Annotated in this window: 91 protein-coding genes, 1 tRNA gene and 1 pseudogene (2 of these 93 only partly in view); 50 read left to right on the forward strand and 43 right to left on the reverse strand. The window is 59.6% G+C overall.

All coding sequences use genetic code 11. The features are described 5' to 3' along the window. From INHI_RS0117415 to INHI_RS0117425, 3 genes are all read left to right on the forward strand, one after another. Nucleotides 1–229, forward strand: partial view of a response regulator transcription factor gene (locus INHI_RS0117415; RefSeq protein ID WP_014876226.1) — the 3' portion only. Its footprint begins 458 nt before the window's first position; only the last 229 of its 687 coding nucleotides appear in the window; its start codon lies beyond the left edge, outside the window; it ends in the stop codon at nt 227–229. Between the two features lie 279 nt (nt 230–508). Further along, nucleotides 509–1,297, forward strand: coding sequence for an exodeoxyribonuclease III (xth, locus tag INHI_RS0117420; RefSeq protein ID WP_027248436.1), 789 nt, complete (start codon nt 509–511; stop codon nt 1,295–1,297). A gap of 125 nt (nt 1,298–1,422) precedes the next feature. Continuing rightward, on the forward strand, nt 1,423–2,010 hold the full coding sequence (locus INHI_RS0117425; protein ID WP_014881399.1) for a transglycosylase SLT domain-containing protein: 588 nt from the start codon (nt 1,423–1,425) through the stop codon (nt 2,008–2,010). Nucleotides 2,011–2,077: 67 nt separating this feature from the next. Here INHI_RS0117425 and INHI_RS0117430 read toward each other — a convergent pair whose 3' ends face one another. The 4 genes from INHI_RS0117430 to INHI_RS0117445 all read right to left on the reverse strand — a co-directional run bounded on the left by INHI_RS0117430 (nt 2,078) and on the right by INHI_RS0117445 (nt 8,619). Then, the gene (locus tag INHI_RS0117430) at nt 2,078–2,665 is read right to left on the reverse strand and encodes a LolA family protein (protein ID WP_027248437.1); all 588 of its coding nucleotides are present in this window, start codon (nt 2,663–2,665) and stop codon (nt 2,078–2,080) included. Nucleotides 2,666–2,729: 64 nt separating this feature from the next. After that, nucleotides 2,730–5,891, reverse strand: a complete 3,162-nt coding sequence (locus tag INHI_RS0117435; RefSeq protein WP_027248438.1) for a DNA translocase FtsK 4TM domain-containing protein — start codon at nt 5,889–5,891, stop codon at nt 2,730–2,732. A 112-nt stretch (nt 5,892–6,003) separates the two neighbouring features. Beyond that, nucleotides 6,004–7,182: an aminotransferase class I/II-fold pyridoxal phosphate-dependent enzyme gene (locus tag INHI_RS0117440; RefSeq protein WP_027248439.1), complete on the reverse strand. Its 1,179-nt coding sequence runs from the start codon at nt 7,180–7,182 to the stop codon at nt 6,004–6,006. A gap of 108 nt (nt 7,183–7,290) precedes the next feature. Further along, entirely contained in the window at nt 7,291–8,619 is a 1,329-nt protein-coding gene (locus INHI_RS0117445) for an amidase (RefSeq protein WP_027248440.1), read from the reverse strand. Between the two features lie 89 nt (nt 8,620–8,708). Here INHI_RS0117445 and INHI_RS0117450 point away from each other — a divergent pair, with 89 nt between their 5' ends. After that, nucleotides 8,709–9,935, forward strand: a complete 1,227-nt coding sequence (locus INHI_RS0117450; protein WP_027248441.1) for an FAD-dependent monooxygenase — start codon at nt 8,709–8,711, stop codon at nt 9,933–9,935. A 95-nt stretch (nt 9,936–10,030) separates the two neighbouring features. Here INHI_RS0117450 and INHI_RS20600 read toward each other — a convergent pair whose 3' ends face one another. The 3 genes from INHI_RS20600 to INHI_RS0117465 are packed head-to-tail and all read right to left on the reverse strand — an operon-like array spanning nt 10,031 to nt 11,838. Continuing rightward, nucleotides 10,031–10,237, reverse strand: a complete 207-nt coding sequence (locus INHI_RS20600; protein WP_036767151.1) for a Trm112 family protein — start codon at nt 10,235–10,237, stop codon at nt 10,031–10,033. Continuing rightward, entirely contained in the window at nt 10,234–10,875 is a 642-nt protein-coding gene (locus INHI_RS0117460) for an LON peptidase substrate-binding domain-containing protein (protein WP_014876217.1), read from the reverse strand. The genes INHI_RS20600 and INHI_RS0117460 overlap by 4 nt, the downstream gene beginning before the upstream one ends. A 27-nt stretch (nt 10,876–10,902) precedes the next feature. After that, entirely contained in the window at nt 10,903–11,838 is a 936-nt protein-coding gene (locus tag INHI_RS0117465; RefSeq protein ID WP_027248442.1) for a tetratricopeptide repeat protein, read from the reverse strand. Nucleotides 11,839–12,083: 245 nt separating this feature from the next. Between INHI_RS0117465 and hspQ the strand changes: the two genes are divergently transcribed. Then, on the forward strand, nt 12,084–12,410 hold the full coding sequence (hspQ, locus tag INHI_RS0117470) for a heat shock protein HspQ (RefSeq protein WP_014876215.1): 327 nt from the start codon (nt 12,084–12,086) through the stop codon (nt 12,408–12,410). A gap of 93 nt (nt 12,411–12,503) precedes the next feature. On the opposite strand, the gene INHI_RS0117475 is transcribed toward hspQ, so the two are convergent. From INHI_RS0117475 to INHI_RS0117485, 3 genes are all read right to left on the reverse strand, one after another. After that, nucleotides 12,504–14,078: a gamma-glutamyltransferase family protein gene (locus tag INHI_RS0117475; protein ID WP_027248443.1), complete on the reverse strand. Its 1,575-nt coding sequence runs from the start codon at nt 14,076–14,078 to the stop codon at nt 12,504–12,506. Nucleotides 14,079–14,302: 224 nt separating this feature from the next. Next, nucleotides 14,303–14,749: an ATP-binding protein gene (locus INHI_RS0117480; RefSeq protein WP_014876213.1), complete on the reverse strand. Its 447-nt coding sequence runs from the start codon at nt 14,747–14,749 to the stop codon at nt 14,303–14,305. A 35-nt stretch (nt 14,750–14,784) separates the two neighbouring features. Further along, nucleotides 14,785–15,129, reverse strand: coding sequence for an STAS domain-containing protein (locus INHI_RS0117485; RefSeq protein WP_014876212.1), 345 nt, complete (start codon nt 15,127–15,129; stop codon nt 14,785–14,787). A 93-nt stretch (nt 15,130–15,222) separates the two neighbouring features. Between INHI_RS0117485 and INHI_RS0117490 the strand changes: the two genes are divergently transcribed. From INHI_RS0117490 to rarD, 9 genes are all read left to right on the forward strand, one after another. Next, nucleotides 15,223–16,395 carry a thiolase family protein gene (locus INHI_RS0117490; RefSeq protein ID WP_027248444.1) on the forward strand — a complete coding sequence of 391 codons (1,173 nt, stop codon included), beginning with the start codon at nt 15,223–15,225 and terminating at the stop codon, nt 16,393–16,395. Between the two features lie 95 nt (nt 16,396–16,490). After that, entirely contained in the window at nt 16,491–16,946 is a 456-nt protein-coding gene (locus INHI_RS0117495; RefSeq protein WP_027248445.1) for a GAF domain-containing protein, read from the forward strand. Between the two features lie 199 nt (nt 16,947–17,145). Continuing rightward, a complete protein-coding gene (locus tag INHI_RS0117500) occupies nt 17,146–17,715 on the forward strand; it encodes a helix-turn-helix domain-containing protein (protein WP_027248446.1) in 570 nt (189 codons plus the stop codon). Further along, nucleotides 17,715–18,344 carry a LysE family translocator gene (locus INHI_RS0117505; protein ID WP_027248447.1) on the forward strand — a complete coding sequence of 210 codons (630 nt, stop codon included), beginning with the start codon at nt 17,715–17,717 and terminating at the stop codon, nt 18,342–18,344. The genes INHI_RS0117500 and INHI_RS0117505 overlap by 1 nt, the downstream gene beginning before the upstream one ends. Continuing rightward, complete coding sequence (locus tag INHI_RS0117510; protein ID WP_027248448.1) at nt 18,341–18,712, forward strand: GFA family protein; 372 nt, start codon at nt 18,341–18,343, stop codon at nt 18,710–18,712. Before INHI_RS0117505 ends, INHI_RS0117510 begins: the two co-directional genes overlap by 4 nt. Before the next feature lie 16 nt (nt 18,713–18,728). Beyond that, on the forward strand, nt 18,729–21,176 hold the full coding sequence (locus tag INHI_RS0117515) for a GcvT family protein (RefSeq protein ID WP_027248449.1): 2,448 nt from the start codon (nt 18,729–18,731) through the stop codon (nt 21,174–21,176). After that, nucleotides 21,157–22,185 (forward strand): GlxA family transcriptional regulator, encoded by a 1,029-nt coding sequence (locus INHI_RS0117520; RefSeq protein WP_027248450.1) that lies wholly within the window; start codon nt 21,157–21,159, stop codon nt 22,183–22,185. Before INHI_RS0117515 ends, INHI_RS0117520 begins: the two co-directional genes overlap by 20 nt. Nucleotides 22,186–22,293: 108 nt before the next feature. After that, on the forward strand, nt 22,294–24,744 hold the full coding sequence (locus tag INHI_RS0117525) for a GcvT family protein (protein ID WP_027248451.1): 2,451 nt from the start codon (nt 22,294–22,296) through the stop codon (nt 24,742–24,744). Nucleotides 24,745–24,929: 185 nt separating this feature from the next. Next, entirely contained in the window at nt 24,930–25,820 is an 891-nt protein-coding gene (gene rarD, locus INHI_RS0117530; protein ID WP_027248452.1) for an EamA family transporter RarD, read from the forward strand. Nucleotides 25,821–25,880: 60 nt separating this feature from the next. Here rarD and INHI_RS20970 read toward each other — a convergent pair. Together INHI_RS20970 and INHI_RS0117535 are read right to left on the reverse strand one after the other, a co-directional pair. Then, nucleotides 25,881–26,492, reverse strand: a pseudogene (locus tag INHI_RS20970) (SGNH/GDSL hydrolase family protein); the annotation flags it as partial. A 47-nt stretch (nt 26,493–26,539) separates the two neighbouring features. Beyond that, a complete protein-coding gene (locus INHI_RS0117535) occupies nt 26,540–26,953 on the reverse strand; it encodes a nuclear transport factor 2 family protein (protein WP_014876201.1) in 414 nt (137 codons plus the stop codon). 138 nt (nt 26,954–27,091) lie between these two features. Here INHI_RS0117535 and INHI_RS0117540 point away from each other — a divergent pair, with 138 nt between their 5' ends. Further along, entirely contained in the window at nt 27,092–27,745 is a 654-nt protein-coding gene (locus INHI_RS0117540) for an RluA family pseudouridine synthase (RefSeq protein ID WP_014876200.1), read from the forward strand. Between the two features lie 12 nt (nt 27,746–27,757). Here INHI_RS0117540 and INHI_RS0117545 read toward each other — a convergent pair whose 3' ends face one another. Beyond that, nucleotides 27,758–28,615: an alpha-1,2-fucosyltransferase gene (locus INHI_RS0117545; protein ID WP_027248453.1), complete on the reverse strand. Its 858-nt coding sequence runs from the start codon at nt 28,613–28,615 to the stop codon at nt 27,758–27,760. Between the two features lie 70 nt (nt 28,616–28,685). Then, nucleotides 28,686–29,189 (reverse strand): VOC family protein, encoded by a 504-nt coding sequence (locus INHI_RS0117550; protein ID WP_051338975.1) that lies wholly within the window; start codon nt 29,187–29,189, stop codon nt 28,686–28,688. Nucleotides 29,190–29,548: 359 nt separating this feature from the next. Here INHI_RS0117550 and INHI_RS0117555 point away from each other — a divergent pair, with 359 nt between their 5' ends. Further along, on the forward strand, nt 29,549–30,022 hold the full coding sequence (locus INHI_RS0117555; RefSeq protein WP_027248455.1) for a glyoxalase superfamily protein: 474 nt from the start codon (nt 29,549–29,551) through the stop codon (nt 30,020–30,022). A 76-nt stretch (nt 30,023–30,098) separates the two neighbouring features. Here INHI_RS0117555 and INHI_RS0117560 read toward each other — a convergent pair whose 3' ends face one another. Beyond that, nucleotides 30,099–31,538, reverse strand: coding sequence for an aldehyde dehydrogenase family protein (locus INHI_RS0117560; protein WP_027248456.1), 1,440 nt, complete (start codon nt 31,536–31,538; stop codon nt 30,099–30,101). 321 nt (nt 31,539–31,859) lie between these two features. Here INHI_RS0117560 and INHI_RS0117565 point away from each other — a divergent pair, with 321 nt between their 5' ends. Continuing rightward, the gene (locus tag INHI_RS0117565; protein ID WP_014876193.1) at nt 31,860–32,510 is read left to right on the forward strand and encodes a peroxiredoxin; all 651 of its coding nucleotides are present in this window, start codon (nt 31,860–31,862) and stop codon (nt 32,508–32,510) included. An 88-nt stretch (nt 32,511–32,598) separates the two neighbouring features. Here the strand turns inward: INHI_RS0117565 and INHI_RS0117570 are convergent, their stop codons facing one another. Both INHI_RS0117570 and pnp read right to left on the reverse strand, forming a co-directional pair. After that, nucleotides 32,599–33,312: a glycosyltransferase family 25 protein gene (locus INHI_RS0117570; protein WP_027248457.1), complete on the reverse strand. Its 714-nt coding sequence runs from the start codon at nt 33,310–33,312 to the stop codon at nt 32,599–32,601. A gap of 121 nt (nt 33,313–33,433) precedes the next feature. Continuing rightward, a complete protein-coding gene (gene pnp / locus INHI_RS0117575; protein ID WP_014876191.1) occupies nt 33,434–35,572 on the reverse strand; it encodes a polyribonucleotide nucleotidyltransferase in 2,139 nt (712 codons plus the stop codon). A 352-nt stretch (nt 35,573–35,924) separates the two neighbouring features. Between pnp and INHI_RS0117580 the strand changes: the two genes are divergently transcribed. Next, entirely contained in the window at nt 35,925–37,544 is a 1,620-nt protein-coding gene (locus INHI_RS0117580) for a class I SAM-dependent methyltransferase (RefSeq protein ID WP_027248458.1), read from the forward strand. A gap of 84 nt (nt 37,545–37,628) precedes the next feature. Here the strand turns inward: INHI_RS0117580 and rpsO are convergent, their stop codons facing one another. The 6 genes from rpsO to rbfA form a co-directional block, all read right to left on the reverse strand. Next, entirely contained in the window at nt 37,629–37,898 is a 270-nt protein-coding gene (rpsO, locus tag INHI_RS0117585; protein WP_014876189.1) for a 30S ribosomal protein S15, read from the reverse strand. Nucleotides 37,899–38,111: 213 nt separating this feature from the next. After that, a complete protein-coding gene (locus INHI_RS0117590) occupies nt 38,112–39,158 on the reverse strand; it encodes a calcium-binding protein (protein WP_027248459.1) in 1,047 nt (348 codons plus the stop codon). 102 nt (nt 39,159–39,260) lie between these two features. Continuing rightward, complete coding sequence (locus INHI_RS0117595; protein WP_027248460.1) at nt 39,261–39,779, reverse strand: DUF1643 domain-containing protein; 519 nt, start codon at nt 39,777–39,779, stop codon at nt 39,261–39,263. 43 nt (nt 39,780–39,822) lie between these two features. Beyond that, nucleotides 39,823–40,728 (reverse strand): tRNA pseudouridine(55) synthase TruB, encoded by a 906-nt coding sequence (gene truB / locus INHI_RS0117600; RefSeq protein WP_027248461.1) that lies wholly within the window; start codon nt 40,726–40,728, stop codon nt 39,823–39,825. A gap of 131 nt (nt 40,729–40,859) precedes the next feature. Next, nucleotides 40,860–41,597, reverse strand: a complete 738-nt coding sequence (locus INHI_RS0117605; RefSeq protein WP_027248462.1) for a phosphodiester glycosidase family protein — start codon at nt 41,595–41,597, stop codon at nt 40,860–40,862. Between the two features lie 17 nt (nt 41,598–41,614). After that, nucleotides 41,615–42,010, reverse strand: coding sequence for a 30S ribosome-binding factor RbfA (gene rbfA / locus INHI_RS0117610; protein ID WP_014876184.1), 396 nt, complete (start codon nt 42,008–42,010; stop codon nt 41,615–41,617). Between the two features lie 114 nt (nt 42,011–42,124). Here rbfA and dapB point away from each other — a divergent pair, with 114 nt between their 5' ends. Continuing rightward, nucleotides 42,125–42,946, forward strand: coding sequence for a 4-hydroxy-tetrahydrodipicolinate reductase (dapB, locus tag INHI_RS0117615; protein WP_027248463.1), 822 nt, complete (start codon nt 42,125–42,127; stop codon nt 42,944–42,946). 3 nt (nt 42,947–42,949) lie between these two features. Here the strand turns inward: dapB and INHI_RS0117620 are convergent, their stop codons facing one another. Both INHI_RS0117620 and INHI_RS0117625 read right to left on the reverse strand, forming a co-directional pair. Continuing rightward, a complete protein-coding gene (locus tag INHI_RS0117620; protein ID WP_027248464.1) occupies nt 42,950–43,285 on the reverse strand; it encodes a putative quinol monooxygenase in 336 nt (111 codons plus the stop codon). 22 nt (nt 43,286–43,307) lie between these two features. Beyond that, nucleotides 43,308–43,502, reverse strand: coding sequence for a DUF1674 domain-containing protein (locus INHI_RS0117625; protein ID WP_014881362.1), 195 nt, complete (start codon nt 43,500–43,502; stop codon nt 43,308–43,310). Nucleotides 43,503–43,592: 90 nt separating this feature from the next. Here INHI_RS0117625 and INHI_RS0117630 point away from each other — a divergent pair, with 90 nt between their 5' ends. The 7 genes from INHI_RS0117630 (at nt 43,593) to INHI_RS0117665 (ending at nt 52,512) form a co-directional block, all read left to right on the forward strand. Then, on the forward strand, nt 43,593–44,858 hold the full coding sequence (locus tag INHI_RS0117630) for an RsmB/NOP family class I SAM-dependent RNA methyltransferase (RefSeq protein WP_027248465.1): 1,266 nt from the start codon (nt 43,593–43,595) through the stop codon (nt 44,856–44,858). Between the two features lie 133 nt (nt 44,859–44,991). Beyond that, nucleotides 44,992–46,734 (forward strand): heparinase II/III family protein, encoded by a 1,743-nt coding sequence (locus tag INHI_RS0117635; RefSeq protein WP_027248466.1) that lies wholly within the window; start codon nt 44,992–44,994, stop codon nt 46,732–46,734. Nucleotides 46,735–46,757: 23 nt separating this feature from the next. Beyond that, nucleotides 46,758–48,347, forward strand: a complete 1,590-nt coding sequence (gene purH / locus INHI_RS0117640) for a bifunctional phosphoribosylaminoimidazolecarboxamide formyltransferase/IMP cyclohydrolase (protein ID WP_027248467.1) — start codon at nt 46,758–46,760, stop codon at nt 48,345–48,347. Nucleotides 48,348–48,418: 71 nt separating this feature from the next. Further along, nucleotides 48,419–48,901, forward strand: a complete 483-nt coding sequence (lspA, locus tag INHI_RS0117645; protein WP_027248468.1) for a signal peptidase II — start codon at nt 48,419–48,421, stop codon at nt 48,899–48,901. A gap of 53 nt (nt 48,902–48,954) precedes the next feature. Further along, nucleotides 48,955–49,470 carry a DUF3035 domain-containing protein gene (locus tag INHI_RS0117650; protein ID WP_014876176.1) on the forward strand — a complete coding sequence of 172 codons (516 nt, stop codon included), beginning with the start codon at nt 48,955–48,957 and terminating at the stop codon, nt 49,468–49,470. Between the two features lie 295 nt (nt 49,471–49,765). Continuing rightward, nucleotides 49,766–51,196: a M16 family metallopeptidase gene (locus INHI_RS0117660; protein WP_027248470.1), complete on the forward strand. Its 1,431-nt coding sequence runs from the start codon at nt 49,766–49,768 to the stop codon at nt 51,194–51,196. Next, nucleotides 51,193–52,512 carry a M16 family metallopeptidase gene (locus INHI_RS0117665; RefSeq protein WP_027248471.1) on the forward strand — a complete coding sequence of 440 codons (1,320 nt, stop codon included), beginning with the start codon at nt 51,193–51,195 and terminating at the stop codon, nt 52,510–52,512. Before INHI_RS0117660 ends, INHI_RS0117665 begins: the two co-directional genes overlap by 4 nt. A 102-nt stretch (nt 52,513–52,614) precedes the next feature. On the opposite strand, the gene INHI_RS0117670 is transcribed toward INHI_RS0117665, so the two are convergent. Next, nucleotides 52,615–54,957 carry an aldehyde dehydrogenase family protein gene (locus INHI_RS0117670; protein ID WP_027248472.1) on the reverse strand — a complete coding sequence of 781 codons (2,343 nt, stop codon included), beginning with the start codon at nt 54,955–54,957 and terminating at the stop codon, nt 52,615–52,617. 93 nt (nt 54,958–55,050) lie between these two features. Further along, complete coding sequence (deoC, locus tag INHI_RS0117675) at nt 55,051–56,040, reverse strand: deoxyribose-phosphate aldolase (RefSeq protein WP_027248473.1); 990 nt, start codon at nt 56,038–56,040, stop codon at nt 55,051–55,053. A gap of 220 nt (nt 56,041–56,260) precedes the next feature. Between deoC and INHI_RS0117680 the strand changes: the two genes are divergently transcribed. The 8 genes from INHI_RS0117680 (at nt 56,261) to INHI_RS0117715 (ending at nt 65,249) form a co-directional block, all read left to right on the forward strand. Further along, on the forward strand, nt 56,261–57,271 hold the full coding sequence (locus tag INHI_RS0117680; RefSeq protein WP_081698711.1) for a metal ABC transporter solute-binding protein, Zn/Mn family: 1,011 nt from the start codon (nt 56,261–56,263) through the stop codon (nt 57,269–57,271). Nucleotides 57,272–57,285: 14 nt separating this feature from the next. Beyond that, a complete protein-coding gene (locus tag INHI_RS0117685; RefSeq protein ID WP_027248475.1) occupies nt 57,286–58,134 on the forward strand; it encodes a metal ABC transporter ATP-binding protein in 849 nt (282 codons plus the stop codon). Continuing rightward, nucleotides 58,134–59,339, forward strand: a complete 1,206-nt coding sequence (locus tag INHI_RS0117690; protein WP_014881349.1) for a metal ABC transporter permease — start codon at nt 58,134–58,136, stop codon at nt 59,337–59,339. Before INHI_RS0117685 ends, INHI_RS0117690 begins: the two co-directional genes overlap by 1 nt. Next, on the forward strand, nt 59,336–60,265 hold the full coding sequence (locus tag INHI_RS0117695) for a metal ABC transporter permease (RefSeq protein WP_027248476.1): 930 nt from the start codon (nt 59,336–59,338) through the stop codon (nt 60,263–60,265). Before INHI_RS0117690 ends, INHI_RS0117695 begins: the two co-directional genes overlap by 4 nt. 78 nt (nt 60,266–60,343) lie before the next feature. Beyond that, entirely contained in the window at nt 60,344–62,296 is a 1,953-nt protein-coding gene (mutL, locus tag INHI_RS0117700; RefSeq protein WP_027248477.1) for a DNA mismatch repair endonuclease MutL, read from the forward strand. After that, nucleotides 62,296–63,525: a DNA recombination protein RmuC gene (locus INHI_RS0117705; protein ID WP_014881346.1), complete on the forward strand. Its 1,230-nt coding sequence runs from the start codon at nt 62,296–62,298 to the stop codon at nt 63,523–63,525. Before mutL ends, INHI_RS0117705 begins: the two co-directional genes overlap by 1 nt. Next, on the forward strand, nt 63,525–64,826 hold the full coding sequence (locus tag INHI_RS0117710) for an adenylate/guanylate cyclase domain-containing protein (protein ID WP_014881345.1): 1,302 nt from the start codon (nt 63,525–63,527) through the stop codon (nt 64,824–64,826). Before INHI_RS0117705 ends, INHI_RS0117710 begins: the two co-directional genes overlap by 1 nt. 99 nt (nt 64,827–64,925) lie before the next feature. Next, nucleotides 64,926–65,249 carry a DUF3775 domain-containing protein gene (locus INHI_RS0117715; RefSeq protein WP_014876164.1) on the forward strand — a complete coding sequence of 108 codons (324 nt, stop codon included), beginning with the start codon at nt 64,926–64,928 and terminating at the stop codon, nt 65,247–65,249. A 118-nt stretch (nt 65,250–65,367) separates the two neighbouring features. On the opposite strand, the gene INHI_RS0117720 is transcribed toward INHI_RS0117715, so the two are convergent. From INHI_RS0117720 to INHI_RS0117750, 7 genes are all read right to left on the reverse strand, one after another. Further along, nucleotides 65,368–66,510 (reverse strand): saccharopine dehydrogenase family protein, encoded by a 1,143-nt coding sequence (locus tag INHI_RS0117720; RefSeq protein WP_014881344.1) that lies wholly within the window; start codon nt 66,508–66,510, stop codon nt 65,368–65,370. A gap of 31 nt (nt 66,511–66,541) precedes the next feature. Then, nucleotides 66,542–67,594, reverse strand: coding sequence for a saccharopine dehydrogenase (locus INHI_RS0117725; RefSeq protein ID WP_027248478.1), 1,053 nt, complete (start codon nt 67,592–67,594; stop codon nt 66,542–66,544). 10 nt (nt 67,595–67,604) lie between these two features. After that, nucleotides 67,605–68,219, reverse strand: a complete 615-nt coding sequence (locus tag INHI_RS0117730; protein ID WP_027248479.1) for a glutathione S-transferase family protein — start codon at nt 68,217–68,219, stop codon at nt 67,605–67,607. Nucleotides 68,220–68,267: 48 nt separating this feature from the next. Continuing rightward, complete coding sequence (locus INHI_RS0117735; RefSeq protein WP_027248480.1) at nt 68,268–68,918, reverse strand: histidine phosphatase family protein; 651 nt, start codon at nt 68,916–68,918, stop codon at nt 68,268–68,270. A 300-nt stretch (nt 68,919–69,218) separates the two neighbouring features. Further along, nucleotides 69,219–69,446: a WGR domain-containing protein gene (locus tag INHI_RS0117740; RefSeq protein ID WP_027248481.1), complete on the reverse strand. Its 228-nt coding sequence runs from the start codon at nt 69,444–69,446 to the stop codon at nt 69,219–69,221. An 80-nt stretch (nt 69,447–69,526) separates the two neighbouring features. Then, nucleotides 69,527–70,231 carry a response regulator transcription factor gene (locus INHI_RS0117745; RefSeq protein ID WP_014876158.1) on the reverse strand — a complete coding sequence of 235 codons (705 nt, stop codon included), beginning with the start codon at nt 70,229–70,231 and terminating at the stop codon, nt 69,527–69,529. Continuing rightward, nucleotides 70,228–72,129 carry a hybrid sensor histidine kinase/response regulator gene (locus INHI_RS0117750; protein WP_027248482.1) on the reverse strand — a complete coding sequence of 634 codons (1,902 nt, stop codon included), beginning with the start codon at nt 72,127–72,129 and terminating at the stop codon, nt 70,228–70,230. Before INHI_RS0117750 ends, INHI_RS0117745 begins: the two co-directional genes overlap by 4 nt. A gap of 270 nt (nt 72,130–72,399) precedes the next feature. On the opposite strand from INHI_RS0117750, the gene INHI_RS0117755 reads away from it, so the two are divergent. From INHI_RS0117755 to INHI_RS0117765, 3 genes are all read left to right on the forward strand, one after another. Next, nucleotides 72,400–74,343, forward strand: a complete 1,944-nt coding sequence (locus INHI_RS0117755; RefSeq protein ID WP_036767369.1) for an AMP-binding protein — start codon at nt 72,400–72,402, stop codon at nt 74,341–74,343. A 97-nt stretch (nt 74,344–74,440) separates the two neighbouring features. Beyond that, nucleotides 74,441–75,250, forward strand: coding sequence for an ABC transporter ATP-binding protein (locus INHI_RS0117760; RefSeq protein ID WP_014881338.1), 810 nt, complete (start codon nt 74,441–74,443; stop codon nt 75,248–75,250). A gap of 74 nt (nt 75,251–75,324) precedes the next feature. Beyond that, the gene (locus INHI_RS0117765; RefSeq protein WP_014881337.1) at nt 75,325–76,311 is read left to right on the forward strand and encodes a branched-chain amino acid ABC transporter permease; all 987 of its coding nucleotides are present in this window, start codon (nt 75,325–75,327) and stop codon (nt 76,309–76,311) included. Between the two features lie 57 nt (nt 76,312–76,368). Here INHI_RS0117765 and INHI_RS20605 read toward each other — a convergent pair whose 3' ends face one another. After that, nucleotides 76,369–76,713, reverse strand: a complete 345-nt coding sequence (locus INHI_RS20605) for an SHOCT domain-containing protein (protein ID WP_014881336.1) — start codon at nt 76,711–76,713, stop codon at nt 76,369–76,371. A gap of 102 nt (nt 76,714–76,815) precedes the next feature. Between INHI_RS20605 and INHI_RS0117775 the strand changes: the two genes are divergently transcribed. The 6 genes from INHI_RS0117775 (at nt 76,816) to INHI_RS0117800 (ending at nt 83,714) form a co-directional block, all read left to right on the forward strand. Beyond that, nucleotides 76,816–77,073 carry a hypothetical protein gene (locus INHI_RS0117775; protein ID WP_014876152.1) on the forward strand — a complete coding sequence of 86 codons (258 nt, stop codon included), beginning with the start codon at nt 76,816–76,818 and terminating at the stop codon, nt 77,071–77,073. Nucleotides 77,074–77,076: 3 nt separating this feature from the next. After that, nucleotides 77,077–78,153 (forward strand): branched-chain amino acid ABC transporter permease, encoded by a 1,077-nt coding sequence (locus INHI_RS0117780; protein WP_014876151.1) that lies wholly within the window; start codon nt 77,077–77,079, stop codon nt 78,151–78,153. Nucleotides 78,154–78,243: 90 nt separating this feature from the next. Then, nucleotides 78,244–79,527 carry an ABC transporter substrate-binding protein gene (locus tag INHI_RS0117785; protein ID WP_014876150.1) on the forward strand — a complete coding sequence of 428 codons (1,284 nt, stop codon included), beginning with the start codon at nt 78,244–78,246 and terminating at the stop codon, nt 79,525–79,527. Nucleotides 79,528–79,684: 157 nt separating this feature from the next. Further along, the gene (locus INHI_RS0117790; protein WP_014876149.1) at nt 79,685–80,521 is read left to right on the forward strand and encodes an ABC transporter ATP-binding protein; all 837 of its coding nucleotides are present in this window, start codon (nt 79,685–79,687) and stop codon (nt 80,519–80,521) included. Nucleotides 80,522–80,535: 14 nt separating this feature from the next. Then, on the forward strand, nt 80,536–81,753 hold the full coding sequence (locus INHI_RS0117795) for a phenylacetate--CoA ligase family protein (protein ID WP_027248485.1): 1,218 nt from the start codon (nt 80,536–80,538) through the stop codon (nt 81,751–81,753). Between the two features lie 200 nt (nt 81,754–81,953). Further along, nucleotides 81,954–83,714, forward strand: a complete 1,761-nt coding sequence (locus tag INHI_RS0117800; protein ID WP_036767153.1) for an ABC transporter permease — start codon at nt 81,954–81,956, stop codon at nt 83,712–83,714. 19 nt (nt 83,715–83,733) lie between these two features. Here INHI_RS0117800 and INHI_RS0117805 read toward each other — a convergent pair whose 3' ends face one another. Then, on the reverse strand, nt 83,734–84,600 hold the full coding sequence (locus tag INHI_RS0117805) for a CobW family GTP-binding protein (protein WP_027248487.1): 867 nt from the start codon (nt 84,598–84,600) through the stop codon (nt 83,734–83,736). A gap of 292 nt (nt 84,601–84,892) precedes the next feature. On the opposite strand from INHI_RS0117805, the gene INHI_RS0117810 reads away from it, so the two are divergent. Then, nucleotides 84,893–85,435, forward strand: a complete 543-nt coding sequence (locus INHI_RS0117810; protein ID WP_014881332.1) for a DUF2938 domain-containing protein — start codon at nt 84,893–84,895, stop codon at nt 85,433–85,435. A 105-nt stretch (nt 85,436–85,540) separates the two neighbouring features. Here the strand turns inward: INHI_RS0117810 and INHI_RS0117815 are convergent, their stop codons facing one another. The 3 genes from INHI_RS0117815 to INHI_RS0117830 all read right to left on the reverse strand — a co-directional run bounded on the left by INHI_RS0117815 (nt 85,541) and on the right by INHI_RS0117830 (nt 87,068). Continuing rightward, complete coding sequence (locus tag INHI_RS0117815) at nt 85,541–86,557, reverse strand: Fe(3+) ABC transporter substrate-binding protein (RefSeq protein ID WP_014876144.1); 1,017 nt, start codon at nt 86,555–86,557, stop codon at nt 85,541–85,543. Between the two features lie 232 nt (nt 86,558–86,789). Then, nucleotides 86,790–86,915 carry a type B 50S ribosomal protein L36 gene (gene ykgO, locus INHI_RS0117825; protein WP_008562923.1) on the reverse strand — a complete coding sequence of 42 codons (126 nt, stop codon included), beginning with the start codon at nt 86,913–86,915 and terminating at the stop codon, nt 86,790–86,792. Nucleotides 86,916–86,993: 78 nt separating this feature from the next. Further along, nucleotides 86,994–87,068: transfer RNA gene (locus INHI_RS0117830), tRNA-Val, on the reverse strand. A 160-nt stretch (nt 87,069–87,228) separates the two neighbouring features. Here INHI_RS0117830 and INHI_RS0117835 point away from each other — a divergent pair. Then, nucleotides 87,229–88,089 (forward strand): N-formylglutamate amidohydrolase, encoded by an 861-nt coding sequence (locus INHI_RS0117835; RefSeq protein ID WP_014881331.1) that lies wholly within the window; start codon nt 87,229–87,231, stop codon nt 88,087–88,089. 12 nt (nt 88,090–88,101) lie between these two features. Here the strand turns inward: INHI_RS0117835 and INHI_RS0117840 are convergent, their stop codons facing one another. Then, complete coding sequence (locus tag INHI_RS0117840) at nt 88,102–89,382, reverse strand: DNA polymerase IV (RefSeq protein ID WP_081497227.1); 1,281 nt, start codon at nt 89,380–89,382, stop codon at nt 88,102–88,104. A gap of 184 nt (nt 89,383–89,566) precedes the next feature. Between INHI_RS0117840 and INHI_RS0117845 the strand changes: the two genes are divergently transcribed. Then, the gene (locus INHI_RS0117845) at nt 89,567–89,983 is read left to right on the forward strand and encodes an NUDIX hydrolase (RefSeq protein WP_014881329.1); all 417 of its coding nucleotides are present in this window, start codon (nt 89,567–89,569) and stop codon (nt 89,981–89,983) included. A gap of 495 nt (nt 89,984–90,478) precedes the next feature. On the opposite strand, the gene pyrF is transcribed toward INHI_RS0117845, so the two are convergent. Then, nucleotides 90,479–91,210 carry an orotidine-5'-phosphate decarboxylase gene (pyrF, locus tag INHI_RS0117855; protein WP_036767154.1) on the reverse strand — a complete coding sequence of 244 codons (732 nt, stop codon included), beginning with the start codon at nt 91,208–91,210 and terminating at the stop codon, nt 90,479–90,481. A gap of 325 nt (nt 91,211–91,535) precedes the next feature. On the opposite strand from pyrF, the gene clpB reads away from it, so the two are divergent. Beyond that, a complete protein-coding gene (clpB, locus tag INHI_RS0117860; protein ID WP_027248489.1) occupies nt 91,536–94,154 on the forward strand; it encodes an ATP-dependent chaperone ClpB in 2,619 nt (872 codons plus the stop codon). 82 nt (nt 94,155–94,236) lie between these two features. Here the strand turns inward: clpB and INHI_RS0117865 are convergent, their stop codons facing one another. Together INHI_RS0117865 and INHI_RS0117870 are read right to left on the reverse strand one after the other, a co-directional pair. Continuing rightward, a complete protein-coding gene (locus INHI_RS0117865) occupies nt 94,237–94,794 on the reverse strand; it encodes a hypothetical protein (RefSeq protein WP_027248490.1) in 558 nt (185 codons plus the stop codon). Between the two features lie 87 nt (nt 94,795–94,881). Then, a complete protein-coding gene (locus tag INHI_RS0117870; RefSeq protein WP_014881325.1) occupies nt 94,882–95,388 on the reverse strand; it encodes a DUF302 domain-containing protein in 507 nt (168 codons plus the stop codon). 111 nt (nt 95,389–95,499) lie between these two features. Here INHI_RS0117870 and INHI_RS0117875 point away from each other — a divergent pair, with 111 nt between their 5' ends. From INHI_RS0117875 to msrQ, 3 genes are all read left to right on the forward strand, one after another. After that, the gene (locus INHI_RS0117875; RefSeq protein WP_027248491.1) at nt 95,500–96,993 is read left to right on the forward strand and encodes an FMN-binding glutamate synthase family protein; all 1,494 of its coding nucleotides are present in this window, start codon (nt 95,500–95,502) and stop codon (nt 96,991–96,993) included. Nucleotides 96,994–97,062: 69 nt separating this feature from the next. Beyond that, the gene (gene msrP, locus INHI_RS0117880) at nt 97,063–97,983 is read left to right on the forward strand and encodes a protein-methionine-sulfoxide reductase catalytic subunit MsrP (protein WP_027248492.1); all 921 of its coding nucleotides are present in this window, start codon (nt 97,063–97,065) and stop codon (nt 97,981–97,983) included. Then, a protein-coding gene (msrQ, locus tag INHI_RS0117885) for a protein-methionine-sulfoxide reductase heme-binding subunit MsrQ (protein WP_014876134.1) crosses the window boundary here: on the forward strand, nt 97,984–98,444 show its 5' portion. It continues 136 nt past the right edge of the window; the window shows 461 of its 597 coding nt (coding positions 1–461); its start codon is at nt 97,984–97,986; the stop codon falls past the right edge of the window. It abuts the gene before it with no gap.

Genomic DNA, 98,444 nt, shown 5'->3' on the forward strand with positions numbered 1-98,444 from the left:
GATCCGTTTGACGGAAAAGGAAACCAATATCCTCAAATTCCTCTACCGCTCGAACGAGGGAGTGGTACAGCGCGATGTGCTGTTGCACGAGGTCTGGGGCTACAATGCCGGGGTGACGACCCACACGCTTGAGACCCATATTTATCGTCTTCGCCAAAAAATTGAACCAGATCCGTCAAATGCACGTATACTGGTCACAGAGTCTGGCGGCTACAAACTGGCAATCTGACACCCTTGCGCCATAGAATCGCCCTGTCTCAGCGATATGAACAGTGTTGAGACAGGCCTCTTAGGCCCTAATGAAAGTTCCCGTGCATGTCCGGGTAATGACATGTTCCTCCCTGTTGGACTGCCGGGCCTCTGTGCCCGGCCTTTTTTTATCCGTTTGGCACTGGCAGGGCGTGTGCGCAGTTTGGGCGGCCTCCTACAGTCATTTGGCCACTGGTATCAGTGCGTCAGAGCGGGCAGTATCCCGCCACAGCACAGACCTGACAGAAAGAGGCGCGCAATGTCGTTCACCCTAGCCACTTGGAACATCAATTCGGTCCGCCTGCGGGAACCGATCGTATGCAAACTTCTGGCAGAGGAAGGACCGGATGTGCTGTGCTTGCAGGAATGCAAAAGCCCGGTGGACAAGATCCCGATGGAGCAGTTCGCCGAGCTTGGCTACGGCCACATGGTTGCGCGTGGGCAAAAGGGGTACAACGGCGTGGCAATCCTGTCCCGGCTGCCGATCGAAGATGTCGGCGATAAGGATTTTGCGGGCCTTGGCCATGCGCGCCACATCGCGGGGCGGTTGGAAAACGGGGTCACGATCCATAATTTCTATGTGCCTGCTGGCGGCGATGTACCGGATCGCGCGGTGAATGAGAAATTCGGTCAGAAGCTCGATTACCTCACGGATATGCGCGATTGGTTCAACGCCGAACGGCCCGAGAAATCCATTCTGGTTGGTGACCTCAATATTGCGCCGCGTGAGGATGATGTCTGGGACCACAAGAAGCTACTTAAGGTGGTGAGCCACACCCCGATTGAGGTCGAACATTTCGCCGATGTCATGGACGCAGGTAGCTGGTCGGATGTCACGCGCAACGATATTCCTGACGGACAGCTCTACAGCTGGTGGAGCTACCGCGCCAAGGACTGGGATGCTGCAGACAAGGGACGCCGACTGGATCACATCTGGGCGACGCCGGATATCAAGAACGCAGCCCATTCCAGCCGGGTGATGCGTGATGCGCGTGGTTGGGAGAAACCCAGCGATCATGCGCCCGTTTTTGCAACATTTGATCTCTGACACGTTTCTGACGGTGCCGCTGACCGCCTTCACCGGCGGCACCACGGAATAGTGATTTTCACGCCGCGCCTGATTGGCTACACTCCCGCCAAAATACGCCCAGTGATTTACAAGAGGCAGAGGCAATGAGCAGAATCATAGGCGCCATGATCCTATTGTTGATCGTGGCATCCTGCGGCGGTGGCAGTGGATCTCCGCCCCGCAATCTCGATAATGCGTGTAGCATTATCAAGCAACGGCCTGAGTATCTGAAGGCGTTCCGTGCCACAGAGAAACGTTGGGGCGTGCCGATGCATGTGCAGATGGCTGTTATCCACCAGGAGAGCCGATTCCGTTCCGATGCGCGCACACCGCATCGGTTTGCGCTGGGGGTGATCCCGATGGGGCGGCAATCCAGCGCATACGGCTACAGCCAGGCGTTGGATGGCACTTGGGATGACTACCGCAGATCGGCTGGACGGCGCGGTGCGAAACGCAACCGCATCAAGGACGCCACCGATTTCATGGGCTGGTACATGAACCAGACGCGGGAGCGCAACGGCGTGTCTCTCTATGATGCGCGCAACCAGTATCTCGCCTACCACGATGGCCACACTGGCTATGCGCGGGGCACCTACCGGTCCAAACCCTGGCTGTTGCGCGTCGCGGGCAAGGTCCAGGCGCGGGCTGAGATGTATCAGACGCAGCTCGCCACTTGCCGCCGCGCACGCTGATCGGCGCATCTCTGAAAGGAAAGCCCCCGCTCAGATTATTGGGCAGGGGCTTTTTGTCTGTGGCTTGTCAGCGTGAGGGAGCCGAGCTGGTGTTGAAGAGTTTCGATGGCAGCTTCACGCCGGTCTTCAACCCGCCCAGGATCACCGTGGTCCGACCACCCGAACCATCGTGGATCACCCATTTACGCAGTTCGACCGGGTCGCCGGTGAACATCATTTCGATGCTGCCATACTCTGGGTTCTTGGGGTCCTGCGCCCGGATGATGGTCGAGGTGCCGTCAAAACTGTGACCAACGACCATATTGGCACGCCCAAGATCGACGTTCCGGGCAAGGATCAGCGAGAGCGGGGTGCGCTTCAGCGGATAGGTTTCCGGTGGCTGATTGGATTTCGGGTCCTGAATCAGCACAGCGCCCGCACCTGCAACAACAACGCCCTTGTTCGGGGGGGCATATTCGAACCGCATCCGGCCGGGCCGGTGCATATACAGCTTCCCGGTCGATAGGCTGCCGTCATCGTTGATCTGACTGAACGGGGCCGTGGCGGTGGAAATCCCGTTCAGGTATTGCGAAACTTCATTCAGGCTCAGCTTCTCGGCTGCCCATGCAGCCGGGGAACAGAGCGTCAGCGCTATGGCGTAGGCGATTTGTTTCATGGCTTCTAAATAAGGACGCTGCGACAAATGTGAAGAGGCGGGACCAATTGGCCCCGCCCCGGATTTATTGCTCAGGCACCAGAATTTCCCTTTTGCCGACGTGGTTTGCGGGGGAAACGAGGCCCTCTTCCTCCATCTGTTCAACAAGACGTGCGGCCTTGTTGTAGCCAATGGCAAGTTTACGCTGGATGTAGGAGGTCGAGCATTTGCGATCCTTGATCACAATCTGCACAGCGGTGTCATAGAGGGCATCCTCGGTATCGGTGTTCCCTCCGGTTGAGAGGCCCAGAACCGCGTCGATGTTGTCCGCCTTTTCGTCGTCCGGACCGTCCAGTACATTGCCGATGTATTCAGGCGGGCCGAATTGCTTGAGGTGATTGACGACCTCCTCCACCTCTTCATCTGACACAAAGGGGCCATGACAGCGGGTGATCTTCGCGCCGCCGGCCATATAGAGCATGTCGCCCATCCCGAGAAGCTGTTCGGCGCCCATCTCACCAAGGATGGTCCGGCTGTCCACTTTTGAGGTCACCTGGAAGGAAATCCGGGTCGGGAAGTTGGCTTTGATCGTGCCGGTGATCACATCGACCGACGGTCGCTGCGTGGCCATGATCAGGTGAATACCCGAGGCCCGCGCCATCTGCGCCAGGCGCTGGATACAGGCTTCGATTTCCTTACCAGCGACCATCATCAGGTCGGCCATCTCGTCCACGATAACGACAATATAGGGCAATGCTTCGGGGGCGAATTCTTCGGTCTCGAAAACGGGTTCGCCGGTATCGTCGTCAAATCCAGTCTGTACGGTTCGACTGAACATTTCGCCCTTGGAGAGCGCTTCTTTCACACGCCCGTTAAAGCCCGCAATATTTCTCACGCCCATTTTGGACATCTTGCGATAGCGGTCTTCCATTTCGCCAACGACCCATTTGAGGGCAACGACGGCCTTCTTCGGATCGGTCACCACCGGTGACAGCAGATGCGGGATTCCATCATATACGGAAAGTTCCAGCATCTTGGGGTCGATCATGATCAGGCGGCACTCATCCGGTGTCAGCTTGTAAAGCAGAGACAGGATCATGGTGTTGATCGCCACGGATTTGCCCGAACCGGTGGTTCCTGCGATCAGCAGATGGGGCATTTTGGCGAGGTTGGCGACCATGCTGTCGCCGCCAATATCCTTGCCAAGCGCCAGCGGCAGCGCATGCGTGCCGTCGCCAAAATCGCGCGAGGCGAGAATTTCACGCAGGACAACTTTTTCGCGTTTGTCGTTTGGCAGCTCGATGCCGATCACTGTGCGGCCGGGCACGGTAGAAACCCGCGCAGAGAGCGCCGACATCGACCGGGCGATATCATCGGCCAGACCGATAACCCGGCTTGCCTTCAGGCCGGGTGCCGGTTCCAGTTCATACATGGTGACAACGGGACCGGGGCGCACTGAAACGATGTCTCCTTTGACGCCGTAGTCATCCAGCACCGATTCCAGCATCCGGGCGTTTTCCTCAAGCGCCTCATCGCTCAGATGATGACGTTCGATTTGTGCGGGACTGGTCAGCAGAGAGAGGGGCGGCAGTTCAAAGTCACTGCTGGTATCCTCAAACGCCAGCGGAGGTTGCGCTTCCGCCTTGGCTCGGGTCGATGGTTGCGGCTGTTTGCGCACCGGTTGCTCCACAACGGCCCGACGGGGTTCCGCCACGGGGAGCGTTACAGGCGGCGTCACAGGTGCAGCAGTCGCCGGAGTGTCCGCGACCGCTTGCTCTGACTGCGGCGCACGGCGCAGCATCTGCGCAGCACCTGAGGTGACGGCGTGCGCATTGGGCAGACCTTCCGATGCCACATGATCAACGAACTCCGGAGAGGCATCATGCTGTAACTCAGATGATGCGACAGCAGGATGATCATAGGCTGCGTCATCGTAGCCCCGATGAGGATCAATCTCGGCAGAGAAGCCCGTTTCGGGGGCGGGGGGTAAAGACGGGGTTGCCCCCAGTGCCGCGCCCATGGCGTCCAATGACGCGCCGGTCAACGGTGGCTCTGGCGGCAGGCCGTCAGTCGCTTGATTGGGGTTGAAAATCAGCGGTTCTGGTCGGCGTCCGCGGCCCTTGGTCAGCGGGAAATCCACTTCGGGGGCGACATCAGCTGCTCGGCGTACACGCACCGCGCTGGCGATTTTCTCCGCGATCCGTTCATCGCCAGGCAAATCGTCCAGATCTGCGGCGGCACTCATATCGTTTAGCGCGGGTTCAACCAGCTCCGGTTCTGGCATGACCGGATCGGCGCGGCGAATAAGGCTCGGCACCCGGGCAAACAACCCGGTCTTTTCCTTAACCGGCTCCGGGATTTCTTCCTGCGACGCCTCGAAGGCAGGCTCTACCCGAGCATGGGGAGCGGCAGCTGGCCCAAGTGACGGGGCGCCCAGAGGTGGCGCGGCCATGGGGGAATCGTCGAAGTCCATCGGTTCAAACATCTGCGGATCGGTTTCCGCACTGTCGACAACATCAGCCATAGCCACGGCGGCTGCGGTACGTTCGGCGCGACGACTGCGATAGCTGAGTGCCGCCTGCATGCCACTGGCGGCACCTCGGCCAAGCAGACCTGCAATCGCACCATAGATCAGGATGAGGCCAACCAGGATAAACCGCAGGCCGCGCGTCACCTCGGGTCGGGTGAAACCAAGTACAGTTGCGCCGAGGCTGACCATACCAAGCGCAGTCAGCAGTGACAGGAATTTGACCAGAAAGATCAGCCCGACCGGCAGTAGGGCCAGGAGCATGCCAAGGAAGGTGTATCCGATCATACCACCAAGGCCAAAGGTATGGGCCGATTTCCACGCTTCTGATGGAACCAGTGTTTCAAGGTGCAGTGAGACCAGCAGGAGCCAGGGCAGCGACAGCAGCAGTGGCCAGAGAAAACGATCCTCCCCCCGGTGCAGCACGCAGCGTCCGCCCCAAACAGTCAGAAACAGCGCAATTGCCCAACTGGCCTTGCCAAAGAGGGTGATCAGAATGAAAGCCACAGAGGCGCCAGTGCGGCCCAGAAAATTCTGGACCGGTGCATCAGTTGACACCATCCAGTTGGGATCATCTGCGGAATAGCTGCCGATCATCAGGGCAACCATCAGGCCCAACCCGATCAGCAACACGCCGATCAGCTCCTTGCCGCGTTTCTCAATGGCCGCTTGCATCGTGCTGTCCAGCAATGGATCACGGCTGCGCGTCTGAAATGCCATGCCTACCTCGTTTCATCTTGTCCGTCGGGGTGCCCCGCTTTTGGCGCGGGTTTGGTCCCCATGACTTTTCTTATCTTGGCGTCCCCCTGAACGGGGCGCATGCGATGGGTCGTCAGTACAGGCAGCTGCGCAGCGTGCGCAGGGCGACCTCTGTCTGTTCTGCGGGCGCAACCAGCGCCACACGAATATAGCCTTTGCCGGGGTTTGCGGTGCCGTCACCTTGGGCCAGATAGGCACCGGGTAGGACCCGCACACCGGTGTCCTGCCACAGTTTCAGTGCCGCGGCCTCGCCGTCCTCGACCGGCAGCCAGAGGAAAAACCCCGCCTCGGGCGCCATATAGCCGTCCAGCCCGTCAAAGACCTGATCCGCAATCCGGTATTTTTCCTGATAAAGCGCGCGGTTCTCCGTGACATGCGCTTCATCAGCCCAGACCCTGGCTGCGGCCGCCTGTAACGGTGCGGGCAAGGGGGCGCCGGAATAGGCACGCAGCTGATGCACGCGCTTCATGGTATCCGGGCCACCTGCAATCAGACCTGAACGCAGACCTGCAAGATTGGAGCGTTTCGAGAGCGAGTTGAACAGAACAACGCGTTCGGGATCTGCACCCAGCTCCTGGGCTACGCTCAACGCGCCGACAGGTGCGGAAGCGCGGTAGATCTCAGAATAGCATTCGTCAGCAAAGATGCGGAAATCATACTGTTCTGCCAGCTGGATCAGCTGGGTCCAATATGCCCGACTCGCAACAGCGCCCTGTGGGTTCGCGGGAGAGCAGATGTAGGCTACGGCGGTGCGGTTCAACACTTCCGGTGGCAGGCCGGCATAGTCCGGCAGGTGGGCCGTATCTGCAGTGGCAGGCACAAAGACAGGCTCAGCCGCGACGGAGATCGACGCCACCATATAGACTTGATAAAATGGGTTAGGGATCAGAACCACGGGTTTTGCACCGTTTTTCTGCTCCGGGCACAATGCCATTGCGGCATTGTAAAGACCCTCACGGGTGCCGTTCAGCGCCATCACTTGTGTCATCGGGTCAACGCTCACGTCATAGCGGCGCTTGATCCAGTCGCTGATGGCGCCGCGCAACTCTGCGCTGCCCTCATTCGGGGGGTAGCTTTGAAAGCCCGCGGCATTTTCGACGATGACATCGGTAACCCAGGCGGGGAAATCATGTTTGGGTTCACCAATGGTCATATGCACCACGTCGCCGCCCGGCGTGTGATGGTCAAGCAACGCCCGCAGGCGCGGAAACGCATATGGCGGCAGGTTTGAAAACCGCTCCGGAAAATTCATATATCTGGCCTCAGGTCCGGGATCGTTAGTGCCCCGTTTGCGAACAAACTACAGAGCCGATCCCGCTGCGTCCAGCCGCGCAAAACCGGGCTTGGCGAAATGTGGCTTTCACGCCAACGCTCGCTCCACCGCAACACCAATCCGCAAAAGCGCCTCTTCGCATTCAGGCTGGCCGAGGATCTGCAACCCACAGGATGGTACCCCTGTTGGCAGCGTCAGGGCGCAGAGGCCCATCAGGTTCCCAATCCGGGTATTTCGCAACGCCATAAGGTTCGAATGGATGTAGTAGTCGTGATCGCTTTGGAGCCGTGCGACATTCGGCGGCAGAATGGGGGAGGTCGGGCAGAGGATCCCGTCAAAGCCTGCGGTGGCCAGATCCCAGTCCATTCTAAACTGTTCCAGCTTGGCCCAAGCTGCGACATAGTCCGGGCCGCTGAATCCCGCGCCGGAGCGGAAGCGTTCGAGGATCTCTGGGAACATCAGATCCGGGGCCGCCTCGATCACATCCTTCCACAGACCGTAAGCCTCAGATGTGAACAGGACCGCGCTCAGGGCCATGGCTTCTTCCAGAACGGGCACCTCAAGCGGGATGACCTCCGCCCCGGCTGCGCGCAATCGATCGAGGGCCTTGCTGTGGGCACTTACAACCTCAGGCGCGAGGTCCTGCTGGGCGACAGTCCACAGATCGGCAAATCGCTTCCCTGCCAGAGATGCCCCCCTCAGGTCGGGGCCATGGTTGCCTTCCAACACGCCGAGATAGAGCGCGGCATCCTCAACCGAGCGGGCCAGCGGGCCGACCGTATCAAATCTGAGGCAGAGCGGCACGACCCCTTCCAGACTGATCCGGCCGGAGGTGGTCTTTAGCCCCACAAGACCGTTCCATGCCGCCGGAATACGCACTGACCCCCCTGTATCAGAGCCGATTCCACAGGCCGCAAGCCCAAAGGCGACAGAGGTTGCCGCACCGGAAGATGACCCGCCAGGAGCGGCCGCGTCGTCGTGAATGCAGGGCGGTGTCGCCTTCACAGGGTTGAGGCCAAGCCCGGAGAACGCTAGCTCGCTCATATGCGTTTTGCCAAGGCAGACAGCGCCCATAGCGGTTGCCGACCGCAGCACCAGCGCATCGCGATCAGGTATGCGATTGGCCAGCAGATCAGACCCGGATTCGGTGGCTATGGTGGCGCTGTCGAACAGGTCTTTCCAGCTGATGGGAACACCGTCCAACAGCGACAATCGCTGCCCATCTGCCGCGCGCTGTCTGGCGGCTTCAGCTTCGGCGAGGGCGCGATCATGTGTTACAACGGTGTAGATCCGATCACGATGCGGATGGGCGTCAATCGCGTTGAGATAGGTTTTGGTCAGGGCAACCGGGCAGATATCGCCCGCGTCAATGCCACGGCCCAAATTCGCCGCGGTCTGTGTCAGCCACTCTTGCATATGCGCCTCTCCAAATTGCACGGGATGGGGCGACGGTAGCGGCACCGCGCCCCATGGACAATCCCAATCGCAGGCGCATATTGCGGGGCATGAAAAACACATCTGACATCCTGATTGTGGGCGGTGGCCTGAATGGTCCGGCTCTTGCGTTGGCGCTGGCACAGACTGGGCATAGCGTGACCCTGATCGATGCGCTTCCCCGAGATCTGCGCGACGATGACGCCTTTGATGGGCGTAGCTATGCGCTGGCGCTGGCCTCGCAGCGGCTGGTGGATCAGATCGGCGTCTGGTCGCAGGTCGCTGACAAAGCGCAGCCGATGCTGGATATCAAAGTCACCGATGGCAGGGTTGGGCAGGGGCCGTCGCCATTCTTCATGCATTTCGACCACGCTGAGATCGAAGATGGACCGATGGGCTACATGATAGAAGATCGCTATCTACGCCGTGCCTTGCGCAGCGCCATGGAAGACAACGCCGCGATCACATTGGTGGATGAGCAGACGGTGGTCGCACAGCAGGTCGACACCAGCGGCGTGACCGTGACGCTCGCGTCTGGCGACACATTGCGTGCTGGCATGATTGTTGGCGCGGATGGTCGGCGTAGCGGGACCGCCGCACGGGCGGGTATCAAACGGACAGGATGGGACTACGGGCAGACCGCCCTGGTCTGTGCGATTCAACATGAAAAGCCTCACCACGGGATCGCACATCAATTCTTCATGCCACCTGGCCCTCTGGCCATCCTGCCGCTACCGGGTAACCGGTCTTCAATCGTCTGGAGCGAACGCAGCAGCACGGCCCAGTCCATTCAGGCGCTTGGGGAGGCGGATTACCTGACCGCCCTGCGTCCGCGGTTTGGTGATTTTCTGGGCGAGATCAGCCTGGCGGGGGATCGGTTTACCTATCCGCTGAACCTGACACTGGCGAATGCATTTGTGTCGGACCGTTTGGCGCTGGTTGGCGACGCGGCACATGGGGTTCATCCGATTGCAGGGCAGGGGCTCAATGCGGGTCTTCGCGATGTTGGCGCTCTGGCGGAGGTATTGACTGAGGCCAAACGCCGTGGTGAGGATATCGCCTCACCCTTGGTGCTGGCGCGGTACCAGCAGTGGCGTCGTTTTGATACCGCCAGCCTCGCAGCAGCCACTGATATGTTCAACAGGCTGTTTTCCAGCGATAATCCGCTGCTTCGTCTTGGGCGAGACATCGGTATGGGCGTGGTTGGCGCGATCCCAGGTCTGCGGCAGAACTTCATCCGAGAGGCCGCGGGGCTGACCGGGGATTTGCCGCGTCTGCTGCAGGGGCGGGCGATCTAACCCCCAGCATATCATACGATCCTGCGGACGGAGGCCGGGCAAACCATGCCCGGCCTCCGTCACATTGCGTGATTTTTCAATAAGGAGCGCTGGCGTTAGTCCAGTACGCGGGCTTCATCCTCCAGCATCACCGGGATGCCGTTGCGGATTGGGAAGGCCAGATTGGCTGCGCGCGAAATCAGTTCCTGTGCAGATGCGTCATACTCAAGAACCGTCTGGGTGCGGGGGCAGACCAATGCCTCCAGCATCCGGCGATCAAAGGAGACCGCCACGCCATCGGTGGAAGACGGTTCAGTGCTCATTGCAGAATCTCCTCATGCGAGCCGCCGCGCAGGGCAAACTCGATCAATGTGACCAGGGTTTCGCGCCTTGTGGCAAGGCAGGGCGCTTCGAGCAAGGCCTGTTTGTCCTCGGGATCGAAGTCGAGCATCATGGACAGGGAGTTGATCAACAGCTCGTCCTCAGCGTCCTTCAGTGCTTCCCAATCTGTCGATAGGCTGCGCGATTCAAAAAAGCGCTCGAGCAAGTCCAAAAATCCTGGCCGGTTGAAGCTTTTGTCGGCCTCCACCTTACCCAAATCGCGGGTGAAATCGCCCCAGTCGACTTCACACCGGCGATAAGGGGTGAACCCGTTGACCTCGGTCTTGATCCGGAAGCGCGATACCCCGGACAATGTGATCAGGTAACGCCCATCCTCGGTCTCTGAAAACTGGGTCACGCGCCCCGCACAGCCTATGCTGTGAAGGGTGCTGTCTTCCGTTTTCGAGGGGAACGGCTGTACCATCCCGATCAACCGGTGCGATGTCTTGAACGTGTCTTCCAGCATTTGCAGGTAGCGCGGCTCAAATATGTGCAACGGCAAACGGGCACGGGGCAGCAACAGCGCCCCGGGCAGAGGAAACACCGGTAGGGTATCGGGCAGATCAACGGCCTGTATCATGCTAGGGACTGTAGCGCTGACATCGGCCTAGGCAAATATGATTGAGCTGAGTTTGCGTCGACCATTCAGAACAATTGGATCATTTGGCTTCAGCGCATCAAAGATCGTGAACAACTGGGCCTTCGCGGCGCCGTCATTCCATTCCTGATCCTTGCGGAACAGCGTCAGAAGCTCATCCACAGCGGCCTCAGCCTCGCCCGCGGCATGCAAGGCCTGCGCCAGATCAAACCGCGCCTGATGGTCTTCGGGATAGGCCTCCACGGTTGCGCGCAGTTCGGCTACCGGACCGGCATTCTCGGCCTGCCGTGCCAAGGCGATTTGCGCATGTGCTGCCTCTATCTCTGCAGCGTCGGAAATCTCGGCCGGGGCGCCATTCAGCACGGCCTCTGCCTGATCCAAGTCGCCCTTGGCAACATGGGCACGGGCCAGACCGCCATAGGCAGCTGCGTTTTTGTCGTCTTCGCCGAGAACAGCGGCGAAGGTCTGTGCGGCATCTGCCACATCGCCGTCGGTCAGCATCTGCTCTGCGGCTTCGATTGCATCGCCCAGACCGCCATCTGCACTGCCGCCGCCTGTTTCGATGGCACGCTTGATGAATGAATCGATTTCGGATGGGGCCACAGCGCCCTGGAACATATCAATTGGACGGCCCTGAACGAAGGCGACAACCGTGGGGATGGATTGCAGCGGCAGACCCTGCTGCGACAGCGCCTGCACCAGACGCTGGTTCTGATCCACGTCGATTTTTGCCATTGTGACGGCGCCTTTGGCCTTGGTCACCGCAGCTTCCAATGCGGGGCCAAGGGTCTTGCACGGCCCGCACCAGGGCGCCCAGAAATCCACGATCACCGGCGCCTGCATCGACGCATCGACGACGTCCTGCATGAATGTCGCCTCGGTCACGTCTTTGACCAGATCACCTGCGGGGGCCATATCTCCCGCGCCGCCAAGAATATCGATCATGCGCTTGCTCTCCATTTCGAACTTGCCCCCTATATGAAAGCTGGCCGCCCAGAAACCAAGGGTCGATCTGTGCAAAGCTTGTCGCCTTTTCGCAATCATGGCCGTTTCACGGGGGCTGAAAGCCGAGCAATGAGGACGGCGGTATTATCCTATCGTGAAGGACAGTGTGTTTCTGCCGAAACCCTGTCGCGGATTCGACATTTTCCCTTGTGGCAGAGTATCATGAAGCGATAGGAACAGCATTCATGCTTAGAACGCGCGCGAAATATAATCTGGGGCAGGTCGTCCGTCATCGCAAACACCCTTTTCGCGGTGTCGTGTTCGATGTCGATCCTGAGTTTGCCAATACCGAAGAATGGTATGAGGCGATCCCCGAGGACAGCCGTCCGGTGAAGGATCAGCCTTATTACCATCTGCTGGCAGAGAACGATCAGACATATTACGTGGCTTATGTGTCTGAACAGAACCTGATTGCGGATTATTCCGGCGAGCCGGTGGGCCACCCTGATATCCCCGAGATGTTCGGCAGTTTTGACGACGGCAGCTACGCGTTGCACTATCAGCTGAACTAGGGTCGGCAGCCGTTGGCTGATTGGATCTCCGCAACAGCACGTGCATGCTGCGAAGACCACTACCATTTCTGATGATCGACTGCCGAGGGCGGGTCAATACCCTAGGGCGCAACCATCCTTGCGTGCATCACTGGCGCCTTCCAGAATACCCGAACTGTGGATCTGGACCGCCTGAGCGCCGCCAATGGCAGTCTCCGGGATCGTGACGTTATGGCCCATATCGGCGAGCTCTTGACGCACCGCATCGCTATAGCCTCGCTCGACTTTCAGCTGGCCACCATCAGCAAAGGCACGGGGCATATCGATTGCCGCTTGTGGATCCATCCGGAAATCCGTCAGGTTAGAAACAAAGCGCGCGTGCCCATTGGGCTGATACGCCCCGCCCATCACGCCGAAGGGCATGGTAACGTCGCCCTCTTTGCGCAGCATTCCGGGAATAATGGTGTGCATCGGGCGTTTGCCTCCCGCCAACATGTTGGGATGGCCCTGCTCCAAGGTGAAACCGGCGCCCCGGTTCTGTAGAAGGATGCCGAATTTATCAGAGGCAATTCCCGACCCGAAGCCGTGGAAGATCGAATAGATCAGTGAGACGGCCATGCGATCCTTGTCGACCACGGTGATATAGATCGTGTCCTTGTGCACCGCCTCGCTCACTGGCGCGGCGGCCGCCATTGCCCGTTTCGGATTGATCAATTCTGCTAGCCGGGCTGCCGTATCCGGGGCCAGCATATGATCCAACCGGTTGGTATGATCGGCATCGGCGATAAACCGGTTGCGGGCATCATAGGCCAGCTTCGCGGCTTCCGCCTCGATGTGAATCCGCTCAGCACCAACAGGATTCATCCCCGCCATGTCAAAATGTTTGAGAATATTCAGCATCAAAATGGCAGTGGCGCCCTGGCCGTTTGGCGGATGTTCGACCAGATCGATATCTTGGTAACTTCCGGAAACGGGAAGGGTGAGGTCGGCTTGAGTCTTGGCAAAGTCCTCCGCGCTGTGAACGCCGCCGAGCGTCTGTAATGTGGTTATCAGGTCTTCAGCAATTTCGCCGGTGTAGAAGGCATCGCGGCCGTCCTTGGCGATCCGACGCAGCACTTCGGCTTGCCCTGGTGCGCGAAACATCTGGCCGATTTTCGGTGGCGTACCATTAAAGAGGTAGTGATCACGCGCACGGCCTTGCAGGGTCTCGGCATCGCTCTGCCAGTCAAAGGCGACACGTGGGGCAACCGGAACACCGGCCTCGGCATAGTGGATGGCGGGTGCGAGGAGCGTATCCAGCCCTAGCCGCCCTTCCGTATCGGAGAGCTTGCAGAAGGCATCAACTGCACCGGGGATGGTAACCGCATGTGCGCTGGTCAGGGGGACCGTCGCCAGCCCGTTTGCCCGAAGCCCTGCCGCATCTGCGGCTGCCGCCGCGCGCCCAGAACCGTTCATCGCCTGAACCGCTGCACCGGGGCGTGAGTAGAGGACAAAGCAATCGCCGCCGATTCCGGTCATCTGTGGTTCGCATATCCCAAGCAAGACGGCGCCCGCAATTGCGGCATCCATGGCGTTGCCGCCCCGCTTCAGGATGTCAATCGCCACGCCCGCTGCCAGCGGATGAGATGTGGCGCAGAGACCATTTTCAGCGAATACGGCTGATCGCCCCGGGAAATGAAAATCGCGCATGGTGCCTCCTGTTATTGTAAGGCAGATTAGATCGCGCGGAGGCAAAGGCAACGACAAAGCGTCTGCCAAAGTCGGTGGGACGGTCGGGACATCACGAGGGCGTCTCGCAAGCTAGCAGTCTTCGCAAAATCCTGTATCTGTGAGCCGCGAGTATTTAATCACGCGAATGTCCAGTCGCTTGTCGTCTGCCCGTTTGGCCGACACGTTTTGTCCGCATGGGCTGCTCAGGCGCTGTTGGCGTTGCGCATCTGGATTTCGAAGCAGAGCGAGAGATTGTTGCCAGTGTCGTCGCGCTTGTATTGCACGTCGGAGGTAAGCTCCCGGATGAGCAACCAGCCGAAGCCCCCCTCGGGCAATTGATCTGCATCAACTGTCAGATCATGTGGTGTGCCCATAGGCAGTTCGCCATTCTCAAACGGGGCACCACCGTCGCCAATGGAAATCCACAGTTGGTCAGGGTGCAAGTTGCAGCGAATACGCACGTCACCGATATCCATACCGGCGTAGGCATGTTCGACGACATTGTTCACCGCCTCGGTGAGAGCGATCTGAACCTCGTCCACGCGGGGATCCGGAATCCCCATGGTGCGCAGCCGCGCGACGACGTCCTGTACGCCAGATCTGGCATCCAGTTCCGTAGCCGTGAAAGTGCAGGAAAAGGTTTCTACCATGGTCTTTTCGCTCCGCGTTACAAACACGCGTGGGGTCAAGAATCGATACGGGTTGCAGTCGTTGCATCGCCCAGCGACGCATATAAATCAAAAACAGTATCCATTCGCGTCAGTCGAAACACTTTGTCGACCATCGGCGTCAACCCGGCGAGGTCCAGTTTTCGTCCTTGGCCGAGTTGCTTCATGGCAGCTACAATAGCGCCAAGACCGCTGGAATCGATGAATTTCACCTCTGACAGGTCAAGAATGACACGATCAGGGCCATTTTCGGTGGTCGCGCGCATATCTTCTTTGAATTGGATAGCCATGGCTGCATCAATGCGCTCGGCATTGACGGTCACGATCTGGGTGCCATCGGCTGTTGTGCTGGTCAGGCTCATGAGTGTCCCCGCGTCAATATGTGTTGACGATCAGCCTAGACGCCAATCCTTACGATTTTGTATGCACTATTTCGACATTAGGAGGAATATTAGATGAAAACTGTTGTGATCGCAGGCGCGGCCCGCACCCCGATGGGCGGATTTCAGGGCATGTACGACGGCGTCGCAGCCGCCGAGCTGGGCGGCTCTGCAATTCGCGCGGCGCTTGTGGGGGCAGGGGCCACCACTGTCGATGAAGTTCTGATGGGCTGTGTGCTGCCCGCGGGTCAGGGGCAGGCGCCAGCGCGGCAGGCAGGGTTCGCAGCTGGCCTGGGCGAAGAGGTGCCGGCAACCACGCTGAACAAGATGTGCGGCTCGGGCATGAAGGCGGCGATGATGGCCTATGATCAGATCGCGTTGGGTCAGGCGGAGACTATGATTGCGGGTGGGATGGAGAGCATGACAGATGCACCATATCTGCTGCCAAAGATGCGCAATGGGGCACGGCTCGGTCACGGGCAGGTGGTCGATCATATGTTTTTGGACGGGCTTGAGGATGCTTATGACAAAGGTCGCCTGATGGGCACCTTTGCCGAGGACTGTGCGGAGACCTATCAGTTCACGCGGGAAGCACAGGATGAATACGCGCTGACATCGCTGTCAAATGCGCTGGCAGCGCAGGAAAGCGGTGCCTTTGATGCCGAGATCGCGCCCGTCACCGTCAAAACCCGTAAGGGCGAGACAGTCACTAACGCGGATGAGCAGCCCAAATCAGCACGCCCTGACAAGATTCCGACACTGAAACCGGCCTTCCGTAAGGATGGTACCGTCACCGCAGCCAATGCCTCGTCGATCTCGGATGGCGCCGCCGCATTGGTGCTGGCCTCTGAAGATGCCGCAGAAGCCCAGGGTCTGACTGTACGCGCCCGCATCATGGGTCATGCCAGTCACGCCCAGGCGCCGGGGTTATTCACAACGGCTCCGGTTCCGGCAGCCAAAAAGCTGATGGCGCAGCTCGGCTGGACGGTCAGCGATGTGGACCTTTGGGAGGTGAACGAAGCCTTTGCCGTCGTGCCAATGGCCTTCATGCATGAAATGGGGTTGCCGCGTGACAAAGTGAACGTCAACGGCGGCGCCTGTGCTTTGGGTCATCCGATCGGAGCCTCCGGCGCGCGTATCATCGTGACATTGCTGAACGCATTGGAAAAACGCGGCCTGAAGCGCGGCATCGCAGCCATTTGCATTGGTGGCGGTGAGGGCACGGCCATCGCGATTGAGCGCATGTGATTGTCACCTTTCAAAAAATACTCTCGGGGGTGAATTGACCGACAGGTCAAGAGGGGGCAGACAGCCCCCTCAACGACGTTGAAGGAGGGCTGCCCATGCAGGTCGATTACGAAACACTTGCCAAGACCATCGCCGCTTTGACAGAGGGGGAGACCGACGAGGTTGCACTGATGGCCACGATGGCCTGCGAAGTGCACCACAGTGATGAGCGTTTTGACTGGACCGGGTTCTATCGGGTCGTCGCGCCGGAATTGCTTAAAATCGGCCCGTATCAGGGCGGTCATGGATGCCTGCAGATCGCGTTCTCCCGCGGGGTCTGCGGCGCAGCGGCCCGTACCGGCGAAGTACAGCTGGTTGCTGATGTGGAGGCGTTCCCCGGCCACATTGCTTGCGCCTCCTCGACGCGATCTGAGCTGGTGTTGCCAGTCTGGAACGGTGATGGGGCATTGATCGGGGTTTTTGACATCGACAGCGACCAGCCCGAGGCATTTACTGGCGATGATGCAGAACAGATCACTGCGATCCTGAAGCGGGTCTTCGCTCCAAGCTGATTCGCAGGGGCAGGGGCAGGGGCGTTGCCCCTCGGCCCTCAGGGCCTCACCCCAGAGTATTTACGGAAAGATGACAGAGCCCGGCGCCCATAGTGTGCTGGGCTTTTTGTATGCAGATTGATGATCGTGAAAAAATCCTTGGAAATTTCATGAATACAATGCATCGTGAAAAAAGAGCAGCAATTTTCACAGGTGCTATGTGACGGATCAATCTCCACAACCGGCAAGCCTAGGTGCCGATTTGCGCGCCTTGCGCAAGGCGCGAGGGGCAACGCTCGTGGATCTTGCAGTGCGTCTAGGTCGCTCGGTCGGGTGGCTGAGCCAGGTCGAGCGGGATATGTCGGAACCGTCGATTTCGGACCTCCGCGAGATTGCAAAGGCTTTGAATGTCCCAATGTCGATGCTGTTTGCTCATTCGGCGGCGCCGGCCGCAGAGCAGGGGTATATCGTCCGTGCGGGTGCGCGTCGTCCGATGGGGTCTGGGGAGGAAGGCCTGATCGAGGAATTGCTGTCACCGGATCTGACCGATGATTTCGAGATGGTACATTCGACTTTTCGCCCCCATTCCCGAATGCAGGTCCCGGCTGACCGTCCCACCCAAGAGGTCGGCTATATGATTGCCGGGCAGTTGGATCTGGTGATCGGGGGGCGCAGTTTCACCGTTGGGCCGGGTGACAGCTTCCGGATCAAGGAAGAAGCCTACCAATGGGCCAATCCCTATGACGTGCCAGCGGTGGCCGTCTGGGTCATCGCGCCGCCGGTGTATTGATGAGCTTTGAGGCCTGGACCCTCTTTGCTTTGTTTTGGGTGGTCTTCGTGACCACACCCGGACCAAATGCAGTGAATTGTATTTCCAATGGAATGAGCTTGGGGTTCTGGCGGGCGATAGTCGGCGTCCTGGCCATTCTGACACAGGCGACCTTGTTTCTGTTGCTGTCGGCCATCGGCGTAACGGCCCTGATTGCAGCATCGCCGAGTGTGTTTCTGGTGGTAAAGCTGATCGGGGCCGCATTCCTGATCTATCTGGGCCTGCGCGGATGGCACAATGCGACACGACCAGCTCCGGCAGTTGAGCGACCTGCCCGCCATGTCTATCTGCATGCTCTGGCTGTGGCGGTGATCAACCCCAAGAGCGTCGCCGGATATCTCGCAGCGTTTTCGCAATTTGTTGAGCCGAATGTGCCCATCTGGGATCAGATGCTGGTGATCATGCCCACTGCGCTGATCCTAACAACACTGAGCTATACCGGGTTCACGCTCCTTGGTTTTGCGATGGGGCAGGCGGCGATGAAGGCGGTCTTCAACCTGTGGATCCGGCGCCTTCTGGCCGTTTGTTTCATTGTTTATGGGGTGCTCCTTGGGTCGACCAGCGTTCCCGATCTGGAGGGTATGCGATGATCAAGGGGTCTTGCCTCTGCGGTGACGTTTGTTTTGAAACCGTCGCAGAACCGAGCGGCGCGTCGATGTGTCATTGCTCCCAATGTCGCAAGCAATCGGGTGGCATCTGGGCCTCTGCACAGGTGCGTGACGTCGACCTTGTTATCACCGGTTCGGTCCGCTGGTTTGAAGCGACATCGCTGGCCAAACGCGGCGTCTGCCCACGATGCGGCTCTTTCCTGTTTTGGAAAGGCACGGCCGAAGACACCATCAGCTTTGCACTCGGCGCTGTCGACGGGAACACCGGTCTCAGCGTCGAAAAGCACATCTTCACCGCCTCCAAGGGCGACTACTACGAAATTGCGGACAATGTGCCGCAAGAGGACTGACGACGAGGGAGGCATCATGTCTGATTTTCCAACAAAGGCCCGTGTGGTCATCATCGGCGGCGGTGTCGTCGGCTGTTCAGCGCTCTATCACCTGGCCAAGAAAGGCTGGTCTGATTGCGTACTGCTTGAGAAGAATGAGCTGACTGCAGGCTCCACATGGCACGCGGCGGGCAACGTCCCGACCTTTTCGACGTCCTGGGCGATCATGAACATGCAGCGCTACTCGACCGAGCTATATGCGCGGCTCGGTGAAGAAGTCGATTATCCGATGAACTATCACCAGTCCGGCTCAATCCGTCTGGCCCACACCAAGGAGCGGATGCAGGAGTTCGAACGTGCCTGTTCCATGGGCCGTTATCAGGGCATCGAGATGGAGATGTGGACACCTGACCAAGCCAAGGAACATTACCCGTTTCTGGAAACGCACGATCTGGAAGGTGTGCTTTACGATCCCACGGATGGAGACATCGACCCGGCACAGGTGACGCAGGCGCTGGCTAAAGGTGCGCGCGACATGGGAGCCAAGATCATCCGCTTCTGCCCGGCAACGGGTGTAATGCAGAAGGAAGATAAGACCTGGATCGTGCAGACCGAGAAGGGCGATATCGAATGTGACTATGTGGTGAACGCCGCAGGTTATTATGCCCAGCGTGTCGGCGAATGGTTCAAGGATTATGGCGGCCGTACTGTGCCGATGATGGTAATGAGCCACCAGTACCTGCTAACCGAACAGATCCCGGAGGTGGAAGCCTGGACCAAGGCGCATGGAAAGAAATTGCCGCTGATCCGCGACGTGGATGTTTCTTATTACCTGCGGCAGGAGAAGAACGGCTATAATCTTGGCCCCTATGAGCCGAACTGCAGAGGTCACTGGATGACCGAAGACGACCAGATGCCGGACGACTTCTCGTTCCAGCTGTGGTCGGACGATCTGGACCGGATCGAGGATATCGTGACCGACGCCATGGAACGTGTGCCGCTGATGGCCACCTCCGGTGTGTCCAGCGTGATCAACGGTCCGATCCCCTACGCGCCCGATGGCCTGCCTCTGATCGGCCCGATGCCGGGGGTGGACAACGCGTTTGAGGCCTGCGTCTTTACTTTCGGCATCGCCCAGGGCGGTGGTGCTGGCAAGGTGCTGGCGGAATGGATCGTTGATGGTCAAACCGAGTGGGACATGTGGGCGGTCGATCCGCGCCGCTACACCGACTATACCGATCAGGATTACTGCGACCAGAAAGGTATGGAAGTCTACGGCAACGAATATGCTATGCATTTCCCGCACCACGAATGGCCCGCTGCACGTGATAAGAAGATGAGCCAGGTTCACACCGCGATCAAGGCGTTAGGCGGTGTGATGGGCGCCTATAACGGTTGGGAACGCGCCAATTGGTTCGCCAAGCCCGGAGACGATACGTCCGAGGAAGCCACCCATACCTGGGGCCGCTCCGGCCCGTGGCAGCAGCGTATCAAGGAAGAATGCGAAGCGGTCCGCGATGGTGTTGGCGTGCTGGATCTGCCGGGCTTCTCTCGCTTCAACCTGAGCGGCGAAGGTGCCGCCGAATTCCTGCGCGGACTGGTCACCGGCGGCCTGCCGAAAGTGGGTCGGATGAACTTGGTCTATGTCTCGGACGACCGCGGCCGGATCCTGACAGAGATGTCCTGTATACGTCACGGTGAGGATCACTTCACTATGATCACCGCAGGCTCGGCCCAGTGGCATGATTTTGAGATCTTGAAGAAGGCCCTGCCTGCAGGCCTGCGCTTGACGGATCATACCACGGAATTTGCGACCATGATCGTGACGGGTCCGCAATCGCGGGATCTGTTTGCAGGCATCTCTGACGCTGATCTGTCCCTAGGCTGGCTCACCCATCAGGAAGCCACCGTCGCAGGCAAACCTGCCTTCCTGGCGCGGGTGTCCTATGCGGGTGAGCTGGGCTGGGAAGTCCACTGCGCCAACGAGCATCAGCCGGCAATTTATGATGCCCTGCTGGCAGGCGGCGCCAAGCCGTTCGGCATGTATGCGCTGAACTCCTTGCGCATCGAAAAAGGCTACCGCACCTGGAAGGGTGACCTCAGCACCGACTACTCGCTGCTGGAAGGCGGGCTGGAGCGGTTCGTCAAGCTGGACAAGCCACAGGACTTCCCGGGCAAGGCTGCGATCCAGAGCGAAAAGCAGCAGGGGGCAAAGAAGTCCTTTGTCACTCTGATTGTTGAGGCCGGCGATGCAGATGCGCCTTATATGTCCTGCATCTGGAAGGATGGCGAGATCGTCGGAGAGACCACTTCCGGCGATTGGGGGTATCGCGTGAACGCCTCAATCGCGCTGGGCATGGTTCGCAGTGATGCAGCGGTGCCGGGCACCGAGCTGGAGGTTGAGATCTATGGCGAGAAATGTCGCGCCGTAGTTCAGGAAGACAAACCGCTGTGGGATCCAGGCAATGACCGGCTCCGCGCCTGAGACAGCTATGACCTCCGGGGGGACACCCCCGGGGGGACATCAGTGGCAGGTTGATATCATCCTGACGGAAGGCTTCGTGCTCACTGAATTCTCCGCCGTGGTGGAGCCTTTGCGACTGGCCAACCGGGTGCTGGCACAACCACCATTTTCCTGGACAATGCGCTCTGCTGGGGGCGGACGGGTCGGATCCCGTGCCGACGCCTTCGTCGAGACGGAGCCTTTCGCGGCGAAAGCAGATGCCGATTGCGTGTTTGTTTTGGGCAATACGGACCCGGACTGCCCGGCGCTGTCGATGGGATCGCTGATCAGCACCTACCGCACGCGCGGGGCGAAGGTCTATCTGCTGGCAGAGGCCGCCAGCCGGTACATCCGTGACAGTGGCAAGGAAGGGTCCCAGCACACGACGCATTGGGAAAACGCCAACTTGATGCGTGAACGCATCGGGTTGTTCGACACCAATTTCGCGCTGGCGAGTGAAGATGGGCAGGTTGTGACCTGTGCCGGAATGGGGGCGACGGTGGATATCGTTCTGGCCCTGATCGGACAGCTGACCACGGCGGCGGCGCAGGTGACGGTTGCGAATATCCTCTTGCACGACAAGGTGCGGGACTTTGCGTCGTTGCAGCCGTTTTCGGGTGTGAAGCCAACGATCACCGGCGATGCGGACCTTGATCAGGCCATTCACGTTATGCAGGAGCACATAGAGGATCCGCTGCCGATCAATGAGATTGTTGACCATCTCGGGATTTCTACCCGGTCGCTAGAACGCAAGTTCAAGACCTTTCTCGGCACGACACCCAATGGTTTCTATCGGGAGATGCGTTTGAACAAAGCCAATAACCTCTTGCTGAACACCACGATGAGCGTGCGCGAGATCGGTTTGGCTTGCGGGTTCTCCAATGGGTTTTCGACCCTGTATAAGGCATTTTTTGGCATTACGCCCTTCGCTCTGCGCAAATCACGGCGCGTATCCCAGTCACAGCAGCAGCGTGGGAAATCTGTACGATAGCGGTGGAGAATAGAGCGTGCAGGCTGGCGTTTTTGATGCATTTGTTGTCGCCTTGATGTGGCAGCATTCGGCCATGCAGTTCGTCCAGTCAAGCTCAGGAGGCACATGATGAGCGATTTACCCAACAAGGCCCGCGTGGTCATTATCGGCGGCGGCGTGATTGGCTGTTCGGTCGCCTATCACCTGACCAAGCTGGGTTGGACGGATGTGGTGCTGCTGGAGCGCAAGCAGCTGACCTCCGGCACCACATGGCACGCGGCCGGTCTGATTGCGCAGCTGCGGGCCACTGCCAACATGACCAAGCTCGCCAAATACAGTCAGGAGCTTTATGGCGCTTTGGAAGACGAAACCGGTGTCGCGACCGGATTTAAGCGCTGCGGCTCAATCACGGTTGCGCTGACCGAAGAACGCAAGGAAGAGATCTTCCGCCAGGCCGCCATGGCGCGGGCATTCGGCGTTGAGGTCGAAGAAATCTCGCCTGAGGAAGTTAAAACCCGCTATGAGCACCTGAACGTCGGCGACGTGACTGCCGGCGTGTGGCTGCCCAAGGACGGGCAAGGCGATCCGGCTAATATTGCACTAGCCTTGGCCAAAGGCGCCCGCCAGCGCGGCGCGCTGGTCAAGGAACGGATCAAGGTTACTGGCATCTCCAAGGACGGCCGCCGAGTCACCGGCGTCGATTGGGCCAGCGATGATGGCCAGTCCCAGGGCCACATCGAGGCGGACATGGTGGTGAACTGCGCCGGCATGTGGGGCCACGAGGTCGGCCGCATGGCGGGCGTCAACGTGCCGCTGCATGCCTGTGAACACTTCTATATCGTGACCGAAGCCATTACCGGCCTGACCCAGATGCCGGTGCTGCGCGTTCCGGACGAATGCGCCTACTACAAAGAAGATGCGGGAAAAATCCTGCTTGGCGCGTTTGAGCCGAACGCCAAACCCTGGGCGATGAACGGCATCCCCGACACGTTCGAATTCGACCAGCTGCCTGAGGACTTCGATCACTTCGAGCCGATCCTGGAAGCCGCCTGCAATCGGATGCCGATGCTGGCTGAGGCAGGCATCCATACCTTCTTCAACGGTCCCGAGAGCTTCACTCCGGATGACGCCTACCACCTTGGCTTGGCGCCGGAGATGGACAATTTCTGGGTCGCTGCAGGTTTCAACTCAATCGGTATTCAGTCGGCGGGCGGCGCTGGCATGGCGCTGGCGCAGTGGATGGAAGACGGTCAGAAACCGTTCGACCTTGGCGACGTGGACATCTCCCGCATGCAGCCGTTCCAGGGTAACAAGCACTACCTGTTCGAGCGCTCCAAGGAGACGCTGGGCCTCTTGTATGCTGATCACTTCCCCTACCGTCAAAAGGCCACCGCTCGCGGCGTGCGCCGCACCCCGTTCCACCACCACCTGCTGGAGCAGGGCGCGGTGATGGGTGAAATCGGCGGCTGGGAACGCGCCAACTGGTTTGCCAATGAGGGCCAGGAACGCGAATACCAGTACAGCTGGAAACGCCAGAACTGGTTTGAGAATTTGGCAGCTGAACACAAGGCAGTCCGCGAAAATGTCGGCATGTACGACATGTCCTCCTTTGGCAAGATCCGCGTCGAAGGCCCGGATGCCGAAACCTTCCTGAACTACATCTGCGGCGCCAACTTGTCGGTTCCCGCGGGCAAGATCGTCTACACCCAGTTCCTGAACACCCGCGGCGGCATTGAGGCCGATGTGACCGTCACCCGCCTGTCGGAAACCGCCTATCTGGTGGTGACCCCGGCAGTGACCCGTCTGGCCGACCAGACCTGGATGATGCGCCACGTGGGCGACCACCGGGTGGTGATCACTGATGTGACCGCAGGCGAGGGCGTGCTGGCAGTGATGGGCCCGAACGCCCGCAAGCTGCTGCAGAAAGTCTCGCCCAATGATTTCTCCAACGAGGTGAACCCCTTTGGCACCGCGCAGGAGATCGAACTGGGCATGGGCCTCGCCCGTGTCCACCGCGTGACCTATGTGGGTGAACTCGGCTGGGAGATCTATGTCGGCGCCGACATGGCGGGCCACGCGTTCGAAACGCTGCACGAGGCGGGTCAGGACATGGGGCTCAAGCTCTGCGGTATGCACATGATGGACAGCTGCCGGATCGAGAAGGGCTTCCGCCACTTCGGCCATGACATCACTTGCGAGGACAATGTGATCGACGCAGGCCTCGGCTTTGCGGTGAAGACCAACAAGGACGACTTCATCGGCAAGGCAGCAGTGCTGGAACGCAAGGAAACCGGCCCCAGGAACCGCATGGTACAGTTCAAACTGACCGATGCTGAGCCGCTGTTATTCCACAACGAGCCGATCATTCGAAACGGTGAGTATGTGGGCTACCTTAGCTCCGGCAATTATGGCCACACCCTGGGTGCTGCCATCGGCATGGGTTACGTGCCCTGCGACGGTGAAAGTGCAGCAGATGTTCTGGGCTCCAGCTATGAAATTGACGTTTGCGGCGTGAAGGTGAAGGCCGAGGCCTCCCTTAAGCCCATGTATGACCCGAAATCAGAACGGGTTAAGCAATAGAAACGCCCGAGTTTTTGACCGATATGATGTGTTACTAGGGGAGGGTGCGTGCCATATTCGCGCACCCTCCCAACAGCCCGAAGTAAAGCTGGCGGACAAAGACGACATCAACACCTTTGGCAGTATCACCCCTATTCATTGCCGACCGACCTGTCATAAACGCGGCTCAGGGAGATTTTACGAAGATGCCGCAGCCTGAGAACAAAGACACGCCACAGGGCCTCGCCTTTGCCGTTTCCGCCTATCTGATGTGGGGCTTTCTGCCACTCTATATGAAGGCGCTGGCACATATGCCCGCAGCAGAAGTGGTCGCCCATCGGGTGATCTGGTCGGTGCCCGTTGCGGGTGCTCTGCTCATTATCCTGCGCCGGACCCGCGACCTACGCGCGGCACTTACCTCCCCGAGAGTGTTGATGATGGGCGCGGTAACAGCAGCACTGATTTCCGTGAATTGGGGCATCTATGTCTGGTCCATCGCGACCGGCCATGCGTTGGATGCGGCTCTTGGTTATTATATCAATCCGCTGTTCAGCGTCATGCTTGGTGCTGTGCTGCTGGGCGAGCGCCTGTCGCCTGCCCAATTGGTTGCGATCGGTTTGGCAGCACTGGCGGTATTGGTGCTCGCGCTAGATGCGGGTCGGCTGCCCTGGGCGGCAATCGGGCTGACGCTCAGCTGGGGCTTTTACGCGTTTTTCAAGAAATCTCTACCGGTTGGTCCCAACCAGGGATTCATGCTGGAGGTGCTGATCCTAACACCCCCGGCACTGGCGTATTTGGCATATCTGACGGTCACTGGCGGTGCCCATTTTGGCGGCGACTTCAGTGACACGGCGTTGTTGTTGGGGTGTGGTGTGGTGACGGCGGTGCCGCTGATTACCTATGCCAATGGCGCCAAGCTGCTGCGCCTATCTACGATCGGCATTCTGCAATATATCGCGCCCACCATGATCTTTCTGGCGGCGGTCGTTGTCTTTGGCGAGGAGTTCGGTCGCGCGCGGATGATCGCTTTCCCGATGATCTGGCTCGCGCTGGTGATCTATTCCGTTTCGCTGCTGCGCCAGATGCGTCGCGCCTGACGGATTGCAAGGCGCCGAGAGTTCGGCGTTGATTGTCTGTGCCAGAGTGTCAGCCCAAAGCGTATAAGCCATGGCTGAAGGGTGATACCCGTCTTGTGCGGCCAGCGTTGGATCGGGCGGTATTGTGAAGGGCAGGTGTACGACATTTGGATCCTGTGCGGCCAGTTTGGCCAGCACCCGGTCCAGCCGCGTCGAATGCCGTCCTAGAACCCAGGCCAGCGGGTTGGGAAGGGCGGGAAAATCCGCCATGGGCGGCACACCGGACAGGATCACCAGTGTTACCCCAAATCGGTCACGCAGAAGTCTGATCAGGGCTGACTGTTCCATGTGAAACCGTCGCCGTCGTGCAAGTCGCGTCACATCGTTCACGCCAAGTGCCAAGACCGCGACGTCGAATGTCTGTGGTGGAAGCGCGCGCACCCGGGCCAGTGCATCGGCGCTGCGATGTCCGGTTGTCGCCTCCAGTCGCCAGGTCAGATGCCGCCCAGTCGTCAGTTTCTTGGTCAATTGGCCGCAGAGCGCGTCATCCTGTCGGCCGACACCAACCCCTGCGGCAGAGCTATCGCCGACAATCAGCAGACGCAGAGGTGTGCCACGGCCCAACTGCCCAAACCGTGGCCCCCAGGGTTCAGGCAGGCGTAGCGCCCTGCGCCGCACGTTGATTGCCTGCACGACCAGCAATGGCAGCAGTACGATCCGAGCGATATGGTCCAGGCCGATCAGCTGAGCGCCGATTGATAGTGCAGAAACCGAGGATCCGAGGTGACCCGCGCCATGATTGCTTCCCGCAAGACCCCAATGCTTTTGTAAGGGCGCATCACCACTTCGAACTGGGCAATCAGCCCGTCTGAATTCAGGGTGATCAGATCAACGCCGACCGCATCGAACTCTCCGATCTTGCACTGGAATTCCAAGGCCCAGTCATCGCCACTTCCCATGATGCGGCGGTAACGAAAATCGCCGAAAATTTGACCGACGTGCCCCAGAATGGCTGCGACCGGAGCGCGACCGGTCCAGATTTTCCAATAGGTCGGTGGCAGAAACTGCACATCTTCGGCCAGCAGGCTAGCAATCTGACTGTCATCACCTTTGGCAACGACTTCATGCAGCCTGCTGATGGTTGGATGAGTCATGCGTCACCTTTCAGACCAGGGAACCCGCGAAGAATGCGAATGTGAAGATGTCACCACCCTGCCGATCCACCCAAGCACCGGCAAGCGCGACGTTGCGATACCTTGCCCTGCGGGCAACGGGCCGCTAGGGACGCGGGCATGACAGTTTCTAGCGATTATACTCCGCCGACAGATCCCCTGGACATCCTGCATCATGACGCCCAGCTTCTGGTGGTGAACAAGCCCCATGGTCTGCTCAGCGTGCCGGGTCGGGGGGAGCATCTTGCGGATTGTCTTCTGAGTAGGCTGCAGGCTGTCTTTCCGGAGGCGCTTCTGGTGCATCGGCTGGATCGTGATACCTCCGGTGTGATGGTGTTCGGCGTCACTCCACATGCCCAGCGGCATCTGTCCATGCAGTTCGAAAAGCGCAGTGCGAAGAAAGCCTATGTGGCGCGGGTTGACGGTCGGCTTGAACCGCGCAGCGGAACCGTAGATCTGCCGCTCATCGTGGACTGGCCCAATCGCCCGCGCCAGATGGTCTGCCACGACACCGGCAAGGAGGCCGTGACTGACTGGCGGGTGATGAAATACGAAGACACGGCAACACGTGTGCGTCTGACGCCCAAGACCGGACGGTCGCATCAGCTGCGGGTGCATATGCTGTCTCTGGGTCACGCCATTTTGGGCGATCCGCTTTATGCAGAGGGGCACGCATTGGATCACCCGCGTATGATGCTGCATGCGGAGGAGCTGCGGATCAAACATCCTGACAGTGGCGAATCGATGAAGTTTCGCGTCAAGGCCCCGTTCTGAGGCCAACTGTACCTAGACGCTGATACGCAGCCAGCCCGGCGGCAGGATATCGGGATTGTTCAGTTTCGGATCGCCAAACCATTTTGCCGGACCGGCGACGCGGCGGTCCGGTGTCTGGTTCAACCAGGCTGCCCACCAGGAAAACGAGCTGTTGCCGATGATGTTGTGTTTGCACAGGCTCATCAGGCGCATGTCCTCATAGTCGGTATCAGCGCCGTTGAAATCCACCACAACCTTGTCACAGGGCAAGGGCAGGTTTTCCTTTGCCCACTGTGGATCATCCGAGAAGACATAAACCGTTGGCTGTCCCTTCAGCCCGTCCAGAACCTGCGCCAATGCGGCCTCGTAATAGGCTTGATCGCATAGCACATGCGCCGCAAGGGTCAGATAATCGCCCCGGCGCACGTGCAGTGAAATCGCGTTGGTCTCGCCGATCCGTGCCGCCATCTCCGCGTTTTGCTGATTTGAATATTCAGGGAAGGTGAAGTCCCGCCGGATGCGCTCGGCACTTTGTGCGAAATAGCGCTCGCTCTGCCAGTAACCATGCAGGTAGCTGTTGTCGCTCCAGTCTACGAAATCCGGATTGTAGCCCAGGCCAACCTCCCGGCGTAACTTCGGTCCGGTGCCTAGATGCTGGCCCAAACCGCGCCATAGCGCGTAACCCAGCGGAGCGCGTTGGCGCAACGGTGGCCAGATGTCCGGTGTGGCCAGGTCAAGATCGAAGAGGCGCGTCAGCACACCCTCACCGCGCAGCTCGGCGCCGCGACTGTCAAGCGCAAGTGACACGCCAAGCCGATCTGCCAGCGCACGCCCGGCAGCGTATTGGAACATCTGATTGCCCAGTCGGCCATGCAGGCGGGTGATGATCATGGTTGGTCCCTCGGAGCGATATGCAGCGTTGATAGGCGCCATGGGCTGTCATGACCAGACCCGGTCGGTCTCATCCGCCGGATCGCGCCTGCCAGTCGCTGTAGGCTGCAACGCCAAAATCCATATCCGGGTCGTCAGTCATCGGCGCCAGAAACTCGATCGAGTGCCCGTCCGGATCCTTGAAGTAGATCGACAGCGCAGGCATCCAGCCCAGCACCACCGGTTCCTCCGTCGGGGCTCCGTGAAAATCAAGCGGTGTGATCCCGGCATCAGACAGCCGGTCGCAAATGCCATCAAGTGCCGGTATCGTGGTTCGAAACGCCATGTGCAGTCTCATACCCATCGGGGCCGAGCCACCCGACCACAGCCCCAGCATCCCCTGTGACTGCCCGCCGACCCAGTAAAATGCGACCTGCCGTTCGGGCAGGCAACGCGCAAGCTCCAACCCGATAGTTTCACCATAAAACGCCATGGCAACGTCTAGGTTTTTCACGGGCAGGTGGGTTTCGTAAATACCGGTCAAGGTGGTGCTGATACCGGTTTTGACGACGGGGGCAGGCTTCTCATGGATCATTCGGCGTCTCCTGTGAATGGTCATTTTCCCTACCCTGCAAGCTCAAGTCAGGTTTAGATCAAGAGGTATGTGATCTCTGTCTTTATTTCTTTTGATGCGGCTTGGACGTGGCCTCTCTCTACTCAGCGGGGCTGATAGACAGCCATTCAATCGTAGTCGCGGGTTGCTAGGGTCTTGACTACGACGGGTGGAACCGCCTAAGGCTGAAACAGGGTCGGAGCCCTGCCGCTCGCGGTTGACAAGACCATGGTGAACCTCCGTCTGTAGATTTCCTGTCTTTCGCCCATCGATATGATGCGCCAATGGCAATGCGGGCTCCATATTTTCGGCGCATCTTGTTGATTGGACAAGAGGCAAGAATGACGACCAACCCAGAAGATCTCCCCACCGTCGGGAGCCTGAAGCAACAGGCCCGCAATCTGCGACAGCAGTTGCAGGCCCGCAATCTCACCCTGTCACATAGCGCTGCGCTTGAGATGGTGGCCCGGCAATATGGCTACAAAGACTGGAATACGATCAGCGCCAAGGCGGACAGACCGCGCCCCAATATCCCGCAACAGACACTACGTGTCGGGCAGACCCTGCGGGGCAGTTATCTTGGTCAGGCCTTCACTGCTGAGCTGCGCGGGCTGCAGGTTTTTGGTGAAGGAGCACGCCGACGTGTGACCCTGCATCTGGAAGAACCGGTGGATGTGGTGAAATTCGACAGTTTCTCCGCATTGCGACAACGGATCAGCGGCACCATCGGATGGGACGGTCGCTCGGCTGAGCGGACCTCAGATGGTGTGCCTCAGCTGGTGCTGGAATTGCCTGACTGGAGCCGTTTCACCTGAAACCAGCGCGAGAATACCAAAGAGCCGCCCTCGTAGGCGGCTCTTATCGTTAAGGTGTGTGGTTTGGTATGGGGCGTTATTCGTCGGCCCAGCCACCGACGGCTTTCACCTCCAGGAAATCCTCAATCCCCCAGCTGCCGCCCTCGCGGCCATTGCCGGATTGTTTCATCCCACCAAACGGCGACCCGGCGGAACGCGACTTGCCGTTCATCTCGATCATGCCAGCACGCAGCTTGCGGGCCATACGGTTGGCACGAGCGAGATCTTGTGTCTGCACATAGTTGGTCAGACCATAGGGCGTGTCATTGGCAATCTCGATGGCGTCCTCTTCGCTCTCAAAGGGGATGATTGACAGCACCGGGCCAAAAATCTCTTCACGAGCGATGGTCATCTGGTTGTTCACATCGGCAAAGACGGTTGGTTTGACATAGAAACCTTGGTTTAGCCCATCCGGACGACCAGTGCCGCCAGCAACCAGTCGGGCGCCTTCGTCGATGCCCTTCTGGATCAGGTCCTGGATCTTGCCCCACTGCAGTTCGTTGACCACGGGACCGATGTGGCGACCTTCGCTGGAGGCGGGGCCAACCTCGACCTTATTGGCAACTGCGGCAGCTTCTTCGACGGCTTTGTCGTAGATGCCTTTCTGTACCAGCATGCGACTTGGCGCGTTGCAGCTTTGACCGGTGTTGTTCATCATATGCAGCACGCCGCGCTTGACCGCTTTCTCATCGGCATCGTCAAAGATCACGTTGGCACCCTTGCCACCGAGTTCCAGATGAACCTTCTTCAGCGTATCCGCCGCAGCCTTGGAAATCGCAGTGCCTGCGCGGGTCGAGCCAGTGAAGGACACCATGTCCACATCGGGATGGCTGGACAGCTGGGTCCCCACGCCGGTGCCGTCACCGTTCACCAGATTGAAGACACCGGCAGGGAAACCGGCCTCGTCCATCATCTCGGCAAAGATCATCGCGTTGAGCGGGCTTTGCTCGGACGGTTTCAGAACCATGGTGCAGCCTGCAATGGCTGCGGCGCCTACCTTCAGGGTGACCTGATTCATCGGCCAGTTCCATGGTGTGATCAGCGCCGCCACGCCTACAGCCTCATGGATGATGCGATCATTGGGGGCATGGTCGCCCAGAGGGGCGTCGAAGGAAAACGCCCTCGCCGCCTTGATAAAGTTGCGCAGGTGCCAACTGCCTGCGCCTGCCTGCTGGGTGCGGGCCATGTCGATTGGCGCACCCATCTCGACGCTCATTGCCTGCGCCAGATCTTCGGTGCGGCTCTCGTATACTTCGATCAGTTTTTCGACCAGCGCGATACGCTCTTCAACCGGCGTAGCCATCCAACCCGGCAGGGCGGTCTTGGCTGCGGCGACAGCGGCATTTGTATCCGCTGCATCGCCGAGGGAAATGACGGCACAGGGCGCCTCAGTCGAGGGGTCGATCACTTCAAAATCGTTAGGTGCAGCAGGGGCGACCCATTGGCCGTTGATGTAAAAATCACGTTTCTCGATCATCTGTCGATCTCCCGGATATCAGGGTGTGACGGGGCAAAACCCCGCAATTAGCCGCCACTCTGTCACTGGTGTTTCGGATGGGCAAGGGGGGAATGAATAATTTGATCAAATTGCTGAGGTGGACGAAAATCCACTATTTTGCGCTGTTCTGGGACAGCTGCGCGATATCATCGATTGCCGCACACGCACGTCCCGAACGGGTCAGATTGACGCGTGAGTTGATCTTTTCGACTGCTTGCCGCCTAACAAGGGTTTAACCTGCGCGTCGAGTGGTTAGGTTATCGACCAGTGAGTAGTCATTTGACAGCAGAGGAGAGACCCATGGGTTTGCGTATCAATGATGTGGTTCCGAATTTCACCGCAGAAACCGATCAGGGCACCATTTCGTTTCACGATTGGATTGGTGACAGCTGGGCGATTCTGTTCTCCCACCCCAAGGATTTCACTCCGGTCTGCACCACGGAATTTTCGGCCGTGGCGCAGTTGTCCGATGAATGGGCTGCCCGCAACACCAAAGTAATCGGCGTGTCGGTTGATGGTGTCGAAGACCACAAAAAATGGAAAACGGACATCGAAAGCTACGGCAAAGCTGCGGCAGGTTTCCCGATCATCGCCGACGAAGGTCTCGCGGTATCCAAGGCTTTCGACATGTTGCCCGCCGAGGCCTATCTGCCCGATGGCCGGACGCCCGCAGACAGCGCCACTGTGCGCTCGGTCTTTATCATTGGTCCGGACAAGCAACTGAAACTGTCGATGACCTACCCAATGACTGTGGGCCGCAATTTTGCCGAGATCCTGCGCGCATTGGACGGTCTGCAGATGTCTGGCAAAGGTGTTGCGACGCCCGCAAATTGGGTGCCGGGTGAGGATGTAATCATTCCACCGAGCGTATCGAATGAGGATGCGAAGGCCAAATTTGGTGAGTTTGAAACCATCTTTCCCTATCTGCGTAAGACCAAAGCGCCGGACTGAATCTGCGGCTGCACAGGCAGCCCAGGAATTGAACCAAAATGAAGGAAGGGGCCAGGCGGCCCCTTTTTTCGTGGGCTGGACTGATGGTTCAACTGCGTTGCGGGCGCAAGGCGACCTGGGCGCGATAAAGCATACGTTTCAGCTCACGCGCAAGCTTGCCCCCGACAGGGCGGGATTGGATGGTTGACCCCCCCAAAGCGGCTGTTTCCTCCGACACGCCGTTTGGTAATACTGTGTGGATTGTTTGCTCGTGAACCCAGTGCATTTGCAGGAAGGTATCAACTGGCCTGTCCAGAACCTTAGTTGCGGCTAGCAGCCGGGCGGCAGCGGTCTTGCCAACCACCTGCGCGACGGTCTGCAGACCTATGCGCCGAGGCAGGAACAACTGCGCCGCTCCATGCGCGGCAATCACCGTGCTGGCTGTTTCGCGCTGTTTGGCGGGCAGGCGGATCATGCTGTCCGGGCCTGCATGGCTGTCAATCAAGGCAAGTACATCCCGCCAGATCCCGGGATCAGTTGCCATGTCATCCTCAACGATCAAGCCGTAGTCGTCGATGCCATTGGCGATCAGCTGCCAACACTTGCGATGCGACAGAAAACAGCCGACCTCCCCGCCGCTCAGCGGGAACGGGTAATGCGGCGCATGAAGATCACCGGTACGTATTGCAACATCGCTTGCGGCCATCACGGCGCGGCCGTCTACCGCCTCAACCACCTGAGCATGTGGCAAATCAGCCAATAGACGCGCCACGTTGGGGGCGCGTTTCTGATCGCCTGCCATATGAATGATATAGGATCGCATGCGTCCAGAGGTAGCGATCTTGGCGAAGGGTGAAAAGGGGCGCGTGCAACCTCCAGCTGATGAAACAGAAAAACCCCGCCATTTCTGGCGGGGTTTCTATGCTCAAAGAGAGAAGAACAGATTATTCTGCGTCTTCTTTCTTCTCGGCTTTGATTTCTTCACCGGTTTCCTGATCCACGATTTTCATGGACAGGCGGACCTTGCCGCGATCATCAAAGCCCAGCAGCTTCACTTTCACTTCCTGGCCTTCCTTCAGAACGTCCGAAGGGTGGTTCAGGCGGCGGTTTTCGATCTGGGACACATGCACCAGACCATCGCGCTTGCCGAAGAAGTTTACGAAGGCGCCGAAGTCGACGATCTTAACGACCTTACCAGTGTAAACGGCGCCTTCTTCCGGCTCTGCCACGATCGAGTGGATCATGTCATAGGCCTTCTGGATCGCGGTGCCGTCGGCCGATGCAATCTTGATCACGCCGTCGTCGTTGATGTCGACTTTCGCGCCGGAGGTTTCCACGATCTCGCGGATGACCTTACCGCCGGAGCCGATCACTTCACGGATCTTGTCGGTCGGGATCTGCATGGTCTCAATGCGGGGCGCATGGACGGAGAACGCATTGGTTTCCGACAGAGCCTTTGCCATTTCGCCGAGGATGTGCAGACGCCCGTCTTTGGCCTGATCCAGTGCTTTTTCCATGATCTCAGGCGTGATGCCTGCAACCTTGATGTCCATCTGCAGCGAGGTGATACCCTTGTCGGTACCCGCCACTTTGAAGTCCATGTCGCCGAGGTGGTCTTCGTCGCCCAGAATGTCCGACAGGATCGCGTAAGAGCCGTCATCTTCCAGGATCAGACCCATCGCAACACCGGCAACCGGTGCCTTCAGCGGGACGCCTGCGTCCATCATGGAAAGTGAACCACCACAGACCGATGCCATCGACGAAGAGCCATTGGATTCGGTGATCTCAGACACCACGCGAATGGTGTAGGGAAAGTCGGTCGGCGCAGGCAGAACCGCCTGCAGGGCGCGCCATGCCAGCTTACCATGACCGATTTCACGACGGCCCGGGGAGCCGACGCGACCCACTTCACCAACCGAGTAGGGAGGGAAGTTGTAGTGCAGCAGGAAATTGGATTTGAAATTGCCGTGCAGCGCGTCGATAAACTGTTCGTCGTCACCGGTGCCCAGCGTGGTCACGGCCAACGCCTGGGTTTCGCCACGGGTGAACAGCGCCGAACCGTGGGTCCGCGGCAGCATGCCGGTTTCCGACTCGATAGCGCGGACGTCAGTGGTCGAACGCCCGTCGATCCGCTTGCCGGTCTTGACGACGTCGCCACGCAGAATGCCAGCTTCCAGCTTCTTCAGGGCGGAGCCGAGGTTGGCATCTTCCAGCTGTTCTTCACTCAGCGAGGTTTTGATCGCTTCGCGGGCAGCGGCAACAGCGGCGGTGCGCTCCTGCTTGTCGGTGATCGCGAATGCGGCACGCATCTGCTCTTCACCAGCGGCTTTCACGGCGGCGAACAGCTCGGAATAGTCGGCGGGCTGGAAATCAAACGGCTCTTTCGCCGCTTCTTCCGCCAAAGAGATGATCAGGTCGATCACCGGCTGGATCTGCTCGTGTGCGAATTTCACCGCACCCAGCATTTCTGCTTCGGTCAGCTCATAGGCTTCGGATTCAACCATCATCACGGCATCTTTGGTACCGGCGACAACCAGATCCAGACGCTGATCAGGGTTCAGGCGCAGGTCCTGCATGTCATCAACAGTCGGGTTCAGAACGTACTCGCCGCCCTCAAACCCAACGCGTGCAGCAGCGATCGGACCCATGAAGGGCGCGCCGGACAGGGTCAGCGCCGCGGAGGCTGCGATCATGGCAACCATGTCGGGATCGTTGACCAGATCGTGGCTCAGCACGGTGCACATCACCAGAACTTCGTTCTTGAAACCGGGAACGAACAGCGGGCGGATCGGACGGTCGATCAGGCGCGCAGTCAGTGTTTCTTTTTCGGTTGGGCGTGCTTCACGCTTGAAAAAACCACCGGGGACCTTGCCCGCAGCGTAGTATTTTTCCTGATAGTGCACGGTCAGGGGGAAGAAGTCCTGACCCGGTTTTTGCTGGCGGGCAAAAGTGACGTTTGCCATAACCGAGGTCTCGCCCAGGGTGGCAATCACGGTGCCATCTGCCTGACGGGCGACCTTGCCGGTCTCCAGTGTGAGCGTCTCTTCGCCCCACTGCATCGATTTCTTTGTAACGTTAAACATTCAGCTTATCCTAGCTGGGAGCACTCCCGGGCGTATCCCGGGTCTCCCGTTTGATGTGGCGGCCCCATTGCCGCCGACCCCTCTCTATCTTTCTTTCGACTGCCGGGGTCTTGGCAGCACGTCTCAGATAGGCCGCCCTTACAGGATTTTTGCACAGATTGAAAGGGCAAGCGCTGGTGCGGCCCCTTCACAGAGCTTTGACGTTCCGCCCGCTACCACAGGGTGCATCTGCGCTGATGGCGGTTTGTAAAATACCGATGCGTTAACCGGATCCTCAGCGTTTTTATGAAAACTTTGCGCACCCCAGAAGGGCAAGACACCGTCGACCCCACCACGAATAAATAGGTGCTGAATGAACGATTGGACCTCCGGCTATGTTGCCGAGCTCAACTACACGCATGATTTCTTTCATGAGATGACGCCATCGCGCCTGGCGTTTGCTGCGCTGTCGCGGGGGCATCGGCACGGGTTGGACGACAGCGGCCTGACCTATTGTGAGTTGGGGTGTGGGCAGGGTTTCACCGCCAATCTTCTGGCAGCTGCAAACCCGCATGTTGATGTGCATGCGATGGATTTCAACCCTGCGCACATCGCTGGTGCACAGCGACTGGCGCAGGAGGCCGCAGTGCCCAATGTCACCTTCTACGAAAGGTCCTTTGAGGATTTCGAGGAGGAGGCAAACTTGCCAAACAGCTTCGATGTGATTGCGCTCCATGGTGTCTACAGCTGGGTGTCGCGTGAAAATCAGGAGCGCATCTCTGGCTTCATCGCTCGCCGCCTGAAACCGGGTGGGCTGGTCTATATCAGTTACAACACGCAACCTGGCTGGGCACCGTCGATGCCATTGCGCCGTTTGCTGACGGATCGTGCGGCGCAGAGCACCGGACCGCTGGAGCAGCGTATTGATGAGGCCTTGGGGTTTGCAGAGCAATTGAAGCAGGCCGGCGCTGGTTTCTTTGCCTCCAATCCGGGTCAGTTGATCCGGCTGAGCGAGATGAAATCTATGCCGCGGAACTATCTGGCGCATGAGTTTTTCAACAAGGATTGGACCCCGTTCCATTTTGCCGATGTGGCAGAAGATCTGGCGCAGGCAAAGCTTGAGTTCATGGGCGCGGCGAACCCTCTGGACCACATCGACGATATTTGTCTCAGCGCGCCACAGCGGGCGCTGCTGGCAGAAGAAAGCAATTCGATCAGGCGCGAGGGATTGCGCGATATTTTGTTGAACGAGCAGTTCCGTGCGGATGTTTTTGTACGGGGATGGCTGCCACAGACGCAACGTGGCGGCGTAGGAGGGTGGTTCCAGACCACCTTCGCGCTGGCGCGCCATTACGGGACTGGCCCGTTGAAAATCAGCTGGCGCAGGGGTGATGTCGCGCTGGAAGCGAGTCAGTACGAGCCTGTTTTGCATGCCTTGGCCGATGGGCAACACAACGTTCGCGCCTTGCTGGAGCAGGGGGTATTCTCGGATATGACCTGGGGCGACATCACGCGGATGCTGACGATCCTGACTGGTGCGGGGTATATCATGCCCTGTTTGCCGCAGACAGGATACGCGGATCGGATTGCGCGGTGTCGCGACTTCAATATGGCGGTCTGCAAGAATGCTGAAGATAGCGAGCGTTTGAGGTTCCTTGCATCCCCGGCGACAGGCGGCGGTGTTGCGGTTGACCGAATGGAGCAGCTGTTCCTGCTGGCTCAAAGCGAGGGACATCAGACGCCGCATGATTGGGCGGCCTTCGTCTGGCGGATCCTTGAACCCCAGGGGCAGCGGTTGGAGCAGGACGGTCGGGTGCTGGAACTGGCTGAGGAAAATCTTGCCGTCTTGCGCGCCCGCGCCCATGCTTTTGCGGCGCGGCGCCTGAAAATTCTTACAGGTCTTGGCGTGAGCTTGGTCGATGAATCGCCATCGCAAATCGAGATGGCCCATCCTGCGGCGGCCGCCTCGTCAAAGCGCGGCGCCGTCGCCTAGCAGTTCATTGATCCGCCACTGCAACGAAAAACGCCCGCAGCCAAAAGGTGCGGGCGTTGATCTTCAATCGTCCGGTCGTCGCGATTAGCGACGGATGCCGAGACGTTTGATCAGGTCCTGATAGCGGGCCACGTCTTTGCCTTTGGTGTAGTCCAGTAGCTTACGGCGCTGAGCAACCATTTTCAGAAGGCCACGACGACCGTGGTTGTCCTTCTTGTGGGTTTTGAAGTGCTCGGTCAGGGTGTTGATGCGCGAGGTCAGGATTGCAACCTGGACTTCCGGGGAACCGGTGTCACCGTCTTTGGTTGCGAATTCTTTCATCAGGCGGGCTTTGTCTTCAGCAGTGATCGACATCGGGGTCTCCTTTGAAGGTTTGTGTGAATGGCGCAGGCCGGGATGTCGTCCAGCACAGGCCCATGGAGGCGTCTCGGGCGATGCAGTTTTCCGCAGAAGGTCGCAGCGCCGTTGAACAGGCCGCGCGTATACGAAGATTCTTTGGAAATAGCAAAAGGTTTTGGCGACCCGACCTCTGACTGCGCATCAGATGCGGCACCGGCCAGTCCCGGATTAGCCGAGCGTTAACCCGCCGCTCCCGGCTTCTTTGGCCATCACGCCAAAGCGTGCTGCGGCCTCTTGGTCTACGACCAGAATGTCGGATGCTGCCAGTTCTGCTGGGCCGGTCACGCGCAGCGCCTCCTCGCCATCTATGGTCACGATATGCTCACCGGGGGTATTGGGATTGCTGCTCACGTCAACGATAGGCGTGTCGGATCCAAATTTTTCCCAGATAACAACCAACTGATCCTCATTGCTGTTGAAATCGGACAAATCAATAGGCGCAGTCGGATCCGTATTGGCCCCGTCTGCGTCTTCGCTGACATAAAAATCACCTGCACCAACGAGGATACTATCGGCGCCTGCGCCGGTGGTCACGATATCACCGGCTCCGGCAAGTATCGTGTCGTTGCCCTCACCGCCGTTCAGATAATCTGCGGTGTCGCCATCATCGTTGCCGACTAGGCGATCATTGCCGGTACCGCCGAACAGCGTGTCCTGCCCCTGACCACCTGTCAGGTGGTCATCGTCGTCGTTCCCATGCAGCGCATCACGCCCGTCAGCCCCGACAAGCGTATCATTGCCCTGGCCGCCGTGGGCGTGATCATCGCCTGCACCGCCATCAAGCGTGTCTTCACCGAAGTGGCCAAACAGCCTGTCGTCATTGTTGTTCCCGGCCAGCAGGTCGTCGCCATAGTCTCCATGCAGCAGGTCATCTCCGTCGTCGCCCTGTAGCGTGTCGCTCCCCTCACCGCCATGCAGCGAGTCATTGCCATCGCCGCCTTGCACGCTGTCATCACCGGCGTAGCCGTTCAGCTGATCATGGCCAGCAAGGCCTTGCAGAAGATCGTCCGCATCACCACCGCCTAGCTGATCGCTTGCAGCGGTACCAGTAGAGACGAATGCGTCAAGGGAGACAGTTTCGCTGCCGCTGCTCTTTGCGGCATCATCATCGCTGCCGTCATTGACGTCAGAGGTATCCGGGTCATCGTCGCCCTCGTCAATCAACAAGATGCCACCAACAGCGGCGATCCCCAACATTGCAGCCAGCATCAACATTCCGGCGACCCCTCATTAAACACGCGGAATACCCGCATAATCAATATGGTGCACGTATTGGTTGTATATCAAACCAAATCAGAAGCGATGGTTAGCAAGATCTTATACCAGCTTGGGCAGCCAGGGTTCAGGTTTCCGGTCGTAGCGGATGTAGAGCGGGTGTTTGGGATGACCGGCCTTACTCAGTCCGAGATGAAATAACGGCTTACCGGTTTCGACGAGCGCTGTTGCAACTTGATCGCCTTGCTGACGAAACGCGCCATGGGTTCCCCAGGCACAGATCACCTGATCCGCCCAGGCCGCACCGTCCAGAATTATTTCCAGATTATCTGGTCCGACCGGGTCCACCGCGCGTTTCATATCGCGCGGATCAGTGGCCCGAAAGGCAAAGATATTGGTCGCCCGAAATCCGCCATACCCCAAGGTGCGCGCGCGCCTTTCGCAGCGCTCAATGGTTGGATCGTTCTGGACCTCTGTGGCGGTAGACGGGTTGAGCATCACAAACATCACCCGTGTCCCCGCCGGATCCCAGACCCGGCTGAGGCTATATCGGTACTGCTCGCAGTCGGAATAGACCGCGGTTGAGGGCGCGTCGCCCTTGGTGTGGCTGCGATGGATCATGGCGCCCGTGGTGCCCAGACCTCGCGCCGCTGTCAACCGCAGGCTAGCGAACGAATACCCGGCTGGGGTGCAGCTCGCCGGATTTGTAGTGTCCGACCGCAATAGCCAAACCATCCAACGAGGCCCAGGCTTCCTCGCCGTATTCAACATCGGAGGCGAGCACCATTCCGGGATTGCCATTGCGCAGCTTGGCGGCGCCTTCAGGTGTGCAGGTCAGCTGGGGCAGATCTGCAAGCCCTTCCTCAAGCGGGCGCAGATAGCCATCAAGATCCGGCGATTTGGCCATCTCATCCAGCGTCTCAAGGCTTATGCCATCCTCGGCATCAAACGGCCCCGACCAGGTTCGACGCAGGCATTTCACATGGCCGTGACACCCAAGTGCTGCACCCAGATCCCGTGCGATGGAGCGCACGTAGCCGCCTTTGCCGCAGGTCATTTCCAGTACGACATGGTCGTCATCGGGGCGGTCCACCAGGATCAGTTCCTCAACCCACAAAGGGCGGGCGGCCAGTTCGATCTCTTCACCGTCGCGAGCAAGTTTGTAGGCGCGCTGACCATCGATTTTCACAGCTGAGAATTTTGGTGGGACCTGCATGATATCACCAAGGAACTGCGGCAGCGCCGCTACGATTTCATCGTCACTTGGCCGTGTTGCGCTGCGGGCGATCACTTCCCCTTCGGCGTCATCCGTGTTGGTTGCCTGACCGAGGCGCACAGTGAAGGTGTAGGCCTTCAGCGCATCTGTGATATAGGGCACAGTCTTGGTGGCTTCGCCGAGGGCGACCGCCAGAACGCCGGTTGCCTCGGGATCCAATGTGCCGGCGTGACCCGCCTTCTTTGCATCAAAGGCCCAGCGGACCTTGTTGACAACCGCAGTGGACGTCAGCCCCGCAGGCTTGTCGACCACCAGCCAGCCGGAAATATCACGCCCTTTGCGTTTGCGTCCCATATCGTTCCCCAATGTCATCGTCGGTGAGAGAGGCGCGCGAGGTAGCCCACCCATTCCGGGCTGTCAATCGCGGGAGGTCGCGAAACTGCGGACCGACTGCGGCCGCGGTGGGTTCGGCGCGTGTTTTGGGCTCAGTTGGTCGCCGCGTCGCTCTCCGTGCCATCTGCCACCACGCCCACTACCGGCCCCATCATGAAGCCGGCATCACTGCGGTTGATCTGCGGGGCGTGTAGCCGCGAAATATTGCCATCAAAATACAGCGCGTTTGGCAGTTTCAGGTGATCCCGGAACAGGCTGCCAAACTGGTGAAACGTCACAGCGTTCTGCGAGATGGCAAAGACCACGCGCTGCCCGTCGGCGCTGGTCCCGACGCCGTTGCGAATAAAATACGAGGTCGAGTTCGGCAGAAACCGCGGGTGCAACGCGCCATCGATCACCAGCATCGGGCCAGATTGCGTGGCATAGCGGCATGGTGGGTTGGTTTCGGCAAAGGTCAGCGTTTCGATCACATCCGTGCGGGCAGCACCGATACATAGCACCCCGTTGGGCAGCAGTCCGAAATTTCCCGGACCGGGGGTTGTGATCAGCCGCATCTCCTCCTCGTCACCGTCCCGGTACAATCCGACGGGGGAGCGGTCGCGATGATACATACCGGCATTTGTGGCAAAGGGCAGTGTCTGTCCTTTGTCAGCCAGATCGGTTTCGATCGCCGAGAAATGACCGTAGACGTCTCCGGCGCCATCCTTCAGGAACAGGCGCAGCTCGTCCTTGGTCACGTCAACCTCGCAGATCGTGTAGCGGTTGTCGTCATAGGCGATGTTGCGGCAGTCCACCGCCGCAGCAGGCGCGGCCCAGAAGGCCAGCGCCATAGCCACCGCCCAGCGAATCACTCGCCGATATCGCGGCGCACCGCGTCCTGCGACAGCATCCGCCGGGTGTCATCCATCCGGTCAAAGGTATCATCCAGCTGGAATCGCAGCTCCGGCGTGAATTTCAACGCCAGCTTTTTGCCGATCATACGTCGCAGTTCGCCCTTGTTGCGGGCCATCAGCTTGAGCGTGTCTTCCTGCCCTTTGCCACCAAGCGGCAGCACATAAGCCGTGGCAATGCGTAGATCGGGCGAAGTGCGAACCTCGCCGACAGTGATCGACAGCCGGTTCAGGTCGGGATCATGCAGGTCACCGCGTGCAAAGATTTCGGACAAGGCGCGGCGAATCAATTCGCCGACGCGGAGCTGACGTTGTGAGGGCCCTGAGCCCTCGTGGAGTTTGTTCTTAGCCATATATCCGATTTATGCCGAAAGCGGGGCTTTGCCAAGCGCAGCACAAGCGGTTAGGACAAAACCAGCCCGAAACAGACCAATCGCGATCCAGCGCAACAACGAAGGACCCCTGACATGGCAGCTTCCCGCACAGACATACCCGGCATCGTGATCACCGGCGCCTCTGGGCGCATGGGGCAGATGCTGATCAAGACCATTGCGGATCATCCCCGCGCGCATCTGGTCGGTGCAGTGGAGCGGGAAGGTCACGATTGGGTCGGTCAGGATGTGGGGCTGGCCATGGGCGGGTCTGAAATCGGCATCACAGTGACCGACGACGCGCCTGCGGCCTTTGCCAAGGCGCAAGCGGTGATCGATTTCACCAGTCCTGAGGCGACCATCGCCTTTGCCGGGATGGCCGCTGAGGCCGGTGTCGTCCATGTCATCGGCACCACCGGGATGAACGACGCACAGATCGCCCAGTTGGAACCAGCCTCACGTCATTCGGTGCAGATGCGGGCCGGCAACATGAGCCTGGGTGTAAACCTCCTGGTTCAGCTGACCAAAAAGGTTGCCGCCGCCCTTGATGAGGATTTCGATATCGAAGTGATTGAGGCGCATCACCATCACAAAGTCGATGCGCCCTCCGGCACCGCGTTGATGCTGGGCGAAGCAGCTGCGGAGGGGCGCGGCGTGACACTCTCAGAAGTCAGCGACAGCGGGCGCGATGGCATCACCGGCGCGCGCAAACGTGGTGATATCGGTTTCAGCGCGATTCGAGGTGGAGATATCGTCGGGGAACATGATGTGCTGTTTGCTGGTCAGGGAGAGCGTATCGTGCTGCGCCATCTTGCGACGGATCGTGCGATATTTGCCCGCGGCGCCATCAAGGCTGCACTTTGGGGGCAGGGGAAGGAACCAGGCCAGTACGACATGCTGGATGTGCTGGGCCTCTGATCCTCAGAGCAGGGACGCAGAGCCACTGAACGTCTCGAACCCTTCGGTGGTCTCAACCGCCGAGGCCTCGAAATGGGCGATCAGCGGCATCACGCGCGGTTCCACGTCCTTCAGCCAGACTGGCCCATCATAAAATCCGTCCTTGATGCGCTCGCGGTCTGATAGCGTTGCAAAGGCGCGCATCCAGTGGACGACATCCGGATCTGCCAGATCGCGCATCGGGCCAAAAACCAGCATGCCCGCATCGCGCAATGCTGGTCTGTTCACCCGTTCAAAGATGTGAATAAAGGCTTCGCGTTTGCCGGGGTGCAGCCAGTAGCGGCGGATCTCGATGATCATGCAGGGTTCCGGTGGCCCGCTATCAGAAATCGATAGCGATTCCTTTTTTCTCCCAGTCGCCATAGCGCGCAGGATCGGGACCATCGCGACCGCCCAGCTCAACCGGGCGGTTGGCAGCTTCGGCCTCGGCGGCCTTACGCCGTTCGGCAGCCTCTGCCAGCGCACGCTGTGCAGCTGGGGGCAGATTTTCGGTTTCGGTTTTTTCAGCGTCACTCATGCCGGGTTTCCTTATTGTCGTTCTATGATATACGCCCGCGTCCGGCGGCGACAACCCATGCCGCTGCCGCCCGTGCATCAGGAGCCTCGTATGTCCAACGCAACCCAAGCCCGCCGCCGTGCCATTCATCTGCTTGATGAGGTGCTGGGGGAAGGCAAGCTGCTGTCCGAATGTTACGCAGCGGGCGCATTGGATAAACTGCCCGCAGAGGAGCGCGCGCGCACCCAGCGGCTGGCAACAGACACACTGCGCAATCTGGAACGTGCCGACCGGATCCTGCAGAAGCACCTGAAAAAAGCGACACCCCTGACGGTGCATAATGCCCTGCGGATCGGTACGGTTGAGCTGTGCCAGGGCGGTGCTGCGCATGGTGTGGTCAATGAGATGGTCGATATCGTTTCCCGTCACCGTCGCCACGGCAAGCTAAAGGGGTTGGTCAATGCGGTATTGCGCAAGGTGGCCGATCACGGGCCTGCCGAATGGGCAAAACTGCGGGTGCCGCGTCTCCCGAAATGGCTCCGCAGCCCGCTGTCGCAGGCCTGGGGGGCACCGGCCATGTTGCAGATCGAGGCCGCCCATCTAGCAGGCGCGCCGCTGGATCTTAGCCCTAAGCCCGGCGCGGATCTTTCAGCGCTTGAGGCGGTTTTGCTGCCAACGGGATCTTATCGTATCCACAATTCCGTTCAGGTCTCAGGCCTGCCCGGATTTGCGACAGGGGATTGGTGGGTTCAGGACGCCGCAGCAGCGCTGCCTGCGCAAATTTTGGCGGCGAAGCCCGGCGAATCGGTGCTGGATCTCTGCGCCGCTCCTGGGGGTAAGACGATGCAGATCGCTGCTGCCGGGGCCAATGTGACGGCGGTGGATCAGTCTGCCGGGCGGATGGCGCGGCTTTCAGAGAATCTTGAGCGTACGGGCCTTGAGGCCACCGTTGTTGTAGGGGATGCGTTAGAACAAACCGGTCAATATGACGCGGTTCTGCTGGACGCGCCTTGCTCTGCCACGGGGACAATCCGTCGTCACCCTGATTTGCCCCATGCCAAAGACGGCAGCGGTTTCGGCGCGCTGATTGAATTGCAGGCACAGATGCTCGCCCACGCCTGGAGCTTGGTGAAACCCGGCGGTCGGTTGATCTATTGCACCTGTTCGCTGTTGCCGGATGAGGGCGAGTGTCAGGTTGAAGATGCGCTTGAGATGTTTCCGGATATGTCCGTCGGTGATCGGATCCGCGACATTGAAGGCATTGACCCCGACTGGATAACCGAAGAAGGCGGGGTGCGCCTACGGCCTGACTACTGGTCCGATTTGGGCGGCATGGATGGTTTCTACATGGCCGAATTGCGCAAATCTGCGGCCTGACCTCAGGTCTTGGCGAGCCTTTGCCGATCTGCCGCGCAGGCGCCCGCCTCATTATCGGTGACTTGGCCCGTAAGCGTCGCTATGCTCAGCCGAAAACGCCCCGGAAAAATTCTCTGGCGTGAGGCAAGAGAGCATGTCCCGATACGATAGAATGGCGCGGCGCGGCACCCGCCTGTTGAACCGATATTATGCACGGCGCGCGCGGCGGCAGCCGGGCGCAACCGCTTTTGTCTCGCAACCCGAGCCACGCACCATTGGTAGCTTTGCCCGCGGGCGTCAGCTGGTTGCAGGTAATCTTCTGTTTGCGGGATATTTGGTCGAATCTCCTACGACTGCGCTCTGGGATGTTGTGGCACCTGATCTTGCTTTTGATGCTGAACGCCACGGGTTTGCCTGGTTGGACGATCTGGCAGCCGTCGGGGATTTTCGCGCCCGGGAAAAGGCGCAACTCTGGGTCTGGGGGTGGATCGACACCCACGGCAATGGCAGCGGGCCGGGCTGGTCGCCTGATCTGACGGGCCGTCGGGTCATCCGCTGGATCAACCATGCGCTGTTCCTGCTGGCGGCCCGCACCGCCGATCAATCGGAAGCGTTTTTCGGTGCCCTGTCCCGGCAGACATGGTTCCTGTCCCGCCGCTGGCAGGGGGCCTCCCCCGGCTTGCCACGCTTTGAGGCGCTCACCGGGTTGATCTATGCTGGCCTCGCCCTCAAGGGGCATGAGGATCAGGTTGACCCGGCCCTGAAGGCCCTGGCCGAGGAATGCGCCAGTCAGATTGATGAACAGGGAGGTCTGCCGACACGCAACCCGGAGGAGCTGCTAGAGGTTTTTACCCTGCTGACCTGGGCTGCGGCGGCGCTACAGGATGCCGGACGCGGCGTCCCGCCTGCGCAACTGGCCGCAATTGAGCGTATCGCACCGACTCTGCGCACATTACGTCACGCCGATGGTGGTTTGGCACGATTTCATGGCGGTGGTCGCGGGCTGGAGGGACGGTTGGATCACGCATTGGCCGCCAGCCACGTCACAACGCGTCACGCCGATGGGTTGGCAATGGGCTATGCGCGTTTGTCCGGGCGGCGCACCTCGGTGATCATCGACGCATCGGTCCCGCCCAAGGGGCGCGCCTCTTGGAATGGTCATGCCTCGACCCTAGCGTTTGAGCTGACATCCGGTCGCCGACCGCTGATCGTCAACTGCGGCTCGGGCGAAACCTTCGGTGTTGAATGGCGGCGTGCCGGGCGGGCAACCCCGTCCCATTCCACGCTCTGTATCGAAGGGCACTCCAGCGCCCGACTGGCCCCGCCGGAACGCGGCAGTGGCCATGAGATTATGACAGAGGCGCCAGATAACGTGCCGCTGGATCTGTCTGATCTGGAAGATGGCTATCGCTTCCAGGGCGGGCACAATGGCTACGAGCGCCATTTCGGCCTGACCCATGCACGCACGCTGGAGCTGGCGGTGGATGGCCGTGGTCTGGCCGGTGAGGACATGCTTCTGGCGCTGGATGCCCGCAATAAACGGCGTTTTGACAAGGCAATGGATGCACATTCTCTGGGTGGTATCGGCTTTGAGATCCGCCTGCACTTGCACCCGGATGTGGATGCAGCCCTTGACTTGGGGGGCGCGGCAGTATCCATGGCGCTCAAGAGCGGGGAGATCTGGGTGTTCCGTCATGATGGAACCTGCGAATTGAAGCTGGAACCCAGCGTGTACCTGGAAAAAACCCGCTTGAAGCCGCGTGCGGCAAAACAGATCGTTCTCTCCGGGCGGGCAATGAACTATGCCACGCGCATCCGGTGGACGCTCAGTAAGGCGCAGGAGACTGCCGTTGCCGTGCGAGACCTGAACCGGGACGACCCCGCGTTAACTGACTGAGCCTGAAAAGGACCTGCCCTGCCATGACCGACCTTCACCCCGTACGCCGTGCGTTGCTTTCCGTATCCGACAAGACTGGGTTGATCGACCTGGGTAAGGCCCTGGCGGCACGTGGCGTCGAGCTGCTCTCAACCGGCGGGACGGCCAAGACGCTGCGCGACGCAGGGCTGACCGTGAAAGACGTGTCAGAGATCACCGGTTTTCCGGAAATGATGGATGGCCGGGTCAAGACGCTTCACCCGATGGTGCATGGTGGTCTGCTGGCACTGCGGGACAACGACACCCATGTCGCTGCGATGGAAGAGCATGGGATTGGCGCCATCGACCTTCTGGTGGTGAACCTCTATCCGTTTGAGGAAACCGTGGCCAAGGGCGGCGACTACGACAGCTGCATCGAGAACATCGACATCGGCGGCCCGGCGATGATCCGTGCTGCGTCCAAGAACCACCTGTTCGTGAACGTTGTGGTGGATGTCGAGGACTACGAACCGCTGCTTGCAGAGTTGGACAAAAACGACGGCCAGACCTCCTATGGCTTCCGTCAGTGGTTGGCGCAGAACGCCTATGCTCGCACAGCTGCATATGATGCTGCGGTTTCAAACTGGATGGCCGACGCACTGAACCTTGAGGCGCCGCGCCGCCGCGCTGTAGCAGGGCAACTGGCGCAGACGCTGCGCTATGGCGAGAATCCGCATCAGCAGGCTGCCTTTTATCTGGATGGCTCCGCCCGCGCAGGCGTCGCCACGGCGCAGCAGGTGCAGGGCAAGGAGCTGTCCTATAACAACATCAATGACACTGATGCCGCCTTTGAGCTGGTCAGCGAGTTTGCACCCGCTGATGGCCCGGCCGTGGCGATCATCAAACACGCCAACCCCTGTGGCGTGGCCCGCGGCGAGACGTTGAAGGATGCGTATCAGAAGGCCTTTGACTGCGACCGGACCTCTGCTTTTGGCGGTATCGTCGCGTTGAATCAGCCGCTGGACGGAGAAACCGCGCAAGAGATCGTCCAGATCTTCACGGAAGTCGTCATCGCCCCCGGTGCCTCGGATGAGGCCAAGGCGATTTTTGCTGCCAAGAAGAACCTGCGTCTGTTGCTGACCGATGGTCTGCCCAACCCGCAGGATACCGGTCTGACCACCCGTCAGGTGTCCGGCGGTATGCTGGTACAGGACAAGGACGTCGGCCACCGTGCCATGGACGACCTGAAGGTGGTCACCGAGAAGGCCCCGACGGATGTGCAGATGCAGGATTTGTTGTTTGCCTGGAAGGTTGCAAAACACGTGAAATCCAACGCCATCGTCTATGTTAAATCTGGCCAGACCGTTGGTGTCGGCGCCGGCCAGATGAGCCGCCTGGACAGTGCCACCATCGCAGGCGTGAAAGCGCAGCGCATGGCGGACGCGCTAGAATTGCCCGAAAGCTTGGCCAAAGGCTCTGCCGTGGCGTCTGATGCGTTCTTTCCCTTTGCCGATGGTCTGCTTGAGGCTGCGGCAAACGGCGCAACCTGCGTAATCCAGCCAGGTGGCTCCATGCGCGACGATGAGGTCATCAAAGCCGCCAACGAGGCCGGTCTGGCGATGGTCTTCACCGGCATGCGCCATTTCCGCCACTAAATGCAGTTGAGACTGATCGGGCCTGTTTTGGCCCGATCACGCCTCAAATTTCGGGCAAAGGGGGCCGCACGATGCGAGCCAAAGTGATGATCTGGGCCGCGATATTGGCGCTGCTTGCCGATCAGATCAGCAAATATCTGGTGGTGCGGGTCATGGATGTGGCCAATCGTGGTGGCATTGATGTGCTGCCACCGCTGCTGCGGTTTCGCTATGGCGAGAACACGGGCATCAATTTCGGTCTGTTTGGCGGTGGCACCGATACGACGCGGTGGGTTCTTATCGGTCTGTCATTGGTGATTTGCGTGGTGCTGGTGATCTGGATCGTCCGTCTGCCTGCCAATGCCCGCATGATGCAGCTTTCAGCCGGTCTCGTGATCGGTGGTGCGCTTGGCAATGTGGTGGACAGGCTGCTCTACGGGTACGTGCTGGATTTCCTCAATATGTCCTGCTGCGGTATCAATAACCCCTTTGTCTTCAACGTTGCGGACATCTTCATCTTTGCTGGTGCAGTCGGCTTGATCCTATTTGACGGGCGGCAGAAAAACCCTGCGTGACCTTGCTGGGGAAATGCGATAAAAGCGGCTCAAACAGGCAGGAGTAACGGGTCATGCGGATCCCTTTTGGTGTGATTGTTCTGATGGGCGCGCTGGCCGTATCTGCCTGCGGGCAAAAAGGGCTGCGCGATCTGCGCCCTGCTGGAACCGGCCCGGATGAGTTCATGGTCTTGCCCGCGAAACCACTGGCCGAACCGACCAACTATCAGACGCTGCCGCAACCGACACCCGGCGCAGCCAATCTCACCGACCGAAACCCGAAGGGTGAAGCGGTTGCAGTGCTTGGCGGCAACCCTGCTGCGCTGGTCCCGGGAGAAGGCATTCCCGCCAGTGATGGCGCTTTGGTCACCGCCGTGAGCCGCTATGGCGTTGACCCCGACGTTCGCGCTGATCTCGCTGCGCGCGATGCAAAGAAACGCAAGCGCGAAAACCGCACTGCGCGGTTCAAGCTGTTCCCGGTCGATCGCTACCAAGAGGCCTACAAGCGCGAGGCCATCGCCCCGGATCAGGTCAGCGAGCGTTTCCGCCGCGCCGGTTTTGAGACGCCATCGGCCCCACCGGCAGAGTAACGCCGAACAGGTCGTATCGGCGGCTTCGGGCGATCACAAAAACGCCATTTCCCTTGCACATGCGCCTCCAGAGCGTAGTTTGACCTTAGCGATGTTGGTCCGTTTTTCGGGCTGATCGCCATTGATATGTTGCTCGATCGGACTTGTTTCTGTTGCACCGCAGGCCACACGGATAGGGCCGGGCGCTGCATCGTCCTTCAGGGCAGGCCGCAGGATTCTGACCGGCTGCATTTGTCTATTTTGACGTTACCGGTGCTTGTGTTGCTGGTGGCGTACCGCAAAAGGAGATCACCGAATGATCCCCCCTATGAAACCTTTGATCCGGCGGATCACCCGGGCCACCGCAGTTGTCGCGGCCCTTGTCGCTCTGGACAGCGCCGATTTGGCGGCTACCGGTCTGGTTCAGAGCGCGCAGGCGCAGGCGCAGGACGCTGCTACTCAATCTGATGCAAGCGATATGGTCACCAGCTTTGTTCTCGATAACGGGATGCAGGTCGTTGTGATCGAAGATCACCGCGCGCCTGTCGTGCAGCATATGGTCTGGTACCGTGCAGGCTCCGCCGATGAGCCGGTAGGCCAGTCCGGCGTTGCACATTTTCTGGAACATTTGCTGTTCAAGGCCACCGATAAGCTGGCGGCCGGTGAGCTTTCGGCCACGGTTGCTGCGAACGGCGGCCGGGACAACGCCTTCACCAGCTATGACTACACGGCGTATTTCCAGCGTGTCGCGGCTGACCGCCTGGGGCTGATGATGCAGATGGAGAGCGACCGAATGGTCAACATCCGCCTCACCGAGCAGGATATCGAGACCGAGCGGGAGGTCATTCTGGAGGAGCGCAACCAGCGTACCGACAGCGAGCCGCGGGCGCTGTTTCGTGAGCAGTTGAACGCCGCGCAATATCTCAACCATCGGTATGGTCAGCCCATTATTGGCTGGCGTCATGAGATGGAAGAGCTGGACATGGCGGATGCGCTCTCGTTCTATGGAACCTATTACGCGCCGAATAATGCCATTTTGGTTGTGTCCGGTGACGTCGATCCGGAGGAGGTGCGCCGCCTAGCACAGGAGACCTATGGGCAGATCCCGGCCAATCCGGATCTGCCGGACCGTGTCCGCAGCAAGGAGCCGCCGCAGACCGCCGCCCGGCGCATTATCTTCAAAGATCCGCGTGTGGCGCAGCCTTTTGTCCAGCGCTCCTATCTGGCGCCGGAACGCGACAACGGTGCTCAGGAACGTGCAGCGGCGCTCTATCTTCTGGCCGAACTCTTGGGCGGTGGCAGCACCTCTTACCTGACCAACGCGCTGCAGTTTGATCAACAGGTGGCGGTCTACACCGGGGTGTTCTATTCCGACGTATCACTGGATGACACCACCTTTGACTTTCTGGTCGTTCCAGGGGCCGATGTCAGCCTTGAGGAGGCCGAGGCTGCGTTGGATGCCACCTTTGCCCGGTTTCTCGAAGAAGGCGTCGATGAGGCGCAGCTGGAGCGGATCAAACTGCAATTGCGTGCCGCAGAAATCTACGCCCGCGACAATGTCGACGGGATCGCCAACCGCTATGGGCGAGCACTGGCGTCGGGTCTGACGGTTGAGGATGTGCAGGCCTGGCCGCGTATCCTGCAATCCATCACCGCAGACGAGATCATTGCCGTCGCTCGCGAGGTGCTGCAACCCGAGGTTTCAGTGACGGGTTGGATGATGCGTGACGAAGAGGTAAGCCAATGAAGGTGCTGAAATCTATTGCGGCGGCCCTGACCGTCTGTTTGCTCGCCCTGCCGGCTTGGGCAGAGATCAAGATAAAAGAGGTGACATCACCCGGAGGGGTCACAGCATGGCTGGTCGAGGATCACAGCATTCCTTTCACCGCTCTGGAACTGCGCTTTCGTGGCGGCACGTCGCTCGACAAACCTGGCAAACGTGGCGCGACCTATCTGATGGCGGGGCTGCTGGAGGAGGGCGCCGGGCCACTGGCAGCGCAGGACTACGCCCGCACAGTTGAAAGCCTGGCAGCCGGGTTTTCCTATGATGCGGATAAGGACACGGTGTCGATTTCAGCGCAGTTTCTGAGCGAGAACCGCGATCAGGCCGTTGATCTGCTGCGCCAGACAATCCATGAGCCGCGCTTTGATCAGGATGCGCTGGACCGGGTGCGCGCCCAGGTTCTGGCCGGTCTGCGTGCCGATGCCAAAGATCCGAATGACATCGCGGGACGGGTGTTCTCTCAGATGGCCTTTGGAGATCACCCATATGGCACAGAAGGCAACGGCACCATCGAAAGCGTCACCGCACTGACCCGTCAGGATATGTTTGATGCCCATGATTCGGTGTTTGCCCGTGATCGGCTGTATGTCGGGGCGGTTGGGGATATTACCGAGGCTGAACTTGGAGCGTTGCTGGATACTTTGCTGGGCGATTTGCCGGATGCGGGAGCGCCGATTCCGGGACCAGCCGAGGTCACCATCGACGGCGGCGTGACCGTGGTTGATTATGACACGCCGCAATCCGTGGCCCTGTTTGGACATGCCGGGATCGAGCGCGACGACCCGCGATATTTCGCGGCCTATTTGTTGAACCAGATCCTCGGTGGCGGGTCTTTTGACAGTCGTTTGATGTCGGAAGTGCGCGAAAAACGCGGCCTGACCTATGGCGTCTATAGCTATCTGGTGCCACGTGATCTGGGGGCCGTCTACATGGGGTCGGTCGCGTCGGCCAACGGTAAGATTGCCGAAACGGTTGAGGTCATTCAGGCGGAATGGGCAAAACTGGCAGTTGAAGGCGTGACGGAAAAAGAGTTGCAGGACGCCAAGACCTATCTGACCGGCGCTTATCCGCTGCGCTTTGATGGTAACAGCCGCATCGCTTCGATCCTGGCGGGGATGCAGATGGATGATCTGCCCATTGATTACGTGGCCACCCGCAATGACAAGGTGAACGCTGTCACGCTGGAAGAAATCAACAAAGTGGCAGCGGAGATCCTGCTGCCGGACCAGCTGCATTTCATCGTAGTCGGCCGCCCGGAAGGTTTGCAATCCACCAATTGAGATCGGCGCAGAGCAGATCAAACGGAAAAAAGGGCGCGGCCAGAAATGGCCGCGCCCTTTTTTCTGGATATGATTGATGCAGCCGTAGCTGCTCCAATCGGTTTATTCGCCGTAGGGAATCCAGATGTTTTTCACTTCCGTTGCGGCTTCGAGGAAGCGGCGGCTGTGATCGGCAGACCAGTCCATCGCCAAACCGTTGTTCACCCAAGTGCGCTTTAGGTTCCCGGCAGCGGCCTCTTCAATCATCGCAGACAGGTCAGATGACGAAAAGCTCCACACCGCATCGACATTCAGATGTGACGCAAGGGGGGAAGCCATTTCCGCGTGCCGGCCAGTCAGAATATTGACGACACCACCTGGTAGGTCGGATGTCTCAAGCACCTGATAGAAATCTGTTGCTGACAGGGGGTAGGCTTCGGAGGCGGCCAGAACCACGCGGTTGCCCATGGCAATCGCCGGTGCCATCACAGACACCAGACCCAGCAGGGGAGCCTCATCCGCGCAGAGCGCGCCGATCACGCCGACTGGCTCCTTCATCGCCAGTGCGACACCCCGGATCGGAACGCCATGCGCCTGACCGTCATATTTGTCGGCCCAGGCGGCAGCCGTGAACAGGCGCTGGATTGAGGCCTCGACCTCCTGCGCGCCCTGCGATTTGCCGGTCATCCGGTCGATACGATCCGCAAATTCGCTGGCCCGCGCCGACAGGTTCTCCCCGATATAGTAAAGGATCTGCGCCCGCAGGTGGCCGGTGGTTTTGGACCACGCTTTTGCGCCCGCTGCGGCCTCCACGGCGTTGCGCACATCCTTGCGATTGCCAAGCCCGACGTGGCCGAGCAGCGCGCCCGATTTTGCGTGGACGGCCTTGGAATACCCGCCATCCGGACGGGACTGCTTGCCGCCAACATACAGCTTTGCGGTGCGATCCACCGCGTCAACCGGCGCACCCTCGCCGCTGAAACCTTTGATCTGGTCAAGCGTTTTTGCTTTGCCCTTGGGTTTGGTATAAGCGCTGAGCCCTTCCCAGCCACCTTCCCGGCCAAAACCGCTTTCGCGGGTGCCACCAAAACCGGCTGCCGCATCAAAGAGGTTGGTTGCATTAACCCAGACCACACCCGCAACCAGTTTTGGCGCGATATCCAGCGCCAGATTGACATTCTCGGTCCACAGGGTCGCAGCCAGCCCGTAGCGGGTGTTGTTGGCCAGCTCGACGGCTTCGGAAGGGGTGCGGAACGTGGTGGAGACCAGAACCGGGCCGAAAATTTCTTCCTGCATCAGGGCATCAGAGGGGGCCAGCCCTTCAATCAGCGTCGGCGGGTAGAAACAGCCGCGTTCCGGCACAGCGACCTGCGCCTGATGCATGCGGCCCGCAGTATTGGCCGCGACCATCTCGCTGATGGTGGTCAGCTGAACCGGATCCACGATGGCTCCGACATCAATGCTCTTGTCCAGCGGGTTGCCGATGCGCAGCTTGTCCATGCGTGTGCGCAGTTTCCGGTGGAAACGCTCGGCGATGCCTTCCTGCACCAGCAGGCGTGAGCCGGCACAGCAGACCTGTCCCTGATTGAACCAGATCGCATCGACCAGACCTTCGATCGCGGAATCAATGTCTGCATCGTCAAACACGATGTAGGGCGATTTGCCGCCCAGCTCGAGGGTCAACGCCTTGCCGCTGCCTGCGGTGGCTTCGCGGATACGGCGACCCACAGCGGTAGAGCCGGTAAAGGCGATTTTATCGACGTCTGCGCCAACGATCATTTCCCCCACGGCGCCGTCGCCGGTGACGATATTCACAACACCTTTGGGCAGACCCGCCTGACGACAGATATCTGCAAACAGCAACGCGGTGAGGGAGGTATATTCCGCAGGCTTCAGCACCACGGTGTTGCCCATGGCTATGGCGGGCGCCACTTTCCACGCCAGCATCAGCAGCGGGAAATTCCAGGGGATGATCTGACCGCAAACGCCCAATGCCTCACGGTCGGGCAGTTCGCTTTCCATCAGCTGGGCCATGCCGGCGTGATAGTAGAAATGGCGCTGTGCCAGGGGGACGTCAATGTCACGGCTTTCGCGGATCGGCTTGCCGTTATCAAGCGTTTCCAGAACCGCAAACAGGCGCGCGTGTTTCTGCATCAGGCGCGCTATGGCATAAAGATACCGGGCCCGTGCGGCGCCGCCAGCAGCTGACCATTTGGCCTGCGCCTTGCGTGCGGCATCCACGGCGCTGTCCACGTCGGATTGGGTGGCTTGGCTCAGGGTCGCTAGAACCTCGCCGGTGGCTGGGTTCTTACTGTCAAATCCATCGCCGGGGGCCGTGAACTCACCGTTGATGAAGTGGCCGAACCGGGCGCCCTGATCTACCAGCCACGCCAGAGCGTCAGCGGCACTTTCGGGGGCGGGGCCATAGTCCATCGTTTCAAAGATCTCTTTTACAGTTAGGGTCATGTGTCGAGCCTTGTGGTCTGTCGCCGTTTGCCCTGAATCTGGGAAACGGCCCGGACGGACGCACATAGGGCGCCCGAGGGTGGCGTCTGGGTCTTACGCCAGCGCGTGGCGGTAGCCGGCGGAATAGGCGCCAGTCACGTGATGTTCGAGCTGGCGTTCGATATCGCCCAACAGCGACGAGGCACCAAAGCGGAACAAATCTGGCTGCAACCAGCGATCCCCCAGCTCTTCCTTGATCAGAGATAGGTAGACCAACGAGTCTTTGGCCTTGGAAATCCCACCAGCGGGTTTGTAGCCGACCCGGTACCCTGTGCGTTCGTGATAATTGCGGATCGTGCGGATCATCACCAGGCTGACTGGTAGCGTGGCATTGACGCTTTCCTTGCCGGTCGAGGTCTTGATAAAATCGGCCCCGGCCATCATGCAGATCAGCGATGCACGTGCGACATTGCGCAATGTGCCAAGCTCTCCGGTGGCGAGGATCGCTTTGACGTGGGCATCACCACAAGCCTCGCGGAAAGCTTTCATCTCATCATAGAGGGCCTGCCAGTTGCCAGACAGAACATGACGACGGGAGATTACGATATCAATCTCCTTCGCACCGGCTTTCACGCTTTCTTCGATCTCTGCCAGTCGCAGGTGAAACGGCGACAGACCGCCGGGAAAGCCGGTGGATACCGCAGCAACCGGAATACCGGTGCCATCCAAGGCGGCCACAGCCGTCTCGATCATATCGTGATAAACGCAGACTGCCCCGGTGGTGATCGGCTCCATATCAAGCGCTTGCATCAGATCAGCACGCACGGGCTGACGGGCCTTGGCGCAAAGACGTTGCACCCGGCCAACAGTGTCATCACCGGACAATGTGGTCAGATCAATCAGGGTGATCGCCTTCAGCAGCCAGGCCGCCTGATGGTTTTTCTTGACGCTACGCCGACCGGGCAGGGTGGCGCAGCGGCGTTCGATGGCAGAGGTGTTTGCCTCAACCCCTAGCGCCCAGTCCAGATCCAGCTCCATGCCGGGGTTACGCGGTTCGCCCACCTGCGGCAGCTGCGCGGTGTGCTCTGCAATTTGGCTTTCCATGCCGGGAATCCTCGTTCGAGTTCGGTGCGAAAATCGCACGACCACCCAGTCTTGGCAAGCAAGCGGGGCCATCTCGGGTGTAAATTTTTGACTGTTTGGACAAAAATTCATTCATTTTGCGAACGATTCTCATTTATTATTGCGAATAATTCGCATTAGCATTGACAGGGCGCCTCGCCGTGCTCTTATTGGGGCAGATGGTATCCAAAGGACCTGCCCAATGCGTTTGCAACTGAACTCACCAATGATGGCCCGCAGAATGATGCTGGCGGCTATGATGGCTCTTACCGGGCTTATCGCGCTACCTATTGGGGGGCTTGGTGCTGGCCCGGCGCAGGCAGAGGCACCCCTGAAAGTGGTGGCAACAACCGGCATGATTGCGGATGCCGCCCGTCAGGTTGGCGGTGATGCCGTTGAGGTCCGCGCGTTGATGGGGCCGGGGGTGGACCCGCATGCCTATCGCCAGACGCGGTCCGACATCGTTGCGATGACCCGCGCTGATCTGGTGCTCTGGCATGGTTTGTATCTTGAGGCGCAGATGGAGGAATTCTTCCACGATCTGGCGCGCAAGCGGACCGTGGTGGCGGTAGCCGATGGTTTGGACAAGGACAAACTGCGGGGTCACGATACCTATGCGGATAAATTCGATCCGCATGTCTGGATGACACCAGCCCTGTGGAAGGACATGGTGGCAGAGGTACAGGCGGCGCTGACCGAGGCGCGCCCGGATCAGGCTGACCTGTTTGCGGCCAACGCAACGGCGCATTTGGCAGAATTGGATCAGTTGATCACTTACGGTACCAAGATTCTTGCTCAGGTCCCTGCAGAGAACCGTGTATTGGTCACCGCACATGATGCCTTTGGCTACTTCGGACGTGACTTCGGGTTTGAGGTTCTGGGTATTCAGGGCATTTCCACCCAGTCGGAGGCAGGCCTCAATCGCATTGGCGAACTGGTAGACTTACTGGTTGAGCGCGGCGTTTCCGCAGTCTTTGTCGAAAGCTCGGTCTCGGATCGCTCCGTTCGCGCGCTGATCGAAGGTGCGGCCGCACAGGGTCATGAAGTCCGCATCGGCGGAGAATTGTTCTCCGATGCTATGGGTGCTGACGGCAGCTATGAGGGCACTTATGTCGGAATGCTGGATCACAATATGACCACCATCGCTGCCGCGCTTGGGGCCGAGGTGCCGCCCAAGGGCATGTCGGGCCGCCTCTCCGGTGCCGGGCTTTGATGGGAGCGAGTGAGATGGCTGTGGAATTGGCCCGTGAAAATGGCGCACCGGCTGGTTCAACCGAGAGCCGCCAACACCTGCAACAATCGCCGCTGGGCATTCGCGGCCTGACTGTCACCTATGGTGAGAAACCCGCAGTTTTTTCGGTAGACATGACGGTGGAACCAGGTCGTATGACCGCGATTATCGGTCCCAATGGGGCCGGTAAATCAACGCTTCTGAAGGCGGCGCTTGGTATCGTGCCGCCGGTTTCGGGGCGGGTGCAGGTCTTCGGCAAACCGTTGAACAGTCAGCGTGGTCGCATCGCCTATGTGCCACAACGCGCCAGCGTGGATTGGGACTTCCCGACGCGGGTGATTGATGTGGTCATGATGGGCCTCTACCGGGAGCTGGGTCTTCTGGGACGGATCACCGGAGGCCATCGGGCGGCCGCAAAGGCCTGTCTTGACCGGGTCGGGATGGGTGATTTTGCCACCCGCCAGATCGGCCAGCTCTCTGGGGGGCAGCAGCAGCGGGTGTTTCTGGCGAGGGCCTTGGCGCAGGGTGCGGATCTCTACCTGCTGGATGAACCTTTTGCCGGAGTGGATGCGGCGACTGAGAAGGCCATCATCGCCGTGCTGAAACAGCTGCGTGCAGATGGTAAAACCGTGGTTGTAGTCCATCACGACCTCGCCACGGTGGGTGAATATTTTGACAATGTGTTCCTGATCAACACCCGTAAAGTGGCGGAAGGTCCGGTTGCGCAGGCCTTTACTGCAGAAACTCTGCAAAGCGCTTACGGCGGACGACTCGCCACCGAGCAGGTCGATCAACTGGCCACAGCACCGACGTCGCGACACCCGCAGACCGGTGGGACGCTCTGATGCTTTGGGACGCTCTGCTGTTGCAGATGGGGTATAACGCCACGTTGGTGGCCATTGGCGCGACGCTGCTTGGCATCTCATCTGGAATCACCGGTACCTTTCTGTTCCTGCGCAAACGAGCACTGGTCAGTGACGCCATTAGTCACGCGACACTGCCCGGTGTTGGTCTGGCCTTTCTCGTCATGGTCGCGCTTGGCGGTGATGGTCGCAATCTGGCCGGTCTGCTGGCCGGATCTGCGCTGTCGGCGATGGCGGGGCTCTGGTGCCTCAATTGGCTCACACGGCGCACCCGCCTGGCTGAGGATGCCGCGATTGGCGCAGTATTGTCGGTGTTCTTCGGGTTCGGCATTGTGATCCTGACGGTGATTCAGACGCTTGGCGTGGGTCGTCAGGCCGGGTTGGAGGGGTTCCTGCTCGGCTCCACTGCGGGCATGCTGTGGAATGATGCGCTGGTGATCGCCGGCGGTGGCGCTGCAACATTGCTTCTGATCATGTTGCTCAGACGTCCGATGACGCTGGTTGCGTTTGACCCTGAATATGCCGCGGCGCGAGGCATTTCAGTGTCGCGGATCGATATGATGATGATGGGTTTGGTAATGGCCGTCACCGTTGTCGGCCTGAAGATTGTCGGCCTGATCCTGATCGTGGCATTGCTGATCATCCCTGCGGTTACCGCCCGTTTCTGGACCGAGCGATCCGATCTGGTGGTGTTGCTGGCAGGCGTGGCCGGAGGGCTGTCAGCCTATCTGGGGGCTGCGGTCTCAGCCTCGGCGCCCAATCTCCCCACCGGTCCGATCATCGTGTTGATGAGTTTTGGCCTCTTTGCGCTGTCACTCCTGCTGGCCCCCAATCGCGGCGTGCTTGCTGCTGTGCTACGTCATTTGCGGTTTCAGCGTCGGGTCCATCTGCGACAGGGATTGCTGGCGCTCGCGCAGGATCAGGTGATCTATGAGCCACTGACCCTGCGATTGCTGCGTCGACGCGGGTTGTTGCGGGCGGATGGTGTGGCCACGGAAGAAGGCCGCGCCCGCGCCGCCAAGGCGCTGCGGGATGAACATCGCTGGGCGCTGGTCCGCAGCGATCAGACGCATGAGGCGGCAGCCGCGCTTTATGATGGGCTGCGCGAGATTGAGACGGTCCTGACCGAGGACCAGATTTCTGAAATTGACCGCCGTATCGGCGGCCCCCGTGAGGTTCCGGCATGAGCGGCGCTGAATTTGTTCCCCTGTCGCTGACGCCACTGCTGATCGGTATCTTTGCTGCCGTGGCCTGCGCGTTGCCCGGTAACTTTCTTCTGCTGCGCCGTCAGGCGTTGATCGGCGATGCCATCAGCCATGTGGTCTTGCCTGGCATTGTGGTGGCCTTCCTTCTGACCGGGGTGATTGCCGCCGGACCGATGATGCTGGGCGCGGCTGGGGCTGCTATTGCTGCGGTGGTTCTGATTGAGCTGATCCGGCGCCTTGGCCGGATTGAGCCGGGCGCGGCAATGGGCGTTGTTTTCACCACTATGTTTGCAGGTGGCGTCTTGCTGCTGGAACAGACCGACACATCAACAGTGCATCTGGATGTGGAACATGCGCTCTACGGCAATCTTGAAAGCCTGATCTGGTTGGATGCTACAGGCTGGGGCTCGCTGCTGGATCCGGCCGCGCTCAGATATCTGCCAGCCGAGTTGCCACGCATGGCGCTGACCCTGATCGGCGTCACCCTGTTCATCGCGCTGTTTTGGCGGTCGCTTAAGATCTCGACCTTTGACGAGGGGTTCGCCCGGACCCTTGGCATTCGCACCAACCTCTTGGGACTGGGGCTGGTGATCACCGCCGCAATTGCAGCCGTCGCCGCCTTTGACGCGGTGGGGTCTATTATTGTCATTGCGATGTTCATCTGCCCGCCTGCGGCGGCGCGGATGATGTCGAACCGTCTGGAAGGACAGCTGGGTTGGAGTGTTGCCTTCGCTGTTGTGTCCGCTATCCTTGGCTACGTGCTGGCGGGCTATGGTCCGCTTTGGCTTGGGGCGACTGACGCGGTCAGCGCAGCAGGTATGATCGCAACGGTTTCGGGCCTGTTACTGGCCATTGCGGCGCGGTTCGGGCCGTGCAGACATCGGGCCGGAGCGCCTGCAGGCATCTAACTTTCGCAGCACTGGCAGCTTCTAGCCGCGAGGATTGCGGCTGGAAGAATCGCGCGGCGCCATGCTAAATATTGCGGCATGGCACAAGCAGACCCCCAAATCAGCGGCATCTCTCAACCGGTCATCCGGCAGCTCGACGACAGCGCCATCAACCGCATCGCGGCAGGCGAGGTGGTGGAACGCCCCGCCTCGGCGGTAAAAGAGCTGGTGGAGAACGCCATCGACGCGGGCGCCACGCGGATCACCATCGAAATTGCTGATGGTGGCAAGACGCTGATCCGGGTGACGGATGATGGCTGCGGCATGTCGCCAGCGGATCTGCCGCTGGCGCTGTCCCGGCACGCAACCTCCAAGATCGACGGATCCGATCTGCTGAATATCCATACCTTTGGTTTCCGCGGTGAGGCGCTGCCCTCCCTTGGCGCGGTCGGACGGCTGAGCATCACCAGTCGCGCCAAGGATCAGGAGGCCGCCCAGATCCGCGTGGCGGGCGGGCGGACGGAACCTGTCAAACCCGCCGGCCTGCGTGTCGGAACAGTGGTGGAGCTGCGGGATCTGTTCTACGCGACCCCTGCACGGCTGAAGTTCATGCGCAGCGACCGGGCCGAAACACAAGCCATCGGCGATGTGATCAAACGTCTGGCCATGGCGGAACCTTCTGTCGGGTTTACCCTGCGCGATGTGTCCGGCGGTGGCGAGGGGCGCGTGACCTTCCGCGCGGATCCCCTGACCGGTGACCTATTTGATGCGCTGCACGGGCGCTTGGCGACGGTGCTCGGGCGGGAATTTGCAGAGAACGCACTGAAGATTGACGCCACACGCGACGGTGTGCGGCTCTTTGGCTATGCGGCTTTGCCTACCTATTCGCGTGGTGCGGCGGTGGCGCAGTTCCTGTTTGTGAACACGCGACCGGTCAAGGACAAGATGCTGACCGGCGCCCTCAGGGCGGCCTATTTCGATTTTCTCAGCCGTGATCGCCATCCGGCGGCGGCGTTGTTTCTGGATTGCGATCCGACGCTGGTGGACGTGAACGTGCATCCCGCCAAATCCGAGGTCCGGTTCCGGGATCCTGGTGTGGCGCGAGGTCTGATTGTCTCTGCGCTGCGCCATGGGCTGGCTGAGGCCGGACACCGCGCCTCCAGCACGGTGGCTGGCGCGACACTGGGCGCGATGCGTCCCGAACCCATGGCCAGCCAGCCGGGCGCGGACGGGGCACCACGGATCTATCAGATGGACCGCCCCTCACTGGGCGCGCGGAGCCTCTCTTATGCGGCGCAGGCCCCAGGCCAGTCACGCATAGCCGGTGGCGAGATGCCGCCCCCATCAGGCTTTGCCGAGCTGGCTCAGGCCTATAGTGGCCGGGTGACAGAGGCGCCCGAGAGCCAGAACCCGGCAATGGCTCCGGGTCAGCCTTTGGAGAGATCCGAAACATCCGCACCCGGGGCCGAGCAACTGCCGCTTGGTGCCGCCCGCGGGCAGGTGCATGAAAACTACATCATCGCCCAGACCGCCGACGGTATGGTCATCGTCGATCAGCACGCAGCCCATGAGCGGCTGGTCTACGAAAAACTGAAACGCCAGATGGCGGAAACCGGGGTGGCCGCGCAGGCTCTGCTGATCCCTGAGATTGTGGAGCTGAGCGAGGGCGACTGTGCCCGTATTCTGGCGGTTGCAGATGACCTTAACCGCTTTGGCCTTGGGATCGAGGCCTTTGGCGGCGGTGCCATTGCCGTGCGTGAAACACCGGCCATTCTGGGGACCGTGAACGCCGAAGCAATGGTGCGCGATATTCTGGATGAGCTGGATGATCAGGGCGAAAGCCAGCTGGTTCAGGCCAAGATCGAAGCCATCCTCAGCCGCGTGGCCTGCCATGGCTCCATCCGTTCGGGCCGCTGGATGCGGGGCGAGGAGATGAATGCCCTGCTGCGCGAAATGGAAGCCACTCCGCACTCGGGCCAGTGCAATCATGGCCGCCCCACCTATGTCGAGCTGAAACTGGCCGACATCGAACGCCTGTTCGGACGCAGCTGATGGAGCCCATCGTGCTGTTTCTCCAGACTGCAGAGCCGCAGGTTCTGGTGATGCTGGGGCTGGGTGGTCTCGTGGTGTTGATCCTCCTCATGATGCTGCGTGCCAACGCCCGTGCAGTGCAGAGCATTGCGCCGATTGCACAGCAGATGGCGCATCTGGGGCAAAGTGTTCAGCAGCTGCGCGGCGGGGTGCAACATGTCTCGGACGCGCAGGCCAATGCGCAGGTGCAGATGATCCAGACGGTGGAAACCCGACTCAGCGCGGTGCAGCAACAGGTTAACGACCGCCTATCGGACAACGCGCTGCGACAGGCGCGCGCCCTCGCGGATATGCAGGAACGGCTGCAAGAAAGCCTGCATGGATCGACCAAACGTACAGTAACCTCGCTTACGCAGCTACAGGAGCGGCTGGCGGTGATCGACAAGGCACAGGACAATATCACCAAACTGTCGGGAGATGTCTTGGGGCTTCAGGATATTTTGGCAAACAAGCAGACGCGTGGCGCGTTTGGTGAAATCCAGCTCAATGATATCGTCTCCAAGGCGCTGCCAGCCGACAGCTATGCGTTCCAACATACGCTGAGCAATGGCAAACGCGCCGACTGTCTGATCTATTTACCCAATCCGCCCGGCCCGATTGTGATCGACAGCAAATTCCCGCTGGAACCTTATGAGGCGCTGCGCAACGCAGACACACAGGAGCAGCGGGCCAGTGCGGCACGGCAGCTGAAGGCCGCGCTGCGCGCTCATATCCGGGCTATTTCGGAGAAGTATATTCTGGACGGCGAGACCGCAGATGGCGCGCTGATGTTCCTGCCGTCTGAGGCCGTTTATGCCGAGCTGCATGCCAATTTCTCTGATATTGTACGGGAGGGCTTCTCCGCAAAGGTCTGGATTGTGTCGCCGACGACCTGCATGGCAACGCTGAACACGATGCGTGCTATTCTCAAGGATGCCCGGATGCGGGAACAGGCCGGGGCGATCCGCAGTGAACTGGCGCATTTGCATAAGGATGTGGAACGCCTGGGGGACCGGGTCGGCAATCTGGACCGGCATTTCGGCATGGCAGCCAAGGATATCGCCGAGATCAAGATCAGTGCCGACAAGGCTGGTCGTCGCGCGCAGCGGCTGGACAACTTCGACTTTGAGGAAATCGCGGCACCGTCGGCAGGGATTGGCCAGCCCGGTGATCCGGCCAATGTCGTTCCGCTGGGGCGGCCCGAAAGCTGATGCAGCAGACCACAATTGCGCCCCTGCTGAACAATGCCTCAATCGCAGCAGAGCGGTTGGTTTCGGTCCTCAGGATCGCGGTGACATTGGGGTTGTTTACCGTGTTCGTGGTCACCGTGGCCGGGTTGGATTTCAGCACGCTGGCCCCGTTTCTGCATCGCCAGCTGTTGTTCGCCGTTCTGACGATGTTTGCTTATTTGATGCTGGGGGTGGTGACTTTCGCAGCGACCACGCTCGGATGGTTCCGGCCCTGGATGTCGTGGTTCAGCGTGACTGCGGATTGTGGGTTTCTCCTCTTCAATGTCTGGTTCAGCCTTGAAAACAGCAGCTATCCCGGCGGGGTGGCGTTGCTGCTGCCGCCGGCCTGGCTGGTGCCGCTGGTGCTGGCTTATGGTGTGATGCGGATGGACCCGCGCCTGCAGCTTTATACAACTGTGCTGCTTAGCGCCGGGTTGGGCGGGTTGATATTCTGGCCGGATGACCGGCTTGATGTCGGACAGCTTGGGATCTTGCACAGCGTGTTGGACACTCCGGCTAATGTGATGAAGCTGACGATGATCCTCCTTGCAGGTCTGGTCATGGTGTTGGCGGCTGCGCGGATGCGACGGCTGTTCTACCGTGAGTTGGAGGCGGCCGATGCGCGCGCCAATCTGACCCGCTACCTACCGGCGCAGGTGGCCGATCAGCTGGCAGATGGCGGGCTATTGGCGCTCCAGCAAGGGCAGCGGCAGCCGATGGCAGTGATGTTTGTCGACATTCGCGGCTTTACCCAATGGTCGGAAACCCGTGACCCGCAGGAAGTCGGAGATTTCATCACCGCTTTCCGCAACGAGGTCGAAGACAGTGCGGCACGTCACGACGGGATGATTGACAAATACATGGGCGATGCTGCGATGTTGCTGTTTGATGATGCACCGGTTGCAATGGGGCAGCCGAATGGCGCGGCCCGGGCGCTGGCCTGTGCTGCGACGCTCTGCGAGGCGATCCACCGCTGGTCGGACCGACGGGTCGCAGCCGGGGAGCCCGTGGTGGAGATCGGTATCGGCGTCCATGCAGGAGAGGTGTTTTCTGGCGTCGTGGGCAATGCGGCGCGGTTGGAATATTCAGTCTTTGGTGATGCCGTGAACACAGCGTCAAGGCTGGAGCAACACAGCAAAACAGTGCCGCAAATCATCATAGCCTCCGCCGCTACCTTGGCGGTCGCAGGGATCGAGCCCGCCCGCCAACGCTGGGTGGCACTGCCGCCGGTAACCCTGCGCGGGCGCAGCAAGGTGATTGAGATCTACGGCAGAGAGGGCTGATCAGGGTCTTTGTTGCGGTCTTTGCCTCAGATCAAGGACGGTGGTGGTGAACCTGGCTTAGATCCCTGTCACATGCGCGGACAACGGAGGACAATCGCCATGCTTGAGATCAGTACCCGCAAGGTGGCGCAGGTGGCCCTGATGGCCCGCGAGCTGACCCGCGCCGAAGGCGAACTCAGGGCGTTCATTGACCGAATGGGGGAAGATGAACAGGCGGAGTTGGTGGCGATCATGTGGATCGGTCGTGACAGTTTCGAGGCCGGTGATCTGGAAGAGGCCATCGCCACTGCCCGGCAGGAGGCCACCACTCCAACCGCCGATTACCTGATCGGCACGCCGCATCTGGCGGACAATCTGGAGGCCGGGCTGGATGCGCTGGGGATTGATGTGCAGGGCGTTGAAGAGGATGTCATCGGGCGCTAGCCCAATCGGCCGATCTGGTCGGTTTGCGCTGATGTTTGGGGCCTGATGCAGAAGGGCGCCGGTAACCGGCGCCCGCATGATTTATCTACCGAGGGCTGCCCCCAAACCGCGGGATCTCTCAGGCCTTATTGTCGACAACCTCGAGGTGCTGAGCCAGTTCACCGATCTTGGCCATCCATTGATCCACCAATGCCGGATCGCTGGGGGCGGCGCTGACGCCGGGCGCGATTTTGCTGTTCATGGCGGCTTCAATGGCAAAGGATACGGGATAAGACACCAGACGCGCCATGGCGGTGCCGCGTTCATCCCCCCAGGCATCCATGACGTAGGTTTTGTGCCAGACTTCAGAGCCGTCTTTTTCAGCTTTGAGGCCGACGCAAAGTACGACGCGATCTGCCTCGCCTTCGTCATAGGCGTTTTCGGTCCAGAATTGATCCGACATCTCCTTGAGCCGGGCATCACCTTCGGCGCCTTCTAGGGTCTCGACCTCTTTGAACACATCCGCCCAGGCTTCAGCCCAGCCATTGAGACGCAGGGTGCCACGGACGAAGTCCTTCACTTTCCAGTCGTCCCCAAATTCATACTGCGCCATGAAGGGCAGCGAGTCGCGGTTCGGGTAAACCTCAAAGCTCTCAGGCGTGGGCAGCGGTGCCGCGTAGGACGAAATTGCATCCCAAGGGCGCATGACATCCAGTTCTTTGAAATCGCGGATCGATTTGGACGGCGAGCGCAGCGCCTTCAGCACGCCGAGCGGCGACCAGCTGAATTTGTATCGAAACGGATTCGGTGTCTTGGGGATGCCGCCGCAGTAGGAGATGAAGCTCAGCTCATTATCGACGTCGAACGCATCAGAGGCTTTGTAATCCGCGACCAGCGCATGCGCCATCAGGTGATCGATACCGGGATCGAGGCCGACCTCATTGATCAGACAGACGCCTGCATCCTTGGCCTTCTGGTCCAGGGCGCGCATGTCTGGCGCAATGTAGGAGGAGGACACGAAATGAGCGCCATGCTCAATCGCCAACTCTGCCAGAGGCACATGCCAGTCGCCAGGCAGCATCGACACGATCACGTCCTTGGGACTCAGCATCTGGCCGAGGTTGGCCAGACTGAAGCTGTGGATGTTGCTGGTCAGATCGCCAATCGCTTCGCGTGCTTTGTCGGGTGTGCGGTTCCAGACCGCGACATCATGACCGGCCTCAAGCAGGCGACGCAGGCCGGGAATTGCGGACAGGCCGGTGCCGCACCAATGGATTGTCATTTTCAGTCTCCGTTGTTGGTTCCGTCGGCTGTCAGCCCGGAAGATGATCCTTGAAGGTGGTTTCCGCCCGCCCCCAGACGCCGCTTTGCAGATCGGTGAGGGTCAGTAGAGAGGACAAAAGCTGAGCTGCGTAGTCTTCCGAGCTTTCGACGGGCAGCATGGACGGCAGGTTGTCGATTGCCATAACGTCGAGCACCGGATGTTCGGCGACACGCAGCGCGGGGGAGGCCCAGGTTGTCGCGCGATCATAGACCGGCACCGGATTGTAGTCGCTGTCCGGGTCGCAGGCGACATCCCCGATGGCGGACAGCTGGCGATCCTGCTCCAATGCATCGCGCGGGACAAACACCGGGGTGCCGGGGCGGGCAAAGATGCAGTTCAGGAACAGATCATGGGCCAGAATCTGGGGGAAGGGGCCGCCGCTGGCGGTTTCGGCCATATCCCATTTGGTGACTTTAATGCCCATCGCCTCGCAGAGGTCGGCAGCACCGGTGCCCACGCGCCCAAGCGCCCCGATCACCATAGCGGTGGGGCGCTCTACCTTCAGCGCATCCAGTTCGGCACCAAGATCTGTCAGCAGGGCGTCTTTGCTTTCGTAGACGTCGACCGGCCCGCATAGCTCACTACGCTGCTGCGCGGCCCAGGTTTTCAGTGTGACCGCTGCACCGGCATAGCCAGCCCAATACCCAAACGCGGCGACTCGACGACCGGTTTCATCGACAAGATACTCCAGATCATAGAGCGTGCCGCCACCGGCCTTGAACCGCTCCAGCAGTGCCTTGCCGGAATGCTGGCCCTTGAAGGCATGGCCAAACATAATGTGGCGATGCGGCAGCGGGGTACCATCCTCCGGCAGTTCTTTCAGGCCGAAAATGATGGCATCCGTTGGGGCGTCCGGCCAAGTGTTCTCGGCTGCGATATCGCAGCCTGCATCGACATACCCCTGTAAGGGGATGGCCCGGACTGAACTTTCCTCAACCGTGACCTTGATACCTGCGGCCAAGAGCGCCTTGGCGCCTTCAGGGGTCAGACCGACCCGTTCTTCGTTGGGGCGCTGTTCGGCCCGTACCCATAGATGCGTCATGTCTTGTCCTTTACAGCATGCCCTTGGCGGTCACGGCGCGGATGGACTCGCGCTGATCCATGCTCGCCATGAATTTCTGAATTTTGGGGTAGTCCGCGACATCGACCCCGTCGCCTTCCAGCCAGCTGCACACCACATAGAGGTAGCAATCGGCGAGGCTGAGCGCGTCGCCCAGCACCAAGGGGCCTCGCAGACCGGACTGGCAGATATAGTCGCAGGAGGTCGCCATGGTCTGGGGCACCATCTTCTGCATGTCTTTCCAGCTGCTACGCTCCGTGGCCCAGCGGCTGCCGCGCAGCTTGTGGGCGTGGTTCACATGCATGGTTGAAGCGAGGTAGAACATCACCTCCCGCATGCGCGCCAGCAGCACGGGGTCTGTGGGGCGCAGGCCAGCGTCCGGGGCCACGTCGGCCACATATTCCAACAGCGCGCCGGTTTCGGTCAGGATACCGCCATCGACGACCAATGCTGGTACGCGGCCCTTGGGGTTGATCTGGGCATAGGCGTCGCCAAGTTGCTCCTTGGCAGCAAAGTCAATGCGGATGGGTTCATAGTCCAATCCGGCCTCTTCCAGCGCAATGGCCACGGCCACCGAAATCGTCTTGGGTGCGTAATATAGCTGCATCATTCTGTCCTCCCTCAGATCATGCGTTCTCAGTGCTCTATGCTGAGCCTAGAGATGCGTTTGCGCGTAGTGCCGTTCCGGATGTTCAAGATGCGGCACCGCGTTGAACAAAACCGGGCTCAGTTGACCGCCGATCGGGTGCAACCGATGCAGGGAACTGTTCATGATCGCCAGCGCGATCCGTGCTGTTCCGGTTGTATCAAGCCCCATCGCCTGCCCCATCGCCATGGCGATCAACCCTCCTGATGTGACCACCAGTGCGGGGCCGTCACCTGCTGAGATCTCTGTCAGGGCAGATCTTGTGCGGGTTTCAAAGTCGCGCCAGCTTTCGGGCGGGTTTGCGATTTCATCTGCGGCCCAGGCGGCAAAGACCTTGGGCATGTGATCGACAAACCCCTCACGCTCGGTGGGAATTTCCAGACCGTGCTGATCCTGCATCGCCTCGGCCAGGTTGAAATACTCCATCTCATTCAGGCGGGGATCCTGCACCACATTTTCGAGCTCCATTCCGGCAGCCGTTTCGATATGGCGCGTCAGGGTGCCGCAATAGACGCGGGTGTAATATGCGCGGGTGTCGCGCAGATGTGCGCCCAGCCAGCGTGCCTGCTGATGGCCCAGATCGCTCAACCGATCATAGCTCGCCTCATCGCGGGCACCGGTGTTGGCCTGTCCGTGGCGGATCAGCGTGATATGGGTCATGGCGTGTTCCTTTGCGTCCGGGCAAGTCTTATGCAAGCTTTGCAACGGTGGAAAGGGCCAGTTGGCGGTTTCGGATCCAATCGGTTAAGGCAGGTGCATGGATTGGATTTTAGGTCCGATCCGGACCAAATGTTTCGCGTGCGAAACAACCGAACAAAGGCTTAACGCTGGATCGCGAAAACGCACTGGTTTGGCAGCTGTTGCACCGTGGGCGAACGGCAGGTTTCGACAATGAGAACCAGAGGTCTGCGCTGTGCTTGGACGGGCCACGAGCTGTCGTAGCGGCGACCTTAGCGGAGATCAGGCGCGGTCGTAGCCGCGTTTCAGCATCCGTTTACGGTGCTGGTCCGCGGCGATCGACGCCTCACGTAGGTTGCCGTAGATGTTGATCGCGCTCTGTCCGCTGCCACCAGCAATCCCCCATTCCCGCAGAACGGAGACCTCGGCGAACAGGTTCATCGCAAGTTCGATCCGATAAAAGCGCGGAACCTGCGCGGGGGCTTGGCGATAGAGCAGACAGGTGGCCATATCCGAATCATATCGTCCCCGATTCGCTGCGTCCAGTCTGTGCTGCAGGTCCAGACCTTATCGGCCCAGCCGCAGCGGGATTACAGCCAGGTCACATCGCCGAGAAAGATATAGCCGGCACCGTAGATCGTTTTGATCAGACGGGGATTTTTGGGGTCTTCGCGCAGTTTGGTGCGCAGCCGGGAAATACGGACATCCATTGCCCTGTCAAAACTCTCTCCAGCACCGCCGCCCAGGCTTTCCTGCATTTGCGCGCGGGAGATCAGGCGTTTTGGGCTTTCGAGGAACAGCCGCAGCACTTCGCCCTCTGCATGGGAGAATGGTGTCTCCGCGCCGCTGTCATCTTCTAGGATGTAGCGATCAAAATGCGCGGTCCAGCCGGAGAACTCTGCGCTGTTTCCCGTGGTTGCGGCGCTGCGCGGGCCGCCACGCAGGCGGGCGCGAATGCGGGCAACGACCTCTGCCGGATCAAAGGGTTTGGTGATGTAGTCATCAGCCCCGAGCTCAAGCCCAGTGACACGGTCCTGCACTTGTGCGCGCCCGGAAATGATGATCACTGCGGCGCCCTGTTCCAGTGCCAACCTGTGGACCAGCGCCAGCCCATCGGTATCGGGCAGTGACAGATCCACGAGACAGACATCGGGGGTCACCCGGTTGAGAGAGGCCTCGAACTCGCGGGCGCGGGCAAAGCTCTGGGTGCGAAACCCAGCCTCCTCAAGCGTGTCGGTCAGGATACGCCGGATCTCAGGTTCGTCGTCCAGGATGGTGATAAGGGGTCTGCTCATGCAACGGGGTCCGATTTGATCAGCGCTGAGAGCTGATGGGTGGTAAAGGGTTTCTGCAACACCGGACAGCGCTTCAGGGCGGTGCGAAACAGAGGGTCGCTGGTTGGCAGAGAGGTCATCAGAATGCAGGGCAGACGAGATCCCTGCAAGCGATCTGCCAGATCAATGCCGGTGGCGCTGCCTTGCAACTTGATATCTGACAACACCAGCGAAATACCATCGATATCGGCGGTGAGCGCGCAGGCTTCATCCACGCTTGTGGCCTCCACAACGGCATAACCAAGATCGATCAGCATGTCACGGAAAGTGGCGCGCAGCTCTTCGCTATCCTCAACCAGCAGTGCCAGCCCGCCGGCTGCATCAGGGGCAAGGCGGTATGGAATGCGCAAGGTAACGCTGGCACCTGATACGGTATTGCCGATCCGCATGTCCCCGCCGGTGGATTTCGCCATGTCATAAACCATTGGCAAACCAAGGCCGGAGCCTTCGCCGCCTTTGGTGGTGAAAAACGGATTAAGTGCCTTGTCTAAGGCGGTTTTTGAAAAGCCGGGTCCGGTGTCGGTAACGCTGACTTCCAACCATGTCTGGCCAACGACATGGGCGCTGACGGTGATCTGACCCTGCGTGCCGCAGGCATCGCGCGCATTCAGGATAAGGTTCAGCAGCGCATCCTGCAGTTTCCCGGGGTCCAACAACAGCCGCACATCTGGCGTATGATCTACAATGCTGAGGCCCATACCCTGAGGCAGCGATGGCGTTGCCAGCACCTTCAGCTCTTGTAGCAGGGCGTGGAGGTCGGTGGCGCGCGGCCGCAGGCTGCGATGGCCTGTCATCTCGGCGATGCGGTTCAGCAATCGTCCACCGCGGCGGGCAGCGGATAGCGTGGCCTGGACCAGATCGGCGGCCTCCGGGTTCAGATCGGATTTGGCCAGTTTGCCCTGCATCCCGAGGATGATGGTCAGGAGGTTGGAGAAATCATGCGCCAGCCCGCTGGTCATCTGTGCGGCCATCTCGCGGCGGCGGGCCTGTTGCAGGGCGACACGGGTCTGGGTTTCCTCAGTCACATCCATCGACAGGATGAACACGCCGCCAGTGGCATCAGGGGTGAAGGCGACCCGGATCCGGCGGCTGTCGTGGTTTTCGGTGAATTCGAATACCGGGCTGTCGCCCTGATAGGCGGCCATCAGATGTGGTGCGATCTTGTCGTAGGCGGCGGCACCAAGCGCCTCCGCGATATGCATGCCGAGAATTTCAGAAGGACGGCTGGGAAAGACAGAGCTGAGGCGCCGGTTGGTATAGGTATAGTAACCCTCTGCATCCACATGGGCGATATGGGCGGGCATCATCTCTGTCGTGAGGCGGGTGCGGGCTTCCATCTCGGTGAGCTGACGCTTTGCCTCTTCCAGTGCGGTGATCGTGGCGGCCAGTTTGCGGTTGGTGGCCGAGAGTTCCTCGGTATGTACGATCAGCTGATCGGACATTTCCTCGGACCGGGCGCGCAACAGCTGTTCGATTCGCTTGGTGCGGGTAATGTCGGTATAGACTGTGACCCAGCCCCCCTGAGGCAGCGGCGCCCCTTCGATCGAAATCACCTGACCGTTGGCGCGTTCGCGTTCCAGATAATGGGGCACAAAATCGAGCGCCTGATCGACGCGCTGCTGCACGAAACCCTCGATATCATCAACGGGGCCGTATTCGCCGCTGGCGGCGATATGGCGGATGGTTTCGTCAAACCGCGCGCCCGGTGTGATCAGCGCATTGGGCAGGTCGAACATCTCCTGAAAGCGCTGGTTGCAAACCACCAGACACAAATCGCTGTCATAGATCGACATTGCCTGGGCAATCAGATTGAGCCCGGCTGTGGTCATCGTGGCGCGGTGTTTTTCGGATCGGTTCATGCTGTCTCCCCGGCGTATGGCTAGCATCCCGATGGGCCGGCGCAAAGGGGCTAGCCTGTCACAGGGGGACCGTTCAAGAGGGCCTGCGTACGCCAGGAGAACTGCTGTTACAATTCGTAAGATTTGGGAAAACATCAGGAAAAAGTTGACGCCTTAGCATGAGGCCGTCCCTAATCGGGATCAGAATCGCGGGTAGCGATCAGTCCGGCCGCATGGGTCGGAAAGGGGAGGAGAAAGAACGTGGCTCAGACGCAGTCGGGTGCCGCAGGGATGATGTCCCTGCCGGCGCTGCTTGAACGCAATGCGGCGCAGATTGGCGACCGCCAAGCCTATCGGGAAAAGGAATTCGGCATTTGGCAATGCTGGACCTGGTCCGAAACCCAGAAGGAAATCGAGGCGCTTGCGCTTGGGTTGATCAACCTCGGGGTTAACGAGGGAGATTTCATAGCTATCATCGGGCGCAACCGTCCATCGCTTTATTGGGCGATGGTTGCGGCGCAATCGGTGGGCGCGGTGCCGGTGCCGCTCTATCAGGACGCGGTGGCGGAAGAGATGGCCTATGTGCTGGGCCACTGCGGTGCGCGGTTTGTGATCGCGGGTGACCAGGAACAGGTCGATAAGGTCATTGAGGTTCAGGAAGAGCTGAGCAATCTGGAGCAGATCATCTATCTGGATCCGCGGGGCATGCGCAAATATGACCACCATGCGCTGCATGAATATGCGCATGTTCAGGATCAGGGCCGCGCGGCGCGCGACGAATGGACGCCTGATCTGGAAGCCCGCAAGGCCAAGCTGACCTACGACAGCACCTGCGTGATGCTTTATACGTCTGGCACCACGGGCAAGCCCAAAGGCGTTGTTCTGTCCAATCGCAATGTGATCGAAAGCGCGAAGAACTCTGCGGAGTTTGACAAGCTGACGGCAGGTGAAAATATCCTGTCCTATCTGCCGATGGCCTGGGTTGGTGATTTCATCTTCTCGGTCGGGCAGGCCTATTGGTGTGGCTTCTGTGTGAACTGCCCAGAGAGCGCCGACACCATGATGACGGACCTGCGCGAAATCGGGCCAACTTATTTCTTCGCACCGCCGCGTGTTTTCGAAGGTCAGCTGACCAGCGTTATGATCCGTATGGAAGACGCGAGCACGCTGAAGCGCAAGATGTTCCACCACTTCTTGGCACATGCGAAAAAGGTGGGTGGTGACATCCTGGATGGTCGCCCGGTCGGATTGATGGACCGGTTGAAGTACAAACTGGGTGATCTGCTGGTCTACGGTCCGCTGAAGGATACGCTGGGCTATGGCCGCATTCGCGTTGGCTACACCGCCGGTGAGGCGATCGGGCCGGAGATTTTTGATTTCTATCGCAGTCTTGGGATCAACCTCAAACAGCTCTACGGCCAGACAGAGGCGACGGTGTTCATCACCGTGCAGCCCGATGGTGAGGTGCGCGCTGATACCGTGGGTGTTCCGGCCCCCGATGTAGAGATCAAGATCGCCGACAATGGTGAGATTTTCTACCGCTCGCCGGGAACCTTCGTCGAATATTACAACAACCCGGAATCCACGGCCTCGACCAAGGATGCCGAAGGTTGGGTCGCAACGGGTGACGCAGGTTTCTTTGAAGAAGACAGCGGCCATTTGCGGATCATCGACCGCGCCAAGGACGTTGGCAAAATGGCGGACGGGGCGATGTTTGCGCCCAAATATGTTGAGAACAAGCTGAAGTTCTATCCGGATATTCTGGAGGTTGTGCTGTTCGGTAATGGTCGGGATCGCTGTGTTGCCTTTATCAATATTGACCTGACGGCGGTGGGCAATTGGGCGGAGCGGAACAACATTGCCTATGCGTCCTATCAGGAGTTGGCGGGTCATCCGAAGGTGCTGCAATCCATTCGGGAACATGTCGAAACCGTCAACGAGTCGGTGGCGCAGGATGTCATGCTTTCGGGTTGTCAGGTGCACCGTTTCGTTGTGCTGCACAAAGAGCTGGACGCCGATGATGGCGAGATGACCCGGACCCGCAAAGTGCGCCGTGTGATTGTCGAGGATAAGTATTCCGACATTATCACAGCGCTTTACGATGGCTCCTCGCAGATTTCGACACGTACGGAAGTGACGTATGAGGACGGACGCAAGGGTGAGATCAGCGCCACGCTGGATATCATTGATGCCAAGGTCGTGCCGGTTACCACACAGGCGGTGGCCGCGGAATGAGACATTTGATGACAAGAACCGCATCAACACGATCGGCAGCGGCGCTAAGCCATAGACAACAAAACAACAATGCGAAAGGCGCGGTGTCGTGAAGGATATGGAAGACGGCTATATCACCGAGGACGGGCGCAAGATCGGCGGCGTGGTGATGGAGATGAAAAACATCACTCTGCGCTTTGGCGGCGTGGTTGCGATCAAGGATATCTCCTTTGACATTCGCGAAGGCGAGATCCGGGCCATCATCGGCCCCAACGGCGCGGGCAAATCCTCGATGCTGAACGTGATCTCAGGGTTTTATGTCCCGCAGGAAGGCGAGGTGCTGTTTCGTGGTAAGCCCCGCCCACAGATGCGCCCCTATGAGGTGGCGCGTCAGGGCATCGCACGCACGTTCCAGAATATCGCGTTGTTCGACGGGATGAGTGTGCTCGACAATGTGATGACCGGGCGCCTCAATTTCATGAAGACCAATATCTTTCAGCAGGCGATCTGGCGCGGCAAGGCGGAGGCGGAAGAAACCGAAAACCGCGAAGCGGTGGAACGGATCATCGATTTTCTCGAGATTCAGGCAATCCGCAAGACGCCGGTTGCGCGTCTGCCTTACGGTTTGAAAAAACGGGTTGAGCTGGCGCGTGCCCTGGCCGCCGAGCCAAAGTTGTTGCTGCTGGATGAACCGATGGCGGGTATGAACGTTGAGGAAAAAGAGGACATGTCCCGCTTTATCCTTGATGTAAATGACGAATTCGGCACGACCATCGCGCTGATCGAACATGACATGGGCGTTGTGATGGACCTGTCTGATCGTGTTGTCGTGATGGACTACGGCAAGAAGATTGGCGACGGCACACCGGACGAAGTGCGCAACAATCAGGACGTGATTGATGCCTACTTGGGGGTCAGCCATGACTGATCATCTGGGCTGTGGAATGAATTTCGGAAATTTTTGGCAAGCTTCTGTGATGAAACTTGCAGGAGGAGAGCGGGATGCCTGAACAACTCGTCTTTGCGATGGAAGTCACGCTGAACGGCCTGATGGCAGGGGTGCTCTATGCGCTGGTCGCGCTGGGCTTTGTCCTGATCTACAAGGCCTCGGGCATCTTTAACTATGCGCAGGGTGTTATGGCCCTGTTTGCCGCGATGACGCTGGTGGGGATCATGAACGGTCAGGTGCCGTTCTCCCATGTGATCAATGCGATCTTCGGTGGGCATATCACCCACTTTGGCTGGACCGTCCCGTCCTTTGTCGCAATTGTCATGACAGTGGGCGTGATGGTGCTGCTGGCCTGGATGGTGCAGCATTTCGTGATGCGTCACCTGGTCGGGCAGGAGCCGATCATTCTGTTCATGGCCACCATCGGACTTGCCTATTTCCTTGAAGGGGTGGCGGATCTGATGTGGGGGTCAGAGATCAAAGCGCTGGATGTCGGCCTGCCGCAGGGGATCAACCTGTGGATCGATGAGACCACCTATCAGATCTTTGACTACGGGTTCTTCATCGACAACCTCGACATTGTGGCGACGGTTATTGCCGCGCTGCTGGTGATGGGGCTGGTTGCCTTTGCGCAATATACCAAACAGGGCCGTGCGATGCGGGCGGTGGCCGATGACCATCAGGCGGCACTGTCGGTTGGTATCTCGCTGAACTTTATCTGGGTGCTGGTCTGGTCGGTTGCGGGCTTTGTTGCACTGGTCGCCGGGATCATGTGGGGCACCAAATCCGGCGTGCAATTCTCTCTATCGCTGATCGCGCTAAAGGCCCTGCCAGTGTTGATGCTGGGCGGCTTCACCTCGATCCCTGGAGCCATTGTAGGCGGCCTGATCATTGGCGTCGGCGAAAAACTGTTCGAATTCATGATTGGCCCGATGGTTGGGGGCGCGACGGAGAACTGGTTTGCCTATGTGCTGGCGCTGCTGTTCCTGGTGTTCCGCCCGCAAGGTCTGTTCGGGGAGAAGATCATTGAACGGGTCTGAGGCTGTTATCACGTCTGCATGGCGCCACCGGAATATCGCCGCGCCATGCCTCTCTGTTCAGCCTTCCAGGCGTCGGAAGGCGGCGATGACGATGGCGGCAAAGATGGTGACCACCAGTGTGAAGGCGATAGTGATGTCCCCGACCAACTGGCCGACAAGCACCGTCAGGACAGCAGCGGCGCATAGCGCCAGAAGCAGCATGCCCCAGGCCGTAGAGGCCGCGGTCCCCGATTGCCGCGCTGCGGCGCGCGGGGCTGGCTGGCGATTGGCCTGCGGCAACACAGTCGCGTCTTCGACTGTGCTTAGCAGCCGGTTCTTCGCCTTTGTAAAGTCCTCAGGGGATATGTCTCCCCTGTCCCGGGCAGCCTCTAGCTGCCGGATTTCCTGCAATATTGCACTCATCGTTCCCACTCACTTTTCCCACGCAAAAGATGGCACAGAGAATTGGGCGAAATGTGGCGAAAGCCGGAAATCCGAAGAAATGGTTAACGTCGGAGGGGTCAGATGACCAAGCTGATTGCCATCGTCAATGTGATCGCATGGGCCGGGTTCTGGGCCTTTGGCTACCTGGCGCTGACTGCCGAGGGGTTTTCGGAGGCGCAGATGGTCACGGCATCGCTGTTGGCGGCGGCGGGGCTGATCACTGGCATCCTTGCCTATTTGCGTCTGGCCCGTGTGGCCGAGCTAAGTGGTTACGCAAGCAAGACAAATCAACTCGACGCGGGTCAGAGAAACCGCGCGCAGCAAGAAGGGAGCATCTGAGTCATGTTCTATCGTGAAGCCGGAGATTTCAAAACCTCCTACCAAGATGACAGCCAGACCTTCCCGATCAAGTTTGACCGGATCCGCTACTACGTGGTGCTGGCGCTGGCATTCCTGGTGGTGCCTTTCGTCGTAAATGACTACTGGGCCAATGCGATCCTGCTGCCGTTTCTGATCTATTCGATTGCCGCAATTGGCCTGAATATTTTGGTCGGGTACTGCGGTCAGGTGTCCTTGGGGACTGGTGGTTTCATGGCTGTGGGAGCCTATGCCTGCTACAAGCTGATGACGGCGTTCCCGGAAATGAGCATGTTCATTCACGTGTTGCTCGCCGGTGGTATCACGGCGCTGGTGTGCATCGGGTTTGGTCTGCCATCGCTCAGGATCAAGGGGTTCTACCTTGCCGTAGCAACGCTGGCGGCGCAGTTTTTTCTGGTCTGGCTCTTCAACCGGGTGCCGTGGTTCTACAACTATTCCGCCTCGGGTCAGATCAGCGCGCCGGAGCGGGATGTGTTCGGCATTATCATCACCGGCCCCAATGCACCGGCCTGGGCCACCTATATGTTCAGCCTGATTTTCCTTGCCTTCTGCGCATTGGTTGCCCGCAACCTGACCCGCGGGACCGTAGGCCGCAGCTGGATGGCGATCCGTGACATGGACATTGCGGCGGAGATCATCGGGGTGAACCCGCTAAAGGCGAAGCTCTCGGCCTTTGGGGTGTCTGGTTTCTTCATCGGGGTTTCCGGCGCACTGTTCTTTTCCGTCTATCTTGGCGCAGTCGAAGTTGGCGAAGCCTTTGGTATCAATAAATCGTTCCTGGTGCTGTTCATGGTGATCATCGGTGGCCTGGGGTCGATCTTCGGCTCCTTTGCCGGGGCGGCGTTCCTGGTGCTGCTGCCGGTCGTACTGAAGGTCGTAGGCGTGGATGTGCTGGGCTGGCCCACTGATATCGTGGCCCATATCCAGCTGGTGATTGTCGGTGCGCTGATCGTGATCTTCCTGATCGCGGAGCCGCATGGCATCGCGCAGCTGTGGCGCGTCGCCAAGGAAAAACTGAGACTCTGGCCTTTCCCGCACTAAGCGGGGCCGGCCAAGCAAGACTGCGGGGCAATAACAAGATCAACCCCCGCTGTGACCCACATCGGACAATTCAAGGGAGGATGAGACCCGATGAAAATGAAACTGACAACTCTGGCGCTGGGCGCCGTGATGGCCGCTGGCCCTGCCATGGCGGACCTGGTGTTCCCGTCGCTGAGTTATCGTACCGGCCCCTATGCGGCTGGCGGTATCCCTTTTGCGGATGGCTATGCGGATTACTTCACGCTGGTCAACGAACGCGATGGCGGCATCAATGGCGTGAAGGCAAAGGTCATCGAATGTGAGACCGGCTACAACACCGAGAAAGGTGTGGAATGCTATGAGTCGACCAAGGGCGAAGGCGCGCTGGTCTATCAGCCGCTGTCCACCGGCATCACCTATCAGCTGATCCCGAAAGTGACCGCCGATGGCATTCCGCTGCACACCATGGGCTATGGTCGCACCTCGGCGGCAAATGGTGAAGTGTTCAGCAATGTTTTCAACTACCCTGCCAACTACTGGGATGGTGCGTCTGGGATCATCAACTATCTGCTGGAAGAAAACGGCGGTGATCTGAACGGCAAGAAGATCTCGCTGCTGTTCCACAACTCCGCCTACGGTAAGGAGCCGATCCGGACGCTGGAGGAGCTGTCGAAGAAACACGGCTTCACGCTGTCGACATTGCCCGTCGACCACCCCGGTCAGGAGCAGAAATCCCAGTGGTTGCAGATCCGTCGCGACCGTCCGGATTTCGTAATCATGTGGGGCTGGGGCGTGATGAACCAGGTCGCCATTCAGGAAGCCGCCAACACTCGCTATCCGATGGAGAATTTCATCGGCGTCTGGTGGTCCGGTGCTGAGCATGATGTGATGGCTGCAGGCGATAAAGCCAATGGATACAAGGCTGTGACCTTCCACGGTGTGGGGCGTGACTTCCCTGTATTTGCGGATATCCAGACACATGTTGTGGACAAAGGGCTGGCGGCTGGTGCCGGCGATCAGATCGGCAATGTGCTCTATAACCGCGGGATGTATGCAGCGATGCTGGCTGTTGAAGCGGCAAAAACCGCCCAGGAAATCCATGGCACCAACGACATCACGCCTGCGATGATGCGCGATGGTATGGAAGCCTTGGAGATGCCGGAAGCGCGCATGTCTGCGCTGGGGATGCCGTATTTCGGTCCGTCCTTCAACGTCTCCTGTGAAAACCACGGTGGCCCCGGTCTGGTTGGCATGACCCAGTGGGACGCCTCGGCCAAAACCTGGAACCTGATCAGCGATTTCGCACCCAGCGATCGTGATGTGATCCAGCCGCTGATCGAGGAAGATTCCATGGCCTATGCCAAGGAAAACAATATCGAGGCGGGCTGCAAGTAACGCAGTTTGGTCTGTCCCCGGCTTTCGGTCGGGGGCGGATCTGCCGAACCGCGTCGCTGCTGGCGCGCATATCACCCGGTGCGGCGCGTGAGGGCCGCACCCACTGACAGACCCGGAACAGGGCGATCGGGTCAGGACCGCGTGAGGACAACAACAGATGCTGGATACAGCCAAAACCACCGATGTTCAGGCAGAGACCCTGCTTGAGGTCAACAACATCGAAGTGATCTACAACCACGTGATCCTCGTTTTGAAGGGCGTCAGCCTGAAGGTCCCGAAGGGCGGGATCACCGCGCTGCTGGGCGGCAATGGCGCGGGCAAGACGACAACACTCAAGGCGGTTTCAAACCTGCTGCACTCCGAGCGGGGCGAGGTCACCAAAGGGTCGATCAGCTATCGTGGAGAGCGCATTCAGGACCGGGACCCTGCCGAACTGGTCAAAAAAGGTGTTATTCAGGTGATGGAAGGCCGTCACTGTTTTGAACATCTGACCGTTGAGGAAAACCTGCTGACCGGCGCCTATACGCGCAGCGATGGCAATGCGAACATCCAGCGCGATCTGGAGATGGTCTATAGCTACTTCCCACGTCTGAAGGAGCGCCGCCGAAGCCAGGCGGGCTATACCTCGGGTGGTGAGCAGCAGATGGTTGCCATGGGCCGCGCTTTGATGAGCCGCCCGGAGACGATCCTGCTGGACGAGCCATCAATGGGGCTGGCGCCCCAGCTGGTGGAACAGATCTTTGAGATCGTGAAATCAATCAATGAAAACGAAGGGGTGACCTTCCTTCTGGCTGAGCAAAACACCAATGTGGCGCTGCGCTATTCCCACTACGGCTACATTCTGGAATCCGGTCGTGTGGTGATGGATGGCCCGGCTGCTGAACTGCGCGAGAATCCGGATGTGAAAGAATTCTACCTTGGTATGTCCGACGACGGGCGCAAGAGTTTCCGGGATGTGCGATCCTATCGCCGCCGGAAGCGGTGGTTGAGCTGAGGCGGGGTGCTGACATGACAAATTTTGACAGCCTTGAGACTCGCAGTGCAGACGCCCGTGCCTCTGACTTGGCGGAACAACTGCCGCAGCAGATTGCCCGTGCCATGGCCGCGCCTGGTTATGGCGACAGCCTGCGGGATGTTGATGCCGCATCCATTACGTCCGTTGCGGATCTGGCGGCTCTGCCGGTTCTGCGCAAATCTGATTTGGGCAAGGCACAGGCTGCACATCCACCGTTTGGTGGGTTCACGGTAAAGCCTGCCAGCGGTTTTGCTCATATCTTCCAGTCGCCCGGTCCGATCTACGAACCGGGCGGGGTGGATCATGACTGGTGGCGTATGGGGCGGTTCCTTCATGCGGCGGGTATTGGCCCCGGCGATGTGGTGCAAAACTGCTTTGGCTATCATCTGACGCCCGCAGGTATGATCTTTGAGAATGGTGCGCGCGCGGTTGGTGCCGCTGTGCTGCCCGCGGGTACCGGTCAGACCGAATTGCAGGTCACTGCGGCGCGTGATGTGGGCGCGACTGCTTACGCCGGCACCCCTGACTACCTGAAGGTAATCCTGGACAAGGCCGATGCCATGGGTGTGCAGCTGGGCTTTACCAAGGCGGCTGTGGGGGGCGGGGCGCTGTTCCCCTCCTTGCGTCAGGAATATGCGGATCGTGGTATCACCTGTCTGCAATCCTATGCGACGGCGGATCTGGGCAATATAGCCTATGAGAGTGCGGCTATGGAGGGGATGATCGTCGATGAACAGGTCATCGTCGAGATTGTCACCCCCGGGACCGGCACCCCGGTGGCCGCCGGAGAAGTCGGCGAGGTCGTGGTGACCACGCTGAACCCGGACTATCCGCTTGTCCGGTTTGCCACCGGGGATCTGAGCGCCGTGTTGCCAGGTGAATCCCCCTGCGGCCGCACCAATATGCGGATCAAGGGCTGGATGGGTCGCGCCGATCAAACCACCAAGATCAAGGGCATGTTTGTGCGCCCTGAACAGGTTGCGGCACTGGTCGACAAGCACGATGAGATCATCAAGGCGCGCGTTATTGCCAGCCGGGACGGCGAGATGGATGCGATGACCGTTCAGATCGAAGCGCAGAACGGCGATGAAATCGCTTTTTCCCGTTCTGTGGTGGAGGTGCTGAAGCTGAAAGGCCGCGTGGAAGTGGTCGCACCCGGTGTCCTGCCTAAGGATGGTTTGGTGATCGAGGACCAGCGCAGCTACGACTGATCCCCTGTCCTGTTGGGGGTACCACCCGATCAGGGTATATCTGGCGCAACCGGGTTCCTCCCTCCGGTTGCGCCAGTTTTTGTTTCGCCACGCTTTTTGAAGTATGCGGGCGCGGCGAATGGCTGCGCTTTGGCATTGTTGCTGGCATTTCCGACGAAAATGATCGAAATAGAGGGCTGCACTGAGGTAGTCCTGCGTTCATGCCAAAGATCACATCCATTTCACCCGTAGCAGCAGAGGCCGCACGAGCCGCCGAGGTATCGGCCGTTGGTGATGCCGCCGCCGCAGGTGCGGTGCCATCCATGACAGGTCCGAGCGGCCGTCGGGGGCGGCGGAAGAAACCCGGTGGTGCGCTGTTCGCCACTGTCGGTTGGGTGGTGGCCCTGGCGTGTCTGTTGCCAATGCTGGCGGTCTCCCTTGCGGCGCTGACAGGTGGGACAGAGACGATCCAGCACCTGATGGATACGGTATTGCCGGGGTATGTCGGCACCACATTGGTACTGGTCTTGCTGGTGGCGCTAGGTACCGGAATGGTCGGTGTGGGTGCGGCCTGGCTGGTGACGATGACCCGTTTTCCAGGCGTACGGGTGATGGAGGTCGTGCTGATCCTGCCGCTGGCCTTCCCGGCTTATGTGTTGGCCTATGCATATACCTTCGTGCTGGATCATCCCGGTGTTGTGCAGACGACATTGCGACAGGTGACTGGCTGGGGGCCGCGCGACTATTGGTTCCCGGAGATCCGCTCCGTCGGAGGGGCAGCGGTGATGCTGGTACTGGTGCTTTACCCCTATGTTTACCTGCTGGCGCGGGCCGCGTTCCTGCAGCAAAGCGCGGGAGCGTTTTTGGCGGCGCGTGCGCTTGGCAACACCTCTCTGCAGGCATTCTGGCGGGTCAGCCTGCCCATGGCGCGCCCCGCGATTGCGTCGGGTGTTCTGTTGGCTGTCATGGAGACCATCGCTGACTTCGGTACCGTGAGTTATTTCGGTGTGCAGACCTTTGCCACCGGGATCTATACCAGCTGGTTTTCTCTGGCGGACCGGGCTGGTGCCGCGCAGCTGGCGCTATGTCTGCTTGGGTTTGCCCTGACCTTGGCAGTCGCGGAACGGGCCACACGCGGACGGGCACGCTATCATCACGCGGGTAAGCACCAGGCCAAGATGCCGCCGGTGGATTTGCACGGTTTCAAGGCGGCTCTGGCGTTTGGTCTCTGTGTCTTGCCGGTCCTCTTGGGGTTTCTGTTGCCGGTTGTGATTTTGGCACAGATGGGGATGGAGTCGGAGCAGAACCTGTTCAGCAAACGCTACCTGGGATTCTTGCAGAACTCGCTCACGCTGGCGATGACGGCTGCGCTCCTGACGGTGGTCGCGGCAGTTTGCCTTGGGTTTTACCAGCGCCTGCGGCCGGGTCGGCCCTCAGCGCTGGCGGGGCATGTCTCGCGGCTGGGCTATGCGGTGCCGGGCGGAGTGATCGCGGTTGGGCTGATGGTGCCCTTCGCAGCCTTTGACAACACATTGGATGCTTGGATGCAGGCGAATTTCGAGATCCGGACCGGTCTGCTGATTACCGGATCGATCTGGCTGCTGGTGGCTGCCTATATGGTGCGCTTTCTGGCAGCGGCCTTGGGGGCTTATGAGGGCGGGCAATCCACAGTGCACGCCAATATGGACGCCGCCGCGCGGTCACTGGGGCAAAGCCCGCTGGGCATGCTGCGTCGGGTGCATCTGCCGATCCTGACGCCCAGCCTGATGACCGCTTTGCTGATTGTCTTTGTCGATGTGATGAAGGAGCTGCCTGCAACGCTGATCATGCGCCCCTTCAATTACGATACGCTGGCGGTTCAGGCCTATCGCCTTGCATCGGACGAGCGGCTGGAAGGCGCGGCGGTGCCCTCGCTGGTGATCATGCTGGTTGGCCTGTTGCCAGTGATCCTGATCTGTCGACAGGTGGGGCGGCGCAGTTAAGTATGCTCCCTTTGGCGGCTTAGCTGTGCCACCAATCCTCTATGTCTTCGCGGGAGATCCGGGCCGCGGGGCCAAGCGCAACAAGTACGGTTTCTTCCGCCTCGCAGCGTTTGGCAGAGACCTGTCGGCCAACCACATGCAGCTCATAACCGCCGCCGTTCGTCAGCACAAAGCCCTTCATCCGGTAGAGGCCATCGGGCCGGTTCGCCAGTTTGTCGCCCAAGCGGCAGCGGTCCATGGGTTCATTGCTACGATGGTGCCAGGTGGCATAGGAATGATGGGCGGATTTCGCGCCGGTTCTGCCGACAGGCAACGGCAGCACGTCAAACAGCAGGTCTGCTAGGGGAGCGTTTTCCAGGAGCGTTGGGGTGCGGGCGCCAAGCGCGTTCAGTTGCTCCATGACAGCGTTCGACAGGGTATCACATTTGCTTATCAGCACCAGATCTGCGGCCCGGATCTGCTGGCTTACCTGATCGCGCAAGAGATCATCGCCAAGGAGATCCGAGAGGTTTTCGCCATCTGTAACGGTGATGGTACCGCCGTAGGACAGCTGAGCTTCGTTCACCACGGTATTGGCTATGGCAACCGGATCGGAGAGGCCGCTGGCTTCGATCACGATGTGATCCGGGTGGTTCTCCTCTGCGAGAATACGGTGCAGAGCGGCAGTCAGATCCTCCCCTAAGGTGCAGCAGACGCAGCCGTTGCTGAGCGCGATGGTCTGCGCGTTGGCATCCTGAAGAAGACTTTCGTCGATGTTGATGCGACCAAAGTCATTGACTAGAACCGTCAGGCGCAATCCATGATCCTCGCTCAGAAGTCGATTGATCAGGGTGGTTTTTCCGGCGCCGAGGTAACCGCTGATGATGGTGACCGGGATACGCTTCATCGGGTGTGTCCCGATGGGATGATGTGGTCACGCATGGCTTGTCCCCGCTCTGCATCGCTGAATACGGGCTGCAGCTATAGGTGGTCTTTCCCGGTCCGTCCACCCTCAGCGCGACGTCAGGTCAAGCCGGTACTGGCGGCAACATGCCCGTTTAATTCATGGCGTATCCGCTTTTCTGGGGGAGCACCTCAGACAATGCAATTGGCGGGAAGCGGTAGGGAGGACCTAAAATCACGGCAACCCGGGGGCTCGGCTCCAGGGACACTGGAATCGTGAAAAAGGGGTGAAAGCCGTGTTAAACCGCAATGAACTGATTCTCCGCATTGTCCTACTGGGGCTGGGGGCGACGGCGTTTATGGATCTATGGGCGATTGCCGCTGATACATTGTTTGGCGTCCCGCAGAGCAATTTTGCCGTGGTTGGACGATGGCTTGGCCATATGCCTGAGGGGGTGTTCACCCACGACAGTATCCGCAAAGCTGCACCGGTGGCGAATGAAGGCGCACTTGGCTGGACTGCACATTACATAGTTGGCGTGATCTTCGCCGCGCTATTCGTTGCGGTTGGCGGGCAGCGTCAGCTGCTGCAGCCGGGGCCGGTTGTACCGATCCTTTTTGGCCTGGTGACGGTGGTTGCACCGTTCTTCATCCTGCAACCAGCACTGGGGGCGGGCATCATGGCGGCAAATAAACCCAATCCGGATGCCGCGCGACTAAAGAGCCTGATGTCGCATTTCTCATTCGGTTTGGGGCTTTACGTGGTGGCGTATGGTCTGTCCCGTCTGGCACCCAAGGGGCGGCTCGGATCTGAGGATCAGATTTCGCCTGCTGAGTAGCTGGGTTGCTGTCCGGTGTTCAGAACAACAAAGGCGCAGGAAATCATCCTGCGCCTTTGCCTCTAGATCAGTGGCGCATTTGCGCCGGTCATCACGCGGTAGGGATTATTCCCAGCCCACCTGATTGAAGATCTTCTGGGCGGTGGGGATGTTCTTTGCCACGTCGGACAGCTGAACATCATCCGGCTTGAAGTGACCGAGTGCGGCGATGCTGGGTGCCAGAGCAACGCCGGGAACCGCAGGGTATTCGTCATTGCCAGCCGAGAAATACTGCTGTGCCTGATCGGAGGCGAGGTATTCCAGGAACTTCACGGCATTGTCTTTGTTGGGGGCGTTCACTGCCACACCACCGCCGGACAGGTTCATATGCGCGCCTTCTGCGTCCTGCGCAGGGAAAACCCAACCGATCATGTCACGGTCTGCCGACAGACCTTTCACGTCCTTACGGATGGAGCGGGCAAAGTAGTAGCTGTTGCCAACCGCGATTTCGCATTCGCCAGAGACAATGCCGCGCAGCTGGTCGGTATCACCCCCCTGCGGTGCGCGCGCCATATTGGCGACAACGCCTTTTGCCCAATCGGTTGCGGCCTCTTCACCGTGGTGCGTGACGATCGAGGCCAGCAGGGTCTGGTTGTAGGTGTTGGTCGACGACCGGATGCAGACCTGACCTTTGTAAGCCGGATCGGCGAGGTCGAGATATGTCTTCGGCGGGGTTGCGACATCTGCCTTGTCAAAGAAGATGATACGTGCGCGCTGCGAGAAGCCGAACCATTGGTTGTCTGCATCCTGCAGGTAGCCCGGAACGCGGGCTTCCAGCGTGTCGCTGTCGATGGCTTGCAGCAGACCTTCGTTCTTGGCGCGGGCCAGGCGAGAGGTGTCGACTGTCAGCAGAATGTCAGCAGGGGAGTTTGCACCCTCTGCGCTCATCCGGGCGATCAGCTCGTCGGCTTTGCCTTCGATGCGGTTGATGGTGATGCCGGTGGCCTCTTCAAAATCGGAGTAGAGACGCTCGTCGGTATCATAGTGGCGCGAGGAGTAGAGGTTCAGCTCACCCTCAGCAGCGGCAGATGTTGCGACGGCGGCGACCAAGGCGCCTGCAAGAATGGTGGTCGATTTCAGCATGGTACATCCCATCTATTCAAAACACTCGGGGGTCTTGGCCAGAGGCGTCGAACCCGACTGATTTGCTCAGATAAAGAGTTTCAGCAAAAATGCAAAGAAAAACCGACAAAAAGAATCGGAAAAAGGCGCCCGCCTCGGCGACTTGGCCGTAGGGCGCGATGTGGGAGGGTATAAAATGAAAAAACCGCATCCGAAGATGCGGTTTTCAAATCAGCTAAGCTGCGTCTGGCAATCAGCCCTGGCGTGCTTTAAAGCGGCGCTGGGTCTTGTTGATCACATAGACACGGCCCTTGCGACGCACAACGCGGCAATCACGGTGCCGGTTCTTGAGCGAGCGGAGCGAGTTCTTGACCTTCATGGCCTATCTCCTGTTCTGCGGCGCGAACCAGCGCCTGGGTTGCGGGGCTCCGATCCTTAGACCAGAGCAATGAATTCATGGTGGGCGATACAAGGTTCGAACTTGTGACCCCTTCGATGTCAACGAAGTGCTCTACCACTGAGCTAATCGCCCATAAATACCTACGCTTTCGGCCGGCCCCAAATTGAAAGGGGCGCGGATGACCGCGCCGGTGAGGGGGTCTATAAAATGAGTCGGAGAGGGGTGCAAGAGCTTTTGACCGCAGAAATTTCCGGTCTATGCTGTTTCTTGTATCTGAGCGGCCGGAGCCTGCATGTCTGACACAGTATATTTGGTGGAAATGCCACAGGAATTGCGGTCCGGGGTTGTTTTTGCCTCACCGCACAGCGGATCGGACTACAGCGCAGCGTTTCTGGCGCAGACGATTCTTGATCCTTTGCAGCTGCGCAGTTCGGAAGACGCCTTTGTTGACGAGCTGTTCGCAGCTGCGCCGCGATTCGGAATGCCCCTGCTGACCGCGCGGGCGCCACGCGCCTATGTCGATCTCAACAGATCAACCGAAGAACTGGACCCGGCGCTGATCGAGGGTGTCATTAAACGCGGGCAGAACCCGAGGGTGGCTTCGGGGCTGGGAGTTGTACCACGGGTGGTGGCCCATGGGCGGGCGATCTACCATGGAAAGCTAAGCCAGTGCGAAGCGAGGCGGCGAATCGAGTCCTATTGGCGACCATATCATGCCGCATTGCAGCAGCTTCTGGATCAGGCGCGGATCGGGTTTGGACAGGCGGTGCTGATTGATTGCCATTCAATGCCGCATGAGGCGATATCTGCTGCCGGGCGGAGGGGGGCTGGGCTGCCTGATGTTGTGCTGGGGGATCGGTTCGGTGCTGCCGCCTCCTCCGAGGTCATGGACCGGGTCGAAGCGGCGTTTGTCGGCGCCGGGCTGCGCGTTGCGCGCAATACCCCCTTTGCAGGGGCCTATATCACGCAGACCTATGGCCGCCCGTCGCGTGCGCAACATGCGGTGCAGGTCGAAATTGATCGTAGCCTCTATATGAATGAGGCGCGCATTGAGAAAACCGCCGATTTTGCCGCGCTGCAAATGGTGCTGACCGATGTGATCGCTGAACTGTCGCAGCTGAATTGTGATCCGGTGCCTCTGGCAGCGGAGTAAGCGCAGCTCCTGCTACCGAAGAGAGCGGCCCTTCTGGATGGCGGATTTGCCAAAGCGTTCGCGGATAGCATCTGTCGCGCGTTCGGCTTTGGCGCGCTGACCTGCCTGAGGGTCGAGCAAATCACCGGTGATATCAGCCTGGGTTTCCGGGACCAAATCGGAAATGCCGCAGCCAAGCAGCCGGTAGGGACCTTCGTCGCCAACCTGATCCAGTAGGGCACGGGCGGTACGATAGACGGTATCCGCGATCTGGGTGGCGTCGCGCAGGGATTGCCGCCGGGTGAGGCTGCTGTGATTTGCGCGTTTCAGCTTCAGCGTCACCACCCGTCCAGCCAGCTGCCGCGCTTTGGCACGGTCGGAGACCTTTTCGGCCAGCCGCCACAGATGTCCGTCAAGCACCTCAAGACTGGCCGTATCCTCAAAGAAGGTGGTCTCATTCGAGATGGATTTGATGGGCGCATTGGAGGATACGCGGCGCCGGTCCTGGCCACGCGCGAGATGCCAGAGCCGCTCTCCCATCGAACCGAAGCGAGCATTAAGATCAGTCCGATCCCATCTGAGAAGATCGGAGAAGCTGCGAATCCCGGCCTTGTCGAGCGAGGCCTGCGCGGCGGGGCCAATGCCCCAGATCAGGCGCACCGGTTTGTCCTTCAGGAACTCAGAGGTTTCAGCCGCGCCAATCACCGAAAATCCGCGGGGTTTGTCCAGATCTGACGCGACCTTGGCTAGGAACTTATTGTGCGACAGCCCGATGGATCCGGTCACACCCAGTTCATCTTTCATGCGTTTGACCAGCCGCGCCAGCATCACCGCAGGCGGCGCGCCATGCAGGCGCTGGGTGCCGGACAAATCCATGAAAGCCTCATCCAAGGATAGCGGTTCAACATCTGGGGTCAGCTCATCCATCATGGCGCGGATCTGGCGGCTGACGTCGACATAGACGTTCATGCGAGGTTTGATCACCACCGCGTCCGGGCAGAGCTTCAGCGCCTGAAACATTGGCATGGCCGAACGAACACCGCGAATGCGCGCGACATAGCAGGCGGTGGAGACCACGCCACGTTGCCCGCCACCGATCACCACAGGTTTGTCGGCGAGATCTGGATTGTCGCGTTTTTCAACACTGGCGTAGAATGCATCACAATCCATATGTGCGATTGAGAGCGAGAACAGCTCAGGATGAGCTTTGATACGCGGGCTTTGGCAGCTGGGGCAGCGCTTTGGGTTCGGGGTCCTGCCATTCTTCGGTTTCAGCACGCCATGGGACAGGCATTCCCGACAAAGTACCTGCAGGTTCTGGCCGCCGCCTGCCGGACCCTCAGGTCTGGTCAGATCAGACGTTATAGGATGCTGGTCGGACATGGGCGCAAAAACCGGGAGGGGCTGAATGAGGGAATCTCATGGTGCTGCAGGGGCGCATAGAGTAGCCTCTGCAACGGAAATTGTCTTTAGACGATCTGACATGGTGAGAGCAGGGATGACATTCGACGGTGCCAAGCTGGCACTTTTTATCGGTGACAGGCTGTTGGTCATTGAGCGTGACGCCTATCCGGACATTCCCTATCCCGGCCACTGGGATTTCCCAGGCGGCGGTCGCGAGGGGGCGGAAACACCAGAAACCTGTGCCCTGCGCGAAACCGAGGAGGAGGTCGGGCTGCTCGTACAGGAGACAGATCTGGTCTGGCGGCGAAGCTATGCGCGGCCCAACGGTGTGGTCTGGTTTTTTGCTGCACATTTACCTGCCAAGAGAGAGCGAGACATCAGGCTGGGGGATGAGGGGCAGAGCTGGGCGCTGGTCCGGCCCGAATGGTACATCGCGCACGATCTGGCGGTACCCCATTTCGCCGATTATCTGCAGGCCTATCTATCGCATCGCGGCACTATCGGCGCATGAGCTTGGGCGCGTTTGCTGCCCGGTTCAAAATCGATGCCCTGAAAGAAAGAACCCCCGCTGCTGTAGCGGGGGAGGTGACGAACCTCAGGAAGAGCAAGGCCGTCAGGGGAGTGTCTCTCCCACAGGGTCGGTCATTTTGACCTCTCAGCATAGTCTGTTGCGCAGGATTATGTAATTCCATCTCTGGCTGTGTGCTTTTGTGGGCACAGGACAAAAAGGCGCATTTGGCAGCATGGCGATATAGAAATCTGTTGCAATTCGCATACTTGACCCTAGGTAAGCGTTGCGTAAGGCCGGGTCGCAGCCTGCCTATGTGGGGCGCAGTCAAATGTTTTATTTCTGCCTAATGTTTAGGCATTTTTCGATATCGATCGTGCTGGAACGGTCAATCTGACCGTCGCGAACGGAAAACCCGCCAAAGCGATCTGCGTCGGCGGGTTTGGAGTGTTGAAGAAGTGAAACCTGAGCTTGGCTGCCGCCTGCTTGAAGTCTGTGTCAGCGGGGCAGGCTGGTCAGAATATCTTCGGCTGCGCTGCGTGGTGCTTCTGCGGCCCAGATCGGACGGCCCACTACGATATGGTCGGCACCGGCCTCTAACGCGCTGGCCGGGGTGGCCACGCGTTTCTGATCTCCCAGGGCGGCTCCGGCGGGGCGTACGCCTGGGGTGACAATGAGCTTGCCTGATGCTTCGGGCAGGGCGCGGATCAGGGCGGCCTCCTGCGGGCTGGCGATCACGCCATCGGCTCCAGCGGTGAGCGCAAGGCCCGCGCGCTCCTGTACCAGATCAGAGATTTCCCCAGATTTGATCAGCGCCTCGTCCAGATCGGCGCGGTCCAGAGAGGTGAGGATGGTCACGCCAAGGATTTTGAGGTTGGTGCCAGCGGCGCCTTCCTTGGCGGCGCGCACAACATGCGGATCACCGTGGACGGTGAGGAAATCGAGGTCAAACTGCGCCAGACCGCGCACCGCAGCCTCAACTGTGGCGCTGATGTCGAAGAGTTTCATGTCGAGGAAGATGCGCTTGCCGCGTTCCTGTTTCAGTTCATTGGCGAGGGCCAGCCCCCCGCCGGTCAACATGCCCAGGCCGATCTTGTAGAACGACACAGCATCGCCAAGCGTATCGGCCAGTTGCAGCCCGGCGATTGCATTGGGAACGTCCATCGCAACGATCAGGCGGTCGTCAGCTGTGGTTTCTTGGCGGGGGTTGGCGGTGGAAGATGCGGACATGGAGGTTCCTCGGCTTAGGGGCGCCTTTGCGGGCAGTGTGGACATGCAGGCAGTTTAGGGATCGCGCTGCTTTTAGTGGTGGTGTTGCCGTTGGGAAAGGGGAAAACGGCTGGGTCGACGGGGCGGCCATGGTCCCTCAGTGTTCTGCCAGGAGTGCAGGCGGGGCATACTCTTGATCTGGGTCAGGGATTTGGTGACATATTTGCCGCATACTGACCTTGAAGAGACAGTAAGATCTCCCACATTGAACCTGAAGGCCCTGAACGGGACGTGCTGCAAAGCGGGCGTCGCCACCAAAACGGGGCGCTTATATAAGGAGAGCAAGATGGACTTGAACAAGTTCACAGAACGGGCGCGCGGTTTTGTGCAGGCGGCCCAGACGATTGCACGACGTGAGGATCACCAGCGACTGATGCCTGAGCATTTGCTGAAGGCGCTGATGGATGACGACCAAGGACTGGCGAGCAATCTGATCACTCGCGCTGGTGGAACGCCGGAACAGGTGGTTCAGGCGCTGGAGTTGGCGGTGTCCAAACTGCCCAGGGTGCAGGGCAATTCTGCTGATATCTATCTGGATGGCCAGACCGCCAAGGTGCTCGACGAGGCGGCTAAGATTGCTGAGAAGGCCGGTGACAGTTTCGTGCCGGTTGAGCGGCTGCTGATGGCGCTATGTATGGTCAAGTCCAAGGCCAAGGATGCGCTGGCGGATGGCAATGTCTCCGCGCAGGCGTTGAACGAGGCGGTCAATGATATCCGTAAGGGTCGCAAGGCGGACAGTGCCAGCGCCGAAGATGGCTATGACGCTCTGCAGAAATACGCCCGCGATCTGACGGAGGCGGTACGGGACGGCAAGATTGATCCGATCATTGGCCGGGATGAGGAAATCCGCCGGGCGATGCAGGTGCTGAGCCGCCGGACCAAGAACAATCCGGTGCTGATTGGCGAGCCGGGGGTTGGTAAGACTGCAATCGCCGAGGGCATGGCCCTGCGTATCGTCAATGGCGATGTCCCTGAATCTCTACGCGACAAGCAGTTGCTTTCGCTCGATATGGGCGCGTTGATCGCGGGTGCCAAATACCGCGGAGAATTCGAGGAACGCCTGAAGGCGGTTCTGACCGAGGTGACGGAGGCCGCTGGCGAAATCATTCTGTTCATCGATGAGATGCACACGCTGGTTGGTGCGGGGAAATCGGATGGCGCGATGGATGCGGCGAACCTGATTAAGCCTGCGCTCGCACGGGGTGAGTTGCATTGTATTGGCGCCACGACGCTGGACGAATACCGCAAATATGTCGAAAAAGACGCTGCTTTGGCGCGCCGGTTCCAGCCTGTGATGGTGACCGAGCCGACGGTTGAGGACACCATTTCGATCCTCCGCGGCATCAAGGAGAAGTACGAATTGCACCACGGTGTTCGTATTGCGGATGCGGCGCTGGTGTCTGCGGCGACGCTTTCCCATCGCTATATCACTGATCGGTTCCTTCCGGACAAGGCGATTGACCTTATGGATGAGGCTGCGGCGCGCCTGCGGATGCAGGTCGACAGCAAGCCCGAAGAGCTGGATGCGCTCGACCGGCAGATTCTGCAGATGCAGATTGAGGAAGAGGCGCTGAAGCTTGAGGATGATGCGGCATCAAAAGACCGCTTGGAGACGCTGCAGAAAGAACTGGCAGAGCTGCAGGAGAAATCGGCGGAAATGACCGCGCAGTGGCAGTCCGAACGCGACAAATTGGCCTCTGCCCGTGGGCTGAAGGAACAGCTGGACCGCGCCCGCGCCGATCTGGATGCGGCTAAACGAGAGGGCAACCTCGCCCGCGCGGGGGAGCTGTCCTATGGTGTCATCCCCGGGCTGGAAAAACAGCTGAGTGAGGCGGAAGCCTCTGAACGCAATGGGCTAATGGTTGAAGAGGCCGTTCGCCCCGAGCAAATCGCCGGCGTGGTCGAACGCTGGACCGGTATCCCCACCTCCAAGATGTTGGAAGGGGAGCGTGAGAAACTGCTGCGGATGGAGGCTGACCTGCACGGTCGGGTGATTGGTCAGGATGCGGCTGTGACCGCTGTGTCCAACGCCGTGCGCCGCGCCCGTGCGGGCCTGAATGATGAAAATCGGCCCCTGGGATCGTTTTTGTTCCTTGGCCCAACCGGCGTTGGTAAGACTGAGCTGACCAAAGCCGTCGCTGATTTCCTGTTTGATGACGACAGCGCCATGGTGCGTGTTGATATGTCGGAGTTCATGGAAAAACACGCGGTTGCTCGGCTGATCGGCGCGCCTCCGGGCTATGTCGGCTATGATGAGGGAGGCGTGCTGACCGAAGCGGTGCGGCGCAAACCCTATCAGGTGGTTCTCTTTGATGAGGTTGAAAAGGCCCATCCGGATGTCTTCAACGTGTTGTTGCAGGTCTTGGATGATGGTGTGCTCACCGATGGGCAGGGACGGACCGTCGATTTCAAGCAGACGCTGATCATCCTGACGTCGAACCTCGGCGCGCAGGCGCTGAGCCAGCTGCCGGATGGGGCCGATGCCGCCGACGCCAAGCGTGACGTGATGGATGCCGTGCGTGCCCATTTCCGCCCAGAGTTCCTGAACCGGCTGGATGAGACGATCATTTTTGATCGGCTGGGTCGCAAGGATATGGATGGAATCGTCACGTTGCAGTTGGCGCGGCTGGAGAAACGCCTTGTGGGCCGCAAGATCACGCTTGAGATGGATGATGGCGCGAAGACATGGCTCGCAGATGAGGGGTATGACCCGGTGTTCGGTGCTCGTCCGCTGAAGCGAGTCATCCAGAGAGTGTTGCAGAACCCATTGGCGGAGATGCTGCTGGCGGGAGAAATACGCGACGGGGACACGGTGCCTGTCAGTGCCGGCGCTGAGGGCCTGATCATCGGGGATCGTATTGGCACCAGCGATCGCCCGCGCCCTGACGACGCCGTTGTCCACTAAACATGTGCAGACACGATTGAACAGGAAAGGCCCGCCAGATCTGGCGGGCCTTTTCGTCTGCGGTCTGGCTAAGGCATGGCTTTCAGTTACTGGCGACCACGCGTGTTGCGCCCCTGCGGCGTAAAACTGTCAAACGCGGTTCCCAGTCATAACGGGGGTCTTTGGATGTGGCGGACCAGTAGAGATTGCCGCCATAGCGCCAGGGGTCCAACACAATGCCACCGTAGATATCTGCGCCCTTGGGGGCGATGATGGCGCTGCTGTGTTCAATACGAAAGCTGTTTCGTGGTTCCGCGATGGCCCGCAGGATTGTCAGACTCTGGAAGTCTTCACGTTGCAGCCTGGCCTGCATGTCCTCAGCGTAGTGGTAGCATAGGCCCCGTTGCCGGACGCCGCTGTTGACGAGGGTGTTGTGCAGGATGGGTGAGGTTGTGACCTGATACTCTTTTGCCAAGGCCGTCGCATGGTTATAGGCGATTTGCGCCGCGCGCGCAGCCTCGGCGGGATCTACATCGGGGCTCAGGGTTTCGATTGCGTGACGGAGCTGACTGACCTCATCTGGTTTGCCACCGGAGTGGGGTGTGCAGCCTGTAACCAGCGCCGTGGCAATCAGCAGCAGGGAAACAACGATGGACTTCATGCAGGGGCTGCTCGCTCAGTGTTTCGGTATCCCTAGCTTATCAAAGGCAATGACGTCAGACAGCGGGGAAATCCGACTTGGGCGGTTCTATTCCTCAATCGCCTCAAGAACGATGTCGTTCAGCAACGTCTGGATCAGTTGCATCTCGCCCTCGGGAAAGGCGCGAAAGCCGATTGTTGTGATGTTACTGTCCGGCCGTTGCGCGACGAATATGTCATAGGGGCAGAAGGTGATATTCATCGGATTGGCTTCCATCACTTCGCGGGACAGGCTGGCCGAGCAGAAAGAATAGACCTCGGCTTGTTCAAACAGCACCACGTCAGAGCCAACATCTGCGCGGGTGCGTTCCAGCATCTCTCCGACGTGACTGACATGATCGACCACCAGACCACGGTCAGTGATGGCGCTCTCCAGTCCGAAGGTCACATCCTCAAAGGTCAAATTTGTCTGGTAGCTGACCATATGTGTATCTGCTGATTGCTCTGCCAGGGCGGACAGGCCTGTCACGGTGATGGCAGCGGCTGCGCCTGACAGGGTGAAGATATACCTGCCGATATGGCGAGCTGTGGTGCGAATTGCGGTGATTTTTGTCATGGTCCTCTCCCAATGTGATCAAAGGTGACTTGCCCGCCCTGTGGAATACGCCAAGTTGGTATGGGGCGGGCCGATGGGCAGCGCGTTCCATTATCATATAGGAGTTTTTGCATGGGTTTCGCGGCAAATGCCATAGAATTCCTCGCGTATGCCTTTGTCTTTGCGCTGGGCGCGCTGGCACTGATCGCAGCGGGGCTGTTTGTGGTGGATCGGATCCAGACAGAGGACGCGGTGCGGCGCAACTATCCGGTGATTGGCAGGTTTCGCGGGTTGTTCAGCACTTTGGGTGAGTTTTTTCGCCAGTATTTCTTTGCCATGGACCGTGAGGAGATGCCCTTCAACCGTGCGCAACGGGAATGGGTCGGGCGTGCCGCAGAGGGTAAGGGCAACACGGTTGCCTTCGGTTCAACCCGCAACCTGAATGTGCCCGGCACGCCGATCTTCGTGAATGCGGCCTTTCCGGCTCTGGATGATGACAAGGCCTGCTGCGAGCCGCGCCTGATCGGGCCAACGGCCCGCCAGCCCTATATGGCGCCTTCCTTCTTCAATATCTCCGGTATGAGTTATGGGGCACTGTCGGCACCTGCGGTACGTGCCCTCAGCCATGGGGCCAAAGAGGCGGGTATCTGGATGAACACGGGCGAAGGCGGGTTGAGCCCCTATCATCTGGAAGGGGGCTGTGATGTCGTGTTTCAGATCGGCACTGCAAAATACGGCGTGCGCGATGAGAATGGCGTGCTGAGTGATGATCACCTGCGTAAGGTGGCCTCATATGATGCCGTGCGGATGTTTGAGCTGAAGCTGGCGCAGGGGGCAAAACCGGGCAAAGGGGGCATTCTGCCGGGGGCCAAGGTCACCAAACAGATCGCCGAGATCCGTGGGATCCCGGAAGGTGAGGACAGTATCTCGCCGAATAGGCACCCTGAAATTGCCAACTACGACGAGCTGTTGGATATGATCGCACATGTCCGGGAGGTGACCGGCAAGCCGGTGGGCATCAAGATGGTCGTCGGGGCCGAGGCCGCCCTGCGCGAGATGTTTCTGCACATTGCGGCGCGCAAGGATGACAGCGTACCGGATTTTATCACGGTTGATGGCGGCGAGGGCGGGACCGGCGCGGCCCCGATGCCACTGATTGATCTCGTCGGTATGTCGGTGCGCGAGGCGCTGCCTCTTATGTGTAATCTGCGCGATGAATATGGGCTCAAGGATCGCATCCGCCTGATCGCCTCGGGAAAGCTGGTCAATCCGGGCGATATCGCCTGGGCGCTGGCGGCGGGAGCTGACTTTGTCACCTCGGCGCGAGGATTCATGTTCTCGCTCGGCTGTATCCAGGCCCTGAAATGCAATCGCAACAGCTGCCCCACCGGGATCACCACACATAATAAGCGCCTGCAAAAGGGATTGGTGGTAGAGGAGAAATTCACCCGCGTTGCCCGCTACGCCAAGGAGATCATCCATGAGGTGGAAACCATTGCTCATTCCGTTGGGGTGAGTGAGCCCCGCCAGCTTCGTCGCTGTCACGTACGGATTATGCAGGAGGATGGGCGCAGCCGACCGATGCATGAGCTTATGCCAGGTTACAGTGCCATCGCGGAGACGTGAGAGGATATGTTTTGGACTGTGCCGCAACCTGCCTTAGGTCGTTGGCAACGAACATAAAGGAGATCCCGCATGGCCCACCGCTGGAAGAATGACCTGAGTGACGCTGATGTCACGCCCTATGCTGCATTTCTGAACCGCCGTCAGATCATGGCTGGTCTGGGCGGTGCCGCGGGGCTGGGTCTGGCAGGGCTGGGTGGCACGGCCGCGCGGGCCGCTACGGAGGAGGCACTAGAGCCCAACAGTTGGGAGGATGTGACCACCTATTGCAACTTCTACGAATTTGGCACGGGTAAGGGGGATCCCGCCGCCTATGCAGGCCAGATGACGACGGAGCCCTGGAGTGTTGAGATCGACGGTCTGGTAGAGCGGCCGGGCAGCTATTCCATGGCGCAAATTTTGGATGCTATGACGCTGGAGGACCGGATCTATCGCTTCCGCTGTGTTGAGGCTTGGTCAATGGTCGTGCCCTGGCAGGGGTTCGAGCTGGCGGACCTCCTTAATCTGGCCGGAGTGCAGGACGGCGCCAAATACGTGGCGTTTGAAACCCTCTATCGGCCATCGGAAATGCCTGGCACCGCCTATAATGTACTGGACTGGCCTTACCGGGAGGGTCTGCGCCTTGATGAGGCGCAGCACCCGCTGACAATTATGGCCACCGGGATCTTTGGCAAGCCGCTACCCAATCAGAACGGCGCGCCGCTGCGGTTGGTGGTTCCGTGGAAATATGGTTTCAAATCGATCAAGTCGATTGTCCGCATCACGCTCACGGATCAGCAGCCGCAAACCAGTTGGAACATGGCGAATGCGCGCGAATATGGATTCTATAGCAACGTAAACCCCACTGTGGATCATCCCCGATGGAGCCAAGCCAGCGAGCGACGTATCGGCGGCGGCCTTTTTGCCCGCCGCGAACCGACTTTGATGTTCAACGGCTATGAGAAAGACGTGGCCGCGCTGTATCAGGGTATGGATCTGGCAGAGAACTTCTGAATGCAGCGGATCAACAGCCTATTTCGTATGGTTCCGGTCTGGCTGGTCTATATGGGCGGGATGCTACCGGCAGGTGTCCTGTTCTATCAGGGGCTCTCTGGTGCGCTTGGTGCGGAACCAATCAAGGCGCTGGAACATGAATATGGCGAACTGGCTCTGCAACTGCTGGTGGCGACTCTGGCGATTACGCCGCTGCGCCGCCTGCTCGGGTTGAATCTGATGCGATTTCGCCGGGCGATCGGTCTATTGTGCTTCTTCTATGTGAGCTGCCACCTGCTGGTGTGGTTGCTGCTTGATGTGCAGTTGCTGGGGCAGATCCTGGCGGACATCCTGAAGCGGCCATATATCACCATCGGCATGGCCGGTTTCGTGTTGATGCTTCCCTTGGCGCTGACCTCGAATGGGATTTCAGTTCGCCGGTTGGGCGCGCGATGGCGCCTCCTGCATCGGCTGACGTATCC

The sequence above is a fragment of the Phaeobacter inhibens DSM 16374 genome (genome assembly GCF_000473105.1).
GTDB classification, from domain to species: Bacteria; Pseudomonadota; Alphaproteobacteria; order Rhodobacterales; family Rhodobacteraceae; genus Phaeobacter; species Phaeobacter inhibens.

Coding starts and splice junctions, on each gene's coding strand:
- xth (WP_027248436.1), top strand. CDS start 509: ATGTCGTTCACCCTAGCCACTTGGAACATCAATTCGGTCCGCCTGCGG.
- INHI_RS0117425 (WP_014881399.1), top strand. CDS start 1,423: ATGAGCAGAATCATAGGCGCCATGATCCTATTGTTGATCGTGGCATCC.
- INHI_RS0117430 (WP_027248437.1), bottom strand. CDS start 2,665: ATGAAACAAATCGCCTACGCCATAGCGCTGACGCTCTGTTCCCCGGCT.
- INHI_RS0117435 (WP_027248438.1), bottom strand. CDS start 5,891: ATGGCATTTCAGACGCGCAGCCGTGATCCATTGCTGGACAGCACGATG.
- INHI_RS0117440 (WP_027248439.1), bottom strand. CDS start 7,182: ATGAATTTTCCGGAGCGGTTTTCAAACCTGCCGCCATATGCGTTTCCG.
- INHI_RS0117445 (WP_027248440.1), bottom strand. CDS start 8,619: ATGCAAGAGTGGCTGACACAGACCGCGGCGAATTTGGGCCGTGGCATT.
- INHI_RS0117450 (WP_027248441.1), top strand. CDS start 8,709: ATGAAAAACACATCTGACATCCTGATTGTGGGCGGTGGCCTGAATGGT.
- INHI_RS20600 (WP_036767151.1), bottom strand. CDS start 10,237: ATGAGCACTGAACCGTCTTCCACCGATGGCGTGGCGGTCTCCTTTGAT.
- INHI_RS0117460 (WP_014876217.1), bottom strand. CDS start 10,875: ATGATACAGGCCGTTGATCTGCCCGATACCCTACCGGTGTTTCCTCTG.
- INHI_RS0117465 (WP_027248442.1), bottom strand. CDS start 11,838: ATGATCGATATTCTTGGCGGCGCGGGAGATATGGCCCCCGCAGGTGAT.
- hspQ (WP_014876215.1), top strand. CDS start 12,084: ATGCTTAGAACGCGCGCGAAATATAATCTGGGGCAGGTCGTCCGTCAT.
- INHI_RS0117475 (WP_027248443.1), bottom strand. CDS start 14,078: ATGCGCGATTTTCATTTCCCGGGGCGATCAGCCGTATTCGCTGAAAAT.
- INHI_RS0117480 (WP_014876213.1), bottom strand. CDS start 14,749: ATGGTAGAAACCTTTTCCTGCACTTTCACGGCTACGGAACTGGATGCC.
- INHI_RS0117485 (WP_014876212.1), bottom strand. CDS start 15,129: ATGAGCCTGACCAGCACAACAGCCGATGGCACCCAGATCGTGACCGTC.
- INHI_RS0117490 (WP_027248444.1), top strand. CDS start 15,223: ATGAAAACTGTTGTGATCGCAGGCGCGGCCCGCACCCCGATGGGCGGA.
- INHI_RS0117495 (WP_027248445.1), top strand. CDS start 16,491: ATGCAGGTCGATTACGAAACACTTGCCAAGACCATCGCCGCTTTGACA.
- INHI_RS0117505 (WP_027248447.1), top strand. CDS start 17,715: ATGAGCTTTGAGGCCTGGACCCTCTTTGCTTTGTTTTGGGTGGTCTTC.
- INHI_RS0117510 (WP_027248448.1), top strand. CDS start 18,341: ATGATCAAGGGGTCTTGCCTCTGCGGTGACGTTTGTTTTGAAACCGTC.
- INHI_RS0117515 (WP_027248449.1), top strand. CDS start 18,729: ATGTCTGATTTTCCAACAAAGGCCCGTGTGGTCATCATCGGCGGCGGT.
- INHI_RS0117520 (WP_027248450.1), top strand. CDS start 21,157: ATGACCGGCTCCGCGCCTGAGACAGCTATGACCTCCGGGGGGACACCC.
- INHI_RS0117525 (WP_027248451.1), top strand. CDS start 22,294: ATGAGCGATTTACCCAACAAGGCCCGCGTGGTCATTATCGGCGGCGGC.
- rarD (WP_027248452.1), top strand. CDS start 24,930: ATGCCGCAGCCTGAGAACAAAGACACGCCACAGGGCCTCGCCTTTGCC.
- INHI_RS0117535 (WP_014876201.1), bottom strand. CDS start 26,953: ATGACTCATCCAACCATCAGCAGGCTGCATGAAGTCGTTGCCAAAGGT.
- INHI_RS0117540 (WP_014876200.1), top strand. CDS start 27,092: ATGACAGTTTCTAGCGATTATACTCCGCCGACAGATCCCCTGGACATC.
- INHI_RS0117545 (WP_027248453.1), bottom strand. CDS start 28,615: ATGATCATCACCCGCCTGCATGGCCGACTGGGCAATCAGATGTTCCAA.
- INHI_RS0117550 (WP_051338975.1), bottom strand. CDS start 29,189: ATGATCCATGAGAAGCCTGCCCCCGTCGTCAAAACCGGTATCAGCACC.
- INHI_RS0117555 (WP_027248455.1), top strand. CDS start 29,549: ATGACGACCAACCCAGAAGATCTCCCCACCGTCGGGAGCCTGAAGCAA.
- INHI_RS0117560 (WP_027248456.1), bottom strand. CDS start 31,538: ATGATCGAGAAACGTGATTTTTACATCAACGGCCAATGGGTCGCCCCT.
- INHI_RS0117565 (WP_014876193.1), top strand. CDS start 31,860: ATGGGTTTGCGTATCAATGATGTGGTTCCGAATTTCACCGCAGAAACC.
- INHI_RS0117570 (WP_027248457.1), bottom strand. CDS start 33,312: ATGCGATCCTATATCATTCATATGGCAGGCGATCAGAAACGCGCCCCC.
- pnp (WP_014876191.1), bottom strand. CDS start 35,572: ATGTTTAACGTTACAAAGAAATCGATGCAGTGGGGCGAAGAGACGCTC.
- INHI_RS0117580 (WP_027248458.1), top strand. CDS start 35,925: ATGAACGATTGGACCTCCGGCTATGTTGCCGAGCTCAACTACACGCAT.
- rpsO (WP_014876189.1), bottom strand. CDS start 37,898: ATGTCGATCACTGCTGAAGACAAAGCCCGCCTGATGAAAGAATTCGCA.
- INHI_RS0117590 (WP_027248459.1), bottom strand. CDS start 39,158: ATGTTGATGCTGGCTGCAATGTTGGGGATCGCCGCTGTTGGTGGCATC.
- INHI_RS0117595 (WP_027248460.1), bottom strand. CDS start 39,779: ATGATCCATCGCAGCCACACCAAGGGCGACGCGCCCTCAACCGCGGTC.
- truB (WP_027248461.1), bottom strand. CDS start 40,728: ATGGGACGCAAACGCAAAGGGCGTGATATTTCCGGCTGGCTGGTGGTC.
- INHI_RS0117605 (WP_027248462.1), bottom strand. CDS start 41,597: ATGGCGCTGGCCTTCTGGGCCGCGCCTGCTGCGGCGGTGGACTGCCGC.
- rbfA (WP_014876184.1), bottom strand. CDS start 42,010: ATGGCTAAGAACAAACTCCACGAGGGCTCAGGGCCCTCACAACGTCAG.
- dapB (WP_027248463.1), top strand. CDS start 42,125: ATGGCAGCTTCCCGCACAGACATACCCGGCATCGTGATCACCGGCGCC.
- INHI_RS0117620 (WP_027248464.1), bottom strand. CDS start 43,285: ATGATCATCGAGATCCGCCGCTACTGGCTGCACCCCGGCAAACGCGAA.
- INHI_RS0117625 (WP_014881362.1), bottom strand. CDS start 43,502: ATGAGTGACGCTGAAAAAACCGAAACCGAAAATCTGCCCCCAGCTGCA.
- INHI_RS0117630 (WP_027248465.1), top strand. CDS start 43,593: ATGTCCAACGCAACCCAAGCCCGCCGCCGTGCCATTCATCTGCTTGAT.
- INHI_RS0117635 (WP_027248466.1), top strand. CDS start 44,992: ATGTCCCGATACGATAGAATGGCGCGGCGCGGCACCCGCCTGTTGAAC.
- purH (WP_027248467.1), top strand. CDS start 46,758: ATGACCGACCTTCACCCCGTACGCCGTGCGTTGCTTTCCGTATCCGAC.
- lspA (WP_027248468.1), top strand. CDS start 48,419: ATGCGAGCCAAAGTGATGATCTGGGCCGCGATATTGGCGCTGCTTGCC.
- INHI_RS0117650 (WP_014876176.1), top strand. CDS start 48,955: ATGCGGATCCCTTTTGGTGTGATTGTTCTGATGGGCGCGCTGGCCGTA.
- INHI_RS0117660 (WP_027248470.1), top strand. CDS start 49,766: ATGATCCCCCCTATGAAACCTTTGATCCGGCGGATCACCCGGGCCACC.
- INHI_RS0117665 (WP_027248471.1), top strand. CDS start 51,193: ATGAAGGTGCTGAAATCTATTGCGGCGGCCCTGACCGTCTGTTTGCTC.
- INHI_RS0117670 (WP_027248472.1), bottom strand. CDS start 54,957: ATGACCCTAACTGTAAAAGAGATCTTTGAAACGATGGACTATGGCCCC.
- deoC (WP_027248473.1), bottom strand. CDS start 56,040: ATGGAAAGCCAAATTGCAGAGCACACCGCGCAGCTGCCGCAGGTGGGC.
- INHI_RS0117680 (WP_081698711.1), top strand. CDS start 56,261: ATGCGTTTGCAACTGAACTCACCAATGATGGCCCGCAGAATGATGCTG.
- INHI_RS0117685 (WP_027248475.1), top strand. CDS start 57,286: ATGGCTGTGGAATTGGCCCGTGAAAATGGCGCACCGGCTGGTTCAACC.
- INHI_RS0117690 (WP_014881349.1), top strand. CDS start 58,134: ATGCTTTGGGACGCTCTGCTGTTGCAGATGGGGTATAACGCCACGTTG.
- INHI_RS0117695 (WP_027248476.1), top strand. CDS start 59,336: ATGAGCGGCGCTGAATTTGTTCCCCTGTCGCTGACGCCACTGCTGATC.
- mutL (WP_027248477.1), top strand. CDS start 60,344: ATGGCACAAGCAGACCCCCAAATCAGCGGCATCTCTCAACCGGTCATC.
- INHI_RS0117705 (WP_014881346.1), top strand. CDS start 62,296: ATGGAGCCCATCGTGCTGTTTCTCCAGACTGCAGAGCCGCAGGTTCTG.
- INHI_RS0117710 (WP_014881345.1), top strand. CDS start 63,525: ATGCAGCAGACCACAATTGCGCCCCTGCTGAACAATGCCTCAATCGCA.
- INHI_RS0117715 (WP_014876164.1), top strand. CDS start 64,926: ATGCTTGAGATCAGTACCCGCAAGGTGGCGCAGGTGGCCCTGATGGCC.
- INHI_RS0117720 (WP_014881344.1), bottom strand. CDS start 66,510: ATGACAATCCATTGGTGCGGCACCGGCCTGTCCGCAATTCCCGGCCTG.
- INHI_RS0117725 (WP_027248478.1), bottom strand. CDS start 67,594: ATGACGCATCTATGGGTACGGGCCGAACAGCGCCCCAACGAAGAACGG.
- INHI_RS0117730 (WP_027248479.1), bottom strand. CDS start 68,219: ATGCAGCTATATTACGCACCCAAGACGATTTCGGTGGCCGTGGCCATT.
- INHI_RS0117735 (WP_027248480.1), bottom strand. CDS start 68,918: ATGACCCATATCACGCTGATCCGCCACGGACAGGCCAACACCGGTGCC.
- INHI_RS0117740 (WP_027248481.1), bottom strand. CDS start 69,446: ATGGCCACCTGTCTGCTCTATCGCCAAGCCCCCGCGCAGGTTCCGCGC.
- INHI_RS0117745 (WP_014876158.1), bottom strand. CDS start 70,231: ATGAGCAGACCCCTTATCACCATCCTGGACGACGAACCTGAGATCCGG.
- INHI_RS0117750 (WP_027248482.1), bottom strand. CDS start 72,129: ATGAACCGATCCGAAAAACACCGCGCCACGATGACCACAGCCGGGCTC.
- INHI_RS0117755 (WP_036767369.1), top strand. CDS start 72,400: ATGATGTCCCTGCCGGCGCTGCTTGAACGCAATGCGGCGCAGATTGGC.
- INHI_RS0117760 (WP_014881338.1), top strand. CDS start 74,441: ATGGAAGACGGCTATATCACCGAGGACGGGCGCAAGATCGGCGGCGTG.
- INHI_RS0117765 (WP_014881337.1), top strand. CDS start 75,325: ATGCCTGAACAACTCGTCTTTGCGATGGAAGTCACGCTGAACGGCCTG.
- INHI_RS20605 (WP_014881336.1), bottom strand. CDS start 76,713: ATGAGTGCAATATTGCAGGAAATCCGGCAGCTAGAGGCTGCCCGGGAC.
- INHI_RS0117775 (WP_014876152.1), top strand. CDS start 76,816: ATGACCAAGCTGATTGCCATCGTCAATGTGATCGCATGGGCCGGGTTC.
- INHI_RS0117780 (WP_014876151.1), top strand. CDS start 77,077: ATGTTCTATCGTGAAGCCGGAGATTTCAAAACCTCCTACCAAGATGAC.
- INHI_RS0117785 (WP_014876150.1), top strand. CDS start 78,244: ATGAAAATGAAACTGACAACTCTGGCGCTGGGCGCCGTGATGGCCGCT.
- INHI_RS0117790 (WP_014876149.1), top strand. CDS start 79,685: ATGCTGGATACAGCCAAAACCACCGATGTTCAGGCAGAGACCCTGCTT.
- INHI_RS0117795 (WP_027248485.1), top strand. CDS start 80,536: ATGACAAATTTTGACAGCCTTGAGACTCGCAGTGCAGACGCCCGTGCC.
- INHI_RS0117800 (WP_036767153.1), top strand. CDS start 81,954: ATGCCAAAGATCACATCCATTTCACCCGTAGCAGCAGAGGCCGCACGA.
- INHI_RS0117805 (WP_027248487.1), bottom strand. CDS start 84,600: ATGAAGCGTATCCCGGTCACCATCATCAGCGGTTACCTCGGCGCCGGA.
- INHI_RS0117815 (WP_014876144.1), bottom strand. CDS start 86,557: ATGCTGAAATCGACCACCATTCTTGCAGGCGCCTTGGTCGCCGCCGTC.
- ykgO (WP_008562923.1), bottom strand. CDS start 86,915: ATGAAGGTCAAGAACTCGCTCCGCTCGCTCAAGAACCGGCACCGTGAT.
- INHI_RS0117835 (WP_014881331.1), top strand. CDS start 87,229: ATGTCTGACACAGTATATTTGGTGGAAATGCCACAGGAATTGCGGTCC.
- INHI_RS0117845 (WP_014881329.1), top strand. CDS start 89,567: ATGACATTCGACGGTGCCAAGCTGGCACTTTTTATCGGTGACAGGCTG.
- pyrF (WP_036767154.1), bottom strand. CDS start 91,210: ATGTCCGCATCTTCCACCGCCAACCCCCGCCAAGAAACCACAGCTGAC.
- clpB (WP_027248489.1), top strand. CDS start 91,536: ATGGACTTGAACAAGTTCACAGAACGGGCGCGCGGTTTTGTGCAGGCG.
- INHI_RS0117865 (WP_027248490.1), bottom strand. CDS start 94,794: ATGAAGTCCATCGTTGTTTCCCTGCTGCTGATTGCCACGGCGCTGGTT.
- INHI_RS0117870 (WP_014881325.1), bottom strand. CDS start 95,388: ATGACAAAAATCACCGCAATTCGCACCACAGCTCGCCATATCGGCAGG.
- INHI_RS0117875 (WP_027248491.1), top strand. CDS start 95,500: ATGGGTTTCGCGGCAAATGCCATAGAATTCCTCGCGTATGCCTTTGTC.
- msrP (WP_027248492.1), top strand. CDS start 97,063: ATGGCCCACCGCTGGAAGAATGACCTGAGTGACGCTGATGTCACGCCC.